The 115,343-nt window shown below is 71.6% G+C and carries 98 protein-coding genes and 1 pseudogene (1 of these 99 only partly in view); 46 read left to right on the top strand and 53 right to left on the bottom strand.

Annotated features, from left to right (window positions below):
• From BMX74_RS15135 to BMX74_RS15125, 3 genes are all read right to left on the bottom strand, one after another.
• Positions 1-678: the 5' portion of a carboxylate-amine ligase gene (locus tag BMX74_RS15135; RefSeq protein ID WP_055504102.1), read on the bottom strand. 408 nt of this gene lie to the left of the window's left edge; the window shows 678 of its 1,086 coding nt (coding positions 1-678); it begins with the start codon at positions 676-678; its stop codon lies off the left edge, out of view.
• Between the two features lie 91 nt (positions 679-769).
• Positions 770-1,426: a M15 family metallopeptidase gene (locus BMX74_RS15130; RefSeq protein WP_055503558.1), complete on the bottom strand. Its 657-nt coding sequence runs from the start codon at positions 1,424-1,426 to the stop codon at positions 770-772.
• Between the two features lie 12 nt (positions 1,427-1,438).
• Complete coding sequence (locus BMX74_RS15125) at positions 1,439-2,578, bottom strand: ROK family transcriptional regulator (RefSeq protein WP_091100918.1); 1,140 nt, start codon at positions 2,576-2,578, stop codon at positions 1,439-1,441.
• Between the two features lie 151 nt (positions 2,579-2,729).
• Between BMX74_RS15125 and BMX74_RS15120 the strand changes: the two genes are divergently transcribed.
• The 4 genes from BMX74_RS15120 to BMX74_RS15105 all read left to right on the top strand — a co-directional run bounded on the left by BMX74_RS15120 (position 2,730) and on the right by BMX74_RS15105 (position 7,473).
• Positions 2,730-4,058: an extracellular solute-binding protein gene (locus tag BMX74_RS15120; protein ID WP_055503560.1), complete on the top strand. Its 1,329-nt coding sequence runs from the start codon at positions 2,730-2,732 to the stop codon at positions 4,056-4,058.
• A gap of 6 nt (positions 4,059-4,064) precedes the next feature.
• Positions 4,065-5,075 (top strand): carbohydrate ABC transporter permease, encoded by a 1,011-nt coding sequence (locus BMX74_RS15115; RefSeq protein WP_055503561.1) that lies wholly within the window; start codon positions 4,065-4,067, stop codon positions 5,073-5,075.
• Positions 5,075-5,926, top strand: coding sequence for a carbohydrate ABC transporter permease (locus tag BMX74_RS15110; RefSeq protein ID WP_055503562.1), 852 nt, complete (start codon positions 5,075-5,077; stop codon positions 5,924-5,926). The genes BMX74_RS15115 and BMX74_RS15110 overlap by 1 nt, the downstream gene beginning before the upstream one ends.
• Positions 5,927-6,015: 89 nt before the next feature.
• The gene (locus BMX74_RS15105) at positions 6,016-7,473 is read left to right on the top strand and encodes a glycoside hydrolase family 3 protein (protein ID WP_091100915.1); all 1,458 of its coding nucleotides are present in this window, start codon (positions 6,016-6,018) and stop codon (positions 7,471-7,473) included.
• A gap of 34 nt (positions 7,474-7,507) precedes the next feature.
• Here BMX74_RS15105 and BMX74_RS15100 read toward each other — a convergent pair whose 3' ends face one another.
• Complete coding sequence (locus tag BMX74_RS15100) at positions 7,508-8,689, bottom strand: ROK family transcriptional regulator (protein WP_091101209.1); 1,182 nt, start codon at positions 8,687-8,689, stop codon at positions 7,508-7,510.
• 88 nt (positions 8,690-8,777) lie between these two features.
• On the opposite strand from BMX74_RS15100, the gene BMX74_RS15095 reads away from it, so the two are divergent.
• Both BMX74_RS15095 and BMX74_RS15090 read left to right on the top strand, forming a co-directional pair.
• A complete protein-coding gene (locus BMX74_RS15095; RefSeq protein ID WP_091100913.1) occupies positions 8,778-10,667 on the top strand; it encodes an endonuclease/exonuclease/phosphatase family protein in 1,890 nt (629 codons plus the stop codon).
• An 8-nt stretch (positions 10,668-10,675) separates the two neighbouring features.
• Entirely contained in the window at positions 10,676-11,125 is a 450-nt protein-coding gene (locus BMX74_RS15090; protein WP_055503565.1) for an RrF2 family transcriptional regulator, read from the top strand.
• A 7-nt stretch (positions 11,126-11,132) separates the two neighbouring features.
• Here BMX74_RS15090 and BMX74_RS15085 read toward each other — a convergent pair whose 3' ends face one another.
• Positions 11,133-12,335, bottom strand: coding sequence for an MFS transporter (locus tag BMX74_RS15085; protein ID WP_218153960.1), 1,203 nt, complete (start codon positions 12,333-12,335; stop codon positions 11,133-11,135).
• Between the two features lie 87 nt (positions 12,336-12,422).
• Between BMX74_RS15085 and BMX74_RS15080 the strand changes: the two genes are divergently transcribed.
• Together BMX74_RS15080 and BMX74_RS15075 are read left to right on the top strand one after the other, a co-directional pair.
• Complete coding sequence (locus BMX74_RS15080) at positions 12,423-13,055, top strand: TetR/AcrR family transcriptional regulator (RefSeq protein ID WP_091100911.1); 633 nt, start codon at positions 12,423-12,425, stop codon at positions 13,053-13,055.
• A gap of 9 nt (positions 13,056-13,064) precedes the next feature.
• On the top strand, positions 13,065-13,844 hold the full coding sequence (locus BMX74_RS15075) for a DNA-formamidopyrimidine glycosylase family protein (protein WP_091100909.1): 780 nt from the start codon (positions 13,065-13,067) through the stop codon (positions 13,842-13,844).
• On the opposite strand, the gene BMX74_RS15070 is transcribed toward BMX74_RS15075, so the two are convergent.
• The 9 genes from BMX74_RS15070 to BMX74_RS15030 form a co-directional block, all read right to left on the bottom strand.
• Positions 13,841-14,197, bottom strand: a complete 357-nt coding sequence (locus BMX74_RS15070; RefSeq protein WP_055503568.1) for a helix-turn-helix domain-containing protein — start codon at positions 14,195-14,197, stop codon at positions 13,841-13,843. The genes BMX74_RS15075 and BMX74_RS15070 overlap by 4 nt on opposite strands.
• A gap of 283 nt (positions 14,198-14,480) precedes the next feature.
• Positions 14,481-14,972, bottom strand: coding sequence for a CinA family protein (locus tag BMX74_RS15065; RefSeq protein ID WP_055503569.1), 492 nt, complete (start codon positions 14,970-14,972; stop codon positions 14,481-14,483).
• A gap of 2 nt (positions 14,973-14,974) precedes the next feature.
• The gene (pgsA, locus tag BMX74_RS15060; protein WP_055503570.1) at positions 14,975-15,547 is read right to left on the bottom strand and encodes a CDP-diacylglycerol--glycerol-3-phosphate 3-phosphatidyltransferase; all 573 of its coding nucleotides are present in this window, start codon (positions 15,545-15,547) and stop codon (positions 14,975-14,977) included.
• Positions 15,544-16,953 (bottom strand): 30S ribosomal protein S12 methylthiotransferase RimO, encoded by a 1,410-nt coding sequence (gene rimO, locus BMX74_RS15055; protein WP_055504105.1) that lies wholly within the window; start codon positions 16,951-16,953, stop codon positions 15,544-15,546. Before rimO ends, pgsA begins: the two co-directional genes overlap by 4 nt.
• 55 nt (positions 16,954-17,008) lie before the next feature.
• Positions 17,009-17,764, bottom strand: a complete 756-nt coding sequence (locus BMX74_RS15050; RefSeq protein WP_055503571.1) for a helix-turn-helix domain-containing protein — start codon at positions 17,762-17,764, stop codon at positions 17,009-17,011.
• A gap of 77 nt (positions 17,765-17,841) precedes the next feature.
• Entirely contained in the window at positions 17,842-20,352 is a 2,511-nt protein-coding gene (locus tag BMX74_RS15045; RefSeq protein ID WP_091100907.1) for a DNA translocase FtsK, read from the bottom strand.
• A 105-nt stretch (positions 20,353-20,457) separates the two neighbouring features.
• Positions 20,458-21,411 carry an aldose epimerase family protein gene (locus BMX74_RS15040; RefSeq protein WP_055503573.1) on the bottom strand — a complete coding sequence of 318 codons (954 nt, stop codon included), beginning with the start codon at positions 21,409-21,411 and terminating at the stop codon, positions 20,458-20,460.
• Complete coding sequence (locus tag BMX74_RS15035; RefSeq protein ID WP_055503574.1) at positions 21,408-22,370, bottom strand: LacI family DNA-binding transcriptional regulator; 963 nt, start codon at positions 22,368-22,370, stop codon at positions 21,408-21,410. Before BMX74_RS15035 ends, BMX74_RS15040 begins: the two co-directional genes overlap by 4 nt.
• Positions 22,371-22,462: 92 nt before the next feature.
• Positions 22,463-23,257, bottom strand: coding sequence for an NAD-dependent epimerase/dehydratase family protein (locus BMX74_RS15030; RefSeq protein WP_055503575.1), 795 nt, complete (start codon positions 23,255-23,257; stop codon positions 22,463-22,465).
• Positions 23,258-23,392: 135 nt separating this feature from the next.
• Between BMX74_RS15030 and BMX74_RS15025 the strand changes: the two genes are divergently transcribed.
• The 5 genes from BMX74_RS15025 to BMX74_RS15005 all read left to right on the top strand — a co-directional run bounded on the left by BMX74_RS15025 (position 23,393) and on the right by BMX74_RS15005 (position 28,243).
• Positions 23,393-24,709, top strand: a complete 1,317-nt coding sequence (locus BMX74_RS15025) for a sugar ABC transporter substrate-binding protein (RefSeq protein ID WP_063792022.1) — start codon at positions 23,393-23,395, stop codon at positions 24,707-24,709.
• Entirely contained in the window at positions 24,706-25,635 is a 930-nt protein-coding gene (locus tag BMX74_RS15020) for a carbohydrate ABC transporter permease (RefSeq protein WP_055503576.1), read from the top strand. Before BMX74_RS15025 ends, BMX74_RS15020 begins: the two co-directional genes overlap by 4 nt.
• The gene (locus BMX74_RS15015) at positions 25,632-26,492 is read left to right on the top strand and encodes a carbohydrate ABC transporter permease (protein WP_055503577.1); all 861 of its coding nucleotides are present in this window, start codon (positions 25,632-25,634) and stop codon (positions 26,490-26,492) included. Before BMX74_RS15020 ends, BMX74_RS15015 begins: the two co-directional genes overlap by 4 nt.
• A 67-nt stretch (positions 26,493-26,559) precedes the next feature.
• Positions 26,560-27,321, top strand: a complete 762-nt coding sequence (locus tag BMX74_RS15010; RefSeq protein WP_055503578.1) for an IclR family transcriptional regulator — start codon at positions 26,560-26,562, stop codon at positions 27,319-27,321.
• 13 nt (positions 27,322-27,334) lie between these two features.
• Positions 27,335-28,243, top strand: a complete 909-nt coding sequence (locus BMX74_RS15005) for a 5-dehydro-4-deoxyglucarate dehydratase (RefSeq protein WP_055503579.1) — start codon at positions 27,335-27,337, stop codon at positions 28,241-28,243.
• A 76-nt stretch (positions 28,244-28,319) separates the two neighbouring features.
• Here the strand turns inward: BMX74_RS15005 and BMX74_RS15000 are convergent, their stop codons facing one another.
• On the bottom strand, positions 28,320-29,789 hold the full coding sequence (locus BMX74_RS15000; RefSeq protein WP_055503580.1) for an aldehyde dehydrogenase (NADP(+)): 1,470 nt from the start codon (positions 29,787-29,789) through the stop codon (positions 28,320-28,322).
• Positions 29,790-29,894: 105 nt separating this feature from the next.
• Between BMX74_RS15000 and BMX74_RS14995 the strand changes: the two genes are divergently transcribed.
• Both BMX74_RS14995 and BMX74_RS44080 read left to right on the top strand, forming a co-directional pair.
• A complete protein-coding gene (locus BMX74_RS14995; RefSeq protein ID WP_091100905.1) occupies positions 29,895-31,151 on the top strand; it encodes a glucarate dehydratase family protein in 1,257 nt (418 codons plus the stop codon).
• The gene (locus BMX74_RS44080; RefSeq protein WP_177227352.1) at positions 31,148-32,524 is read left to right on the top strand and encodes a dihydrolipoyllysine-residue succinyltransferase component of 2-oxoglutarate dehydrogenase complex; all 1,377 of its coding nucleotides are present in this window, start codon (positions 31,148-31,150) and stop codon (positions 32,522-32,524) included. Before BMX74_RS14995 ends, BMX74_RS44080 begins: the two co-directional genes overlap by 4 nt.
• Before the next feature lie 1,705 nt (positions 32,525-34,229).
• On the opposite strand, the gene BMX74_RS14980 is transcribed toward BMX74_RS44080, so the two are convergent.
• The 3 genes from BMX74_RS14980 to BMX74_RS14965 all read right to left on the bottom strand — a co-directional run bounded on the left by BMX74_RS14980 (position 34,230) and on the right by BMX74_RS14965 (position 38,967).
• Positions 34,230-34,727 (bottom strand): DUF402 domain-containing protein, encoded by a 498-nt coding sequence (locus BMX74_RS14980; protein WP_055503583.1) that lies wholly within the window; start codon positions 34,725-34,727, stop codon positions 34,230-34,232.
• Positions 34,728-36,516: 1,789 nt separating this feature from the next.
• Positions 36,517-37,158 (bottom strand): response regulator, encoded by a 642-nt coding sequence (locus BMX74_RS14970; protein WP_091101203.1) that lies wholly within the window; start codon positions 37,156-37,158, stop codon positions 36,517-36,519.
• Positions 37,159-37,728: 570 nt separating this feature from the next.
• Entirely contained in the window at positions 37,729-38,967 is a 1,239-nt protein-coding gene (locus tag BMX74_RS14965) for a sensor histidine kinase (protein ID WP_218153959.1), read from the bottom strand.
• 113 nt (positions 38,968-39,080) lie between these two features.
• Between BMX74_RS14965 and BMX74_RS14960 the strand changes: the two are divergent.
• The 3 genes and pseudogenes from BMX74_RS14960 to BMX74_RS14950 all read left to right on the top strand — a co-directional run.
• Positions 39,081-39,734: pseudogene (locus BMX74_RS14960) on the top strand (ABC transporter ATP-binding protein); the annotation flags it as partial.
• A 62-nt stretch (positions 39,735-39,796) separates the two neighbouring features.
• Complete coding sequence (locus tag BMX74_RS14955) at positions 39,797-40,561, top strand: ABC transporter permease (protein ID WP_091100901.1); 765 nt, start codon at positions 39,797-39,799, stop codon at positions 40,559-40,561.
• A complete protein-coding gene (locus BMX74_RS14950; RefSeq protein ID WP_143078666.1) occupies positions 40,558-41,334 on the top strand; it encodes an ABC transporter permease subunit in 777 nt (258 codons plus the stop codon). The genes BMX74_RS14955 and BMX74_RS14950 overlap by 4 nt, the downstream gene beginning before the upstream one ends.
• A gap of 652 nt (positions 41,335-41,986) precedes the next feature.
• Here the strand turns inward: BMX74_RS14950 and BMX74_RS14945 are convergent.
• From BMX74_RS14945 to BMX74_RS14935, 3 genes are all read right to left on the bottom strand, one after another.
• Complete coding sequence (locus tag BMX74_RS14945; protein ID WP_055503589.1) at positions 41,987-43,672, bottom strand: ribonuclease J; 1,686 nt, start codon at positions 43,670-43,672, stop codon at positions 41,987-41,989.
• 54 nt (positions 43,673-43,726) lie between these two features.
• Positions 43,727-44,644: a 4-hydroxy-tetrahydrodipicolinate synthase gene (gene dapA, locus BMX74_RS14940; protein ID WP_091100897.1), complete on the bottom strand. Its 918-nt coding sequence runs from the start codon at positions 44,642-44,644 to the stop codon at positions 43,727-43,729.
• Positions 44,645-44,824: 180 nt separating this feature from the next.
• Positions 44,825-45,268 (bottom strand): GNAT family N-acetyltransferase, encoded by a 444-nt coding sequence (locus BMX74_RS14935; RefSeq protein WP_055503591.1) that lies wholly within the window; start codon positions 45,266-45,268, stop codon positions 44,825-44,827.
• A gap of 436 nt (positions 45,269-45,704) precedes the next feature.
• Here BMX74_RS14935 and BMX74_RS14930 point away from each other — a divergent pair, with 436 nt between their 5' ends.
• On the top strand, positions 45,705-46,424 hold the full coding sequence (locus BMX74_RS14930; protein ID WP_055503592.1) for a GntR family transcriptional regulator: 720 nt from the start codon (positions 45,705-45,707) through the stop codon (positions 46,422-46,424).
• Positions 46,425-47,143: 719 nt separating this feature from the next.
• Positions 47,144-47,842 carry a JAB domain-containing protein gene (locus BMX74_RS14925; RefSeq protein ID WP_091100895.1) on the top strand — a complete coding sequence of 233 codons (699 nt, stop codon included), beginning with the start codon at positions 47,144-47,146 and terminating at the stop codon, positions 47,840-47,842.
• Positions 47,843-49,761: 1,919 nt separating this feature from the next.
• Here BMX74_RS14925 and BMX74_RS43020 read toward each other — a convergent pair.
• Positions 49,762-50,199: a hypothetical protein gene (locus tag BMX74_RS43020; protein ID WP_143078665.1), complete on the bottom strand. Its 438-nt coding sequence runs from the start codon at positions 50,197-50,199 to the stop codon at positions 49,762-49,764.
• Positions 50,200-50,309: 110 nt separating this feature from the next.
• Here BMX74_RS43020 and BMX74_RS14915 point away from each other — a divergent pair, with 110 nt between their 5' ends.
• Positions 50,310-50,798 carry a GntR family transcriptional regulator gene (locus BMX74_RS14915; RefSeq protein WP_236714721.1) on the top strand — a complete coding sequence of 163 codons (489 nt, stop codon included), beginning with the start codon at positions 50,310-50,312 and terminating at the stop codon, positions 50,796-50,798.
• 387 nt (positions 50,799-51,185) lie between these two features.
• Positions 51,186-51,794, top strand: coding sequence for a winged helix-turn-helix domain-containing protein (locus tag BMX74_RS14910; protein ID WP_063792024.1), 609 nt, complete (start codon positions 51,186-51,188; stop codon positions 51,792-51,794).
• Between the two features lie 850 nt (positions 51,795-52,644).
• Here BMX74_RS14910 and BMX74_RS14905 read toward each other — a convergent pair.
• A complete protein-coding gene (locus BMX74_RS14905; RefSeq protein WP_055503596.1) occupies positions 52,645-53,667 on the bottom strand; it encodes a hypothetical protein in 1,023 nt (340 codons plus the stop codon).
• 59 nt (positions 53,668-53,726) lie between these two features.
• Complete coding sequence (locus tag BMX74_RS14900) at positions 53,727-54,701, bottom strand: DMT family transporter (protein ID WP_091100893.1); 975 nt, start codon at positions 54,699-54,701, stop codon at positions 53,727-53,729.
• On the opposite strand from BMX74_RS14900, the gene BMX74_RS14895 reads away from it, so the two are divergent.
• From BMX74_RS14895 to BMX74_RS14870, 6 genes are all read left to right on the top strand, one after another.
• Positions 54,700-56,097, top strand: coding sequence for an aminotransferase-like domain-containing protein (locus BMX74_RS14895; protein ID WP_091100891.1), 1,398 nt, complete (start codon positions 54,700-54,702; stop codon positions 56,095-56,097). The genes BMX74_RS14900 and BMX74_RS14895 overlap by 2 nt on opposite strands.
• A 75-nt stretch (positions 56,098-56,172) precedes the next feature.
• Positions 56,173-56,691: a CGNR zinc finger domain-containing protein gene (locus tag BMX74_RS14890; RefSeq protein WP_091100889.1), complete on the top strand. Its 519-nt coding sequence runs from the start codon at positions 56,173-56,175 to the stop codon at positions 56,689-56,691.
• Positions 56,692-56,735: 44 nt separating this feature from the next.
• Positions 56,736-57,344 (top strand): GNAT family N-acetyltransferase, encoded by a 609-nt coding sequence (locus BMX74_RS14885; RefSeq protein WP_055503599.1) that lies wholly within the window; start codon positions 56,736-56,738, stop codon positions 57,342-57,344.
• 14 nt (positions 57,345-57,358) lie between these two features.
• Positions 57,359-58,234 (top strand): 1,4-dihydroxy-2-naphthoate polyprenyltransferase, encoded by an 876-nt coding sequence (locus BMX74_RS14880; RefSeq protein ID WP_091100888.1) that lies wholly within the window; start codon positions 57,359-57,361, stop codon positions 58,232-58,234.
• A gap of 122 nt (positions 58,235-58,356) precedes the next feature.
• A complete protein-coding gene (locus BMX74_RS14875; RefSeq protein WP_055503601.1) occupies positions 58,357-59,070 on the top strand; it encodes a GAF and ANTAR domain-containing protein in 714 nt (237 codons plus the stop codon).
• A gap of 48 nt (positions 59,071-59,118) precedes the next feature.
• A complete protein-coding gene (locus tag BMX74_RS14870; RefSeq protein WP_055503602.1) occupies positions 59,119-59,712 on the top strand; it encodes a helix-turn-helix domain-containing protein in 594 nt (197 codons plus the stop codon).
• Between the two features lie 10 nt (positions 59,713-59,722).
• Here BMX74_RS14870 and BMX74_RS14865 read toward each other — a convergent pair whose 3' ends face one another.
• Genes BMX74_RS14865 through BMX74_RS14845 form a run of 5 tightly spaced genes read right to left on the bottom strand, consistent with a single transcriptional unit; the run spans position 59,723 to position 66,707 of the window.
• Positions 59,723-61,468, bottom strand: coding sequence for an ABC transporter ATP-binding protein (locus tag BMX74_RS14865; protein ID WP_055503603.1), 1,746 nt, complete (start codon positions 61,466-61,468; stop codon positions 59,723-59,725).
• Between the two features lies 1 nt (position 61,469).
• Positions 61,470-62,282: an ABC transporter permease gene (locus BMX74_RS14860; protein WP_055503604.1), complete on the bottom strand. Its 813-nt coding sequence runs from the start codon at positions 62,280-62,282 to the stop codon at positions 61,470-61,472.
• Positions 62,279-63,232 carry an ABC transporter permease gene (locus BMX74_RS14855; RefSeq protein WP_091100885.1) on the bottom strand — a complete coding sequence of 318 codons (954 nt, stop codon included), beginning with the start codon at positions 63,230-63,232 and terminating at the stop codon, positions 62,279-62,281. The genes BMX74_RS14860 and BMX74_RS14855 overlap by 4 nt, the downstream gene beginning before the upstream one ends.
• Positions 63,229-65,079 carry an alpha/beta hydrolase family protein gene (locus BMX74_RS14850; RefSeq protein WP_091100884.1) on the bottom strand — a complete coding sequence of 617 codons (1,851 nt, stop codon included), beginning with the start codon at positions 65,077-65,079 and terminating at the stop codon, positions 63,229-63,231. The genes BMX74_RS14855 and BMX74_RS14850 overlap by 4 nt, the downstream gene beginning before the upstream one ends.
• Positions 65,079-66,707 carry an ABC transporter substrate-binding protein gene (locus tag BMX74_RS14845; RefSeq protein WP_091100881.1) on the bottom strand — a complete coding sequence of 543 codons (1,629 nt, stop codon included), beginning with the start codon at positions 66,705-66,707 and terminating at the stop codon, positions 65,079-65,081. Before BMX74_RS14845 ends, BMX74_RS14850 begins: the two co-directional genes overlap by 1 nt.
• A 129-nt stretch (positions 66,708-66,836) precedes the next feature.
• Here BMX74_RS14845 and BMX74_RS14840 point away from each other — a divergent pair, with 129 nt between their 5' ends.
• The 5 genes from BMX74_RS14840 (at position 66,837) to BMX74_RS14820 (ending at position 73,455) form a co-directional block, all read left to right on the top strand.
• Complete coding sequence (locus BMX74_RS14840) at positions 66,837-67,064, top strand: glutaredoxin domain-containing protein (protein WP_091100880.1); 228 nt, start codon at positions 66,837-66,839, stop codon at positions 67,062-67,064.
• Positions 67,065-67,140: 76 nt separating this feature from the next.
• Positions 67,141-68,397, top strand: a complete 1,257-nt coding sequence (locus BMX74_RS14835) for a KAP family P-loop NTPase fold protein (RefSeq protein WP_082534919.1) — start codon at positions 67,141-67,143, stop codon at positions 68,395-68,397.
• A 3-nt stretch (positions 68,398-68,400) separates the two neighbouring features.
• Complete coding sequence (locus tag BMX74_RS14830; protein ID WP_055503610.1) at positions 68,401-69,393, top strand: hypothetical protein; 993 nt, start codon at positions 68,401-68,403, stop codon at positions 69,391-69,393.
• Complete coding sequence (locus BMX74_RS14825; RefSeq protein WP_091100878.1) at positions 69,386-72,142, top strand: AAA family ATPase; 2,757 nt, start codon at positions 69,386-69,388, stop codon at positions 72,140-72,142. The genes BMX74_RS14830 and BMX74_RS14825 overlap by 8 nt, the downstream gene beginning before the upstream one ends.
• A 152-nt stretch (positions 72,143-72,294) precedes the next feature.
• Positions 72,295-73,455 carry an FxsB family cyclophane-forming radical SAM/SPASM peptide maturase gene (locus BMX74_RS14820; protein ID WP_091100876.1) on the top strand — a complete coding sequence of 387 codons (1,161 nt, stop codon included), beginning with the start codon at positions 72,295-72,297 and terminating at the stop codon, positions 73,453-73,455.
• Between the two features lie 9 nt (positions 73,456-73,464).
• On the opposite strand, the gene fxsT is transcribed toward BMX74_RS14820, so the two are convergent.
• Entirely contained in the window at positions 73,465-75,987 is a 2,523-nt protein-coding gene (gene fxsT, locus BMX74_RS14815) for an FxSxx-COOH system tetratricopeptide repeat protein (RefSeq protein ID WP_176573348.1), read from the bottom strand.
• A 197-nt stretch (positions 75,988-76,184) separates the two neighbouring features.
• Here fxsT and BMX74_RS44075 point away from each other — a divergent pair, with 197 nt between their 5' ends.
• Positions 76,185-76,343, top strand: coding sequence for a hypothetical protein (locus tag BMX74_RS44075; RefSeq protein WP_176573349.1), 159 nt, complete (start codon positions 76,185-76,187; stop codon positions 76,341-76,343).
• Between the two features lie 161 nt (positions 76,344-76,504).
• The gene (locus BMX74_RS14810) at positions 76,505-78,523 is read left to right on the top strand and encodes an nSTAND1 domain-containing NTPase (protein ID WP_091100873.1); all 2,019 of its coding nucleotides are present in this window, start codon (positions 76,505-76,507) and stop codon (positions 78,521-78,523) included.
• 8 nt (positions 78,524-78,531) lie between these two features.
• Here the strand turns inward: BMX74_RS14810 and BMX74_RS14805 are convergent, their stop codons facing one another.
• Positions 78,532-79,824 (bottom strand): MFS transporter, encoded by a 1,293-nt coding sequence (locus BMX74_RS14805; protein ID WP_256256957.1) that lies wholly within the window; start codon positions 79,822-79,824, stop codon positions 78,532-78,534.
• 370 nt (positions 79,825-80,194) lie between these two features.
• On the opposite strand from BMX74_RS14805, the gene BMX74_RS14800 reads away from it, so the two are divergent.
• Complete coding sequence (locus tag BMX74_RS14800; RefSeq protein WP_091100870.1) at positions 80,195-80,944, top strand: AAC(3) family N-acetyltransferase; 750 nt, start codon at positions 80,195-80,197, stop codon at positions 80,942-80,944.
• On the opposite strand, the gene BMX74_RS14795 is transcribed toward BMX74_RS14800, so the two are convergent.
• From BMX74_RS14795 to BMX74_RS14765, 7 genes are all read right to left on the bottom strand, one after another.
• A complete protein-coding gene (locus BMX74_RS14795) occupies positions 80,941-81,441 on the bottom strand; it encodes a GNAT family N-acetyltransferase (protein WP_055503618.1) in 501 nt (166 codons plus the stop codon). The two genes, BMX74_RS14800 and BMX74_RS14795, sit on opposite strands and share 4 nt — an antisense overlap.
• 196 nt (positions 81,442-81,637) lie before the next feature.
• On the bottom strand, positions 81,638-82,375 hold the full coding sequence (dapB, locus tag BMX74_RS14790) for a 4-hydroxy-tetrahydrodipicolinate reductase (RefSeq protein ID WP_091100867.1): 738 nt from the start codon (positions 82,373-82,375) through the stop codon (positions 81,638-81,640).
• 20 nt (positions 82,376-82,395) lie between these two features.
• A complete protein-coding gene (locus BMX74_RS14785; RefSeq protein WP_055503620.1) occupies positions 82,396-83,706 on the bottom strand; it encodes a M16 family metallopeptidase in 1,311 nt (436 codons plus the stop codon).
• Positions 83,703-86,030 (bottom strand): polyribonucleotide nucleotidyltransferase, encoded by a 2,328-nt coding sequence (locus tag BMX74_RS14780; RefSeq protein WP_091100865.1) that lies wholly within the window; start codon positions 86,028-86,030, stop codon positions 83,703-83,705. Before BMX74_RS14780 ends, BMX74_RS14785 begins: the two co-directional genes overlap by 4 nt.
• A 291-nt stretch (positions 86,031-86,321) precedes the next feature.
• Positions 86,322-86,591: a 30S ribosomal protein S15 gene (rpsO, locus tag BMX74_RS14775; RefSeq protein ID WP_055503622.1), complete on the bottom strand. Its 270-nt coding sequence runs from the start codon at positions 86,589-86,591 to the stop codon at positions 86,322-86,324.
• 157 nt (positions 86,592-86,748) lie between these two features.
• Complete coding sequence (locus BMX74_RS14770; RefSeq protein ID WP_055504109.1) at positions 86,749-87,150, bottom strand: VOC family protein; 402 nt, start codon at positions 87,148-87,150, stop codon at positions 86,749-86,751.
• Positions 87,151-87,290: 140 nt separating this feature from the next.
• Positions 87,291-88,217, bottom strand: coding sequence for a bifunctional riboflavin kinase/FAD synthetase (locus BMX74_RS14765; RefSeq protein ID WP_055503623.1), 927 nt, complete (start codon positions 88,215-88,217; stop codon positions 87,291-87,293).
• Between the two features lie 82 nt (positions 88,218-88,299).
• Here BMX74_RS14765 and BMX74_RS14760 point away from each other — a divergent pair, with 82 nt between their 5' ends.
• The gene (locus tag BMX74_RS14760; RefSeq protein WP_055503624.1) at positions 88,300-89,331 is read left to right on the top strand and encodes a TRM11 family SAM-dependent methyltransferase; all 1,032 of its coding nucleotides are present in this window, start codon (positions 88,300-88,302) and stop codon (positions 89,329-89,331) included.
• 34 nt (positions 89,332-89,365) lie between these two features.
• On the opposite strand, the gene truB is transcribed toward BMX74_RS14760, so the two are convergent.
• From truB to rimP, 8 genes are all read right to left on the bottom strand, one after another.
• Complete coding sequence (gene truB / locus BMX74_RS14755) at positions 89,366-90,238, bottom strand: tRNA pseudouridine(55) synthase TruB (protein ID WP_055503625.1); 873 nt, start codon at positions 90,236-90,238, stop codon at positions 89,366-89,368.
• Positions 90,239-91,270 (bottom strand): DHH family phosphoesterase, encoded by a 1,032-nt coding sequence (locus tag BMX74_RS14750; RefSeq protein WP_055503626.1) that lies wholly within the window; start codon positions 91,268-91,270, stop codon positions 90,239-90,241.
• Complete coding sequence (rbfA, locus tag BMX74_RS14745; RefSeq protein ID WP_091100863.1) at positions 91,267-91,707, bottom strand: 30S ribosome-binding factor RbfA; 441 nt, start codon at positions 91,705-91,707, stop codon at positions 91,267-91,269. The genes BMX74_RS14750 and rbfA overlap by 4 nt, the downstream gene beginning before the upstream one ends.
• A 39-nt stretch (positions 91,708-91,746) precedes the next feature.
• The gene (locus BMX74_RS14740; RefSeq protein ID WP_055503628.1) at positions 91,747-92,043 is read right to left on the bottom strand and encodes a DUF503 domain-containing protein; all 297 of its coding nucleotides are present in this window, start codon (positions 92,041-92,043) and stop codon (positions 91,747-91,749) included.
• A 120-nt stretch (positions 92,044-92,163) separates the two neighbouring features.
• Positions 92,164-95,280: a translation initiation factor IF-2 gene (infB, locus tag BMX74_RS14735; RefSeq protein ID WP_091100860.1), complete on the bottom strand. Its 3,117-nt coding sequence runs from the start codon at positions 95,278-95,280 to the stop codon at positions 92,164-92,166.
• Between the two features lie 112 nt (positions 95,281-95,392).
• Positions 95,393-95,704 carry a YlxR family protein gene (locus tag BMX74_RS14730; protein ID WP_082534922.1) on the bottom strand — a complete coding sequence of 104 codons (312 nt, stop codon included), beginning with the start codon at positions 95,702-95,704 and terminating at the stop codon, positions 95,393-95,395.
• Entirely contained in the window at positions 95,688-96,692 is a 1,005-nt protein-coding gene (nusA, locus tag BMX74_RS14725) for a transcription termination factor NusA (RefSeq protein WP_055503630.1), read from the bottom strand. Before nusA ends, BMX74_RS14730 begins: the two co-directional genes overlap by 17 nt.
• An 11-nt stretch (positions 96,693-96,703) precedes the next feature.
• Positions 96,704-97,216: a ribosome maturation factor RimP gene (gene rimP, locus BMX74_RS14720; protein WP_055503631.1), complete on the bottom strand. Its 513-nt coding sequence runs from the start codon at positions 97,214-97,216 to the stop codon at positions 96,704-96,706.
• Between the two features lie 221 nt (positions 97,217-97,437).
• Between rimP and BMX74_RS14715 the strand changes: the two genes are divergently transcribed.
• Both BMX74_RS14715 and BMX74_RS14710 read left to right on the top strand, forming a co-directional pair.
• Positions 97,438-97,968 (top strand): hypothetical protein, encoded by a 531-nt coding sequence (locus BMX74_RS14715; RefSeq protein ID WP_055503632.1) that lies wholly within the window; start codon positions 97,438-97,440, stop codon positions 97,966-97,968.
• Positions 97,965-98,567 carry a ferritin-like domain-containing protein gene (locus BMX74_RS14710; RefSeq protein WP_256256956.1) on the top strand — a complete coding sequence of 201 codons (603 nt, stop codon included), beginning with the start codon at positions 97,965-97,967 and terminating at the stop codon, positions 98,565-98,567. The genes BMX74_RS14715 and BMX74_RS14710 overlap by 4 nt, the downstream gene beginning before the upstream one ends.
• Positions 98,568-98,822: 255 nt before the next feature.
• On the opposite strand, the gene BMX74_RS14705 is transcribed toward BMX74_RS14710, so the two are convergent.
• The 3 genes from BMX74_RS14705 to BMX74_RS14695 all read right to left on the bottom strand — a co-directional run bounded on the left by BMX74_RS14705 (position 98,823) and on the right by BMX74_RS14695 (position 101,929).
• Complete coding sequence (locus BMX74_RS14705) at positions 98,823-100,565, bottom strand: proline--tRNA ligase (RefSeq protein ID WP_082534923.1); 1,743 nt, start codon at positions 100,563-100,565, stop codon at positions 98,823-98,825.
• An 89-nt stretch (positions 100,566-100,654) separates the two neighbouring features.
• Complete coding sequence (locus tag BMX74_RS14700; protein ID WP_055503633.1) at positions 100,655-101,326, bottom strand: hypothetical protein; 672 nt, start codon at positions 101,324-101,326, stop codon at positions 100,655-100,657.
• 126 nt (positions 101,327-101,452) lie between these two features.
• Positions 101,453-101,929 carry a hypothetical protein gene (locus BMX74_RS14695; RefSeq protein ID WP_256256954.1) on the bottom strand — a complete coding sequence of 159 codons (477 nt, stop codon included), beginning with the start codon at positions 101,927-101,929 and terminating at the stop codon, positions 101,453-101,455.
• Between the two features lie 212 nt (positions 101,930-102,141).
• On the opposite strand from BMX74_RS14695, the gene BMX74_RS14690 reads away from it, so the two are divergent.
• From BMX74_RS14690 to BMX74_RS14675, 4 genes are all read left to right on the top strand, one after another.
• Positions 102,142-103,491 (top strand): PAS domain-containing protein, encoded by a 1,350-nt coding sequence (locus BMX74_RS14690; protein WP_055503635.1) that lies wholly within the window; start codon positions 102,142-102,144, stop codon positions 103,489-103,491.
• 99 nt (positions 103,492-103,590) lie between these two features.
• Positions 103,591-104,790, top strand: a complete 1,200-nt coding sequence (locus tag BMX74_RS14685) for a class I adenylate-forming enzyme family protein (RefSeq protein WP_091100857.1) — start codon at positions 103,591-103,593, stop codon at positions 104,788-104,790.
• Between the two features lie 9 nt (positions 104,791-104,799).
• A complete protein-coding gene (locus BMX74_RS14680; protein ID WP_082534924.1) occupies positions 104,800-106,104 on the top strand; it encodes an FAD-dependent oxidoreductase in 1,305 nt (434 codons plus the stop codon).
• A gap of 9 nt (positions 106,105-106,113) precedes the next feature.
• Complete coding sequence (locus tag BMX74_RS14675) at positions 106,114-107,310, top strand: DUF6986 family protein (RefSeq protein ID WP_091100855.1); 1,197 nt, start codon at positions 106,114-106,116, stop codon at positions 107,308-107,310.
• A gap of 79 nt (positions 107,311-107,389) precedes the next feature.
• On the opposite strand, the gene BMX74_RS14670 is transcribed toward BMX74_RS14675, so the two are convergent.
• The 3 genes from BMX74_RS14670 to BMX74_RS14660 form a co-directional block, all read right to left on the bottom strand.
• Complete coding sequence (locus tag BMX74_RS14670; protein ID WP_055503639.1) at positions 107,390-108,070, bottom strand: copper homeostasis protein CutC; 681 nt, start codon at positions 108,068-108,070, stop codon at positions 107,390-107,392.
• Positions 108,071-108,303: 233 nt separating this feature from the next.
• Complete coding sequence (locus BMX74_RS14665) at positions 108,304-108,906, bottom strand: GNAT family N-acetyltransferase (RefSeq protein ID WP_055503640.1); 603 nt, start codon at positions 108,904-108,906, stop codon at positions 108,304-108,306.
• 203 nt (positions 108,907-109,109) lie between these two features.
• A complete protein-coding gene (locus tag BMX74_RS14660; protein ID WP_256256976.1) occupies positions 109,110-109,832 on the bottom strand; it encodes a GntR family transcriptional regulator in 723 nt (240 codons plus the stop codon).
• 1,857 nt (positions 109,833-111,689) lie between these two features.
• Between BMX74_RS14660 and BMX74_RS14650 the strand changes: the two genes are divergently transcribed.
• The 3 genes from BMX74_RS14650 to BMX74_RS14640 all read left to right on the top strand — a co-directional run bounded on the left by BMX74_RS14650 (position 111,690) and on the right by BMX74_RS14640 (position 114,461).
• A complete protein-coding gene (locus tag BMX74_RS14650) occupies positions 111,690-112,193 on the top strand; it encodes a flavin reductase family protein (RefSeq protein ID WP_218153969.1) in 504 nt (167 codons plus the stop codon).
• A 176-nt stretch (positions 112,194-112,369) separates the two neighbouring features.
• The gene (locus BMX74_RS14645) at positions 112,370-113,662 is read left to right on the top strand and encodes a DUF2252 domain-containing protein (protein WP_055503643.1); all 1,293 of its coding nucleotides are present in this window, start codon (positions 112,370-112,372) and stop codon (positions 113,660-113,662) included.
• A 52-nt stretch (positions 113,663-113,714) separates the two neighbouring features.
• On the top strand, positions 113,715-114,461 hold the full coding sequence (locus tag BMX74_RS14640) for an SDR family oxidoreductase (RefSeq protein WP_091100853.1): 747 nt from the start codon (positions 113,715-113,717) through the stop codon (positions 114,459-114,461).
• Positions 114,462-114,515: 54 nt separating this feature from the next.
• Here BMX74_RS14640 and BMX74_RS14635 read toward each other — a convergent pair whose 3' ends face one another.
• Positions 114,516-115,331, bottom strand: coding sequence for an ATP-grasp domain-containing protein (locus tag BMX74_RS14635; protein ID WP_091100852.1), 816 nt, complete (start codon positions 115,329-115,331; stop codon positions 114,516-114,518).
• Positions 115,332-115,343 lie beyond the last annotated feature (12 nt).

Genomic DNA, 115,343 nt, shown 5'->3' with positions numbered 1-115,343 from the left:
GATCTCGACGGTCGGCAGCGTGGGCGACGGCCTGGTGTCCCAGAAGACCGTCTTGGGGTCCATGAGCGCGCCCGACTCGGCGAGCGCGCGCAGCGCCAGCTCGTACTCGGCGAACGTCGGGAAGTACGGCGGCGCGCCGGACACCGGCCACCGCCCCCAGCTGATCACCCGCCAGGACGCGTAGCCGGTGTCGCGGCCCACGAAGAACGGCGAGTTGGCGGCCAGGGCGATGAGTGTGGGCAACCACGGCCGCAGGTGGTTGCCGACGTAGACGGCGTGCTCCTCGTCCGGCACGTCCACGTGGACGTGCAGGGCGCAGATGCTGATCTCGTCCTGGAGGGCGCGGTACAGGACGCGGCCCTGCTCGTAGCGGGCGTGATCGGTGAGCGGCGGCGGCATGGCGCTCCCCAGGACGGGGATGCCGCTCGCGACGACGGCGAGCCCGCAGGAACGCGCCGCGACGGCGACGTCCTTGCGGGTCGCGCGCAGCCGCGACCCCAGTTCGGTCAGGTCGGCGGAGGGCGGGGTGCGCGCCTCCACCTGGAAACGGGTGATCTCGTGTGCCACGTCGAGCATGTCCGTCGCGGCGGCCAGGACTTCGGCCGCGCGCGGAGTCACGTGGCGGGTGCGGGGATCGACGACGAGGTACTCCTCTTCGATCCCGATCAGGGGAATCATGCCCACACACACCTCGCAGGGCGTTAAGAGAGCCTCCGTACGGTTTGTGCCCGCCGCTTGACCCTCGGAAAACCCTTCCAGGCAGGGGGGTTCAGAACTCCACGGGCCCGTAGTGCGCGTGCTCCGCCGACACCGTGAACGCCCAGTACCGGTCGCCGTACGACCAGTGCCACCACTCGGTGGGGTAGTTGACCAGGCCGGCCGGTTCCAGCGCGGCGGCCAGGATCTTGCGGTGGCCGCGGGCCTCGGCCGAGATGCCGGGCGCGGCCGTGTAGCAGGCCCCGCCGCTCTCCTCGGGGTTGTCGTTGACCTGCGTGCCCATGTCGTACTCGACGCCGTCGGGGTCGCACAGGGTGAGGTCGATCGCCGCGCCCGCCGTGTGCGGGGCGACCTCGACGGGCGAGACGTACCGGCTGGCGGCGACGTGCGCCTCCTCCGGCGAGATGCCGGGGTAGGCCTCGTGGAGCTCGGCCACGTACGCGTCGAAGATGCCGCGCTGCGTCGGGATCGGCCGGTAGCCCTCGACGAGCAGCAGGTGGTAGCCCGCGGGCAGGAGGCGCTCGGCCTGCTCCAGCCGGGTGGCGAGCCCCTCGCGCAGGTGCGCGTACGCGCCGGCGGGGTCGGCCATGCGGGTGTCGACCCGCAGCCGGCCACGCATGTCGGCCAGGGGTTCGCCGCACTCGCGCACCGGGACGGCGGCGACCCGCGGGTCGGAGATGAGCACGATGTCACTCGGAGCCTGCCACATGTGCAGTCATTCTCACACAGTGTCGGAGAAGACCTGCTCCCGGGCCTGTTCGAGGGCGGCGACGAGGGCTCCGCGCAGCACGGGGTTCCCGGCGACGCGGGTGGGGACGACGCGGGGCTGGCTGGGGCAGATCCTAGCCACCGCCTCCTCCACCTTGGCCGCCAGCCGCTCGCCTCCGGCGCGCCCGACGTCGCCGCTGAGCACGATGAGCCCGGGGTCGAGCACGACCGCGACGGCGGCCGCGCCGACGGCCAGCCGCCCGGCGACCGCGTCGAGGTACGCCGCGTCGCCGTCCCGCACCAGGTCGGCCACGGTGGCGCCGGAGGGCGCGCCGGCCAGGCCGCGCAGCGCTTCGTGGCCGACGAGGCGCTGGAAGGAGCCCGACTGCGGCTCGGAGACGTCCGACGGCAGCGGCTCGCCGGGAACCGGCAGCCAGCCGATCTCGCCCGCTCCTCCGGTGATGCCGCGGTGCAGCCGGCCGCCGAGCATGACGCCGAGGCCCTGGCCGACGCCGGCCCACATGACGACGAAGTCCTGGTGCCCGGCGGCGGCGCCGTAGCTGTGCTCGGCCAGGGCGACGAGGTTGACGTCGTTCTCGATGGTGACGGAGGGGCCGAGGGTCTGGCGCAGGCTGGCCAGCACGCCGACGTGCCAGGCGGGCAGGTCGTACGACCAGCGCACGTCGCCGCTGCCGGGATCGACGACGCCCCTGGTGCCGATGACGAAGGCCCGCAGCTGCGACAGGCCGACGTCGGCGGTCTCACAGGCGCGGGCGACGGCCGAGTGGACGGCCTTGACCGGGTCGCCGTCGTCGGGGTCGACGGTGACCTCGACGACGATGCGGCCGGTGATGTCGGCGACGGCGACGGTCAGGCCGTGGGGCAGCACCTCCAGCCCGGCGACGTACGCGCTGGAGGGCGCGACGGCGTACAGGGCGGCGTGGGGCCCCCTGCCGCCGGCCCGCTCGCCCGCCACCTCGACCAGGCCGCGCTCCTCCAGCCTGGCGAGCAGCTGCCCGGCGGTCACCTTGGACAGGCCGGTGCGTTCGCCCAGCTCGGCCCGCGTGAGCGGGCCGTCGGCGAGGAGGAGTTCGAGTGCCGCACGGTCGTTCAACCGGCGCAGCAGCCTGGGGGTTCCCGGGCTCCGGCTCATCGTCGCGCCCCCTCTGGTCCGGATCGCTCGTCACGATCGGCTAACGAGCGTTTCTTTTAAGAAAGTTTCTTGTTAGTTTAGCACCAGCCGTTCGGCATTGACGATCAGCCTGGTGCGGACCGTAGGCCAGCACCCGGGAAGGGAGAATCCTGTGAGGATCGCGAAGATCACAGCCACTACGGTCACCACGGCCGCACTGGCCCTGGGCGTGGCCGCCTGTGGCTCCGGCGAGACCCCCAAGGAGACGCCGAGCGCGGCCGCGTCCGCCTCCGCGACCGGCCCCAAGTACGCGGGCAAGGAGCTGACCTTCTGGCGGCTCGGTGACAGCAACCCCGCCGCGCAGAAGTACACCGACGAGCTGGTCGCCGCCTTCGAGCAGCAGACCGGCGCCAAGGTGAAGGTCGAGTGGATCCCCTGGCCGCAGGTCAACGACAAGTTCACCGCCGCCGCGGCCGGCGGCACCGGCCCCGACGCCACCGAGATCGGCAACGACCAGGTGCCGCTGTGGCAGAGTCAGGAGGCGCTGGAGCCGATCAGCGACATCGTCTCCTCCGGCGACCAGGCCCAGATCCCCAAGAACCTCCTGGGGCTGGAGACCATCGACGGCGAGACCTACGCCGTGCCGTGGGGCGGCGGCACCCGCGCCGTCCTCTACCGGGCCGACTGGTTCAAGGAGCTGAAGATCGACGTCCCCAAGAGCTGGGACGAGCTCGTGGCCGCGGCCAAGAAGATCCAGGAGAAGAAGGGCAAGGACGTCGACGGCTTCGCCTTCAACGGCGGCTCCGACGCCAACCACCTGCTCGGCTCGCTCATCTGGACCGCCGGCGGCGACTACGCCGTCAAGGAGGGCGACAAGTGGGTCGGCAAGCTGACCGACCCCGCCTTCAAGGAGGGCTTCGCGCAGTACACCTCCCTGGTGACCGACGGCCTGTCCAGCAAGTCGCGGCTCAACCAGAACAGCACCGACATCCGCACCCGCTTCTCCAACAACAAGGTCGGCATGTACCTCACCGCCTCGTGGGACCTCGCGGCCATCGAGGAGGAGAGCAAGGGCAAGCTCAAGGGTGACAAGCTCGCCTTCTTCCCGCTCCCCGCCAAGAGCGGCGGCGAGGCGCAGGCCTTCCTCGGCGGCAACGACATCGCCGTCTGGGGCAGCGCCAAGGAGAAGGAGCTGGCCAAGGAGTTCGTGAAGCTGGCCTCCGGCAAGGAGTGGGGCGTCAAGTACGCCACCGACGGCGGTCTGCTCCCCGTCTACCCCGACGCGCTCGCCAAGCTGGCCGAGGACCCGGCCCAGGCGCCGTTCGCCGCCGCCTTCGCCAAGGCCAAGGCGTTCCCCGCCGACCCCCAGTGGACCGAGGCCAACGAGACCAAGGCCGTGCTGCAGAACGCCGCCCGCAAGGTCATCGAGGGCAAGGCGTCGGCCGACGAGGCGCTGGGCGCGGCCAACAAGGAACTCGAAGACATCCTCAACGCCTCCTGAGCCCTGATGACGAACACGTCAACGCTCGCCCGGGACGGAGGCCGCCGCGCCTCCGCCCCGGGCCGTCGCCGCGCCGACCGCCCGGTCAGGCGCACCCGCCTGCCGGTCTGGTCCATCCCGTACATCCTGCTCATCCCGGGCCTGGTCGTGATCGGGGCCCTGCTGCTCTACCCGATGGTCCAGGTGGGGATCATGGCCTTCCAGAAGGTCGGCCTCGTCCAGATCAGCGGGAAGAAGCCGGCCACCTGGGTCGGCACGGAGAACTTCGAGAAGATCTTCGACAACGAGATCTTCTGGTCCGCGCTGCGCAACACCGTCGTCTTCGCCGTCATCGCCGTGTCGCTCACGCTGATCGTCGGCACCGCCGTCGGCGTCCTGCTCAACAAGCTGGGCAGGAAGATGTCCACGTTCGTCGTCGTCGGCATCATGTTCGCCTGGGCGGTGCCGCCGGTGGCGCAGGGCATCATCTGGCGCTGGCTGTTCGACGCCGAGGCAGGCGTCATCAACTGGGCGCTGAACCTGCTCCCCGACTGGCTGTCGTCCGCGCTCTTCGGCCGCGCGACCTGGACCGACGAGCCGTGGCTCAACGACGCCTGGTCCATCTACATGGTGCTGATCATCACGGTGGTGTGGGCGAGCTTCCCGTTCATCGCCGTGTCGGTGCTGGCCGGACTCCGCGGCATCCCCGCCGAGCTGTACGAGGCGGCCAAGGTGGACGGCTCCTCGGCCTGGCGGACCTTCTGGAAGATCACCTTCCCGCTGCTCAAGCCGGTGTTCGCCGTGCTGACCGTCCTGTCGATCATCTGGGACTTCAAGGTCTTCAGCCAGCTGTACGTCCTCATGGGCGGCCCCGCCAACCGCGAGGCGTTCAACCTGTCGATCTTCTCCTACGCCGAGGCGTTCCGCTCGCCGCCCAAGATGGGCTCGGGCGCGGCCATCGCCGTGGTGCTGACGGTCATCCTGCTCGTCGTCACCGCCGTGTACGTCAGGCAGCTCGTCAAGCAGGAGGAGATGTGATGAGCCCGCTGGCCCGCAGGCGGCTCGGCAAGGTCCTGCTCAACGCCGCCGGCGTCGCCGTGTTCCTCTTCGCGATCTTCCCGGTGTACTGGATGGTCGCGACCGCGTTCAAGGCGAACGACCAGATCTTCACCACCAGCTTCATCCCGTTCCCCACGCACTTCACCTTCGAGCACGTCGACCGCGTGCTCAGCGAGGGCGTGGCCGGGCACTCGATCTGGCTCTACCTGCGCAACAGCGCGGTCGTCGCGCTCGGCACGGTGCTCGTGGGCGCGGTCTTCTCGCTGCTCGCGGCCACCGCCGTCGCCCGCTTCCGGTTCAAGGGACGCACCGGGTTCCTGATCGTGCTGCTGATCGCGCAGATGATCCCGTCCGAGGCGCTGCTGATCCCGCTGTTCCTCAGCGTCAAGCGGCTCGGCCTGTACGACCAGCTCCTCGGGCTGATCGTGGTGAACGTGGGGCTCACGCTGCCGTTCGGCATCTGGATGCTGCGCACGTTCGTCGCCGCCGTGCCGAGGTCGCTGGAGGAGGCGGCCTGGATCGACGGCGCCGGACGGTTCACCACGTTCTGGCGGGTGCTGTTCCCGCTCGTCGCCCCCGGCCTGGTGGCGACCAGCATCTTCTCGTTCATCACCGCGTGGAACGAGCTGATCTTCGCGCTGGTCCTCATGAACGACTCCGGCGGCTACACCATGCCCGTCGCCCTGCAGTACTTCTTCGGGCAGCGCGGCACCGACTGGGGCGCCATCATGGCCAGCTCGACGATGATGACGATCCCGGTCGTCGTCTTCTTCCTCCTCGTGCAGCGCCGCATGGTGTCCGGCCTCGTGGCCGGCGCCGTGAAGGGCTGACCTCCACGGCTTCGCGGGCACGGCGCGCCACCGGGCACGCCGTCGCCCCGCCGTGCCCATCTTCGACAGATTTCATCAAATGAGGAGCCATGAGTCAGAGTGATCGGGGGCTGCGCCGTCTCGCGGCCGGCACACTGCTCGTCGCCTTCCAGGGCACCACGGCGCCCGACTGGGTGTCGCGCGAGCTGGAACAGGGCCTGGGCGGCGTCACGCTCTTCGGCTTCAACGTCCACGGGCCGGACCAGATGCGGGCGCTCACCACGGCGCTGCGCGCCGCCGGCGAGCCCGTCATCTCGCTGGACGAGGAGGGCGGCGACGTCACCCGCCTGGCCTACCACGTCGGCAGCCCGTACCCGGGCAACGCCGCGCTGGGGACCGTGGACGACGTCGAGCTGACCCGCCGCGTCTACCGGGCGATCGGCTCCGACCTCGCCGCCTGCGGCGTCAACCTCGACATGGCGCCGAGCGCCGACGTCAACACCGAGGCCGACAACCCGGTGATCGGCACGAGGTCGTTCGGCGCCGACGCGGAGCTGGTCTCCCGGCACACGGTGGCCGCCGTGGAGGGGCTGCAGTCGGTGCGGGTGGCCGCCTGCGTCAAGCACTTCCCGGGGCACGGCGCCACCCGCGTCGACTCCCACCTGGCCGTCCCGGTGGTGGACGTGAGCGTGGAGGTGCTGCGCGAGCGCGAGCTCGCGCCGTTCCGCGCCGCGATCGGCGCGGGCGCGCGCTCGGTGATGACGGCGCACGTCGCCGTGCCGGCGGTGACGGGCGACACGCCGGCGACCCTGTCGCCCGCCGCGCTGACCGGGCTCCTCAGGGGCGAGCTCGGTTACGACGGCGTCGTCATCACCGACGCGCTCGACATGCACGCCATCACCAAGAGCGTGGGCCTGGCGGGGGGCGCCGTGCTCTCGCTCGCCGCCGGGTCGGACCTGCTCTGCCTGGGCCCGCTGCCGTCGTACGACGACGTCACGCACCTCGTCGCGGAGATCGTCGCGGCGGTGCGCGACGGCCGCCTGCCGCTGTCGCGGCTGGAGGAGGCCGCGGCCCGGGTGGAGGCGCTGCGGGCCTGGTTCGGCGCGCCCGCCGACGCCGCCGACGACCTGGCCACGATCGGTCTGGACGCCGCCCGCCGCGCCGTGCGGCTGACCGGCGAGCCCCGGCCGCTCGTCGAGCCGCTGGTGATCGAGGTGGACACCCCGCCGACGCTCGCCGTGGGCGACGTGCCGTGGGGCGTCGGGCCGTGGCTGCCCGACGCCGAGATCGTGCGCGTCGGGCCCGCCGCCGCCGACGCCGCGGCACTGCTGGCCAGGGCCGAGAACCGGTCCCTGGTGGTGGTGGTCAAGGACGCGCACCGGCACGAGGCCAGCCAGAAGCTGGTCTCGTCGCTGGTGGCGGCGCGGCCCGACACGACGGTGATCGAGATGGGGCTGCCGGTGTGGCAGCCGGGCAGCGCCGCCTACATCGCCACGTACGGCGCCGCGAGGGCCAACGCGCAGGCGGCCGTGGAGCTGCTCACGCCGCTCACCCCGCTCGCCGGGTGAACGACGGGGCCCGCCCCGCTCGCCGGGTGAGCGCTCACGCGCTGAGCAGTTCCTCCCGGGCCTGGTCGAGCGCGGCCAGCACGGCGCCGCGCAGCACCGGGTTGCGGTCGGTCACCGTCGTGGTGACCACCTGGGGACGCACGGGGCAGATGCACGCGACGGCTTCCTCCACGCGGGAGGTCAGCGCACTGCCCCCGGCGTGACCGACCTCCCCGGCCAGCACCACCAGGCCGGGGTCGAGGATCACGCACACCGCGGCCACGCCGAGGGCCAGCCGCTGCGCGATCTCGTCGAGCAGCGGCTCGCCCCGCGCCCCCGCGGCGACGGCCACCTCGACGCCCTCGCCCGCGCCGCCCACCGCGAAGCCGTGGCTGCGCGCCAGCTCGGCCACCGCCTCGGCGCTCACCAGCGACTGCAGACCCCCGGCCAGCGACGGCAGCCGTCCGGGCGGGGTGCGGATGTCCTCGGGCAGCGGCACGCCGGGCACCGGCAGGTAGCCGATCTCGCCGGCGCTGCCCGAACGGCCCCTGTGCAGTCTGCCGCCCAGCATGACCGCCAGGCCGAGGCCGCGGCTGGCCCACAGCAGCACGAAGTCGTCGACGCCGTGGGCGGCGCCGTCGGCCCGCTCGGCGATGGCGGCGAGGTTCACGTCGTTCTCGATCGTGACCTCGCGCCTGAGGTCGGCGGCGAGCGCCTCGTGGATGCCCTCGTGCCAGCCCGGCAGGTCGAAGGAGAAGCGCACGTCGCCGCTGCGCGGATCGACCACGCCGGGGGTGCCGATGACGATGCCGCGCAGCCTGGCCAGACCGACCTTGGCGCTGCGGCACGCCTTGGCGATCGCGTCGTGCACGGCGGAGACGGGGTCGGGGTGGGCCTGCGGGTCGACGGTGACCTCGGAGATGGTGCGGCCGTGGATGTCGGCCACCGCCGTGGAGATCAGCTCGGGGCCCACCTCCAGCCCGGCCACGTACGCGCTGGAGGGGATCACGGAGTAGAGCGCCGCGTTGGGGCCGCGCCCTCCGGCCTGGGCGCCGACCACCTCGACGAGGCCGCGCTCCTCCAGCCTGGCCAGCGTCTGCGACGCCGTGACCTTGGACAGCCCGGTCAGGTCGCCGATCTGGCCGCGCGTCATGGGCCCGGTGGCGAGCAGCAGCTCCAGTGCGGCCCGGTCGTTGATCTCCCTGAGCAGTCTGGGCACACCAGGGCGTCGCTCCACGCTGAATCCCACCGTCTATTCGAAAAGGTTGTTAGAAGTTTAGCGCTCCAGGCTTGCGGATCACCGCCGGTGAACACGAGGATGGCTCATGACCATCCCCCGAGGTCACGCCGTCATGCTCGCGATCGGCGTCATGCTGCTCCTCGACGTCCTGCGCGTCTTCCTGCCGTCGCTCATCACCCTGTTCGGCCGCGCGGGCGAGACCCCTCCCGAGCTGATGGGCCTCTACGCCGCCGCCTGGTTCGTCCTGCCGTTCCTCGCCCTGCTCGTGAAGCCGGGGCGGGCGCTCGCGGCCGGGGCGGCGGGGCTGGTGCTCGCGCGGCTGCTGCTGCAGGCGGGCGTCGCCCAGCTCCACGTCGCCGCCGCCGGGGTGAGCGCCGGCCTGGTCCTCCTGTACGGGTGCGCCCGCACGCTGCCGCGCGCCGCCGTGCTCCCCGGGCTCATGGGCGGCCTCGCCGCCTCGTCGGCCGTGCACTTCCTGCTCGACGGGGTGGACCTGGTGTGGCGGGACGGCCCCCTGCCGTGGCTGGGCGCCCTGGCGCTGTGCGGCGCGTTCCTCCTGCAGGTGCGCCCGGGCGACGCGCGGGACCTCGCACCCTCGTCGGCGTGGTTCCTGGCCGGTCCTGTGACGATGCTCGTCTGCATGGCCTCCACGGGGTGGACCAAGCCCGCCGAGGGACCGGCCGGCGCGTGGGAGGGCGTGCTGGGCGTGGGCCTCGTGCTGCTGGCGCTGACGGCGGCGACGGCGCTGTCGGCCGGACCCGGCCAGCCGCGGGTCCTGCACACCGCGTGGTCGGTCCTGACGGTCGTCTTCGCGGTGCTGTTCACGCTGCCGTCCTGGTCGGGGAACGGCTCCGTCGCGGCCATGCTGATCCTGGGCACCGGCTCGGTCCTGCCCGCCGCCGCCCGTCCCGCCGCCCGCCCCGGCAGTGCCCGGCGCCCCGGCCTGGCCGTGCTCTGCGGCATGCTCGTCTTCCTCGTCGCGGTCTTCCTGTACTACGCCGCGTACGACACGGATCTCGGCTTCCCCAACGGCCTCGTCGTGATCGGCGTGGCCGTGCTGGTCACAGGGACGTCGCTCGCGGCGGCCCTGCGGCGCGGCGTCCCGCCCGCCGCGCCGCCCGGCAGGAGGCCGTGGCGCCTGCCCGCCGCCGCCCTCGCCGTGTCCGCGCTGGCGGCAGGGCTCGCGTACCGGCCCGCTCCCCCGGTCCGCGCCGCCTCCGGCGACACGATCAGGCTGATCACGTACAACATCCGGATGGGCTTCGGCCTGGACGGGCGGCTCTCGCTCGACGCGATCGCCTCCTGGGCCGCCGCGCAGCGGCCGGACGTGGTGCTGCTCAGCGAGGTGGACCGCGGCTGGCTGCTGAACGGCGGGCACGACGACCTGGCCAGGATCGCCCGCGGCCTCGGCATGCGCTACCACTTCGCCCCGGCGGCCGACAGCCTCTGGGGCGACGCGCTGCTCACCGACCTGCCCGTGAAGAGCGTCCACTCGCACGAGCTGGGCCGGCACGGCTACCCGACGGGCGCCCAGGCCCAGGCGATCGTCCTCGACGTGGGCGGCAGGGAGCTCGGCATCGTCAACACCCACCTGCAGTCGCCGCCCGGCCAGGCCGCCGAGGCGGCGGCCATCGCGCGCGGCCTGGCCGCCGGGCTCCCCGCCGAGCAGGCGGACCGGCCGGACGAGGCCGCACCGGGGGCCCGGCGCCGCCCGGTGCTCCTCGCGGGCGACCTCAACACCCGGCCTGGCGACCCGGAGATGGCCGTGCTGGAGTCGGCGGGCCTGCGCGACCCGCTGGTCGCGCTCGGCGATCCCCCGACCTCCCCCGCCGACGCGCCGTCGGAGCGGATCGACCACGTACTGATCGGCGAGGGGCTGACCGCGGTTTCCGCGCAGGCGCCACGCCTGCCGTATTCGGATCACCTGCCCGTTCTGACGACCTTGCGCCTAACCAGTCTTGACCAGGAGGGATAATCGAGAACATGCGCCTTTCCGCTCGTGTCGACTACGCCCTCCGTGCCGCCGCCGAACTCGCAGCCGCCGGTGCCGGCCCGACCACCGTGGGCGAGCTCGCCAAAGAGCAGGACATGCCGCCCAAGTACCTCGAGAACATCCTGCTGCAGATGCGCCGCGCCGGCCTCGTCCGCGGGCAGCGCGGCCCCGAGGGCGGCTACGTGCTGGCCAGGCCGGCGTCGAACATCTCACTCGCCGACGTGATCAGGGCCGTCGACGGCCCGCTGGCGAACGTGCGGGGCGAGCGCCCCGAGCACGTCGGCTACCGCGGCCCCGCCGAGTCGCTGCAGCAGGTCTGGATCGCCCTGCGCGCCACCGAGCGCGCCATCCTGGAGGAGGTCACGCTGGAGCACGTCGCGTCCGGGGAACTGCCCGAGCGCGTCCGCGAGCTCGCCTCCGACCCCGCCGCCTGGGACTGACCCCCGGTCACCGCCCCTCCGCCGGGGTGGCGGAGGCCCGCGCCGCCTCCCCGGCGGCGCACCTGCGGGCCAGCCAGAACAGCGCGAGCGCCACCAGCTCGCACACCGCCGCCGCGGGCGCCAGCAGCCCGCTGCCGTACGCCTCCAGGACGATCCCGCCGAGCGCGCCGCCTCCGGACACCCCGACGTAGACGGCGCTGCTGTTCAGCGCGAGCGCCTGCGGCCCGGCCTGGCCCGCCAGGGCGAGCAGTCGCGTCTGGGCGGGAGGCGGGATCCACCACGACAGCGCCGCCCAGGCCAGGAGCAGCGGCATCAGGGCGGCCAGCGCGACGGGCCGCAGCGCCCAGCAGGCCGTGAACGCCGCCATCGAGGCGGCGAACCCGCACACGCCGGCGATGAGCGCCCGGTCGGCGCCCCACCGGTCGGCGGCGCGTCCGCCGAGCTGCCCGCCCGCGAGCCCGGCCAGGCCCGCCATCGCGAACACCCAGCCCAGCTCCGCCGGCCCCGCCCCGGCCAGATCGCGCAGGAACGGCGCGAGGTAGGTCAGCACCGTCATGCTCCCGAGCACGATCGCGGTGATCCCGAGCAGGCCCAGCAGCACCTGGGCGCGGGCCAGCGGCGCCAGCCTCTCGCGCAGCGGCAGGGCGGGGACGGGCGGCGGCTCGGGCAGCGTGGCGCGTACCCAGACGAGCGCGACCAGCCCCAGCGCCGCGCCCAGGCCGAACGTGGCCCGCCAGCCGAAGGCGCCGCCCACCCAGGTGCCGACGGGCACGCCCAGCGTCAGCGACGCGGTCAGCCCGCCCATGACCAGCGCCAGGTAGCGTCCCCGCCGCCCTTCCGGGGCCAGGGCGGTCGTCACGGCGTACGCCGCGGGCACGGCGGCCGCGGCGGCGAGGGCCGCCAGCACGCGCAGCCCCATGAGCACCGCGTACGACCCGGCGAACGCGGCGCAGAGGTTGGCGGCGGTGAACGCCACGAGCGCCCAGGTGAACAGCCGCCGGCGCGGCCAGTGGGCGGCCACCACGGACGCCACCGGCGCGGCCAGCGCGAACACCAGGGAGAAGACGGTCACGAGCTGCCCGCCTGCCGCCTCGCCGACCCTCAGCCCGGCGGAGACGGCGGGCAGCACGCCCGCGATCATGTAGTCGTCGGTGGCGAACGCGAACGCGGTGAACACCAGCGCCGCCAGCCAGGCCGGCCGTCGTCTCACGGGCACAGCGATCCCCTCATATAAAGGTAACAGTCGTTTCCCATATAAGGTAACAGTCGTCACCCGAATGACGTCAAAGGGATTTCGATGGCCAGGACCGCCGACCCGCAGCGCCGCACCGAACTCCTCGACCAGATCGTCGACTACCTCGCCCACCACGGCCTGTCGGCGCTGTCGATGCGGCCCCTGGCCGAGCATCTCGGCAAGTCCACGCGGGTGCTGACGCACCACTTCGCCGACAAGGAGGAACTCCTCTCGGCCGCGATGGAGCGCCTCGACGAGCGCCACCGCGCCTGGCTGCGCTCCCTGCCCGGCTGGACCGGCTCCGACAGCGTCGGCACGATCGTCCGCCGCACCTGGGACTGGCAGCTCCAGGAGGAGAACCTGCCGATCGCGCGGCTCATCCACGAGATCGAGGGGCTGGCCGCCGGGGGCCGGCTCGCCGGGCACGTCCCGCGGCTGCTGGCCCACCGCTCGGCGTTCGTCTCCGAACTGCTGCGCGAACGCGGCGTCCCGGAGGCCGAGGCGCTGACGATCTCCACGCTGACCAACTCGGCGTACACCGGGCTGCAGATCGACTACCTGACCACCGGCGACCGCGACCGCGCCGAGGCCGCGCTGGACCGCCTGTGCGCGCTCGTCGACGCCTGGGTCGACGCCTGGGTCGACGCCCGGGTCGACGCCCGCGCCGCCGCCGGGAGCACGCGGGAGGATTCCTAGACTGGGATCATGCCCGAAGGCGACGCCGTCCACCGCACCGCCGCGCGCCTGCGCCGGGCGCTCGACGGCCGCGTGCTCACCCGGTCCGACTTCCGCGTGCCCCGCCACGCCACCGCCGACCTGACCGGCCGCACGGTGCTCACCACCGTGTCACGCGGCAAGCACCTGCTCACGCGCGTCGAGGGCGGGCTGACCGTGCACACGCACCTGCGGATGGACGGCAGCTGGCAGATCGCGCCCGCGGGACGCCGCCTGCCTCCCGGGGACCAGGTCAGGCTGGTCCTCGCCAACGAGCAGTGGCAGGCCGTCGGAGTACGGCTCGGCGTGGTCGATCTCGTCGGGACCGGTGAGGAGGAGCGCCTGGTCGGCCACCTGGGGCCCGACCTGCTGGGCGAGGACTGGGACGCGGACGAGGCCGTGCGGCGGCTGCGCGAGGCCCCCGGACGGACCATCGGGGAGGCGCTGCTCGACCAGCGCAACCTTGCGGGGATCGGCACGATCTACCGCGCGGAGACGCTGTTCCTGCGCGGGGTCTGGCCGTGGAGGAGAGTCGGGGAGATCGAGGATCTGCACGCGCTGGTGTCGCTGGCCCACCGGCTGCTCGACGCCAACAAGGAGCATGCGGGCACGGTGACCACAGGTGATCGCCGCCCGGCGCACCAGACCTGGGTCTACGGCAGGGTGGGAAGACCCTGTCGCCGTTGCGGCACCCGCATCAGCCGCGGTGAGATGGGGGCACGCCCACAGGAGCGGCTGATCCTGTGGTGTGGTGGCTGCCAGCCGCGCTAGGCGGCCACCATGTCCTTGACTTCGGGGAAGACGGACTCGGAGATCGGCCCTGGCACCGACTCGGCAAGGGGGAGACGCTCACGCTCGGGCACGTCGGCGAGAACCGGCGCGGCCTGGAGCTCGGCCAGCGCGAACTGGTCGGACACCTCACGCAGCACCTGGGACAGCGGCACGCCGAGGGCACCGCAGATGGACGCCAGCAGCTCGGACGAGGCCTCCTTCTGGCCGCGTTCGACCTCCGACAGGTAGCCCAGCGAGACACGCGCCAGCGTGGACACCTCTCGCAGTGTGCGCCCCTGCCGCACCCGCAGCCGCCTCAGCACGTCGCCGAGCAGCTGACGCAGCAGAATCATCTGTCGCTCCCTCCCCGGCGTGGATGGCTTCACCACGCCCCGCGCGATCGGATCGTGCCGCACCTTGGTCTTCTTTGCTTCGTACATACTCCTCGCCGTCATCGCCGGGCGTCGCAGCCCCTGGTCCGCCGCGCGTGGATCGTCGCGTGACTCATGCGGCCCGCCGGCCGGGCGCTCGCTGCTTCTTGGCTCACGGACCTCACTCACAGCTCCACCGTACCCGCATCCACCGACACCGCGTCAGACCGTGCTTCGCATGTTCGCTGGGGACGTAACACAGTAATCATCCGAAATGTTCCCCTATGTTCTCCTTGAGCACACCTGCAAGGAGATCGATAGCCTCGTCCACCGTCTCTACCCGGATCCGCTCACGCGACCCCTGCAATCTCACATGCCGGGACCAGATCCGCTCCCCCGGCCCTGAGACGGCGATGTAGACGGTTCCGACCGGTTTGCCGTCCTGCGGGTCGGGGCCCGCCACGCCCGTCACGGCCACCGCGTAGTCGGCCCCGCACACCCGCGCCGCACCGGCGGCCATCGCCGCCGCCACGTCAGGGTGAACCGCGCCCTCCCGCTCCAGCAGGTCGCCCGGCACCCCGAGCAGGTCGCGCTTGAGATCGGTCGCGTACGAGACCACGCCGCCCCTGAACGCCTTGGACGAACCGGGCACAGAGGTGAAGGCGGCCCCCAGGAGCCCGCCCGTCAGCGACTCGGCGACCGCCAGCGTGGCGCCCCGCCGCACCAGCGACCCGACGACCTCCGCCACGTTCACCATGATCACTCCCCGCGCGCCTGCCTGGCCACACCACGCAGCTTGACTCCCCGGACCACGTAGTCGACGCCCGTGCCCACGGTGACGACCACGGCCGCGCCCATCACCACCCACCGCACGGGAGGCGGCACCCCCGGCAGGATGTACAGCACGATCGCGGCGATCTGCAGGACCGTCTTCACCTTGCCGCCGTAGCTGGCCGGGATGACCGCGTGCCGCAGCAGCACCAGACGCAGCACCGTGATGCCCAGCTCGCGCCCGAGGATCACCGCCGTGACCCACCACGGCAGCTCGTCCAGGACGGACAGGCAGACCAGGGCCGCCCCCGTGAGCGCCTTGTCGGCGATCGGGTCGGCGATCTTGCCGAAGTCGGTGATGAGTCCGTACCGCCTGGCCAGCTCGCCGTCGAGGTGGTCGGTGAGCGACGCCACCGCGAACACCGCCAGGGCGGCCAGCCGCCAGCCCGTGCCCGGCAGGAGCAGGCACACGACGAAGAAGGGGACGAGCGCCAACCGGAGGACCGTGAGGACGTTGGCGATGTTCCACGGGCTTACCACGCGGCGCTCGTCCCTCGTCATGGGCCGGCCTTGATGCGCGCGATCAGATCGACCCCCTCGGCGTCGACGACCACCGCGCGCACGATCTGCCCTCTGACCAGGCCGATGCCCTGGACCGTGACCGAACCGTCGACCTCGGGCCCCTGGTGCGCGGCCCGGCCCTCGTAGCCGCCGTCGCCCAGGTCGTCGTCGATCAGCACGTCGACCTCGGTGCCGATGCGCTCCTCCGCGCGCTGCGCGGTCAGCTCCTCGGCCAGCTCCGTGAGCACGCGCACGCGCTCGTCGACGACGTCCTGGCCGAGCTTGCCAGGCAGGCCCGCGGCCTCGGTGCCGTCCTCGTCGGAGTAGCCGAACACGCCGATGACGTCGAGCCTGGCCTGCTCCAGGAAGCCGACCAGCTCCGCGAACTCCTCCTCGGTCTCGCCGGGGAAGCCCACGATGAAGTTGGAGCGCACGCCCGCCTCCGGGGCGCGCTCGCGGATGGTCTCCAGCAGCCCGAGGAAGCGCTCGGGGTCGCCGAAGCGGCGCATCCTGCGCAGCACGCCGTTGCTGGCGTGCTGGAACGACAGGTCGAAGTAGGGCGCCACGCCCTCGGTGCCGGTGATCACGTCGATCAGGCCGGGGCGCAGCTCGGCCGGCTGCAGGTAGCTGACCCGCACCCGCTCGACGCCCTCGACGGCGGCGAGCTGCGGCAGCAGCTTCTCCAGCGCCCTGAGGTCGCCGAGGTCCTTGCCGTAGGAGGTGGAGTTCTCGCTCACGAGGACCAGCTCGCGCACCCCGCGGTGGGCGAGCCAGTCGGCCTCGGCCAGCAGCTCGGCCGGGTCGCGCGAGACGTACGCGCCGCGGAAGGCCGGGATGGCGCAGAACGTGCAGCGCCGATCGCAGCCGGAGGCCAGCTTCAGCGACGCGACCGGGCTCTCGTCGAGCCGCTTGCGCAGCACGCGCGGCCCGCTGGCGGGCGCGAGCCCGTCGGGCAGGTCGCCGTGGCCGGGGATGGCCCCGCGCGGCGCGGCGGCGCGCTCCACGGGCGAGATGGGCAGCAGGGTGCGGCGGTCGCGCGGCGTGTGCGGCGTCAGCCTGCGGCCGGCCAGCACGTCGTCGAGCCGGCCGCCGATGTCGGCGTAGTCGTCGAACGACAGGACGGCGCTGGCCTCGGGCAGCGCGTCGGCCAGCTCGTTGCCGTAGCGCTCGGCCATGCAGCCCGCGGCCACCACCTTCGCGCCCGAGTCGGAGGCGGCCAGCAGCGTGTCGATGGAATCTTTCTTGGCCGAGTCGATGAAGCCACACGTGTTGACGACGACGACCTCGGGGTCGTCGTCGTCGAGCTGCCAGCCGGCAGCCTCAAGTCGCGCGGCCAGCTCCTCGGAGTCGACCTCGTTGCGCGCGCAGCCCAGGGTGATCAGCGATGCGGTTCGGCGGGATGACATGGTGAACACTACGGTATCGGGAGTTGGCCACCACCCGATGCACCGCCCACCACACTTAGGGCGCCGAGACCCCGTACGTGCGCCTGATGATCTCGCCCCGGTCGCCCGGCTTGCCCATGTCCTTGCCGTTGACCTGCACCGACACCGCCCCGGCGTCACCGAAGAGCAGGGCGACCTCTCTTTGCGCCCGCCACGTCGAGACCGTGCCCGCCTTCAGGTCGCCGGCGAACAGCGGGCGCCCGTCGGCGTCGCGCACGTGGACGTACGAGGTGCGCTTGGCCTTGACCCGCACCACCACCTGGCGGGGCCCGGCCTGACCGGCCGCCGCCGGACGGCGCTTGGTCTCCTTCGCCGGGTGCTTCCGCGGCACCTCGGGCACCGCCGGCACCGGCTCGACGTCGGCCGTGCGCACCTGGTCGCTGGCGCCGCCGAACACCCGCACCAGGCCGATCACGACCACGACGGCCAGCGCCGCGACGAGCGCCATCGACCAGTTCGGGCCGCGCCGCTCGCGCATGGTGACCCTGCGGTCGGCCTGGAACACCGACGCCGCCCGCACCGGCTGCGGCGCGCCGCCGTGCTGCTGGTCGTACAGATGCACGAGGGCGTCGGGATCGAGCCCGACGGCCTTGGCGACGGCCTTGACGTGCCCCCGCGCGTAGAAGTCGCCTCCGCACTCCTCGTAGTCGTCCTGCTCCAGCCGATGGATGATCGGCTCACGGATCCGGGTGGCCGCGCTGACCTGCGCGACCGACAGCCCCGCCGCCTCTCTGGCGGACCGCAGCATGCCCCCGATGCTCTGCTCCTGCACAGCGAACGCCTCCCCACCACGACGTTGCGTAGTGGTTCATATTCAACCAGTTAATGCATCGGAGGCGTGCATTGGGGTCATTCGCCACGCAGGTCGGCCAGCAACCCCGGCAGGTCGTCGGGTTTCACGAGCACCTCGCGCGCCTTCGAACCCTCGCTCGGGCCGACCACGTTGCGGCTCTCCAGGAGGTCCATGAGGCGGCCCGCCTTGGCGAAGCCGACGCGCAGCTTGCGCTGGAGCATCGACGTCGAGCCGAACTGGGTGGTCACGATCAGCTCGGCGGCCTGGACGAGCAGGTCGAGGTCGTCGCCGATGTCGTCGTCGATCTCCCGCTTGACCGGCGCGGCGGCGACGTCCTCGCGGTACTCGACCGCCATCTGGGCCTTGCAGTGCGCGACGATCTCGGCGATCTCCTTCTCCGAGACGAACGCGTTCTGGATGCGCATGGGCTTGCTCGCGCCCATGGGCAGGAACAGCGCGTCGCCCTGGCCGACGAGCTTGTCGGCGCCCGGCTGGTCGAGGATGACCCGCGAGTCGGTGAGGCTGGAGACGGCGAACGCGAGCCTGGAGGGCACGTTCGCCTTGATCAGGCCGGTGACGACGTCCACGGACGGCCGCTGGGTGGCGATCACCAGGTGGATGCCGGCGGCGCGGGCGAGCTGGGTGATGCGGACGATGGAGTCCTCGACGTCGCGCGGGGCGACCATCATGAGGTCGGCCAGCTCGTCCACGATCACCAGCAGGTACGGGTAGGGCTGGTAGACGCGCTCGCTGCCGGGCGGCGGCTGCAGCTTGCCCGCCCGCACGGCCTTGTTGAACTCGTCGACGTGGCGGAAGCCGGAGGCGGCCAGGTCGTCGTAGCGGCGGTCCATCTCGCCCACGACCCACTCCAGGGCCTCGGCGGCCTTCTTCGGGTTCGTGATGATCGGCGTGATGAGGTGCGGGATGCCCTCGTAGACCGACAGCTCAACGCGCTTGGGGTCGACCAGCACCATGCGCACCTCGTCGGGCGTGGCGCGCATGAGGATCGAGGTGATCAGGCCGTTGACGCAGACGGACTTGCCCGCGCCGGTGGCGCCCGCGATGAGCAGGTGGGGCATCTTGGCGAGGTTGGCCACGATGGTGCGGCCCTCGACGTCCTTGCCCAGGCCGACGATCATCGGGTGGTGGTCGGCCTGCGCCACCTGGGCGCGCAGGACGTCGCCCAGTGCCACGAGGTCCTTGTCGGCGTTGGGGATCTCCACCCCGATGGCCGACTTACCCGGAATGGGCGACAGGATCCGGACATCTGCCGACTTGACGGCGTACGCGATGTTCTTCGTGAGCGCCGTGACCTTCTCGACCTTGACCGCCGGGCCCAGCTCGATCTCGTACCTGGTGACCGTCGGCCCGCGGGTGAACCCGATCACCTGGGCGTCGATGGAGAACTGCTCCAGCACGCTGGTGAGGGCGTTGACCACGGTGGCGTTCGCCTTGGTCTGCGGCTTGGGCGGCGTGCCCTGCTTGAGCAGCTGCAGGTCGGGCACGCTGTACGGCCCCGCCTGCGGCGACAGCACGAGCTGCTCCACCTTGCGGGGCGCGGGCGTCGGCAGCGGCGGCTCAGGACGCCGCTCGGCCACGGCGGGCGGCTCCTCCTCGACCAGCCCCGGCACGATCTCCGGCGAGTGGTCGGCCTGCTTCTCCTGCTCCGACAGCACCGGCGTGTCGTACGGCTTGACCGTCTCGCCCGGCTCGCCGTTCTCGGGCTTCTTCTGCCTGGGCCGCTTCCTGGCAGGGGGGCGCGGCGAGGGGTCGGCGTGCCGCTCGAACAGCATGTGCCGCAGCTCGGCCAGCCGCTCGGGGATGCGGTGCACCGGCGTGGCCGTGATCACCAGGATGCCGAAGCCCGACAGGAGCAGCAGCAGCGGGATGGTGATCCAGGGCGGCAGGATGCTCATGGGCGGCGCCGACACGACGAACCCGACCATGCCGCCCGCCTGCGACACGCGCTCCATGCCGTCGTTGGGCCCGCCCGCCGGGTACGGCGTGCCGTTGGCGACGTGGATGACGCCGAGCACGCCGACCACCAGCGCGCTCCAGCCGATGACCATGCGGCCGGTGTCGGCGTTCTGGTCGGGGTGGCGCAGGTAGCGCCAGGCGAGCAGGCCGAGCAGCAGCGGCAGCGCCCACGCGAGCGACCCGAGCACCCCGCGCACCGCCGTGTTGACGACGCTGGAGACGGCGCCGTCGGGCGAGGTGCGCCAGGTCATCGCGGCGACGACGATCGCCGCCGCGAGGATCGTCAGGCCCACGCCGTCGCGCCGGTGCGCCGGGTCGAGCTCGCGCGCGTTCTTGCCCAGCGCGCGGGCCGTGCTGCCGATGCCGTTGGCGAGCAGCATCCACAGCCCGACGATCAGCTTGCCGATCATCGTGAGGACCCAGCTGATCGGGTCCTGGTGGGTCGCCGAGGACCTGCGGCCGGAGGAGGCGGCCTGCCTGGCCCTCGGGCGCCCCGCCGGCGCGGCTGCCCGCTTCTGGGGTGTCGAGCGGGACGAGGGCGACCGCTTCGCCGGCCCCTTCGATGCGCTTTTCGGCGTACGGGTGGCCATGATGCCAAAGGTACGACGGAGACACGGTGGAACGCGCGCAGGCACGCCGCGAACGCCCGTATCGAGCGATCTGTCGCTTTCGGTGCGGGCCCGTCGGCCGCCCGGTCAGGTCCGGAACGCGTACGTCGTGGTGGACGTGCGGCGCTCGCCCGGCCTCAGCACGGTCGAGGGGAACTGCGGCTGGTTGGGCGAGTCGGGGAAGTGCTGGGTCTCCAGGCACAGCCCCGCGAACGGCCCGTACGGCGTCGCCTCCCCGTCGAGCATGCCGCCCGCGTAGAACTGCACGCCGGGCTCGGTGGTGGTGACGTCCATCGTCAGGCCGCCGCCGGGCTCGACCACCCGCATGCCGCCGTCGAGCACGAAGCAGTGGTCGTAGGCGCCCTCGAAGCGCTCGCCCACCGCGTGCGGCTCGGTGAAGTCGAACACCGTGCCCTTCACCGGCGCCACCTCGCCCGTCGGGATCTTGTCGGCGTCGACGGGCAGGTAGTGCCCGGCGTCGATGCTCACGACGTGCCCGAGCACGTCACCGCCGCCCGCCAGGTTGAAGTACGAGTGGTTGGTGAGGTTGACCACGGTGGGCGCGTCGGTCTCCATCGCGTAGTCGATGCGCAGCGCCCCGCCGTCCGCGGCGCCCTCCAGCGTGTACGTGACGCTCGCCGTGAGCGTGCCCGGGTAGCCCTGGTCGCCGTCGGGGCTGACGAGCTCCAGCGTGACCGACGCCGCGTCGCGATCGGTGATCGTCCAGACCTTCCTGTCGAAGCCCTCGACGCCGCCGTGCAGGCTGTTGGGCCCGTTGTTCACGGGCAGGCGGTGCTCCACGCCGTCCAGCGTGAAGCGGCCCCCGGCGATGCGGTTGCCGTACCGGCCGACGACGGCGCCGAAGTAGCGGCTGCGCGTGCGGTAGTCCTCCAGGGTGTCGAGGCCCAGCACCACGTCACGGCCGCCGACCTCCAGCGACTGGATGATCGCGCCGTACGTCAGCACCGCCGCGCGCAGCGCGCCCGACGACAGCTCGACGCGCTCGACGTCCTGCCCCGACGGCAGCGTTCCGAAGATCATGTATGTGCCCTTCCCGTGGACTCGCGGACTATCAGGGCGGTGTCCAGGGTCACCAGCGCGCCCTCGCCCCCCGACTGCAGCAGCAGATCGACGGCCATCCTCCCCGCCGCCTCGGCGGGCATGGCCACCGTGGTCAGCTTCGGACGGTTGAGCCGTCCCGGCAGGATGTCGTCGAAACCGATCACACTCACCTGGCCGGGCACGTCGACGCCCCTCTCGGACAGCCCCTCGATGAGGCCGAGCGCCACCAGGTCGTTGTAGGCCAGCACGGCGGTCACGCCCGACGCCGCGACGTCCTCGGCCACCGCCAGCCCGCCCTCCTCCGTCGGCTGGTTCGGGCCGAGGAGGACGAGGTCGAGGCCGGGAACCTCGGCGGCTGCCGCGCGCATCTCGGTGCTCGTCCACGAACCGCTCGGACCCGAGACCAGGGCCACCCTGCGGTGGCCGAGGGCCGCGAGATGGTCGAGGGCGAGCCTGGCGCCGTGGCCGACGTCCATCAGCACGGCCGGCATGCCCTTGATCCGCCGGTTGACCACGACGAAGGGGACGTCCTCAGCCAGCCGCTCGATGGCCCTGTTGGACAGGCGGGGGCTGCACAGCAGCACGCCGTCCACCTGCTTGGCGAGGGTCCTGATCAGCTCCTCCTCGACGCGCGGGTCCTCGTCGGTGTCGGCGACGAACACGTGGTAGTCGCGCCCCCTGGCGTGGGCCTGCGCGGCCTTGATGAGCGGCGGGAAGAACGGGTTGGCGATGTCGGCCACGATCAGGCCGATGTTGAAGGTCCGCCCGGTCGTGAGCGCCCTGGCGGCCCGGTTGGGGCGGTAGCCGAGGTCGTCGGCCGCCGCGAGCACCCGGCTCCTGGTGGCAGGATTGACCAGGTGCGGCGCCGAGAACGTCCGGGAGACTGTGGAGACGTGCACGCCCGACGCGCGTGCCACGTCCCTGATCGTCGCCGTCATCGCCGCCCTTTCGTGCAAACGGTTGCCAGTCCTAAGCCTTGACCTTCGGGGCTGCAGCCGTCAAGCTTCCTGCAAACGGTTGCCGCCTTCGATCACCATTTTCCACCGAGTTCCCCCAGCGTGAAGACCCCGCCGACCCGGTGGTGCACCGGGTCCGACAGGTCCGGCTCGCCCTGCTCGGCGATGAGCCCGGCCGCCTGCGGCTCCGAGTCGTCGCGTGAGACGTACCCGATCGACTCGGCCTCCCGCAGCGACCACCAGCGGCGGGCGTTGTCCGACACGCCCCACACGACGTGGTAGCCCTGCGCGGTCATCGCGCACTCCAGCAGGCGCGCCAGGTCGTCCGGGGAGATCCAGGTGGCCAGGCCGCGCGTGTCGGCCGAGCCCTCGTTGCAGGTGCCCAGCCTGACGACCGTGACGTTCATGCCGAACCTGTCGTGGTAGAGGCTGCCCAGCGCCTCCATGACGACCTTGCTCACGCCGTAGAAGGTGTCCGGGCGGGGGAAGGCGTAGTCCGGCAGGTCCTCGCCGGAGGGCGGCCTGGTGTGGAAGCCGGCCGCGTGATGGCTGCCCATCAGCACGACCTGCCGCACGCCCTCGCGGCGCGCCGCCTCCATCAGCGCGTACGTCCCGTTGACGTTGGCCTCGACGATGTCCGGCCACGGGTGCTCGCGGCTCTGGCCCCCGAGGTGGATCACCGCGTCCACGCCCTTCATGGCGGCGGCCATGGCCTGCTCGTCGTTCAGGTCGGCGGGCGTGACCTCCTCGCCCGGCCCGGCGGTCAGCGGCAGGACGTCGGACAGGCGCAGCGTGCGGCCTTCGCGGGCGAGCCGGGGGCGCATGAGCGTGCCCACCTTGCCCGCGGCGCCGGTCATGAGAATTCGCATGAGTTCTGTGTACACAAGTCTGATCCAAATTCACATTCTTGAATATTGACCGTGATGCGGGTCGCTGGTTACGTTCAGCCAAACGAATTCCATGTGTGCGACATTCGTCCACGTATGTGAACGGGAGGCGATCGGATGTATCGTCTGCTCGGGGTCGCGCTGGCCGCGACCCTGTCCGCGACCCTGGCCGTGACGCTGACGGGCTGCGGCTCCGGCGGGCCGGCCTCCGACGACACGCTGGAGATCTGGATCAGGCAGCTCCCCGATTCCGACTCCGCCAAGACGGCGAAGCGACTCGCCGACGCGTTCACCAAGGCCAGCGGGGTGCCGACGAAGGTGGTCGCCATCTTCGACGACTTCGAGACCAAGCTGAACCAGCAGGCGTCGCAGAGACACCTGCCCGACATCGTCATCAACGACACCGCGCAGCTCGGCGCCATGCACACGCAGGGCTGGCTGCGCGAGGTGGACAGGAACGCGCTCGCCGGCGGCGACAAGCTGTCGGACCTCGCGTGGAAGGCCGCCATGGCCGGAGACGGCAAGTACTACGGGGCGCCGTTCTCCGCCCAGGCGTTCGCGCTCATCATCCGCAAGGACTGGCGCGAGAAGGTCGGCATGGAGCAGCCGAGAACCTGGCAGGACCTCGCCGCGCTCGCCGCCGCCTTCACCCGGAAGGACCCCGACGGCGACGGCAAGGCCGACACCTCCGGCTTCGTCATCCCCGCCGGCACCAAGCGCGGCTACGCCTCCTGGTACGCCTCGTCCCTCGTCTACGCCAACGGCGGCGACTTCGTCAGGCCCACCGGCGGCGGCAGGTTCGCCGCGAGCGCCGGCGACCCCAGGACTGTCGAGGCCGTCCGGTTCCTCCAGGACCAGTTCTGCAAGGCCAGGACCGTCAACCCCGGCGCCGTCAGCAACGACACCACCGTCACCCACGAGGTGTTCGAGAAGGGGCAGGGCGGCATCTACCTGGTCGGACCGTACGTGCTGGCCCGGTTCGTCAAGAGCATCGGCACCGACAGGATCGAGGTCGTGCCCGTGCCCAAGGGCCCGTCAGGCGGCCCCGGCACGCTCGGCGAGGGCGAGAACGTCTACCTCATGGCCGGCTCCGGCATGCAGGACGCGCAGAAGAAGTTCGCCGAGTTCGCCGTCTCCCCCGAAGGCCAGCGCATCGGCATGAACAAGGACGCGGGCGGCGCCATCGTCCGCCTGCCCGTCAACACCACCGTGGACCTGGCCGGCGAGCGCCAGGACCCGCGCTGGAAGGTCTTCCAGGAGGCGTACGCGAACGCCGTCTACGCGCCGCCGGTGCCGAACTGGGCGCCCATCAGGCAGGACTCCGCCGACACCATCAACGCCGTCTGGGCCGACTGCTCCTCCGACGTCAAGGCGGCCATGGACGCGCTCGACACCAAGCTCACCCAGGAACTCCAGAGCCAGAAAGCGTCATGACCTCCACCCTCAGCCCGGCCCGCAGCCGGACGGCGCCGCCCCGCCGCCCCGCCGTCCCGGCGCGGCGGCGGGGGACGCTGACCGCCTGGCTGTTCCTGGCCCCCGCGCTGCTGCTGTTCCTGTACTTCAAGTTCATCCCCATGGCGCTCGGCCTGTGGAAGAGCCTGTTCAAGGTGCAGACGTTCCTGGGCGACGAGTGGGTCGGCCTGGACAACTACCGGACCATCATCACCGACGACGAGTTCGCCGCGGCCATCTGGCACAGCGTCGTGCTGGCGCTGGGCACCACGGCCGGCTCGCTCGTGCTCGGCCTGGTGCTCGCGCTGCTCATCGAGGGCCCCGCCAAGTACCTCTGGTTCGTGCGGACCGCCGCGTTCCTCCCGGTCGTCACGACGATGGCGGCGGTGTCCGAGGTGTGGCGGATCATGTTCCACCCGGGCGACACCGGCATGCTGAACGTCGTCATCGGCTGGTTCGGCCTCGACCCGCAGCCGTGGCTGGCCAGCGAGCACTCCTCCCTGTGGTCGATCATGCTGATGAGCGTCTGGCGCGGCACCCCGTACGACATGATGATCTTCCTGGCGGGGCTGGTGGGCGTGGACCGCTCGCTGTACGAGGCGGCCGCCGTCGACGGCGCCTCCACCTGGCGCCGGCTGCGCCACATCACGCTCCCCGCCCTGCGGCCCGTCTTCTGGATCCTCGCCACGCTCGCGGCCATCCGCGGCCTGCGCGTGTTCGTCGAGGTCTACGTGCTCACCAACGGCGGGCCCAACGGCTCGTCCGAGGTGCTCATGACGCTCATCTACAAGCTCGGCTTCCAGAAGAACGAGCTGGGCGTGGCCTCGGCCGGCGGAATCGTGCTGTTCCTCGCCACGCTCGCGCTCACGGTGGTCGTCCAGACGCTGCGCAGGAGGCAGGCGACATGAGGTTCGACAGCGCGCTGGGGCTGGAGTCGCGGCGCGGCCCCGCCGCCACCGCCGCCAAGGTCGTCCTGTACGCCGCGATGGTGCTGGTGTTCACCGGGCCGCTGCTCGGCCTGCTCGTCAGCGCCTTCGGCAGGACGCTCGACCCCACGGCGTTCTCGCTGTGGCCCGACGACTTCACGCTGGACAACTTCGTCCTGGCCAAGGACCAGAACGTCTACCTCTACCTGCTCAACTCGTTCGTCGTGGTGGGCTTCGGCCTGCTGCTGCAGATGCTGGTGAGCGTGTTCGCGGCGTACGCGCTGGCCCGCAAGAGGTTCAGGGGCATGACGTTCGTGATGCTGCTCATGCTGGCCACCATGATGCTGCCCGAGGAGATCATCGCCATCCCGCTGTCGCTGGTGCTGGCGGACCTGCCCGTCCTCCACCTCGACCTCATCGGCACGTACGCGGGCATGATCCTGCCGGTCGGCGCCTGGGGCTTCTCCATCCTCGTCATGACCGAGTTCATGAAGGAGGTGCCGGTCGAGCTGGAGGAGGCCGCGCGCATCGACGGCGCCGGCGAGTTCCGGATCTTCGCGACGATCATCGTGCCGCTGTGCCGGCCCGCGCTCGGCGTGATCGGCGTCTTCGGCTTCACCATGATCTGGGACCAGTACCTGCTCCCGCTGATCGTCTCCACCGACTCCACCACCTGGACCCTCCCCGTGGCGCTGCGCAGCCTCCGCTCCAACGAGGAGGTGGGCATCGGCGTGCTGCTCGCGGCCTCGCTGCTGGCGCTGCTGCCGTCGATCATCGCCTTCCTCGCCTTCCAGCGGCAGTTCATGCGCGGTCTCACCAGCGGTGCGGTCAAGGGTTAGATGTCCATGTATCTGAACGCTATCCCATATCCTGACAGTGCACAGAAACCGTCGAGATGGGATGAGCATGGAGCCCCAGCTGGTCAAGTCCGCCGAGCGCACGATCCGCATCCTGGAGACGCTCGCCGCCTCCCACCGGAACCTGTCGCTGTCCGAGCTCCAGCAGCGCACCGGGTTCCCCCGCAGCAGCCTGCACGCGCTGATGCGCACCCTCGTGGAGCTCAAATGGGTCGAGACCGACGGCGCGCGCTCCGCCTTCGGCATCGGGCCGCACGCCCTGCTCACCGGCACCGCCTACCTCGACAAGGACCCCGCGCTGCCGTTCGCCCAGGAGACGCTGGAGGACCTGCGTGCCGAGACCGGCCGCACCGTGCACTTCGCCCGCAGGGACGAGGCGCACGTCCTCTACCTGGCCACCAGGGAGGCCCGCGACGCCCACCACGTCATCCCGCGCGTCGGCCGGCGGCTGCCCGCCCACGTCACCGCGCTCGGCCAGGCGCTGCTCGCCCAGCTCACCGACGACGAGGTCGAAGCCCTGCTGCCCGACCCGCTCACAGGCCCGACCGAGCACAGCATCACCGACCTCGCCAAGCTCACCGGCGAACTCGACCAGGTCCGCACCAGAGGCTGGGCGTACGAGCGCGAGCAGGGCACGCCCGGCGTCGCCTGCGTCGCCGTCGCGGTCGACTACCGCATCCCGGCCACCGACGCGATCAGCTGCTCCATGCCGGCCGGCCTGCCGCCCGCCGAGGTCGAACGCGTCACCCAGGCGGTGATCGGCCACACCCACAAGCTCGCTGCGACTCTGCGCAGGGAGGGCATCCGCTGAGAAAGGACTGTTGATGCGGCTGGAAGGTGTTCTCTTCTTCCCCGTGACCCCGTTCGGGCCCGACGGCGACATCGCCGAACCCGTGCTGGCCCGGCACGTCGCCGAAGGCGTCGAGGCCGGGGCGGGAGGGGTGTTCCCCGCGTGCGGCACCGGCGAGTTCAACGCCCTCGACCTCGACGACCACGCCAGGGTCGTGGCCACGGCCGTCGAGGCCGCGGCGGGGCGCGTCCCCGTCTTCGCGGGCGCCGGAGGCCCGCTGCCCGCCGCCAGGGCACTGGCCCGCGCCGCCGCGGCACGCGGCGCCGACGGGCTGCTGCTCATGCCGCCCTACCTGGTCTCCGGGCCGCCGGACGGGCTCGTCAGATACGTACGCGAGGTCGCCGACGCCGCCGAGCTACCCGTGATCATCTACCAGCGGGCCACGGCCAGGTTCACCCCGGCCGCCGTGGCCGAACTGGCGCGCACGCCCCACGTCATCGGCTTCAAGGACGGTCTTGGCGACTTCGACCTGCTCCAGCGCATCGTCCTGACCGTCAGGGCGTCCGGTGCGCAGGGGTTCACCTTCTTCAACGGCCTCCCCACGGCCGAGCTGACCGTGCCCGCGTACCGGGGCATCGGGGTGGACCTGTACTCCAGCGCGGCGTTCGCCTTCGCGCCCGAGGTCGCGCTCGCCTTCCACCGGGCCGTCACCGGGGGCGACGAGGAGCTGGCCCGGCGGCTGCTCACCGCCTTCTACCTGCCGCTCGTCGAGCTGCGCGACCTCGTGCCCGGCTACGCCGTCTCCCTCGTCAAGGCCGGAGTGCGGCTGCGCGGGCTGGACGTCGGCGGGGTCCGGGCGCCGCTGACCGACCCTGCCCCCGAGCACATCGCCGAACTGAAGGAGATCATCGCCACCGGCCTGGAGATCGCCGGAGCGGCCTGAGGCCGCGGCCTCCGAGGGCGGTGATGGCGCCGCCCTCGGAGGCAGGCCGGCAGGCCGGCCGGCCGCCGTCAGATGGTCAGACGGTGAGGCGTCCGTCCACGCGCTGCGGGACGCCGAGCGGGTTGGCGTCCTTGAGCTCGTCGGGCAGCAGCGCCTGCGGCCAGTCCTGGTACGCGGTCGGCGCGAGCCACCGCTCGATCGCCGTGGCGCCCACCGACGTGGACGCCGAGGTGGACGACGGCCACGGACCCCCGTGGTGCATCGCCCAGCACACCGCCACCCCGGTCGGCCAGCCGTTCCAGATGAGCCGGCCCGCCTTCCTGCCCAGCACCTCGGCGACCTCGCCCGCCTCGCCGGGGTCGGCCGAGTGGATCGTCGCCGTGAGCGACCCCTCCAGCCGCTCCAGCACCGCCGGCAGCTCGGACGCGTCGCGGTAGGTCACCACGACCGACGCCGGCCCGAAGCACTCCTCGGCGACCTGCGGCAGCTTCTCGGCGAACGACGCGAGATCCGTGGTGAACACCTTCGGCGTGACCGCGAGGGCGCCCTCACCCGGCCTGCCCTCGGCCAGCAGCCGCAGCTCGCCCAGCCGGTCGAGACCGCCCAGGTAGCCGTCCCTGATGCGCTCGCCCAGCATCGGGCCGCCCGACGTGCCCTCCACGGCCTCCACGAGGGCCTTGCGCAGCTCGTCGCCCTCGGGCACGAACATCAGGCCCGGGTTCGTGCAGAACTGGCCCACGCCCAGCGTGAGCGATCCCGCGAAACCGGCCGCCACCTCCCGGGCCGGCGCCGACGGCAGCACCACGACCGGGTTGACGCTGCCCAGCTCGCCGTAGAACGGGATCGGCGTCTCCCGCTCGTCGATGAGCCGCTGGATCGCCTTGCCGCCCGCGACCGAGCCGGTGAACCCCGCCGCCACCACCAGCGGGTGCTTCACCAGGTCCGCGCCCGCCTGCATGCCCTGCACCAGGCCCAGCAGGTCGGGGTACGGCAGCGCGTCACGCACGATCCTCGCCACCCGCTCGGAGGTGTTCGGGTGGCCCGGGTGCGCCTTGACGACGACCGGGCAGCCCGCCGCCAGCGCCGACGCGGTGTCGCCGCCCGCCACCGAGAACGCGAACGGGAAGTTGCTCGCCGCGAACACGGCGACCACGCCGGGCAGCGGGCGCCGCATGCGCCGGACGTCCGGCCTCGGCGGCACGGCGGACGGGTCGGCGTGGTCGATGATCGCCTCGACGTACCCGCCGTCCCTGATGACCTGGGCGAAGAGCCGGAACTGCCCGGCCGCGCGCGCCACCTCGCCCCGCAGCCGCCCCTCGCCGAGCGCGGTCTCCTGGTCGGCGAGCCGCCACAGCTCGTCCACGCGCTCGGTCAGCGCGTCGGCCACGGCCTCCAGGGCGGCCGCCCGCTCGTCCGCGGAGGTGGCCCGCCAGGCCGCTCCGGCGGCCGCGGCGGCGGAGACGATCAAGTCGACCCCGTCGCCGTCCGTCTCGCTCAGACCGGCGCCGACGTTCTCACCGGTCCTGGGGTCGTATCCGTGGATCATCAGATGGCCCTTCGCAGTCTTGACACTTTCTACCCCCGATTCTTACAGTTGCCAGCACTGTCCACAATTATGACTGGTGTTCACATACATGGACGGCGGACACTTATGATCATCACGCAGATCCACGTCACCCCCGTCGCCTTCCGTGACCCGCCCCTCCTCAACGCCGCCGGCGTCCACGAACCGTGGGCCCTGCGCACCGTCGTGGAAGTCGTCACCGACGAGGGACTGACCGGGCTCGGCGAGACCTACGGCGACCACGACCACCTGGCCAAAGTCCGCGAATGTGCGCAACGTCTCATCGGGCTCGACGTCCACGCCACGAACGAGATGTACCGCAGGATCCACGCGGCCGTCGGCGACGTCGTCACCGACCTGCACGGCCTGACCGGCGCCGCCACCAAGGAGAAGAGCGTCGACCGCGTCCACTCCCCGTTCGAGGTGGCCTGCCTCGACATCCGGGGCAAAGCCGCCGGAGTGCCCGTCTCCGACCTGCTCGGCGGGCGCGTCCGCGACGCCGTCCCCTACAGCGCGTACCTCTTCTACAAATGGGCCGGCCACCCCGGCGAGCCCGACGACCGCTACGGCCCCGCGCTCGACGAGGCCGGCCTCGTCGCCCAGGCCGCCCTCCTCATCAAGGAGCACGGCTTCCGCTCCATCAAACTCAAAGGCGGCGTCTTCCCGCCCGACCAGGAGATCGCCGCCATCCGCGCGCTGCACGAGGCCTTCCCCGGCGTGCCGCTCCGGCTCGACCCCAACGCCGCCTGGAGCGTCGAGACCTCCATCCGCGTCGGCCGCGAACTCGACGGCGTCCTCCAGTACCTGGAGGACCCCACCTCCGGCATCCCCGGCATGGCCGAGGTCTCCGCCGCCGTCCCGATGCCGCTCGCCACCAACATGTGCGTCGTCACCCCCCAGCACCTGCCCCCCGCCATCGCCTCCCGCGCCATCGGCGTCCTGCTGCTCGACCACCACTACTGGGGCGGGCTCGTCCGCTCCTCCCAGATCGCCGCCCTCTGCGGGACGTTCGGGCTGCAACTGTCCATGCACTCCAACTCCCACCTCGGCATCAGCCTCGCCGCCATGACCCACCTGGCCGCCGCCACCCCCAACCTGACCTTCGCCTGCGACACCCACACCCCCTGGCAGGACGGCCAGGACGTCGTCCGCCCCGGCGCGCTGCGCTTCACCGACGGCGCCGTCACCGTGCCGACCGGGCCCGGCCTCGGCGTCGACCTCGACCGCGACGCCCTCGCCGCCATGCACGAGCAGTACCTGACCTGCGGCATCCGCTCGCGCGACGACACCACCTACATGCGGCGCGTCGAACCCGGCTTCAGCGCGAGGAGACCCCGCTGGTGAAGGTCGCCTACGTCTACCCCTGGGACGTCGCCGGCGACCCCGCCGCGCCCGAACGGATCGCCGCGCTCGGCGTCGACGCCGCCGCGCTCGCCGTCTCCTACCACTCCACCAGGGCCGCCACCCCGTACCACCCCCGCCACCGCGTCCTGGACGTCCCCCACCCGGCCCTGTACCTCCCCGTACGCCCCTCCGCGTGGGGCCGTCTCGTCCCCGCCGCCCCCACGTGGACGCCCGCCGACGCCTACCTCACCGCCCGCGACGCGCTCAAGGCCGCCGGACTCCAGGTGCACGCCTGGACCGTCCTCACCCACAACTCCCACCTCGGCCGGCTCCACCCCGACCTCGTCACCCGCAACGCCTTCGGCGACCCCTACCCGTACGCGCTCTGCCCCGCCCACGACGACGTGCTCGACTACTGCGACAGGCTCGTCCGCGAGATCCTCGCCGTCGCCGAACCCGACGGCCTCATCCTGGAGGCCTGCGGACCGATGGGGTTCGGGCACCAGAGCGTCCACGAGAAGACGGCGGGCGCCGACTGGACGGCCGCCCACGCCGACCTCCTCAGCCTGTGCTTCTGCGCCGCCTGCGCCCCCCGCCACCCCTCGTCCCTGCGCCCCCTCATCCGCCGCCACCTGACGCCCCGCCCCCCTCTCCCGAACCCGCCCACCTCCATCACCCACGAGAACCCCACCCCGGGAACGCCGGAACACACCGCCAGAGGCGGCCCGCCGCCGACCCGGCCCTCCGACATGCCGGCCGAGGAACCCCCCAGCCCACTCACGAATGAGGCACGAGCCGCCCGCACACCGCCACCACCGGGCCCCAACACCTCGACCAACGAACCACCCACCCCGCCGAGGACCCAGGTACAAGCCACCCCCGTACCCGCACCACAACCCGGCACCCCCTACGCATCGATCGAGGAGGCACTCGGCCCGCTGGCCGACGAGGTTCGGGCCGTCCGCGTGTCCCTCTCGGCGGGACTGCGCCGCCGCCTGATCACCACCATCCGCGAGATCGCCCCGAACATCCCCATCACACTGCACGTCACCCCAGACCCCTGGGCGACAGGCGCCTTCGCGGCCCTCCCTGAGGGCGAACCGGGAGCGGACGTCCTGGTGGGCAACTGCTGGGGCGACCCGGAGACCGACGCCGCCCGCCTCAGCCGCCTCGCCGACCTGTGCCACCCGGGGCAGCGCGTGGGCGCCTACGTCCTGGCCCTCCCGCCCCGCCCCGCCGACGCCACCGTCCTGGCACACCACCTCAGCACGTACGCGAAGGCCGGAGCCACGGACTTCCACCTCTACCACGCCGGCCTAGCCGGCCCCACCCACCTGACAGCCCTGGCCAAAGCCCTGAACACCCTCCACTAACGGACGTCCAAAGCCATAGGGCGCGCCATCGACCGAACGCCCAAGGCACCCAGACAGCACCCCCGACCGATCACAAGCCCTGAACCCCAACCTCCGGCCCTGCCGCCCTCCGGCACCTGCCGCCCACCAGTCCTCCGCCCTCCGATCCTGCAGCCCTGCGGGACCGGGAGCGTGCGGGCGGTCACTGTGAACCAAGCACCAGGGGCGGCCAGGTGGAGACCGGGCAGGCAGGCGCGGCCAACGGGGGGAGCACAGAGCACAGGCGCGACAAAGGTGAAGTCGCGGGTACGGGCGGCCAGCTCAGCGGACGTGCCGGCGGTCACTGACGGCGGACGGCAGCCGACGGAGGGCGACTGCCGGGCACGAGCGGCAAGCCCAGACCAGGGCAGGAACGGCCACCTCAGCCGACATACCAGCAGCCACTGACAGCGGACAGCAGCCGACGGGAAGCGACCACCAGGCACGAGCGGCAAGCCCAGACCAGGGCAGGAACGGCCACCTCAGCCGACATACCAGCAGCCACAGGCAGCGGACAGCAGCCGACGGGAAGCGACCACCAGGCACGAGCGGCAAGCCCAGACCAGGGCAGGAACGGCCACCTCAGCCGACATACCAGCAGCCACAGGCAGCGGACAACAGCCGACGGGAAGCGACCACCAGGCACGAGCGGCAAGCCCAGACTGCGGCAGGGACGGCCAGTGGCGGAGCGGCGGCGGGCACGGCGGCACGGCAGCGCGGGGGCGTGCCGGGCGGACAGCGGCGGGTGCGCGGGGCAGCCTGCCTGGTGGTCTGTCGATGGCGCCCTCGACGCGGGAGGCGGGGCCAGGCGATGGTGCCGCCATCCACGCCGCCCGCGACGGCGAGGGGCGGGCAGCGCCACCCCCATGGTTGCGCTCGGCACGGCGCCGGCCCCTGGGACGCCTGCCGTTTGCGCTCCACCACTTGGACCGGGCTAGATCGGCTCCCGCCTGCCCGAGCCGATCTGGCCCGCTCCACCACTTGGACCTGGCCCTGGTCACCCCGGAGGTCACCCGCCACCGCGTGCTGGAAACCAGAGTGCGGCTCGATCGCCTCGCGGCCCGCCTCGTTGCGGGCGGGGCCGCTGGGGCGGCGGCCGAGGGTGGACCTGCTCTGGGGATCGCGAGGACGCTGGATACGGTTGTGGGAGGTGCAGCGCCTCGGGTTCTCGCTGCTGTGGATCTCGCGGCCGTCCGGCTAGGGCCGCGGCGCGTGCCGGGCTCGTCCGCCGGGCCCGCCACTTGTCCCCGCCGCTCGTCGTTGTGCTCACCGCCCGTGAGGCTAGGCTCGCCACTCGCGCCCACACCCGCCGCCGCGCCCGCCCAAGTTAGCTGCCCGTACCCACCGCTCCGCTTGCCGCGCCTGCGCTGTGGTCTCCCATTGACCGCACCTGCCTATCGGTCCGCACGTACGAGCGTGCCGGCTGCTCCGCACTGACGGCCCCTGCCCGTACCTCCCCGCTGGCCGTTCGCCGCCCGCCGCCCGCCGCCCGCCGCTCGCCGCTCGCCGCCCGCCGCTCGCTGCCCGCCGTTCGCTGCCCGCCGCCCGCCGCCCGCCGCTCGCCGCTCGCCGCTCGCCGCCCGCCGTTCGCTGCCCGCCGTTCGCTGCCCGCCGTTCGCTGCCCGCCGCCCGCCGCCCGCCGCTCGCCGCTCGCCGCTCGCCGCTCGCCGCTCGCCGCGAAGCGTCGTCACCCCACCATCGCGAGCCAGGCCGCGTGGGCACCGTCGAAGGGCCCCTGACGTTCCCCGACCGCATCGAGCAGCCATCGCGCCGTCTCCTCCGCACCCGTGACCAACTCGGGCGGGTATCCCAGCTTCACCTGGTGCTCGGCGAACTCGTCCTCGTCGTCCAGGATCAGCCGCCCGTCGCGCATTCTCAGCACATCCAGATCCAGGTCGAGCATGGTCACCTCATCGCCCCTCCATTCCGGGACGGTGGTGACGTCGACATACACCTCACACCGATGCGGCACCGCGTTGAAGGACGCCGTCCACCAGGCATCCCTCGGGAACAGCATCACAGCGGCCAGATCCCACGCCACAACCGGGCCTTCGCCCTTGCGCGCCACGGTCCCCGCAGGCAGCCCGACCCAGACCCCGTACTGGTCTTCGCCGAGCAACCGCCCTCTGTGGTTCCAGTGCAACGCCCCGCCGTACTTCCGAAACACCACCCGGACATCACTCATGCATGGAACCTATCCCCCACCCTCCCCCAAGAGAAGGCCACCCCACACGTACCGGCACAACCCGGCGGGCCATCTCAAACAAAAAACAGAATCTCGGACCTTAACGGCAAAAACCGCAAAGAAGAAAAGTCATCACTGTCTCATATTTCTCTTATTTCCACTATTTACCGGAACGCCTCCACGCGACACCTCAGGGCCCCCATTCGAAATACCCCACCCAAACACCATCCATCCGACGAAAGGCGACACCGCACTGTCGAAAAGCCGCCTCCCGAGGGGGAATATTGTGCTTCGATCTCCTCAGCAGCAGGAGCGAGAGAGGTGACAATGGCACGACTCAAGCGGCGGGCAAGCAGCGACGGGCCATGGGCGGCCGGCAAGCCGCTCTCGCGCAGGCTTCACTGGCGTCGCCACTGCCCCGCCAAGATGCGCCTGAACGTCCGTATGGCATCGCGTTGCGTTCTGGTGCTCCTGGAAACGGGAATCTCCCACGAGAACCTCCGGCAGGCAATGGGCTGCACGTCCGGAATGAAATGCAGACGCCGAACGGCCAGCCGCACCAAACTGACCGGCCGACGTCCCGACAAGCCGGTCATCATCCCCCTCTCCCCCGACGACAAGGACTTCCCCACACTCAGAGACTCCTCCCCCATCAAAGCCTTGCGAGGCGGCCGCAGGCTCCCGTATCCCCGAACGACACCCCCGAACCCGACGCCATAACCGAAAGCCCCGGCACCCCTCCGACCGGCGACTTCGTCAAGCGGCAGAGACAACCACACGAACCCCCAGGACAACCTGCGCGGCTTCCACTGATTTCCAAGTGAGCCTGAGGGGAACCCCTCCGTGTCTCACCTCTGCCTGAAGTGCCTCCTCCAACCGCCGGCCTGCAAGTGGCCCCTCCAACCACCACTCAAAGGACGACCTGTGAGAACAACCCTCCGTCACGACGCAGGGACGACCTTCGAAGACGACCTCCGTCGGCCCCGCCCCAGATCCCTCCCGTCACCCCCGACCAAACCCAGAATCAGGCAAGCACCGCCGACCAAGCCAAGAAGCGCTCCGGCACCCCGCAGCAGACCGACCACCCGCCGAACGCCTCCACGGCCATGAGACCAACCACCGTTCTCCCTGCGGGGAGAACATCGGTGTCCGGGTGCCAGAAACCGGCACCTCGCCTGGCGAACAGCAGAAACCTACACACCCCGGCCCTACGGCAAGCCGAGTAACCGCAGTGCGAGCACCTCGGCTCACCGCCGAACGAGCACTTCGACTGACCACAGAACGAACACCTCGATTAGCCGCAGAACGGCCACCTAGGTTCCTGCATCGGACACCTCAGTTCCCAGGAAGGCGAATGCCTCGGTTCACCTCAGCCCGAGGTTGACCACCCCCTCCGACCGCACCTCCAAGAAGTCCCGTGCCAGCCCCTCCACCAGTAGAAGAAGCACCCCTCCAGCGGCATCTCCGGGCCTGAGATCGCACCAACTCCCCAGACCGGAAGCCGCCTCGGCGAAAGCCACCCCGAACGGCCCCGAACCGCTGTCACACCGTTGACGCGGTTTGGGGGCCTCCCGGGGCTCGGGAGCAACGTCCCCCTCTACCCGAGCCCCGGGCTTCGCCTTATCCGATCCGCCACCTCCTGCGCTCGGCCACCCCCTCGTTGGGGCCCACCGCGTACACGGCCGGGCGGCAGGCCATCGTCCGGACTGAGGCCCTCACGATGACGGATAGCGCATCAGCAGGGCCCAAGAGGTCGGAGCAAGGCCAACAAACACCTCTCGTCAGTCGACTACGGAGCCGCCGACACCAGGCCGCTCTCGTACGCCGTGATGACCAGTTGAGCGCGATCCCGCGCCTCCAGCTTGGTGAGCAGGCGGCCGATGTGCGTTTTCACCGTGGCCACACTCACCTGTAAGTACCCGGCTATCTCATGGTTCGACAGCCCGCGCGCGATCAGGACCAGCACCTCCCGCTCTCGATCCGTCACCCCGCCGATCCCCTTGACCCGGGGGAAGGCAGGCGTACGGGCGAACTCCTCGATCAACCTCCGGGTCACCGTAGGCGCCAGCAGCGCTTCGCCGCTCGCCACCACGCGAATCGCCGCAAGCAAGTCGGCGGGCGGCGTGTCCTTGAAGAGGAAACCGCTGGCCCCTGCCCTGAGGGCGTCGTACACGTACGCGTCCAGGTCGAACATCGTCACGATGAGCACACGAGCCGCGTCCCCGATGCGACGAGTGGCCTCGATGCCGTCCATGTCGGGCATACGCACGTCCATGAGCACGACGTCGGGTTGCTGCTCCAGGGTGATGGACACCGCCTCCACGCCGGTCGCGGCCTCGCCCACCACGGTCAGGTCAGGTTCGGAGCCGACCAACATGGTGAAGCTCCCCCGCAACAGCGCCTGGTCGTCGGCCACCACCACCCGAATCACGAAGACCCCCCGCACCAAACTCTCGCCACCATCGGCATCAGTCGAACCCTCGCAGAGGCGTTGCCCACGATCGGCATCAGGGGAACCGCCACAGAAGCGTTGCCGACTCTCAGCGTCAGAAGGACCGCCTGCAAAACCCTCTCACCCCCGGCTTCGTCAGAGCCGCCGACCGCACCATGGCCACTGCTGCCATAGTGAGAGCCGCCCATGCGACATCATCGCCGCTGCCGGCATCACGAAGCTGCCCCATGAACCCTCACCGCCGTCGGCATCCCAAGAACCGCCCCACCGCCGCCACCGGTATCACGCGAGCTCCCCCCAAAACCGTCGCGGCCGCCGGCGTGCCCAAACCGCCCCAGACTCTCACCGCCACCGGCGTCCCGTAGAAACACCCCGAATCCATAGCCGCCGACATTCCAGAGCCGCTCTCGAATCCATTGCCACCGACATCCCAGAGCCGCCCCCGAAACCCGCGCCACCGGCATCCCAAGCCGCGCTCGAACAGCTCGCGCTCCTCGGCCGTCGCCTTGGCCACGAGAGCCGCCCCGAAACCATCGTCGCACCACGGGTTCATGGGACCCCTCCGTACGAGAACCTCGCCACCACCCGGAACCCCCGTCCGGGAAGAGGCCCCGCATCGAAGGTTCCGCCGTACATCATGACCCGTTCCCGCATCCCGATCAGTCCGTGTCCGGTGCTTTCGCCTGGCAGGGCGCGCCTGCCCGGCCCGTCGTCGGCCACCTCGATCCGCACGTCCCTCCCGTCGGCCGTCACGGAGACCCGGCAGCGAGCAGGTGCGGCATGTTTCACGACGTTGGTTAGCGCCTCCTGCACGATGCGATAGACGGTCAGCTCGACGCCTTCCGGAAGCCGCCGCTCACCCGACATCGTCGCCGGATCTCGATTCTCACCGAGGTCCGTCGGCCGTCCGTCGGCGACGTCGTCCTTCGGCCCGCCTATCCACACGTCGAGATCCACCTCCACACCCGCGAGCCTCGCCTGTTCGGCCAACCTCTCCAGGCCTCGTAGCCCCGGAGCCGGGACGAGATCGGGCCCGTCGGTCGAACGGAGGACACCGAGCAGGTGCCGCATCTCGACCAGCGCGCCACGACTGGCCGCCTCGATCACGCGCAGCGCCTCGTGCGCCTCCTCGGGCCTGCTGGCCATGACATGGTTCGCCACCCCCGCCTTCACCGCGATCAGCCCGACGCTGTGCGTGACGATGTCGTGCAACTCCCTGGCGATGCGTAACCGCTCCTCGGCCACCGCCTGACTGGCCAGCCTCTCCGCGTCGCGCGCCGCGTACAGCCTGCGCTCCCGCACCGCCCGGCCGACCGTCCACGTTCCTCCGATCGCCGCGATCCCGAGCAGCGGCTGATCGATGTGCAGCATCCAGGCGGGAAGGCCCGGCGCAGGCGCTCCACCTGCCACGACGAGCCCGAACACCGTGACGACGCTCACCGTGCCGATCGCCGAGGTCGGCACCAGGGCTCCGACGCGATCGGACATCGCGACGAGGTAGACGGCGTACGCGGGAGACGCGTACGCGAAGCTCACCGCCCCCGCCAGCGCGGCGACGACGGCCACCGCCAGAGTGAGGCAGAAGACCGGGAGCGGCCAGATCCTGCGCACCGCCAGCGGCAGCCCCAGCCCCAGCGGGACGGCCACCTTCACCCAGGGCGACAGGCCGGTGGCACCGGCCGTCGCCGTGAAGAACACGAAGGCGAAACCGAGCGCAGCCGCCAGGTCGAGCGCTATCAGCTGGCGGCGGCTCATCGGCCGGACGAAGAACGGGTGGGTCTCGTGCACGCGGAGAACGGTAGCCGGTGCGAGGCCGCGAGCACGTCAGACCACGGTCTGACCTTGAGGTTCGGACCGTGGTCCGATGTGCCGGGCGCGGGCCACGCCGCATCCTTGACGCCGTGATCGAACTGCGACGACTGACGAAACGCTACGGCGGCGCCCTCGCCGTCGACGACCTGTCCTTCACGGTCGAGCCCGGCCACGTGACGGGCTTCCTCGGCCCCAACGGAGCCGGCAAGTCCACCAGCATGCGCCTGGTCCTGGGCCTCGACGCACCCACATCGGGCGTGGCGCTGGTCAACGGCCGTCGCTACGCCTCGCTGCGCAGGCCCATGCGCGAGGTGGGCGCGCTGCTCGACGCCGGCGCCGTCCACGGGGGCCGCAGCGCCTACAACCACCTCCTGTGTCTGGCCCGCACGAACGGCATCGGCCCCTTACGTGTGGCCGAGGTGCTCGAGCAGGTGGGGCTGTCCGGCGTGGCACGCAAACGTGTCGGCACGTTCTCCCTGGGAATGAAGCAGCGGCTGGGCATCGCCGCCGCGCTGCTCGGCGATCCTGGCGTGCTCATGTTCGACGAGCCGGTCAACGGCCTCGATCCAGATGGCGTCCGCTGGATCCGCGACCTGATGCGCACGCTGGCGCACGAGGGCCGCACGGTCCTGCTCTCGAGCCACCTGATGAGCGAGATGGCGCTCACCGCCGACCGGATCGTCGTCATCGGAAGGGGCAGGCTGATCGCCGAGGCGACCGTGCAGGAACTGACGGCGCGCTATCCGTCGCTGGAGGACGCCTACATGGCGCTGACCGCGGGCAGCGTCCAGTACGGAGCCTCGCGATGAGGGCGGCCCTCTCGTCCGAATGGCTGAAGCTGCGCTCGCTGAGGTCCACCTACCAGGCTCTCGGCACAGCCGGCCTGACCATGGTGCTGGGCGCGGCCTGGACCCTCTATGTGAGCAGCCTGGCCGACGAGCGCGGATCCGTGCGTGCGGCCCCTCCCGAGGTGGGCTTCCTGCCGCTCCTCCAGATCAGCCTGGCGGTGCTCGGCGTGCTCGCCATCACCTCCGAGTACGCCACCGGGATGATCCGCACGAGCGTGACGGTGGTGCCCGACCGAGCCCGCCTGCTTCTCGCCAAGGCCGTGATCGTCGGTCTCACGACGCTGGCGGCCGCCGAGACGATCCAGCTGGTGACGTACGCTACGAGCCGGCTGATCGCTGGTGGTCACCCGCTGGGGTTCAACGACACCTCCTTGGGCGACGACCTGCCCATGCTGCTGGCCTCGGGCCTGTCGGTGGCTGCGCTTGCGCTGGTCGGTCTCGGCCTGGGCACGGTGGCGCGGTCGACGGCGGGGGCGACCGGGGCCGTCGTGGCGTTGCTGTTCGTCCTGCCCGGGCTCGTCACCTATCTGCCTGCCCCTTGGAACACCCGGGTGGCGAGCCTGCTGCTGCCCAGCCTGGTCCCGCAGATCGCAGGCGACCGTCTGTCCACACGTCTGGGCGACGGTGTCCTGCCGCCGTGGGCGGCACTGGCGGTGCTGCTCGCCTATCCCGTCGCCGCCCTCGTGGCCGGATTCCTGTTCCTTCGACGGAGAGACGTATGAGTGTTCTGGCATCGGAATGGTTGAAGGTCCGTTCCGTCCGATCGAGCTATCTGACGCTGGGCCTCAGCCTGGCCGCGATCCTGCTGGGCTACGGGCTCGCCGTCATGGCGAAAGGGATGTTCGACAGCGCACCACCCGCGCAGCAGGCGAAAGCCCGCATCGCGGAGCTCGAGGAGGTGGTGGTGATGGTCCCGCAGCTCTGCCTGGGCGTCCTGGGCGTGCTGGCCATCACCTCCGAGCACGCCACCGGCCTGATCAGGACGAGCCTGACCGTCGTCCCGCGCCGCTGGCCGCTGCTGGCCGCGAAGACCGCCGTGGTGGGCGGTCTGGGGCTCGTGGTGGGGCCGGCCACGGTGTTCGGCACGTACGCTGTCGCACGATGGGTTCTGGGCGACAGGTTCTCAGGGGCCTACAGCGTCCCGTTCGGAGCGCGGTGGCCGCTCCTGGCGGCCCTGAGCCTCACGGTGGTGGTGTTCGCACTGCTCGGATTGGGGCTCGGCGCGATCCTCCGCTCGACGGCGGCCTCGATCGCGATCCTGGTCGGGCTCGTCTACGTGATCCCCATCGTCATCGGCAACCTCCCCGAGCCTTGGAGCGAGCGTTTCGGCTCGGTGATGATCGGAGCACTGCCGCGCGAGATCGCCGGTGACTTCCCGACGGATTCGGTGTACGGCTCTCTCCTGCCGCCGGTCCCTGCAATGGTCGTGCTGGCCGCGTACGCCGTGGTGCCCGTCGTGACCGCCCTCTGGCTGATCCGCCGGAGGGACGCATGAAAGCGCGCGGAGCGAGGCACGCCCCGCGGCTGTCCACCCACCTTCAGGGGTGCCCAACCACCGGCACCCGGCACGCCGGGCAACGCTAGTGACGGCACCTGGGCACCACCAGCACCTGGTCCAATGGGCAAGGCACGGATGCGAGCACCTAGGCCGGTTGATGAGAACCGGGTACGAGCACCTCGGCTGCTTGGTGAGGCTCGCGTACAAGCACCTGGGCCGGGTTGCGAGGCTCCGGTACGAGCGCCTGGGCCGCTTGGCACGGCTGGAGGGAGCGCATGTCCTAAGAACCGTGACGACCGTGCTTACGGCGCCTTCCGCCCTCCTGCCGGCCGGGTCGGCCGGCAGGAGGCAGGAGCGGCGCACCGGCGCAGCCCCTGAAGCTGAAGCAGTGCCTGGAGTTGACCGGGTGCCTCCGGCTGACGGAGCGCCTGGGGTTGACCGGGTGCCTTCGGCTTACGCAGTGCCTGGAGTTGACGCAGTGCCTCGAACTGGCGCAGCCCCTGGAGCTGGGGCAGTCCGTGAAAGCCGGCCCTTCAGCGGGCATCCGCTGCGCAGGCTGTCGGCCGCGTGGCGCCGACCACTGCCGCTGTGTTCCCGGCGGCTCGGCTCTGGTACGGCAGGCGGCTCCGCCTGCCGTACCGTCGGAAGGTCAGACCTCGACCACCACGGGGATGATCATCGGTCGGCGGCGGTAGGTGTCGCTCACCCAACGCCCCACGGTGCGGCGCACCACACGGCGGATCTCCTGCATGTCCACCACGCCGTCGGCGGCCTTCTCCGCGAGGGCCCGCTCGATCTGCGGGATGAACTCGTCGAACTGCGCCGGGTCGATGCCGGAGCCCCGTGCGTGGATCTCGGGGCCGGCGGTGAGCTTGCCGGTGTTCGAGTCCACCACCACGACCACGGAGATGAAGCCCTCGTCGCCGAGGATCCTGCGGTCCTTGAGCGACGTGTCGGTGATCTCACCCACCGACGAGCCGTCCACGTAGACGTAGCCGGCATGGACAGCCCCGACGATCTTCGCCCTGCCGTCCACCAGGTCCACCACGACGCCGTCCTCGGCGATCACGATGTGGTCCTCGGGCACGCCGGTCAGTGCGGCCAGCTTGGCGTGCGCCCGCAGGTGCCGCCATTCGCCGTGCACCGGCATGAAGTTCGACGGCCTGGTCAGGTTCAGCACGTACAGGAGCTCGCCCGCGGCGGCGTGTCCCGAGACGTGCACCTTGGCGTTGCCCTTGTGCACGACGCGGGCGCCCCACCTGGTCAGTCCGTTGATCACCTTGTTGACGGCGGTCTCGTTGCCGGGCACCAGCGACGAGGCCAGCAGCACCGTGTCGCCTTCGGCGATGCGGATCGGGTGGTCGCGGTTGGCCATCCTCGACAGCGCGGCCATGGGCTCACCCTGGGAGCCGGTGCAGATGAGCACGACGTCCTCCGGCGGCCACTCCTCGATGTCGCGCGAGTCGACGATCAGCTGCGGCGGCACCTTCAGGTAGCCGAGGTCGCGGGCGACGCCCATGTTGCGCACCATCGACCGTCCGACCAGGGCGACCTTTCGGCCGTGCCTGGCGGCGGCGTCCATGACCTGCTGGATGCGGTGCACGTGCGAGGCGAAGCTCGCCACGATGACCCGCTGCTCCGAGGTGCGGATCACCTCGTCGATGACCGGCCCGATCTCACGCTCGCTGGTGACGAAGCCCGGCACCTCGGCGTTGGTCGAGTCGGACATCAGCAGGTCGACGCCCTCGCTGCCGAGCCTGGCGAAGCCGCCGAGGTCGGTCAGCCGTCCGTCGCTCGGCAACTGGTCCATGCGGAAGTCGCCGGTGTGCAGGACGATGCCGGCCGGCGTCCGGATCGCCACCGCCAGGGCGTCCGGGATCGAATGGTTGACCGCGAAGAACTCGCAGTCGAAGGGCCCGAAGACGTGCCGCTCGCCCTCGACCACCTCGACCTTGGTCGGCTGGATGCGGTGCTCGCCCAGCTTTGCCTCGATCAGGGCGAGTGTGAGCTTCGACCCGATGAGCGGGATGTTGCGCCGCTCACGCAGCAGGTACGGCACCGCGCCGATGTGGTCCTCGTGCGCGTGTGTGAGCACCAGCGCCTCGACGTCGTCGAGCCGGTCCCTGATGTACTCGAAGTCGGGCAGGATCAGGTCGACGCCCGGCTGGTCGGGTTCGGGGAACAGCACCCCGCAGTCGACGATCAGCAGCCGGCCGTCGAATTCGAAGACGGCCATGTTCCTGCCGATCTCCCCCAACCCGCCGAGCGGGACGATCCGCAGGCCCCCTTCGGGCAGTGGTGGAGGGGGGCCGAGCTCAGGATGCGGATGGCTCATGCCTGGCCCCCACGTTCATATCGTGTTCTCAAAACGGCTGTTTCCTCCCCGTTCCTATGCGTCTGTCAACTTCACCCCGCCGGCCACCAGGCAAGCGCGCAGCTCGGCGATCTGCTTCTCCGTCGCGTCCACGAGCGGCAGCCGTACCGGCCCCACCGGCAGGCCGACCATGCTCAGGGCGGCCTTGGCCATGATCGCGCCGCCGGCGCGCAGCATGATCCCGTCGACCACCGGCGCGAGCTGGCTGTGCACGGCGCGGGCCTCCTCGACCTCGCCGCCCCTGTACAGCTCGATCATGCGCGCCAACTGCGCGCCCACGACATGTCCGACGACGCTCACGAACCCGGCCGCCCCCACCGAGAGCCAGGCCAGATTGAGCAGGTCGTCGCCGGAGTAGAAAACGAGATCGGTGGCGGACATCACCTGGCCGGCGGCGAACAGGTCGCCCTTGGCGTCCTTCACCGCGATGATGCGCTCGTGCTGCGCCAGCCGGATCAGCGTCTCGGTGTTGATCGGGACACCACTGCGTCCCGGAATGTCATAGAGCATCACTGGAAGGTCGGTCGCGTCGGCCACAGCGGTGAAATGCCGGTACAACCCCTCCTGTGGAGGCTTGTTGTAGTACGGCGTCACGACGAGCAGACCATGCGCACCCGCCCGCGCCGCCCGCTTGGCAAGCTCGACGCTGTGGCGGGTGTCGTTCGTCCCCGCGCCCGCCACCACGGTCGCCCGGTCGCCAACGGTCTCGAGGACGGCGCTGACGATGCGCTCCTTCTCCTCGTCCGACGTGGTGGGCGACTCGCCGGTCGTCCCGTTGACGATCAGACCGTCATTGCGCTGCTCGTCCACCAGGTAGGTGGCCAGGCGCCGCACAGCCCCGTAATCGACCTCGCCGGCCGCAGTGAACGGCGTGACCATCGCGGTCAGCATGCGGCCGAAGGGCGCGTCTGTGGTTCCAGTTGGCGATGCCATAGTGCGAACGCTACCTGGATTCGGAAATCCGTTGGACGCCGCCACCCCGCTTCGCCTGCTTGGAGCCGGTTTTTACACCCTCCGCCGCCCGGTCTGGAGGGCCGTGCGGGAGGCCGAAGCCCGTTCGCCGGCGTCGGCAGCTTCCGTCGTTCCCCTTCGGATGCGGGGGGAGGGCAGCGGTCAGGACAGTTCGATCTGGTACCTGATGAAGCCCCGGTTCTCCGCGACCTGGTCGTACAGGCGGCGGGCGGTGCTGTTGGACTCGTGGGTGTTCCAGTAGACGCGGGAGCAGCCGCGCGTTCGGGCCCAGTCCGTGACGGCTTCGATGAGCGCCCGGCCCACGCCCCTGCCTCGCGCCTCAGGGGCGGTGAAAAGGTCCTGGAGATAGCAGACGTCCGCGTCGGGAGCCGACGTGCTGGCGTGTACGAGGAAGTGTGTGATGCCGACCAGTTCGCCGTCCACGCGGGCGCCGAGGGCGTGCAGCCGCGTGTCCGCCTGGAACTCTCCCCAGGCCCTCTCGTACATCTCGCGCGGCTCCTCGCGCTCGTAGAAGTCGATGTAGCCGCGGAACAGCGCCTCCCAGACAGGCCGATCGGACGGACGAAGCCTGCCGACAGTGATCATGCGCCTCTCCTACGAGCTGAGTGGTGTACGAGATACCGGTCGGTCGGTGACGCCCGTCGCGGCCGATCACACCCTAGGAAGGAGGTGGCGTCCCACGGCACGGCCACTCAGCGGGAAGAGCCGGAGACCACTTGAGACGGACGGCGAGGCCGGATCCGCGATCGCCGGCCGGCGCAGGAGGTGCGCGCCCGAGGGCTGTTCGGCGCCTTGAGCAGGCGAACCGCGATGGAAGAGGTCGCCGATATGTGCTCGGGGGTACACACATCGACGACCTCTACCGGAGAATCGGCCGTCCTTACACCGGCGTTACAGGGTTTCTCCGATGATTTCCCGCCCTCGCAAAGTTGGGGCTCCAGCGGTCGACGATGACGGTCGGTTACCTGTCGAATACGGCAACATGGGGCAACGCCTCACACGAACCCCCAGGGATGGACTAGTGGCCACCTCAGATCCGGTCTACCTGCGTGTCGTCGAAGACATCCGGCGGCAGATCATCGACGGCGCTCTTCCCCCCGGCGCGCCCATTCCCTCACGGGCGCAGCTGACCCGTAAATACCAGGTCGGCGAGACCGCCGCCCGGCACGCGCTACGCGTCCTCGCGAGCGAGGGCCTCATCATCGGCCGCGTGGGCTCGGGACATTACGTCAGGGAGCGCCCCGATCTCACTTCTCTGCACCGTTGGCGCTTCCTCGACCACCCCACCCCGCTCGTCGCCGACCTGCAGGCTCAGGGCAGCCGCGTGACATGGGACTGGCACAGCGAGCCGGTCGAAGCCGGCCCCGAGATCGCCAAGCGCCTGCGGCTGAACGAGTCGGCTCCGCTGACCAGGACGCGCTACCTCTATCGGACGGACGGCAAGCCGTTACAGCTCGCCACCTCGTACGAACTGCGGGAGTTCGCACCGCTGCACACCGACGAGGACCGGCGGAGCCTGATCAGCCGGATGTTCGCGTACGGGATAAAGATCACGGAAGTGGTCGAGAGCGTGCACACGCGAGTGCCGCGGCCGGTCGAGAGTGACGCGCTCGCCCTGGCAGCGGGAGTCCACGTGCTGCACGTCGAGCGTACGCACTGGGCCGGCGACCGTCCGGTGGAGACGAGCGACATCGTCATCCCGGGCGACCGCTTCCGGGTCACGTACAGCATGCCGGTCTGACCCTCCGCACCAGAACGGCGACTGACGGCTCCGGGCGCCCGCGCCCGTCCGGAGCCCTTCGCCATGCCCCCTTCTCCCCCGCCGGGCACCCACCTCGAACCCATCGGCGTCCTCGTTCAACGCTCGCGACCTGGGCCCGGCAGCCATCAGGGTCTCCACAACGCCCCATGCCCCCTGCCGCCGGCACCTTCGGCTGCGGCGTCCTGCTCGCCGCGCCTCGGTCCGACGCCGAGCGCCGCGTCCGCGCGTAAACCTCCTTATGGACTCTCCAGCATTCCGGGCGATTTCCGACACGCGGGTAATCTACGTCGACTGTCGACGCCGTCTTGAAATTCCACCGCCTTGAGGAGTAAATCGGTTCGCGTTTCTGGCAGCCATTCCGTCCAGAGGACAGTCTGAGCCGTTCTGGAGGCTCTGGCGCGCACACCTCCCAGAAATACCCCACCGGCCGTGGCCCGGTTCGGACGGTCCCACTGAGGCGGGCCTGGCGCTCTGCAGCCCTCCAGAGGTCGACTTCTGGCCCCGGCGACCAGCCCCTTCCCGCGCCCCTACGCCTGCGTGACTCAGCTCGCCAAGCCAGTCCCCGCGGCAGTCATGCCTGATATTTCCTGATACTCGCATTGCGCATATTTATAGCTATTGGGCATTTCGACTCGGCACTGATCTGGTGGCCGGGAAATGTCGGCGGCCGCTGATAGAACCGGGCGTGGAGGTTGCGGATGCGAGTCAAAGATCTGCCCAAGGGTGACCGCCCGCGCGAGCGGCTCATGTCCAGCGGTGCGGCAGCGCTGGCCGACCGGGAGCTGCTCGCCGTGCTACTCGGTTCGGGGTTCCGCGGGTCGAGCGCGGTCGATCTGGCCGCCGAGGTGATCGCGCACTGCGGCGATCTCGATGGGCTCGGGCGTTCCGAACCCCATCGGTTACTCGCCGTACGCGGAGTCGGCCCGGCGAAGGCGGCGCGGGTGGCCGCGGCGTTCCATCTCGTACGCCGGGCGGAGGCCGGCCCGGAGCGGGAACGGATCACCAGCACGGCCGATCTGGCCCACCTCGCGGCTCCGCTACTGAGGGGGTATGTCCATGAACGACTGGTTGTGGTGGTGTGCGATCCGCGAGGTGGGGTGTTGCGGCGTTCCGTACTGACCGAGGGCGGCGCCGATCACACGATGGTGCCGATCCGAGAAGTGATCACCACGGTCCTCGCATGCGGTGGTGCGGCTTTCGGGGTGGCACACAACCACCCCAGCGGGTCACTGGAGCCGAGTGCGGCCGACGTGGCGGCGACGTCCCGCCTCATCGAGGCGGCGGAGACGGTAGGGCTGCGCTTCCTCGATCATCTGATCATCACCAGCACGGCGTGGCGACGGATTCCGAGAGCCATCGTTGAGGACGTTGGCCGCAACAGAGGCGAAACGTCATGATCCTGGATATTGCCCTGAAGGGCCGTTCTCCAAGGTCAAGCCATGAGAACCTAATGCCGCGGACAGGCCGTTCCCGGACGTCAGCCGGCCTGTACTCGTCGTGGTGTGGTCCCGTGCCTCTTGAAGGGCGCGGGACCACACCTACGTACTCTCGATGCGCCGGCGAGTCGTCTTCTGTATTCCTCACCTTTGAGATCAGGGCGGTGCAGGTGCAGTCCGTGCGCTTGCCAATGACGGGTGTACGGGGTGCGCCTGTGGTCGTCATGATGACGCCGTCCGCGGCTCAGGAGCATGCCCTTGGGGTCACGACCAGATCGCCCGAGGATTTCTACTGTCTCTCTGATTCATGCCCGACTCACCGCCGGACGCGTTCCTTCCACTCCAGGACGATGCGATGTCCCAGGTCAGAACCCACAGACGCAGGAAAGCAGGCCGACACTCGGCAGGCCGGAAGCTGGGGCTTACGTAGGCGCGGAGCGAGCCGTGGCGATTCCCATGCATTTTCCGGTGTTGAAGGGGAAGCCAACCATCATGGCTCTGCGCCTGCTCGGGTGAAAGGGGCCGCGGCGCGTGGCACCGCGCCGCGGCCCGGAGAGCATGGCTCCGGCGCACCCAGAGTCCCCTGATGCCAGAGCCATGGACTCAGCCCCCGGTCCCCTGGCGACGAGGGCTGAGAGTCGGGTCAAGACTTGGAGGAGATCCGAGGGCCACATGAGGGAGGGGTAGCCCCCGGATCGCTTGTGGAGGGACGCGCCTCGCCCGCTTGGGAAGGACGCTCCTCACTCGCTTGGGAGAGACGCCCCTCGCGCCGGTCCCGCATTGCTGCTGAGCAGCCTCCATGGCGGACCGGCGAGGGATGGTTCGAGGTGTGCGGCCAGGAAGTCGAACGGGCATGGAAATCACGCGGACCTGCACGTACACACTTCGAAAGCTCCCAACGCGCGACCTGGCTCTTTCGCCGTCGTCCATCTTCGCGGTCGCCCATCCGCGGTACGCGGGGCACTCTCTCGGCCCCCTTACCTGCGCCGTTCAGACGTCCTCGGCGCCTTTCCGTGCCCGGGAAGACGGACAAGGCACCACGGGCCTGCGAGCGGATGTTCTCGGAAGGCATCCGGCTCACGACCTCGGCCCTTTCCCTCCTTATCCGGTCCGCAGATCTCTCACAAGGCCTCCCATGGCGAACTCACCGCACCCCTCCCGCATCACCGGCCCCTCCCCGGCCCCTTACCTGCGCCGTTCAGACGTCCTCGGCGCCTTTCCGTGCCCGGGAAGACGGACAAGGCACCACGGGCCTGCGAGCGGATGTCCCCGGAAGGCATCCGGCTCACGGCCTCGGCCCTTTCCCCCGTTACCCGGTCCGCAGATCTCTCACAAGGCCTCCCATGGCGAACTCACCGCACCCCTCCCGCATCACCGGCCCCTCCCCGGCCCCTTACCTGCGCCGTTCAGACGTCCTCGGCGCCTTTCCGTGTCCCCGAAGACGGACAAGGCACTACAGGCCTGCGAGCGAATGTCCCCGGAAGGCATCCGGCTCACGGCCTCCGCTCTTTCCCTCGTTATCTGGTCCGCAGGTCTCCCACAAGGCCTCCCATGGCGAACTCACCGCTCCCCTCCCGCATCGCCGGCCCCTTGCTTACGCCCTTCAGACGTCCTCGGCGCCTTTCCGTGTCCCAGAAGACGGACAAGGCACCACGGGCCTGCGAGCGGATGTCTCCCGAAGGCATCCGGCTCACGGCCTCGGCTCTTTCCCTCGTTACCCCCGTGGCGGTTCTCTCGTGGCATCCCTCTCATGGCGTACTGGCGGCGTCCCGACAGCCTCCCGGCGTCCTCAGCGCGCCCTCCCCATCGGAGAGGGCGGGGCGGCTCGGTTCTTCAGCCCTGGTCCTTTACGTTGTAGATTCGGATCTTGCCTGGCCTGACTAGTAGGCGGTGCCTTTGAGGAGGCGGGACCACAGGGCCTTGGCGAGCTTGCGCCTGACGCGAGGGGTTTCCTCGATGAGGACGTTTCCGTCGGACGGCTTGGTCCTGCGAATGAAGAAGAGACCGCCCGATTGGCAGAACTCGTAGAAGATCGGCTGGCAGGCGCAGGTGAACTCCTGGACTCGGATGCGGTCACTGCGGGGGTGTTCCGCTTCCCAATCCAGGGCCATGGCGACGGGGCACGCAGGGGGCACGTGAATCCCGACGCAGTCGCCTTGCGCGAGCCGAAGGCCTGAATCGAGCTCTGCACACTGATCGTCCTCCTCTTCTGCCGCGGGATCCTCCGGGCGTCGGTGCGGGGTTTCGTCTTGGGGCTGACTTGTGGGGAGAGGTTTGGCGTCTGGGGGTTGAGCTGGGGGGTCGAGGGGCTCGGCCATGAACAGAGAGTACGTCTAGTTGTTCTCTCCCGTCTATCGAGTAAGAGAGATCTGTCTAGGGAGACAGAAGGATATGGGAGGGCTTGTACCGCTTGGCCTATCTTGCGGCTGTGCTTGATTACGATGGCGACACCCATATCTACCTGCAGATCGCTGAGATCCTCCGGGAGCGTGTCTCGGGGCTGTCGTCCGGGCACCCCGTGCCGAGCGAGGCCGACATCCAGCACGAGTTCGGCGTCGCCCGGACGACCGCGCGGCGGGCGATCCATGTGCTGCGCGAGGAAGGGCTCATCTACACGGTCCAGGGCGAGGGGACGTTCGTAGGGACACCGGGTGAGGCGCCGCGCAAGCAGCGGAAGATGCCGTTCTACCAGCAGATCGCCTCAGAGCTCGCCGAGCAGATCAAAGCGGGGCAGTACCAGCAGCGGCGTCCTATACCGGGCGAGGCGGCGTTGGTGAAGCAGTACGACGTGGCGCGGGAGACGGTCCGGCGGGCCATGGCGCTGCTCCGGGAGCAGGGGTGGATCTACACGGTTCCGCAGCGTGGGAGCTACGTGTCGCCGGAGGAGTCGTGGCCGAAGGGGTCCACAGAGGGGTAGGCCACCCGGCACTGATGATGGTGACGGGCTCGCCGCTCGCTCCTGTCGCTCGTTCCCAGTTCCGCTCGTTCTGATGTCCTGTTCGTTGTCGGCCGGCCTGCGCGGCTGCAGGTGCCCGACGTTCCTGTTCTCGTCTCCGGTGGCGTTGACGGCCGTGTCCGCGCACGGTTGCGCGGGCTCTGGGTGCTCCCGTCCCTTCGCTCTCCCCAGGCGGCCTGTGTGCCGCCTGCCCCTCTGCAACCGCTCCAGGTGCCCAGCGTGCTGCTCTTCAGCCGACCCCGGCTTCTCCCCCTGGGTGGCTGGTAGGGGTGAAGGACCCATGCGCAGTGGCGGCTCCAGTTCTGCGTTCCGCTCATCTGCTCGTATGCAGACGTCTATGGTGTGGTCATGCTCGACCGAGACGGGCCCGTACCCATCTACGTGCAGATCGCTGAGCTGATCGAGCAGCGTATCTCCGATGGCGAGCTGCGGCCCGGCGAACGGGTGGAGAGCGAGTCGGCGCTGGAGGCGGAGTTCGACATCGCGCGGACGACGGCGCGCAGCGTGGTGCGGGAGTTGCGACGGCGGCGGCTCGTCCACACGATTCCGGGAGAGGGGACGTATGTCGGCCCGCCGGGTGTTCCACGGATCCGGCAGGTGCGGGCTCTGTATCTCGATGTGGCGCACGACATCGTCTCGCGGATCAGGCGGGGCGAATTGCGCCCGAACCGTCCGATACCGAACGAGCAGGCGCTCATGATGCGGCACGGCGCGGCGAAGGTGACCGTGCGCAAAGCGGTGGCGTACCTGCGGGAGCAGGGCTGGGTGTTCGCGGTGCCGCGCGGGGGCGTGTTCGTCTGTCCGCCGCACCGCTGGCCGGCCGAAGGTCCGTACGGGGGCTGGGCGGAGAACGGCCAAGGGGGTGAGCCGTTCCGCCGCCGCCCGGGTGGCAACGGCGGCTCGGAGGCGGCCTGTCCCTCTGGAGATCGGGAGCGGTCGGGCGGCGTGGCACCGTAAGGCCGGCGAGCGGAGGTACGGGCGGGGGCCGTGCGGCGCGAAGCCCCTCGGGATGCCGGTTTCCCCACAGAGCTTGGACGCCCTCCGCGCCTACCGCCGTGCCGAGGGCGGCAGTGGGGATGGCGGTGGTCCACGGTCAGCAGGGATTGCGGATGGTGGCGGGGCCGGTCTGGGACCAGGTGGCCTGGGGGCTGCTGGACGGAGATGCATGCGGACCTGAAAGCCATGGATGAGATCGCGGTGGTTGGGATGGCGATTAGGGCGGATAGGGGTAGAGGCACGCAGCGATAGAGGCAGGGCGGTGATGCCTGGTGGCACAGGTCCCATTGCGCAGGCGCCCATTGCGCACGTGCCCGTGGCGTAGGGCGGGTGCAGGGCGCACCCTGCCGTGAGGCATGCAGGGCGGGCTCCCGCACGTTGGGCCACTGGATGGTTGGGCCTCAGGCAGGGTGAGTCCGGGCACGGTCAGCGCGGTGCAGGGTGCGCTGGCGGGCGCAGTGCATGTTGGGGCTTGTACCCGTTGCAGGTGGGCCCAGTGCAGGGTCCGCCGGGTTGCGCGCTGGGCGGGGCGGACGCTGGGGCTCGTGCCCATGGCCCTATGCAGAGTGGATCCGCCCATGGTGGGCCCGGTGCACGGCGTTGCAGGTGGGCCCGGGAGGTGGGCAGGGTGCAGGGTCCGGTGGAGGGTGCCCCGGGCGCGGCGCCCCTTGGGGCTCATGTTGCGTTGGTGCACGGTGGACCAGCCCACGGTGGACCCGGGGCACGGTGGGCGGGGTGCGGCCCCTGGTGAGTGGTTGTTCGGCGGGGCGGTGGTGCCGGTTTGCCTTGGCTGTGATGTTCTGGTTGGCGGTTAAAAGACGGGGATGATGTCTTCTGGGTCTATGGTGTCGATGTTCACGCCTTCCAGGTCGAGTTCCGGGATGGCGGGGAACGGGATGCCCCAGCGTTCGACGATGGCGCGGACCCTTGCCATGGCGACGCGCCAGTTCTCCGCCTGCTCCTCGTACGTCAGGAGGCCGAGGCCGGCGTCCCTGGCGTGGTCCATGAGGACGCGGTGGTTGGGCAGGAAGTAGGGCGGCAGTTCCCAGAATCCTTCCGGGGGCTCCCAGAGGATCATGCTGAGGAACACGAATCCGGCTCTGAGCTGGCGGGTGATGAGGCTCTTGGTGTCGTCGGTGAGTCCGGGCCATTCCTTTTCCAGAATGGTCATGCAGATTTGCAGGTGGCGGGACTCGTCGCGGCCGATGCGGTGGAACATGTCGTTGAAGACGGGGTGCCGCGTGCCGGACGCCATGCCGCGGAAAAGCGTGGAGGCGGCCATTTCCCCCATCATGAAGCTGGTGAAGAGCACGGGCAGGGTGTACTTGCCGACGGCGGTGTTGTAGCCGTTCCAGTACCGGCCGCCGTTGTGGTAGAGCCAGCCGATGTTGTTGTGGGCGGCGGCTTCGAGGTCGTCGGAGGGCGTCCAGTTCAGGGGGCCTCCGGGCCAGAGTCTGGCGATGGTGCGCTGGCAGCACTCCTCATGGTTCATCTCGTCGCGGGTGATGGAGAAGAAGCACTTCCTGACGGGGTCCTCCTCGTGTTTCTCGAACGCCTGGATGGTGGCCCGAGCGAACACGGCCGGGCCGGAGGCGTCGAAATTGGCGAGCACGGAGAACCAGTACATGACGCCGAGGCGCTGTTCGCGGGTGAAATCGGCCGGGTCGAGGTCGTCCCAGGGGAGGTCGGCGGGGTTCCACACGACGCGCTTGGACTTCTCGTAGATGGCCGCGAGTTTCTCGGTCTCGACGTGCCATTCCATCGGGTAGATGTTGGGCTGCGGGATTTCCGGCGCGGGCCAGAAGCCGCCGTCCGGGATCGTGAGGTCAGCCATCTGTGACACCTCCTCTTCTCATCGTGCGAGCCGACGTCACAGGATTCAAGTCGGGGCCTTCAGGCACGGGTCCGCTGGGTGACGGCGACGCAGACGAGGACGGCGACGGCGGTGACGACGGTCGCGGCGCCGTAGCGCTCCCCCAGGAGGGTCCACGCCCAGAGCAGGGTGAGCAGCGGCTGGGTGAGCTGGGTCTGCCCGGCCCTGGCGATGCCGCCCCTGGCCAACCCGGCGTACCAGGGGATGAAGCCGAGGAACATCGAGATCAGCGAGACGTACGCGAGCCCGGCGAGGGCGTCGGGTGCCGGGTCGATCGGCGTGGTGGCGGCGAGGACGGCGGTGATGGGGACGGTCAGGGGCAGGGAGAGCACGAGCGCGTACGAGATGACCTGCCAGCCGGGGGTGCCGCGGGAGAGCCGTCCGCCTTCGGTGTATCCGGCGGCGGCCGAGACGAGGGCGCCGACGAGCAGGACGTCCGCCCAGGCCGCCCAGGCCGCCGAGGCGGCCGAGGCGGCCGAGGCGGCCGAGGCGGCCCCGGCGGCGCCCCGGGTGAGGGTGAACGCGGTCACGGCGGCGGCGCCGGCCGCGCAGGCGGCCCAGAACAGCGGTTTCGGGCGTTCCCCCGCGCGCAGCACGGCTCCGATCGCGGTGGCGGCGGGCAGCAGGGCGATGACGACGGCGGCGTGCGAGGTGCTCGCGCCGAGGTGCAGGGCGAGGCCGCTGAAGACGGGGAAGCCGAACACGACGCCGGCGCTGATGACGGCGTACGCGGGCCAGTGGCTCCTGGGCGGGACGAGGGGCAGCCGGGCGGCTTTGAGGCAGGCCAGCGCGATGACGCCGGCGACGGCGGCGCGGCCGACGCCGACGAGCCACGGGTCGAAGCCCCTCATGGCGAACGCGGTGGCGGGGAACGAGCCGCTGAAGGCCAGGACGCCGAGGAAGGCCAGGGCGGTGCCGCGCGCGGCGTCGTGTCCGGCGGGTCCGGCGGTGGGCGCTACTGCAACGGCGACGATAGCGCTATCCTTGCTGTTCATGAATAACGATAGCAGTATCGCCCAGATCGCCGCGATACTGCGGGAGGAGGCCGCGCGGCTGGGGCCGGGCGCGCGGCTGCCGTCCAGCCGGGAGATCATGCGGCGGCACAACGTGAGCCCCGTGACCGTCTCGCGCGCGATCGGGCTGCTGGCGGCCGAGGGGCGGGTGGTGTCGAGGCCGGGCACGGGCACGTTCGTGGCGCGGCCGGCGGCGGGCGCGGGCGAGGCGGCCGACCTGTCCTGGCAGACGGTCGCGCTGGGCGACCGCGTGGTCGACGACCGTCCGGTGAGCGCGCTGCTGACCGCCCCGCCCGACGGCGTGGTGCCGCTGACGGGCGGCTACCTGCCGCCGTCGCTGCGGCCCGACAAGCAGCTCGCCGCGGCGGCGGTGCGGGCGGTGCGCGGGGCCGACGCGTGGGCGATGCCGCCGCTGAACGGCGTGGCGGGCCTGCGCCGGTGGTTCGCGGCGCAGGCGGGCGGGGACGTCACGGCGGCCGACGCGCTCATCGTGAGCGGCGGGCAGGCGGGCCTGACCCACACGTTCAGGACGCTGGCGGCGCCGGGCACGCCGGTGCTGGTCGAGACGCCGACGTACCCGGGGGCGCTGGCGGCGGTCAAGGCGGCCGGGCTGCGGGCGGTGGCCGTCCCCATGGACCGCGACGGGGTGCGGCCCGACCTGCTGGCCGAGGCGTTCGCCGTCACCGGGGCGCGCGTGTTCTTCTGCCAGCCCACCTGCCAGAACCCGACCGGCGCGACCCTCACGCCCGACCGCAGGCGGCAGGTGCTGGAGGTGGCCAGGGCGGCGGGGGCGTTCGTGGTCGAGGACGACTTCGCGAGGTTCCTGACCGAGCACCCGCCGCCGACCATGGTGTCGATGGACGCGCACGGCACCGTCGTGTACGTCGGCTCGCTGACCAAGATCCTGGCGCCGAGCATGCGGGTGGGAGCGGTGATCGCCCGTGGACCGGCGGCGCGGCGGCTGCGGGCGTCACAGCTCGTGGAGTCGTTCTTCGTGGCCAGGCCGCTGCAGGAGACGGCGCTGGAGTTCGTGGGGTCGCCGGCGTGGCGGCGGCACCTGGCGGCCGTGCACGCCGAGCTCGACGTGCGCAGGCAGGCGCTGGTGACGGCCCTCGCGGCGCGGCTGCCGGAGGCGACGCCGCACCTGGTGCCCGCGGGCGGGATGCACCTGTGGCTGCGGCTGCCGGCGGAGACCGACGAGGACGCGCTGGTGGAGGCGGCCAAGCGCAACGGGGTCCTGGTCAGTCCGGGGCGGATCTACTACCCGTCGGAGCCGCCGGGGCCGCGGATCAGGGTCACCCACGTCGCCGCGACCCACCTGGGGGAGCTGGCGGAGGGGGTGCGGCGGCTCGCCCAGGCCCTCGCCGACGTCACCTGACGCCGCGTGCGGGGCGGGCGGCCGTCGAATCGGGCGGGGCGATCAGTGGGGTGATCTCGGAAGTAGAGTGGGGGCATGCCGTCATTCGCGGAGCTCGTCCGCGATTTCGTGAACACGTACGACATCGAGGCCGACGCGGACGAGCTGTCCTCCCCCGCCGAGCTGGCGCTGTGGCTGCGCGAGCGCGGCCTGGCGGCCCCGGGCGACCGGGCCACGGACGACGACCTGAACACCGCTCTGCTGCTGCGTGAGGGCCTGCGGGCGGCACTGCGGCGCGAGCCGGCCGAGCTGCCGGAGCTGCCGGAGCTGCCCCTCACCGTACGGGTCGGGGAGCGCCCCGAGCTGGTGCCGGCGGGCGCGGGAGTGCGGGCCGGGCTGGCGCGGATCGCGGCCGCGACGCTCGACCCGTCGTGGGAGCGGTTGAAGGTGTGCGCGGAGGACGGATGTCAGTGGGCGTTCATCGACGCGTCCAGAAACCGTTCCCGCTCGTGGTGCTCTATGCGGATATGCGGCAATCGCACAAAGACACGCGCGTACCGGGCGCGGAAGCGTGGTTCGCGTCATCTCCAAGGGTCAAACACCGATACGGTGTAACTCGTGCCTTGTGGCATGGACGGCAGGCGAAGGAGCGGGCCGAGATGGCAGACGTAGGCGTCCGGGCGGCCCGGCGCGAGGATGTTCTCCAGGTTGCGAATTGTCAGATCCGCGCCTGGCGCTACGGCTATCGGGACTTCCTCCCCGAAGGGCCGCTCGAACAAATGACCGGGCCCGCGGCCGAGAAGATGTGGCTGCGCCAGTGGGACGAGGCGATCGTCGCCCCGCCCACCCCCAGGCACCGGGTGCTGGTCGCGGTGGAGACCATCCTCGACACCGAGGGCTTTCCCGCCCTCGGAGCGGGCGGCAGCGCCGCCCTGACGACTCCCCGTGGCGGCGAGCGCGTGGTCGGCCTGGCCTCGCACTCCCCGGCGGAGGACCCCGACCTCGACCCGAGCGTGGTCGCCGAGATGCTGACGCTGCTGGTGGACCCGGACTTCGTCCGGCGCGGCCACGGCAGCCGCCTGCTCAACGCCACGGTCGACTATCTGCGCGAGGACGGCTTCCGGCAGATCGTGACGTGGGTGTTCGCGGAGAACTACGCGGTGCTCGGCTTCCTGGAGTCGGCCGGCTGGGGCGAGGACATGGCCGAACGCGTCCTCGACATGGGCCGTCCGGTCCGCATGGTCAGGCTCACCACCGACATCAGCTAGAGGTTTCATCGACAATGGCAACCCCCGGCCAGTGGATCGCCGGCGCACGCCCGCGGACGCTGCCCAATGCGATCGTGCCCGTCATGGTGGGCACCGGCGTGGCCGTCGGCGAGGGCGCGCCCGTGTGGTGGCGGGCGGTGCTCGCCCTGCTCGTGGCCCTGTCGCTGCAGATCGGCGTCAACTACTCCAACGACTACAGCGACGGCGTCCGCGGCACCGACGACGAGCGTGTCGGCCCGATGCGCCTGGTCGGCTCCCGCGCGGCGCCGCCCCGCCAGGTGCTGGCGGCGGCGCTCGGCTGCTTCGCGGTCGCGGCGGTGCTGGGCCTGGTCCTGGTGGTCGCCACGCGGGCGTGGTGGGTGCTGCTGGTGGGGGCCGCGGCGATCGCCGCCGCCTGGTTCTACACCGGCGGCAAGCGGCCGTACGGCTACCGGGGGCTGGGCGAGCTGGCGGTGTTCGTGTTCTTCGGCGTGGTGCCCGTGGTGGGCACGGCGTACGTGCAGACCGAGCACCTGACCTGGCCGGCGCTGTTCGCGTCGATCCCGGTGGGGTTGCTGTCGTGCTCGATGCTGGTGGTGAACAACCTGCGCGACGTCGGCACGGACGAGCTGGCGGGCAAGCGCACGCTGGCGGTGGCGCTGGGCGCGCGGCGCACGCGGCTGCTGTACGCGGCGTGCCTGCTCGTGCCGCTGGCGGCGGCCCTGGCGATGATCCCGCTGGCGCCGCTGGCGGGCGTCGCGGTGCTGGCGGCGCCGCTGGCCGTGGGGCCGGTCAGGTCGGTGCTGGGCGGCGCCGTGGGTCCGGCGCTGATCGCGGCGCTGCAGCAGACGGGCAAGCTGCAGATGGCGTACGGGGTGCTGCTGGCGGCGGGTTTGGCCCTCAGCCTCTGACCGTCCGCCCCCACGTCAGCCCCTCAGCCTCTCAACGTCTCAACCGCGCCCTGGCGGGCAGGGGTCTCTGACCGGGGAAGTCGGAGAACGTGGCCAGCCGCTGCAAGAGGCAAGGGGAGCCGTTGAACCCGCCGGACGCGCTGACGGACGTCGTGGAGTTCGAGCGCGCGCTCGCCGAGAGCGTCGAGATCACGTCGAGCGCCATGCCGGACTCCCCCATGGTCAGCGTCGCCCTCCGGGCGGAGCGCGGGCTGCGTACGGTCGCCTGCACGCACGAGCGGGCGGGCCGGCTGGACGCGCTGCAGTGGGCGGCCGGGCAGGGCCCGGCCCTGGAGGCGGTCGCCACGGGCGAGCCGGTGGCGGCGGAGGACCTCCCCGCGGAGCCGCGCTGGGCGGGTTTCGCCCGCCGCTCCCCCGGCATCCGCAGCCTGCACGCCGAGCCGCTGCGGTCGGGGGGCGAGGTGCTGGGCGTGCTGACGGTGTACTCCAGCAAGGAGGGCGGGCTCCCCGAGCAGAGCCGGGTGGCGGCCAGGGTGGCGGCCGCGCACATCGGCGTGCTGCTGCGGACGTCGCTGCAGGCGGCGCGGACGCGGGAGGTGGCCGACCAGCTCAGGGAGGCGCTGGCCACGCGGGCGAGCATCGACCAGGCGCTGGGCATCGTCATGGCGCAGCACCGCTGCACGGCCGGCAGGGCGTTCGAGATCCTGCGCAGGGTGTCGCAGGAGCGGAACGTGAAGCTGCACCACGTCGCCGCGATGGTGGTGGAGAAGGTCAGCGGGGAGCCGCCGAGCGAGACGCACTTCGAGGACCCTCCGCACCGCGCGGACCGGGCATGATGGGGTGTCGGCTTCGAGCAGGACGTTCCAGCGGGAGAAGGGACCCACGTGCGGCACGAGAAGACCCCTGTCGTGGCGGTGACGCCTGAGCCGGCCTCGGGGCTGCGCGGGGCGATCGCCGGCAACCTGCGGCGCAGGCGGCTCGCGCGCGGGTTCAGCGTGCGGGAGCTGGCCGAGCTGACCGGGGTCAGCAAGGCGCTGATCTCGCAGATCGAGCGGGGCGTGGCCAACCCGACGATCGAGGTGCTGACCCGGCTGGCCGCCGCGCTGGGGCTGACGTTCGCCGAGCTGACGCGGGCGGCGCCGGAGGGCCCCGAGGTGGTCAGGCGCGGCGAGGGCATGCCGGTGCTGGTCGGCGACACGACGGTGCGCAGCCTGTTCGCCGCGCCCGACAGGCGCAGGTTCGAGCTGGCCGAGGGCGACCTGCCGCCGGGCACGCGCAGCGCGAAGACGGCGCACGGCGCGGGCTCGGTGGAGCACGCGTACGTGGTGGCGGGCGAGGTGACGGTGGAGACCGAGGCCTGGTCGGTGACGCTGGGCGAGGGCGACGCGCTGCGGTTCGCGGCGGAGTCCGACCACGTGTACGTCACGGGCGAGAAGGGCTGCCGGGTCCTCACGCTGATCTCGTTCTCGGAGGACTGAGCCCGCGCGCTCAGTGCGGCCAGCCGCCCGTTCCATCGGGCACGCTGGCCAGCAGTTCCCTGGTGTAGGGGTGGGCGGGCGCGTCGAGCACGGCGTCCACGGCGCCGCTCTCGACGCACTCGCCTGCGCGCAGCACGTACAGGCGGTCGGCGAGCTGGCGGACGACGGCCAGGTCGTGGGTGATGAACAGCATGCCCATCGACAGCCGTTCCCGCAGCCCGGCGAGCAGGGTGAGGATCTGCGCCTGCACCGACACGTCGAGGGCGGAGACGGGTTCGTCGCAGACGAGCAGCGCGGGCTCGCCTGCGACGGCGCGGGCGATGGCGACGCGCTGGCGCTGGCCGCCCGACAGGTTGGCGGGCCGCAGCCGGGCCAGTGCGGGGTCGAGGCCGACCAGTTCGAGCAGCGCGCCGACGTCCTGGGGGCGGCCGTCGGCGGCCAGGGCCTCCTTGAGCGTCGCGCCGACGGTTCTCGCGGGGTTCAGCGTCGAGTACGGGTCCTGGAAGATCATCTGCGCGGTGCGGCGGGCCAGGCGGACGGCCCGGCGGTCCATCGCGGCGTAGTCGGAGCAGTCGAGCCCGCCGAGGGTGATGGAGCCGGAGTCGGGCCGTTCGAGGCCGGTGACGCAGCGCGCCAGCGTGGTCTTGCCGGAGCCGGACTCGCCGACGACGGCGACGATCTCGCCGGGGGCGACGGTCAGCCCGACGCCGCCGAGCGCGGGCCTGGCGCCGCCGGGGTAGGTCTTGCGCAGGTCGCGGACGGTGAGCACGGGCTCGGCGGCGGGACGGGCCGGGGCGGTGACGCCCGGCGGGGGCGGCGGCGCGGCGGGCAGGCCGGCGGCGCGCACGCAGGCCGACAGCCGTCCTGAGCCGGGCTCGGCGCGGAGTTCGGGCACGCCGGCCCGGCACTCGGGCGTGGCGTACGCGCACCGGTCGGCGAACCCGCAGCCGCCGGCCACCGCGTCGTGCGCGGGGACGGAGCCCGGCACGGAGGGGATGACGGCCAGGCGCCGGTCGGCGGGCGGCTCGGCGGCGAGCAGCGCTCGCGTGTACGGGTGGCGCTGCTCGCGGCGCAGCTCGGCGGCCCCGGCCATCTCCATCACGCGGCCCGCGTACATGACGATCACCCGCTCGCACATGGAGAACGCCAGCCGCAGGTCGTGGGTGATGAGCAGGAACGTCATGTCGCGTTCGCGCTGGACGCGGCGGATGAGCGCGAGGACCTCCCGCTGGGTGGTGGCGTCGAGCGCGGTGGTGGGCTCGTCGGCCACGAGGACGCGCGGCGCGGCGGCGAGCGCGGCGGCCAGGCCGACGCGCTGGCGCATGCCGCCGGAGAGCTGGAACGGGTACCTGCCGGCGACGTCGGCGGGCAGGCCCACCTCGGCGAGGAGCCTCGGCACCTCGGCGGCGGCGTCGGCTCCCCGGGGCAGGCCGTCGGCGATCTGCCTGCCTGCCCTGCGCAGCGGGTTGAGCAGGGTGAACGGGTCCTGCATGAGGAGGGAGACGGTGCCGCCGCGCATGCGGCGCAGGGCGCGCGGGTCGTCGTCGACGCGCCGTCCCGCGACGTGGACCTCGCCGCCGGCCTCCAGCCCCGAGGGCAGCAGGCCGAGGAGGGCGCGCACGGTCAGCGACTTGCCGGAGCCGGACTCTCCGACGATGGCCACCGACTCCCCCGGGCCGGCCTCGAACGACACGCCCGACAGCAGGGTGCGGCCGGTGGCGGGTTGCCTGACGGTCAGGCCGTCGACACGGATCATGTCAGTGTGCCCTTCCGCGCCGTTCGACGCGCTCGTGCAGCCAGTCGCCGACGACGTTGAGCGCGGCGGCGGTGGCGATGACGGCGAGGCCGGGGGCGATCACGGCCCAGGGGTTGGCGAGGAGCTGGGTGCGGTTGTCGGCCAGGGTGCGTCCCCAGTCGGGCGACCCGGCGGGCACGCCCAGCCCGAGGAACGACAGCGACGACAGCGAGACCAGCGCGTACGCGAAGTTGAGGAAGGCGGAGGCCAGGCTGACCGGGGCGATGTTCGGCCAGATGTGCCTGGTCATGATCCGCCAGGAGGAGAGGTTCTTGAGCAGGGCGGCCTCGACGTACGGGCGGTGGCGCTGTTCAAGGACGGCGCCGCGGACGACCCGGGTGTCGCCGGGGGCGAACAGCACGACGAGCACCGCGATGGCGAGCCCGTAGCCGCCGCCGAGCACGCCGGCGACGACGATGGCGACGAGCAGCGCGGGCAGCGAGAACATGAGGTCGGCCCAGCGCATGGCCAGCGCGTCCACCCAGCCGCCGTGGTAGCCGGCGGCCAGCCCGGCGAGGTTGCCGATCAGCATGGACCCCGCGGCCACGGCGAGCGCGCCGGGGACGGCGGTGCGGGCTCCCGCGACGAGGAGCTGCAGGACGTCGCGGCCCAGGTCGTCGGTGCCGAGGGGGTGGCCGGGGCCGGGGCCGGTGATGCCGGTCATGAGGTCCTGGGCGGTGGCGTCGGGCACCAGCCAGGGGGCGAACGCGGCCGCCACGCCCACGGCGACGAGCACGGCCAGCGCCAGGGCCACGCCGAACGAGATCCGCCTCATGCGGCGCCCCCGAGCCGTACGCGGGGGTCGACGAGGGAGTAGCCGACGTCCACGAGCAGGTTGACGGCGGCGACGAGCAGGGTGAGCAGCAGCGCGAGCGCCTGCACGACGGGCACGTCCTTGAACGTCACCGAGTCGACCAGCAGCGAGCCGAGGCCGGGCAGCGCGAAGGTGACCTCCACCAGCACGGTGCCCGCCAGCGTGCCGGTCACGATGAGCCCGGCGGCGGTGAGCACGGGCACGAGCGAGTTGCGCAGGGCGTAGCGGAGCACGAGGGGCGCGCGCAGGCCGCGGGCCCGCGCGAACACGACGTAGTCCTGCTCCAGCTCCCGGACGAGGGCCGCCCTGGTGAACCGGACGAGCAGGCCGACGGCGCCCACGGCGAGGGCGGCGGCGGGCAGGGTGAGGTGCCACACCTGGTCGGCCAGGCCCTCGCCGGTGCCGTACACGGGGAACCAGCCGAGGCCGAGGGCGAACACGACGAGCAGCAGCAGCCCGACGGCGAACGGCGGCGCGGACAGCCCGACGACGCCCGCGGTGACGACCAGCCGGTCGGTGGCGCGTCCGCGGCGCAGCGCGCCGAGCACGCCGAGCGGGATCCCGGCGAGCGCGGCGAGCAGGGTGCCGTAGCCGGTGAGCGCGAGGGTGAGCGGCAGCCGCTCCCCCAGCATGCCGGAGACGGCGGCGCCGGTCCTGATCGAGGTGCCGAGGTCGCCGCGCAGCACGCCGCCGAGCCAGCGCAGGTACTGGACGGCGACGGGGTCGTTCAGGTGGTAGCGGGCCTGGATGGCGGCGATCGTGGCGGGGGTGGCCGGGCGGGTGCCGAGCAGGGTCTGCTGGACGGAGCCGGGGGCGAGGTAGAGCAGGCCGAACACGCCGATCGACAGCAGCAGCACGACGGCGGCGGTGCCGGCCAGGCGGCGCAGGGCGAACCGGGCCCACCCGTTCACAGCACCCCGCCCTCCGTCAGCCAGCCGACCACGCGTTCGGCCGCGTCCCTGCGGTGGGCGGGTTCGACCAGTTCGTGGCCCTCCCGAGGGTAGACGACGAGTTCGGTGCTCATTCCCGCCGCCGTCCAGGCCCGGTAGAGCTGCTCGGCCTGGCCGAGCGGGGTGGTCCTGTCCTGGTCGCCGTGCAGGATCAGGGTGGGTGTGCCGCCGCGGGCGGCGTCGGCGGCGTGGTAGACGGGCGAGCGGGCGGCCAGCCGCTCGCGGCCCTCGGGCGTGGCCGGGTCGGCGCCCGCGTGGTAGAGCGGGTCGAAGCCGCCGGCGAGGTTGCTGGCGGTGGAGAAGCTCAGCCAGTCGGTGACGCCCGACATGACGACGGCGGCGCGGAAGCGGCCGGTGCGGGTGACGGCCCAGGCGGTCAGGTAGCCGCCGTAGCTGAGCCCCATGACGGCCAGGCGGCCGGGGTCGGCGACGCCGGCGGCCACGAGGTGGTCCACTCCTGCGAGCAGGTCGGCGAGGTCGGCCTCGCCGACGCGGCCGATGACGGCGCGGGCGTAGTCCTGGCCGCGTCCGCTGCTGCCGCGCGGGTTGGGCAGCAGCACGGCGGCCCCGGCGTGCGCGAGCGGCAGGGCGAGCTGCCCGGACTCGGCCGGGGCGAACGCGCTGGACCACAGCCAGGTGGGCCCGCCGTGCGCGATCACGACGAGCGGCTTCGGGCCGCCGGACGGTCGCCCGCCGAGGAGGAGGCCGGAGACCGGCAGGCCCTCGTGCCCCGTCCAGGTGATCTCCTCCTGGGGGACGGCGAGCCGCGCCAGCCCGGCGTTGAACGAGGTGACGGCCCGCCAGTCGCCCTCGGTCAGGGCGGCGACGGCGATCTCCGGGGGCTGCCCTGCCGTCTCCCAGCAGGCGGCGGCCAGCGTGCCTGACCGGTCCACCGACAGCGACGGCTGGCCGTCGCGGCCGCCCAGCGTGCCCCAGGCGGTCCAGCGGCGCAGCACGCGGCCGTCGGCGGCGCTCAGCAGGCCGCCGTGCACCCCGGTGCCGGACCAGCCGGTGAACCAGAGCGTGTCGTCGTCGAGCCAGCCGAGGTCGGTGACGTCGTCCACGTCGCCGAGCGGAGCGACCTCGCCGGTGACGAGGTCGGCGCGCAGGACGCGGCCCGAGACGATCGACAGGCCCTCGACGACGACCGCGGCACGGCCGCCGGGGGCCAGCCTGGGCCGGGCGAGCTGCCAGGACGTGCGGTGCAGCGTCCGCACGGCGCCGTCCTCGACCAGGTCGAGCCGGGGGTGGTAGTAGCCGCCCGGCGTCTCGTCGGCCGAGGTCACGGCCAGGGCGCGGCCGCCGCGCCAGTCGGCGTCCCAGACGGTCAGGCCGGGCAGCGCGACGGGGCGGGGCAGGGCGTCGCCGATCGTGAACCGGACGAGCCTGCGCAGCCGCCCTCCGGGCGTCCTGACGAACGGGTCGCCCGGGTCGGCCACGCGCAGGCCGAGGTGGCTGCCGTCGCGTTCGCTGCCCGGGTCGGCCACGCGCACCAGGACGGTGCCGTCGTCGCCGGGGATCGCGTCCTCGATCTCGCCCTCGACGGTCGCCCTCCAGCCGGGCTCCAGGCCGGGGCCCCTGACCTCGACGCGGTCGCCCCCGGCCAGGAGCAGCCGCCCGTCGGGCAGCCAGCGGACGAGCGCGCACGGCGCCGCGCCGGGGACGGCCATCCGCTCCCCGCCGAACCCGGCGACGTATGCGGCGCCGTCGAGCACGCAGGCGACCCGGTCGCCGTCGGGGTGCAGCGCCACGGACTCGGGCAGGACCAGGCCCGCGAGCTCCTCGTGGACCTTCAGCGGACCGGTCATCAGTGGGCCGCCAGCTTCGCCGCCCACGGGCCGACGAAGAAGTACGGGCCGAAGCCCTCGACCGCGACGGAGCGTCCGAACGCGGTGGCCGCCTCGCCCCACCACAGCGGCTGGTACGGCACGTCGGCGGCGGCCTTCACCAGGGCCTCGCCGATGAGCTTGCCCCGGGCCGCGTCGTCGGTGCTCTTCCTGGCGTCGTCGAGGAGCCGGGTGACGTCGGCGTTGTCGTACTCGGCGATGTTGGTGCCGTTCTCGCCGGTGGCGCCGCCGTGCAGGAGCTGGTTGACGTACTCGGCGGGGTCGCCGGTCGTGGCGAAGTACCAGCCGAGGTAGACGCCGGAGGCGTGCTTGCCGAGGTCGGCGATCCACTGCTCCAGCGGCACCTCCTTGACGTCCAGGGTGATGCCGATGGTCTTGAGGTTCTGGGCGAGGGTGAGGGCGGCGCGGCCGAGCTGCGGGCCGCTGGCGGGGTAGGTGAGCGTGTCGCTGAACCCCTGCGGCGTGGCCGACTGCGCCAGCTCGGCCTTGGCCTTGGCCAGGTCGAAGTCGTACTGGGGGATGCTCTGGTAGAGGGCGGTGACGGCGGCGGCGTCGAGGACGCCGCCCCACTGGGCGGGGTCGGGGATGGTCCTCGCGACGGTGCCGTGGCCGCGCAGGACGCTCCTGACGATGCCCTCCCTGTCCACGGCGTGGGCGACGGCCCTGCGGACGTGGACGTCGTCCCAGGGCTTCCTGGAGGTGTTGAACGCGAGGGTGACGAGGGAGCGGTCGCCCGCGGTCTCCAGGCGCACCCCGGAGATGGCCTTCCACTGGTCGAACTGCTCGGCGGGGACGTTCAGGGCGACGTCCACGGAGTCACCGCGCATGGCGAGCAGCCGGGTCGACTCCTCGGGGATGAAGTCGATCTTGATCTGCCGGTACGGCGCCTTGCCGCGCCACCAGGCGTCGTTGCGCTCCAGCGTGACGTGCGAGTCGGGGGCGAACTCCGCCACCTTGTACGGCCCGGTGCCGAGCAGCTTGCCCTCGGGCGTGCCGACGCGGTCGCCGGTGGCCTTGAGGAAGGCGGCGCTGCTGACGAGGAGCGTGCCGGGCGACGGGGTCCAGGCGAAGGAGGCGTCGGGCTTGCTGAGGGTGATGGTCACCTCGGCGGGGCCGGTGGCCTTGACCGAGTCGACGCCGGCGTACGCGTAGGCGAAGGCCGTGGTCGAGCCCTTCCTCGCGTGCAGCTCCAGGCTGGCGACGACGTCGGCGGCGGTCAGCGGGCTGCCGTCGGAGAACGTCACGCCGTCGCGCAGGGTGTAGACGTAGGTGGTGGCGTCCTTCCTGGTCCAGGACTTCGCGAGCGCGGGCTGGAGGCTGCCGTCGGCGCCGACCCCGACCAGGGCCTCCTGCACGAGCAGGGCGACGACGTAGTTCATGATGCCCGCCTCCTTGCCCGGGTCGAGCGAGCCGATGGAGGACGGCAGGGCGACGCGCAGCACGTCGGACGCGGCCTTGGCGCCGGAGCCCCCGGCGGGGGTCTGGCCGGTGGAGCCGCAGGCGGCGAGCAGCGCGGGCAGCGCGGCCAGGCCGCCGGCGAGCGCGGTGGAGCGCAGGAGAGAGCGCCGGGAGAGGGGTAGTTCGGCCACCGGGGACCCTACTTTCACACGACCGGCCAACCCGCCTAGCTGCAGTGTCTACCGGTAGACTCCAATTGGCTCACGAGAGTATTCGGTGGGTCGCCCACGGGTCAAACCCTCTTTTCGGATGGGAAATAGATGATCACCATCTACAGCGCACCCTGGTGCGGCCACTGCCAGCGGCTCAAAGGACAGCTCACCCGCGAGGGCATCGCGTACGACGAGATCGACGTGGACCAGACGCCCGGCGCGACCGAGCTCATCGCCGAACTGAACGGCGGCTCCTGGCTGATCCCCACCGTCGTCCTCCCCGACGGCTCCGCCCTCGTCAACCCGTCCGTGGACGAGATACGCGCCCGCCTCTGACCGGCGACAGGATCACAGTTCGATAACCGCCGCCGCTCGGCCATCGCCACGGTGCATCCTCTTCCAAGGAGGAACGATGGCCGATATCGCAATGCTCTCGGATGCTCCAGTCAATTGGCGCGGAGACCTTCTCCAATTTCGCCGTTACGTCGATCCGCTTGTTTCGGTCATCACAAATCCCCATACCGAGACGCCCTTCACCATCGGGATTTACGGCGCATGGGGCAGCGGGAAATCCACCCTGCTCCAGATGATCGACGAGCGCCTCCTCGACCGGCACGGCGACCGGTTCGTCCGGGTGCACTTCAACCCCTGGGTTCACCGGCGCGAAGCCGAAATGCTGCTTCCCCTGCTGAACGCCCTCCACGACGAACTGGCGAAGGATCCCAGACAGCGGTTCACCGACACCGTCAAGCGCCTGGGCGCCATCATGCTCAACCTGGCCGCCGACGAACTGCTGAAGAAGCTCAAGCTCGAATCCATGAGCGTGGAGCGCATCGGCAGGCTCGCCCAGCAGTACGCCGAGCTGCGCGGCCAGGTCGACAGCCAGGCCGGGCGCCTCCGCGGCCTGCTGCAGGAGGAGGCCGACCGGCTCGCGGGCCAGGGCCGCACGATCGTCTTCTTCATCGACGACCTCGACCGGTGCGAGCCCGACCAGATCATCGACCTGCTCGAGTCGATCAAGCTCTTCCTCGACCTGCGGAACGTGTTCGTCGTCATGGCGCTCGCCAAGGAGGTCGTCGACCGCGGGGTGTCCGTGAAGTACCAGTCGTTCGGTTTCCCGCCCGGCCAGCACGCGGCCATCGGCGACGAGTACCTCGACAAGATGATCCAGCTCCCGCTGCACCTCTATCCGCTCGGTCCGGCCGAGGTGAGGCGCTTCATCGCGGAGTCGAGGCCCGGCGAGCTGGCCAAGGCGCACGTGGCGACGCTCGAGCGGATCGTCGTGCCGAACCCGCGCAAGATCAAGCGCGTGCTCAACCTGCTGCAGGTGACGGAGGCGATCATCGAGGCGAGTCCCGCCCTGGCCGCTCTCCACACCGACCTGGTCGTCCGCCTGGTGGTACTCCGGGTGCAGAGCCCCGAGCTCTTCGCGGAGGCGGCGCGACGGCCGGACCTGCTCGTCGCGCTCGAACTCGTCCATCAGGGCAAGCTCGTGCCCGGCTCACCCCAGGGCTTCCAGGCGCGCTTCAAGTCGCAGGCCGAGCAGCTCCAGGAACTGGTGCAGACCTCCAGGGACAGGCACCGCTTCCTGGCCGACCTGTTCGCCGGCTCGGCCTTCGAGGCGTCCGCCGACGACCTCCCCCTCTACCTCACCATGATCGGCGGGTGATGCATGGGCTTCACCGACATCCGCTACGACCTGTACGGCCTGCCCTCGGGCAACCCCTACTCCGGCCGGCCGCTCGATCCCCTGGCGTCGGAGGCCGACCGCGCGCTGCTGCTCGAACTGGAGGGCTTCATCAGGCTCGCCGCGATCGAGAGAGCCGTCGAGAGGGCGGTGAGCGAGCAGCGGCCGGCCTTCTTCCTCATCACCGGAGTGGGCAACAGCGGCCGCACCTCGCTGGCCAACCACATCATGTACCTCTACCGGCGAGCCGCCGCCGCCCGTCTCCCCGGATACGCCTTCGTCACCCACTGCGCCGACCGCAGGGACATGACTCACGACGCCTACGGTGTATTGCGCTCCACCCTGCTCTGGCTGCGCAACCGGATGGTGTCCCACAACGTCGACATCCCGGCCAACCTCCATGCCCTGTTCATCGAGCTGAGCAGACGGGCGCGCGGGGAGCCGATGAACGAGTACGACCTCCAGCAGATCGCCGAGTACGCGGCCGTGGCGATGAAGGCGCACGACACCGGCTTCGGCATCCGCTACGAGGGCGTCTCCACCAAGGACCTGCTCACCCTGGGCACCATGGTGTTCGAGAACATCGCCACCGTGGTGGTCTTCACCGTCGACGCGTACGCGCACGCCGGCACCGTGCAGCTCACCGAGGCCGACCGGCAGGAGTTCGCCAGGCGCGGGCAGGTCTTCGACCTGAACACGCTCACTCCCAGGCAGATCGCGGCGCTGGCCCACGGCCGCTGGAACGGCAGCCCGCCCGCCCCCTTCGAGCCGCAGGGCGTGCAGAGGGCCTTCGAGGGCGAGACGTACACCGTCGGAGAGGCTCTGCGCCACCTCTCGACGCTGCTCGACATCCGGCTGAGCGAGTACGACGAGGACGCGCCGTGGCCGAACGACGATCTACGCATCCACGAGGAATGGCTGCGGCTCAAGATCTGGCAGGCCAGGAAATGGAACGGGCTCGGAGGCTTCCGTGGCTGACCACGCCGACCACCCCAGGCGCAACCCCTTCCCGGCCAGGGGCACGAGCAGCGCCGAGGAGACCTCGTTCCCCGACTACCTGCGGGACTGGGCGCTGCGCACCCCCACTGCTCCCCTGCCCGGCGTGCGCGGCGCCGTACGCCTGGCGGAGGACTACGTGCGGGAGTTCACCGACGAGGCCAGCCGCGACGGCGGGCTCGGCTGCCTCCACGGGCACCACGGTGTGGGCAAGACGCACGCGGCGCGCCACATGATGGCGAGCGTGGACCAGGAGAACCCTCAGGCCGTCCAGGTCTACCTGAAGTTCCAGGAGAACGACTTCGTCGCCGCCTACCGCCGCCTGGTGTCCCAGCTGCCGCAGAGCCTGCTCACCGACCTGAGTCTGCGCCACCTCGGCACGCTGGCGGGCGACAGAGCCGGGGACGAGCGGGGCGTCGTCCTGTCCGAACTCGACGACGACCCGGCCCGGCTGTACGACCTGTTCGCCAGACACCGGGTGGAGGCCGGGAAAGTGCTGGAGGACCAGGCCCTGGAGATCGCGGCCGTGACGGGCGACGGCCCCCGCTTCCAGCGGGCGCTGGCGTTCCTCCTGCGCCCGGAGTACTCGGACGCCGCCTACGACTGGCTGTGCGGGAGGCCCATCAGTGCCGACGCCGCGTACGCCATCGGCGTGGGAGGCCCGATCGACGACCCGCTCACGTGCAGGTACGGCCTGCAACTCCTCGCCAAGCTGGTGACGCGCGCCGGACGGCCCTTCGTCCTGGTGCTCGACCAGTGCGAGAAGTTCCTGCTCGACGACGAGACACCGGTAGCGGCGAACGTCTCGTTGCTCCAGAGCCTGGTCGAGATGGTTCCGCGGGCCGCCGGACTGCTGCTCCTGGTCACCAGCGCGGCCGGCTGGGACTGCATGCCTCCGGACCTGCGGCAGCGTGTCGGCTCCGGGGCGTTCCTGTTGCAGCCGCTCACTCCGGACGAGGCGCGGCTGGTGGTCGGCGCATACATCGCCGCTGCCGGTTCTCCCGGCGCCGGCATCCGCCCCTTCACGGAGGACGGGCTGCTGGAGCTGCTGCGCCACAGCGGCGGGAACACGCGGCTGCTGCTCCAGCTCGCCTGGGCCGCTTTCGCGGCGTCCACGCCAGGCACGGCCATCGACGCCGCCGCCGTGGCCGGGGCGGCGGCGGGGCGCGCCGACGCCCCTGGGCCGGCCGACCTCGCGATGCTCGTCGAACGCGCCCTGTTGTCGGCCGGGATCAGTGCCGAACGCGTCGAGACGCCGGGAACGGGCACGTCGTTCGCGCTGCCCGACCGCCACCGCCCGCGCGCCGTCGTCAGGATCAGCGAGGCGGTCTTCATGGACGACGAGGTGGACAACGTCGTCGAGGCGTTCGCCCAGGTCGGTCAGGCCCTGTCGGAGGGGAAGGCGGTCTTCACCGCGCTGCTCGTCACCGGATACGTCAGCCCGACGGTGCTGGCCGTCCTGCAGGGCCTGATGCATCGCGTCCTGGTGGCCGACGGATCCCCGGCGTTCGCCCGCCGCATGGACGAGCTCACCGAGCAGCTCGCCGCCGTGGTCCGCGGCGGCGAGGACGGGCGGGATCCGCTGACGCTGCTGGAGACGATGCGCGAGCTGCGCGTGTATCTCGAGGAGCTGAGCTCGGAGCGACGGCTGGAGGGACTGGCGCTCAGCCGCGGGCTCACCCACGCGATCGATCCTTCCTCGCTCCGGGAGCCGAGGGCGGCGACCGGCTGGCAAGGCAGACGCGCGGAGCTGGTGGCGCTCATCACCGCCGCCCGGCGCGAACGTGCGACCGCGGACTGGGAGGAGTTCAGAAAGGCCCGGGCGGCCACCGTGAAGTCGCGCCGGATGTGGCTGCAGGTGGCGGGAGCCGGCGCGCTCGCAGCACTGGCCCAGTCGGCCATCGGCGCGGGCATCGGTCTGTTCGCCCAGGTCTCCGCGCCTTCGGTGCTCGTCGCGGCCGGCGTCCTGGTCGGCGCGGCGCTGGCGGCCCTGGCCGTGCGGCAGGCGGTGCGCCTGGGCGTCAGCAGGGCTGCCGCCCGCCTGGAGTCCCCGCGCGACCTCGACCTGCTCGCCCGGGAGCTACGCGCGCGGCCCGTCGCCTCGGACGCCGCGGATCCGGCCGCCCGCTACGCGTACGCGCTGAAGGAGGACCCGGACGAGGGGTACGACAGGCTTGCGGACGCGCTGCAGGCCGAGCCGCTGTCGCTGGTGCGGCAGGCCATCGCCCGCCGGATGTCCGTCTCGTCCAGATCGCCCGCCGAGTGCGTGGACGAGGTGTCTCGTGCCCGGCGTGGCCACGCGCCCGAGGCGCTGCTGCTCCTGGCGCGCAGGCAGCGGCACACGGAGCTGGACCGGCCACCGCGGCAGCTCCGCGAGCTGCCGCCCGAGCTGCGGATCCTCGTGGCGATCGCCAACCCCGGCGTCCCGGAGCTGGCGGACGGAGCCGCCACGCACCATCCGGCGGAGGCGGTGCTGGCCGCGCTGGGAGTGCGCGGCGCGGCGCATCCGCTCGCGCGTGCCTACCGCTACGGGGTGGGTGACCTGGCGCTGGTGGAGCTGCCGCCGAACGAGCTGCGTGCCGCCGCCCGCCTGCTGTCACCCCTGGACCACGAAGGTCTGGGCACCCACGACTGGCTACCGGTCATCGGCGAAATAGACGAGTTGTTCCTATTCTTCGAGGAATTACTGTATTACCAGGAGGAAATTCGCTCACATCGCAATAAATCTTGACTCTTCGTGCAAAACATGAGAGATAGGGACAGGGGGTATTTCATACGGATTTGAGGTGCGCGACACCTATGAGGTGGCCGTCATCAGGGAGCTCAGATGCTGAGCCCCTGCTCACGCAGGGATTCCCGGAATCCCTCGATGTCGACGCGCTGATGGCGGCCGGGTGGAAGCCGCTCCCGTTCCAGCAGTTCATCCTCAAGATCCACAGCCGCTGCGACCTCGCCTGCCGTCACTGCTACGTCTACGAGATGGCGGACCAGAGCTGGCGGGATCAGCCGCGCCGCATGTCCGACGCCATCGCCGACCGGGCGATCCAGCGCATCGCCGAGCACGCCGCAGGCCATGACCTGCCGGAGATCGAGGTCGTCCTGCACGGCGGCGAGCCCCTGCTGGCCGGGCCCGAGCTGATCTCCCGCCTCGTGCGCGGCGTGCGCGGCGCGGTCGAGACCGGCACCAGAGTCAACGTCGCCGTCCAGACCAACGGCGTGCGGCTCGGCCCGGCGTTCCTCGACCTGTTCGCCGAGTTGGACGTCCGCGTCGGCGTCAGTCTGGACGGCGACGCCGAAGGGCAGGACCGCCACCGCCGCTTCGCGAACGGGCGCGGCAGCCACGCTCTGGTCAGCGAGTCGCTGCGCAGGCTCACCTCCGGCCCCTACCACCATCTGTTCAGCGGCATCCTCTGCACCGTGGACGTGCGCAACGACCCGCTGCGCACCTACGAGGCACTCCTCGAGTACGACCCGCCCGCGATCGACTTCCTGCTGCCGCACGGCAACTGGGCCACCCCTCCGCCCTTCCGCGACCCCGGCTCACCCGCCACCCCGTACGCGGACTGGCTGATCCCGATCTTCGACCGCTGGTACGACAGCCCGGTGCTGCACAGCGAGATCCGCATGTTCCAGGAGATCATGCGGCTTCTCATGGGGAGCCCGTCCAGGGCGGAGACGGTGGGACTCTCACCGGTGCGCATGGTGGTGATCGAGACCGACGGCGCCGTCGAACAGTCGGACATCCTCAAGAGCGCCTACCACCGCGCCCCGTCGACGAACCTGCACGTGCTCACCGACCCGCTCGACCGGGCGCTGCGGCTGCCGTCGATCGCGGCGAGGCAGATCGGCGAGCTGGCGCTGTCGCCTCAGTGCCGGGCCTGCGATCTCGTCTCCACCTGCGGCGGCGGCCTCTACGCCCACCGCTACAGTCCCACCGCCGGATTCGCGCAGCCCTCGGTCTACTGCCGTGACCTGTACCGGCTCATCCACCACATCCGGGCCAGATGCGCGCACGATCTGGCCCGGGCCCGCGGAGCGCCCTGACCGCCGGGGTCAGATGGGTGACGGGTCGAAGTCGCAGTTGAGCCGCTCACCCGCGAGCGCCGCCAGGGTCTCGGGGTGCTCAGGCCCCAGCTCGAACTCGAGCCGCCGGACCGTCTCCGCGTGCAGACGCTTGCCCTCCTCCTCGGCACCGGTGGCCTGGAGGTCCTGGCTGAGGTTGGCCGCGCAGACGAGGCTGAGGTAGTGGTGGGGTGAGAAGGCCTGCCGGGCGTGCGCATGCGTCTCCTCGCCCAACCGCCTGGCCGCCTCGTGGTCGCCCAGGGCCGCCAGGTCGTTCTGCAGGTTGATCGCGCAGGTGATCGCGTAGTCGTGCAGCGGGCCGAACTGCTCCACCAACCTGGCATGCACGGTCTCGTCGATCTGGCGGGCCCTCGCCGGGTCGCCGCTCAGACGCGTGAGCAGCGCCAGGTTGATCTGGCACGCGTGGGTGAACGGGTGGTCGTCGCCGAAGACGTCCGGGTAGTGGTGCAGCGCCCGCTCGGCCACGCGCATCGCCTCCTCGACCTCACCGGCGGCACGCAGCGCGTTGGACAGCCCGATGGCCGCCGCCATCGTGTCGGCGTGCGCGTCTCCGTACAGGCGCTCGAGCCGGGCGTGGGTGTCCCTCATGAGTTCGAGCGCCTCGGCCACTTCGCCGCTCCTGCGCAGGGAGATCGCGTAGTCCTTGGCGGCCAGGAGAGTGGCGCGGTGGTCGGGCCCCAGTTCCTTGACCCCGTACGAGAACGCCTCCTTGCTGACGTCCGCGGCCTCCTCGACCTGTCCGCCCAGCCGGGCGACCTGGCTGAGGTTGATCCAGGATGTGAGCAGGAAGTTCTTGGCGATGCCCGACCTCGCCTGGCTCATGACGCTGAAGGCGGCCTGGTGCATCTTCCGGGCGTTCACGTAGTCGCTGTTGAGCGCGTAGTCGAGGGCCAGGACGTTGCGTACGCGCAGGGTGCGGACGTCGTTCTCCCCGTAGACGCGCAGGTTGGCCTCCCGGGAGACCTCGTCCACCTCCCGCGCCTCGGCGAACAGCCCTCGCGCCCGCAGCGCGGTCGAGTAGCTGTTGGCCGCCCACAGCGTCTCCGAGTGCTCGGGGCCGAGCGACTCGCGGGTCTTCCTCAGGGCTTCCGCCATGACCTCGTGGGCTTTGTCGTACTGGCTCAGCGCCAGGTAGATGTTGCCCAGGTGGACGTGGGCCACCAGGACGTCAGGGTGCCGTTCCCCACTAGCCCTGGTCCAGGTCTCGATGTACTTGCCGAGCAGCACCTGCGCCGGCTGGAAGTTGCCTCTCACGTACAGGTAGCGCACGAGGTTGAGCGCGAACTCGCGCACCTTCGGCTGAGTGCACTCGATCAGGCCGGACGGCTCGAGATGGGGGGCGAGTTCCTCGAACGCGGCCCAGCTCGCCGTGTCGTCGGGGTTGCTCGGCCCGCCGTCGGCCAGCAGGACGTGGACATCGTGGCTCAGTTCGAGCCGCTCCTCCTCCGACAGCTCGCTTCTCAGCAGGGCCTGGTTGAGCCTGTGGACCTGGAGGGTTCGGGTGGACGGCTCGACCTTGATCAGAGCGAAGCGCTCCAGCGTGCTCAGGATCTTGGTCAACAGGATCGAGTCGGACAGAATGGGTGCGAGCCGCTGGCTGACCGACTTGTTGCCCCGGCGGAAGACGTCCCTGGGGATGGGCTCGGGGCCGAAGAAGGCGCAGCACCGCAGCACTTCGATGGCCTCGGGAATGCGGTCCTCGAGCTGAGTGACCGACAGCCGCCAGGCCGCGGTCATGGACTGCGGGTACATCGGCGCCTTCTCCAGCGCGAGCAGTTCGCTGGTCTGCTCGCCGAGCAGCCTGATGTACTCCTCCACGGACATGAGGGTGCGGCGTTGCAGCGCGGCCGCCTGCTCCAGCGCGATCGGCAGGTCTCCGAGGCTCTCCGCCAGCAGATCGGCCTCGGCGTCGCTGATCTCCCTGCCCAGGCGCTTGCGCAGGAACACCACGCTCTCCTCACGGCGGAAGACGTCCACCTCGATGGTGGACTCGTAGTCTCCCCATCGGGAGTTGCGCGAGGTGATCAGGACATGTCCTGGCCCGCGGGGGATGAAGTCCTTGATGTACTCGGGCTCCTCGGCGTTGTCGAAGATGATGAGCCACTTCCGGTACGGCACCCCGCTCTGCAGCGCCCGCAGCACCGCCTGGGTCGCCTGGCCCACGCCGGTCGTGGCGGCGGGCGGCAGGTTGAGCGCGGGCGCCATGGCGGCCAGCGTCTCGGGCACGAGCAGCGGCTGGTCGGCGGGGATCCACCAGACCAGGTCGTAGTGGGAGCGATACTGCCAGGCGTACTCGATGGCGAGCTGCGTCTTGCCGACGCCCCCGAGCCCCTGCAGGGCCTGGGGCTGGGCGACCACGGCCGTGACGGTGTTCACGCTCTTCCTCAGGGCGTCCAGCAGGTCGCGCCTGCCGGTGAAGTTCGGGTTGCGCGACGGAACCCTTTCCCAGACCTTCGGTTCCCGCGCCGCCATGGAGTGTGAATTCTCCGACACATGATCCTCCACTTCGCGCCCGAAGGGACCTGAGAATGGTATGAACCATCCTAGAGCTTGCCTAGCAGGCCCGTTCATTACAGAATCATCATAATAAGAGTATCGAGATCCTGTGATCCCGATACAGGCAATGGCGCCCGCTCATTATCGCTGGTATGTCCTGCGATATTCGGACGACCGAAACAGAGGGAGTGCACATGCGCGACGAGCAGTACGGATCACGACAGCTGAGCGACACCTCCACCCTGTCCATGCACGACGGACTGAAGACGGAGAGCGCGGCGCTTCGAGCGGCGGCCATGTCGTGCCTGGCCGAAAACAGCGAGCGCATGGCAGGCTTCTCAAACACCATATAGGACAAAATCCGCACCATCTGTCATATCGGCAGAAAACGCCCTCAGACGTTTCTCTCCGCCATGAATGCGATGTGCGACCCGCGCCGCGCATACAAGGATATCGGGCGTCTTGATCGCCGGGGAGAAATGTGCGGTGAAACGCGGCTGCGGATGGGATCAGCATGGCGACTTCCGGCACGAACAGACGGCAGGGAGGACCGGAGCCGTACGCGGGCCTGCGAGCCCTTCATCCGGGAGACCGCCATGCGTTCTCCGGGCGGCTGGAGGAGTCCAGGGAGGTCCACGACCTGTGGCAGGGCCGGCGGGTCACCATCCTGCACGGCGCCTCGGGCATCGGGAAGACGTCCCTGATCGGTGCGGGAGTCGTGCCGCTGCTCGACCGCAACGCGATCGACCTGCTCCCCTTCGGCCGGGTGTCCTATGGGTCGGTCTTCCCGCGCGCCGCGCTCCCGGCGCACAACCCGTACGTCCTCGCGCTGCTGATGTCCTGGTCGCCCATGGGGACTCCGACCCGGCTCGCGGGGATGACGCTTGCTCGGTTCCTGCGTTCCCGGCCGGCCATGCGCGACGCCTTCGGTGACCGAAAATCCACCATGGTCGTGATCGACCAGCTCGAGGAGCTGTTCTCCGGGCCCCGGCGGCACCAGCCGTACCGCGAGTGGTTCTTCGCCCAGCTCGCCGACGCACTCGACGCCGACCCCCGTCTGCACCTGCTGCTGTCGATCCGCAACGACCGGCTGGACGAGTTACTCCCGTTCGCACGGAAGCTGGCAGGCGGGGACAGGGCGTGCGTCCCCCTTGAGGCGCTGCGGCCCGAAGGGGCGCTGGAGGCGGTGCGGCGGCCGCTGGAGGGCACCGGGCGGGCGTTCGCACCGGGCACCGCCGAGCAGCTCGTGCAGGATCTCCTCAAGATCAACGCGCGCTCCTCGGCGCACCCGGACGAGAGCTGCGACGGCACCGGCCGAGTCGACCCCACTCAGCTCCAGGTGGCGTGCAGTGCGCTGTGGGCCGCGCTGCCCGACGAGCTGTCGCTCATCAGGCCCGCCGACGTCAGCCGGCACGCCGGCACCGAGGAGTCCTTGACCGCCTACTACGACACGACGGTCACGGCGGTCAGCGCCGAGCGCTTCGACGGCGACGACGACGTCCTGCGGTCCTGGCTGCTACGTACGTTCGCCGACGAGGCGAGCCGGCCCCGCCCGGTGCGCCGGCGCGCGCTCGCCCACCAAGCGGTGGGCAGGGCGACGGTCGCGCTGCTCGTCAGGCGACGCGTCCTGCGCACCGACCGCCGCCAGGGAGACTCCTGGTACGAGCCGGCCTACGACAGGCTCCCCCTGCGCCCAGCGCGCGCCCGGCCCCGCCCGTCCGTCCAGCGGGCGGCGCTCCACCCTGGAACGTGCCTGGAGGCGGCCGTCGGCGCCCTGGGTGAAGGCGACCTCGCGCTCGCGGCCAAGCGCTGCGACGAAGCCCTCGCGCACTCCGCCGAGGACGATCATCATCTGCGCGCGGAGGCCGAGTCGCTGCTCGGCAACATCGCGCACGAGCGCGGCGACGTGGAAGAGGCGGTCGCGCGCTATCGCGCCGCCGCCCAGAGCTTCGAGCGCGCCGGCGCGACCGGCGCCGTCGGACCGCTGCTCGCCGCCGTCGGACGGCTGCGGCTGGCTCAGGGCTTCCCCGAGATGGCGGTGCGGGAGCTGTACGCCGCCATGGCGCGTGTGCCTGCGGACCTGGCCATCCAGACCGAACTGGCCTGGGCGCTGTGGCACGACGGTCACCCGGAGGCCGCCGTGGACGTGCTGAACGACGTGCTCGACCGGGAGGGCAACAACGCTGACGCGCTGCTCACCCGCGGTCAGATCCTGGCCGGCATGGGACGCGCCAGGGCCGCGCTGCGCGACCTCGACCGGGCGGGCCCGCTGCAGTGGCCGTTCGCCAAAGTCGCGCACGCGCTCGCGCTCGCCCTGCTCGACTGCCTGGAGGAGGCACAGCAGGAGATGGTGGAGGCGCTCACCCACACCATGGACCACGGACCGCTGCTCCTGTACGCCGCCCGGGTGGAGGAGCTGGCCGGCAAGACCTCCTCGGCGATGGACCTGGCGAGGCGAGCCATGTCGGCGTCGGCTCCGGCGTTGCCCGAGCACATGGCGAGGGATGCCAGGAGGCTCATCGGCGCGGCGTGACCCGCGGCTCAGGCGTGGTGCTCGACGGCGGGAGGGACGACGTCGACCGACGTGCCGACGTCCGCCGCGGCCGGAAGGGCCGGGGTCAGATTCTCACGCAGAGAGGGGACGGAGGAGACCAGCACGGCGAGGACCGCCATGACAGCGAACAGGAGAACGGACCCTCCGGTGACGCCGAGCCCGCTCACGAGCAGGCCGCCGAGAGGGGCGGCCAGGGAGAGCGCACCGTGTGCGGACAGCCGGGAGACCCCAACCACGCGAGCCAGGGCGCGCGGGTCGACGGCGTCCACCTCCACCGTCCTGATCGACACATTGCTCAGTGCCCCGCCGAGGCCCGTGACGAACAGCGCCAGCGCGAACAGCGGCGCCCTCTGGTCGAGGGCTGCCCCTGCCGCGGCGCAGCCGAGGGCGACGACCCAGATCCACAGGTGGATCATCAGCATGCGTCTGAACGGCCTGCAGGAGAAGGCCACGATCGACCCCACCACTCCTCCCACTCCCCCGGCCGCGAGCACCAGGCCGACCGTCAGTGACGGCAGCCCCGACGACCCGGCCAAGAAGATCATGATGAGCGCGTTGACCATGAGGTTGGTGATGGTGACCAAGAGGATGGAGGCACGCAGGAAGGGCTGTCCCTTGAGCAGCCGGAAGCCCTGCAGGAGGTCGCGCAGCAGCGACGGGCCCGAGGGAGGCCGGGCAGGCGCCCGGCGGACGTGGAAGAACAGCCCGGACGACACGAGGAACAGGACCGCGTTGGCAAAGAAGGGCACGATATGCCCGACTCCGAACAAGTACCCCCCGAGCGGGCGTCCGGCGAGCGAGGCGGCGTGCGCGGCGGCCTCGCTCTTGGCCAGCGCCCGCCGCATCGTGGCCGGTTGCACCAGCGAGGGCAGCAGCGACGTCTCCGCCAGCGTGTACAGCACCCACAGCGTGCCCTCCAGCAGAGCCGCGACGATGAGGTGCGCGAGCGAAGGGCCGCCGAACGGCAGCGCGACCAGCACGCTGGCGACCGTCAGCCCGCGCATGAACTCGGCGAACAGCATGCTGGAACGTGCCGGTACCCGGTCGACGAGGACCCCGGCAGGAACGTAGAAAACGAGAATGGGAATGGTGAGGGCGAAACCCGTCCAGCCGGCCACGGACGGGGAGTCGGTGAGCGCCAGGGCGAGAAGCGGATATGCGACGCCGAGCGTGCGTGTGCCTATCGTTGAGATGGCCGAGCCCGCCCAGAGCAAGGCGAAATCCGTCGTCTTCCAGGAATGCCGGAGGTTTTGCCAGCGGCCGTCTGCCTTCTTCTTCACATCCCCCGCTCCAGGCGCGTGCTGCGGGGGCGTGACCTTGAGGTTGTCATCGGCGATGGGGAAGGCCACAGCGACAGCCCGCTTCTGACGGAACGGATGGGGTGGTTTTGCCAAGACCGTTGGCTGGCCGAAGTATAGCGACGAAAGCTATGGCCACACGCGACAATCACGTTTTCGGCCCGCCCAAACATCGACGTTTGGGGTATAAGCGCCATCTCCCTGATCATCTACGCCATAATCATAAAACTGCGCACAAAAGACATGGGACGTGCCCCCTGCCCCTCCCTGTGATCATTAAGTGGGCTCAAGCACCGATCGGCACCATATGTTGAGCTCTGACCGTTTGTGTGGGGACTTCTCAGCGCTGGGCGTGGCGGCCGGGCAGGTGGTGCTGCTGCGGTCCTCGCTCAGCAGCCTGGGACACGTCGACGGCGGCGCCGACACCGTCGTGGCCGCCCTGCGTGCCGTCCTCGGCCCCGGCGGCACGCTGGCCGTCCCCGCCTACAGCCCGCAGAACTCCGACACGTCTCCGCAGTACCGCGCCGCCGTCGCCGGCATGACCGCAGAGGAGGTGGCCCGCCACCGCGCCGCCATGACGCCCTACGACCCCGCCACCACGCCCTCCAGCGGCATCGGGCGCATCGCCGAGCGGGTCCGCACCCTGCCCGGCGCACGCAGGAGCGCGCACCCGCACACGTCGTTCGCCGCCGTGGGCCCGCTCGCGGCGGCCGTCACCGACGGCCACGCCCTCGACTGCCTGCTGGGCGAGCGCTCACCGCTGGCCAGGCTCTACGACCTGGGGGCGTTCGTCCTGCTGCTGGGGGTCGGCTACGCCAAGTGCACCGCGTTCCACCTGGCGGAGTACCGGCGCACCGGCACCCCGCCCCGCCGGAGCTACCGGGCCGTCGTCGCCGACGCGCGGGGGCGGAGATGGACGGAGTTCGTGGACGTCGACGTGGACGACGGCGACTTCGCGCGGATCGGCGCGGACTTCGAGCGGGCCTGCGAGACCCGCCGCGGCCGGGTCGGCCACGCCGACTCCAGGCTCTTCCCGATCAGGAGCGCCGTGGACCACGCCGCCACCTGGCTCGCCGCCCACCGCCCCGCCACGCCCTCCTAGGGACGTGCCCGCGTGAGGGCGGCGCGCATCGCCACGCGGGGGGCCAGCTCGATGCCGAGCTCGCGCTCGTGCTCCACCAGGGCGCGCAGCTCCGGGCCCCACTCCGGCTCGGGCAGCACGTCGAAGCCGTGCCTGGCGTACCAGGGGGCGTTCCACGGGACGTCGCGGAAGGTGGTCAGGGTGACCGACGGCGCGCCGCACGCTCGCGCGTGGTCGAGCACGGCCGCCACCAGCCGCCCGCCGATGCCCTGCCGCATGGACGCGGGACGCACCGCGAGCTGGTCGAGGTGGACGTTGCCGTCGACCCACCCGAGCAGCGCGAACCCCGCCGGAGGCGTGCCCTCGACCAGGACGCGGCCCGGGTCGCCGACCTCCTCGATCATGGTCGTGCCGGGCGGGAAGACGATGCCCGCCTGCTCGAACAGCCCGTCGGCGGCACGCTCGACGTCCGCCAGCCCGCGCAGTTCGCCCGCCTCGGCCCACCGCACCGTACTCACAGCCCTGCCCTTGCTCCCAACCGTGCCGACACCGTACCGACACCATGCCGACGCCATGCCGACACGGTCTCATGTTCGGGGTGGATCTCACCTCTGGCATTAGGGTTGACGCTCGTAGGCTCGGCTGTGCGGAGCCGAGCCCCCTCTCCTCACGACGTGCCCACGACTCGCACCGGGTGGTGGGCACGACGTGTGGTCACAGGTCGAGCAGCGGCTCCAGGCCCACGGTGAGGCCCGGCAGCTCCCGCACCCTGCGCACCGCCAGCAGCACGCCGGGCGCGAACGCCGACCTGCTCATCGTGTCGTGCCTGATCGTGAGCGTCTCCCCGGCGCCGCCCAGCAGCACCTCCTGGTGGGCGATGAGGCCCGCCAGCCGCACCGCGTGCACGCGCACGCCCTCGACGTCGGCGCCGCGGGCGCCGTCGAGCGAGGTGCTCGTCGCGTCGGGCATCGGCCCCACGCCCGCCTTGGCCCGCGCCTCGGCCACCAGCTCCGCCGTACGGCGTGCGGTGCCCGACGGGGCGTCGGCCTTGTTCGGGTGGTGCAGCTCGACGATCTCGACGGAGTCGAAGTAGCGGGCCGCCTGCTGGGCGAAACGCATCATCAGCACGGCCGCGATGCCGAAGTTCGGGGCGATCAGGCAGTGGGTGCCCGGCGACTGGGCCAGCCACCCCCGCACGGTCTCCAGCCGGCCCGCGTCGAACCCCGTGGTGCCGACCACCGGGTGCACGCCGTGGGCGATGGCCCATTCGAGGTTGCCCATGACGACGTCGGGATGGGTGAAGTCGACGACCACCTCGGCCCCTTCGAGGCCCTCGATCGGATCGTCCTTGTCGAGCGCGGCCACCAGCTCCATGTCGGTGGCCGCCTCGACCGCCTTGCACACCTCGACGCCCACGCGACCGCGGGCGCCGAGCACACCTACCTTGATCACACGCCAACCCTATACCGAGGTCAGACGATGGCGTCCGAGAAGTCCTTGTCGGCGTACGGGCCGATCACGGCCAGCGTGAGGGGCCGGTTCAGCACGTCGGCGGCCACCGCGGAGATCTCGTCCGGGGTCACCGCCTCGATGCGGGCCAGCACCTCGTCGACCGACATGAGCTCCTCGTAGACCAGCTCGCTCTTGCCGATGCGCGACATGCGCGAGCCGGTGTCCTCCAGCCCGAGCACCAGCCCGCCGCGCATCTGGCCCTTGCCACGCCCGATCTCGTCGTCGGACAGGCCCTCGGCCACGACTCGCGCCACCTCGTCCCGGCAGATCTTCAGCACGTCGTCGATCTTCGTCGGCAGGCAGCCGACGTAGATGCCGAACTGCCCGGTGTCGGCGTAGGCCGAGGTGTAGCTGTAGGCGGAGTACGCCAGGCCGCGCTTCTCCCTGATCTCCTGGAACAGCCGCGACGACATGCCGCCGCCGAGCGCGGCGTTGAGCACGCCGAGCGCGAACCTGCGGTCGTCGGTACGGGACATGCCGGTGGTGCCGAGCACGAGGTTGGCCTGCTCGGTGGGCCGGTCGAGCACCACCACGCCGGAACGCGTCTCGGCGCCGGGGCCGCTGGTGCGCGGCGCGGCGAACTCCAGCGGGCCTTCGAGCGCGCCCGCCCGCTCGTACGCGCGGGCGACCAGTTCGACGACCTCCTCGTGCCGGACGTTGCCCGCCACGGACACGACCGTGCGGCGCGGCCGGTAGTACTGGTGGTAGTACTCGGCGATGCGCTCGCGGCCCAGCGCGTTGATCGAGTCGACCGTGCCCAGGATGGGCCGGCCGATCGGCGAGTCGCCGTACAGGGCGGCGGCGAACTGCTCGTGCACGACGTCCGACGGGTCGTCGTCGTGCATGGCGATCTCCTCGAGGATCACGCCCCGCTCGGACTCGACGTCCTCGTCGGTGATCAGCGAGCTGGTCACGACGTCGGCGAGGACGTCCACCGCGACGGGGAGGTCCTCGTCGAGCACCCGCGCGTAGTAGCAGGTGTACTCCTTGGCGGTGAAGGCGTTGATCTCGCCGCCGATGCCCTCGATGGACGCGGAGATCTCCATCGCGTCGCGCGTGGGCGTGCCCTTGAACAGCAGGTGCTCGAGGAAGTGGGTGGCGCCCATGTGCTCGGGGGCCTCGTCACGCGAGCCGATGCCGACCCACATGCCGACCGCGACGCTCCGCACGGTCGGCATGGTCTCGGTCACCACGCGTAGCCCACCCGGGAGGACGGTGCGCCTTACCACCCCGGCTCCGTCCTTGCCGGGGTGCAGCGTGGTCGTTTTCACGAGTTCCTGTCGTCCCCCTCGCTCCGGGTGGTGCGCACGCGGGTGCGGGTGCGGCGGGGCCGCTCGGACTTCTCCTCGGCCGCCGGGGCGGACCCCTCCGGCTGCTCGGGGGCCTCGCCGCCCTCGGACGCCCTGGCCTCCTTCTCCGCGGCCTCCTTCTCGATGACCTCGACGGGCACCAGGGAGAGCTTGCCGCGGCTGTCGATCTCGGCGATCTCCACCTGGATCTTCTCGCCGACGTTCATGACGTCTTCCACGTTCTCGATGCGCTTGCCGCCGTGCAGCTTGCGGATCTGGGAGACGTGGAGCAGGCCGTCCTTGCCCGGCATGAGCGAGATGAACGCGCCGAAGGCCGCGATCTTGACGACCGTGCCCAGGTAGCGCTCGCCGACCTCGGGCATGTGCGGGTTGGCGATCGCGTTGATCGCCGACCGGGCGGCCTCGGCGGCCGGGCCGTCGGTGGCGCCGATGTAGATCGTGCCGTCGTCCTCGATGGTGATCTCGGCGCCGGTGTCGTCCTGGATCTGGTTGATCATCTTGCCCTTCGGGCCGATGACCTCGCCGATCTTGTCGACCGGGACCTTGATCGTGATGATCCGCGGCGCGGTCGGGTTCATCTCCGCCGGGGAGTTGATGGCCTCCTGCATCACGTCCAGGATCGCCAGGCGGGCGCCCTTGGCCTGCTTCAGCGCGGCCGCGAGCACCGAGGCGGGGATGCCGTCGAGCTTGGTGTCGAGCTGGAGCGCGGTGATGAGCTCCTTGGTGCCGGCGACCTTGAAGTCCATGTCGCCCATGGCGTCCTCGGCACCGAGGATGTCGGTGAGCGTCACGTACGTGTCGCCCTCGCCGATCAGGCCCATCGCGATGCCCGCGACCATCTCCTTGAGCGGCACGCCCGCGTCGAGCAGCGACATCGTGGACGCGCAGACCGAGCCCATCGAGGTCGAGCCGTTGGAGCTGAGCGCCTCGGAGACCTGCCTGATGGCGTACGGGAACTCCTCGCGCGACGGCAGCACCGGGATCAGCGCGCGCTCGGCGAGCGCGCCGTGGCCGATCTCGCGGCGCTTCGGCGAGCCGACGCGGCCGGTCTCACCGGTGGAGTACGGCGGGAAGTTGTAGTTGTGCATGTAGCGCTTGGTCCGCTCGGGGTTGAGCGTGTCGATGACCTGCTCCATGCGCAGCATGTTCAGCGTGGTGATGCCCAGGATCTGGGTCTCGCCGCGCTCGAACAGGGCCGAGCCGTGCACCCGCGGCACCACGTGCACCTCCGCGGACAGCGCGCGGATGTCCTTGGTGCCACGGCCGTCGATGCGGATGCCCTCCTTGATGACCCGCTCGCGCATGAGCTTCTTCATCACGGAGCGGAACGCCGCGCCGATCTCCTTCTCGCGCCCCTCGAACTCGGGCAGGAGCTTCTCGGCGGCCAGCGCCTTGACCTTCTCCAGCTCGCTCTCGCGCTCCTGCTTGCCGCCGATGGTCAGAGCGGCGGCGAGCTCCGTCTTCACCGCGGCCTCGACCGCGTTGTAGACGTCCTCCTGGTAGTCGAGGAAGACCGGGTACTCGGCGGTCTCCTTGCCGGCGACCTGCGCCACGCGCGACTGCGCCTCGCAGAGGACCTTGATGAACGGCTTGGCGGCCTCCAGGCCCTGCGCCACGGTCTCCTCGGTGGGCGCCACGGCGCCCTCGGCGACCAGCTTCAGGGTGTCCCTGGTGGACTCTGCCTCGACCATCATGATGGCCACGTCGCCGTCGGCGAGCACGCGGCCCGCCACGACCATGTCGAACGTGGCGCGCTCCAGCTCGTGGTGGGTGGGGAAGGCCACCCACTGGCCGTCGATCAGGGCGACGCGCACGCCGCCGATCGGGCCGGAGAACGGCAGGCCGGCGAGCTGAGTGGACAGCGACGCGGCGTTGATCGCCACGACGTCGTAGAGGTGGTCGGGGTGGAGCGCCATGACGGTGGCGACCACCTGCACCTCGTTGCGCAGCCCCTTGACGAACGACGGGCGCAGCGGCCGGTCGATCAGGCGGCAGGTGAGGATGGCGTCCTCGGAGGGACGGCCCTCACGGCGGAAGAACGAGCCGGGGATGCGGCCCGCGGCGTACATGCGCTCCTCGACGTCGACCGTGAGCGGGAAGAAGTCGAAGCTCTCCTTGGGCGTCTTCGACGCGGTGGTCGCCGACAGCACCATGGTCTCGTTGTCGAGGTACGCGACGGCCGAGCCGGCCGCCTGGCGGGCCAGCCTGCCGGTCTCGAACCGGATCGTGCGCGTGCCGAAGGAGCCGTTGTCTATGACGGCTTCGGCGGTGTGGACACCCTCCACGGGGGACCTCCTTGTGGTCGGTCTCCCGCGCCCTTTTCTCACCGGCACCCTCGTTAGGTGCAGCGCCGGTCTTCGATCGAAGCGCCCGGTCGTTCGTACCGGAAGCCACTACCGAGGACCGGCCCGCAGGCGTCGCGGGTCGCATGGTGCTGAGCGGACGCGGGGGCTGTGTGTCTCGGATCTTCAGTTGTACGTCAGGCGCGGTGCGGTTTTCACGTCGCCACGCTAGGACGATATTCGCGATATGTGCGATATGAGAAGGGAGCGGCGCGGACGCCGCTCCCTTTCATGCTATCGGCGCAGGCCGAGCCGCTCGATGAGCGAACGGTAACGCTCGATGTCGACCTTCTGCAGGTACTTCAGCAGGCGACGCCGGCGACCGACGAGCAGAAGCAGGCCACGACGGCTGTGGTGGTCGTGCTTGTGCGTCTTCAGGTGCTCGGTGAGCTCGCTGATGCGCTTGCTGAGCAGCGCGATCTGCACCTCGGGCGACCCGGTGTCGCCCTCGACGGTCGCGTACTCGGCGATGATGGACTTCTTGGCAGCGGTGTCGAGGGACACGGCTCTCCTTCGATCTACGGGCACGCACGAACGGAACACGAGCGAACGACCGTGCGTGCCTACAGTCGCCGCGATGAAGGCCCTCATGGGCAGGCGCACAGCACCGCCATTACATAGCCGACATGCAAGGTTACCATCAAGAGCCGGATGCGTGCCCTCACACGTACTGAGCGGCGTACTCCGAGGTCGGCGCGATGGGCGTGATGACGTCGATGAGCACGCCGTTGGGATCGGCCACGATGAAGTGGCGCTGGCCGAAGTCCTCGTCGCGCAGCGCCAGCTCGGGGGTCAGCCCCTCGGCGCCGACCAGCCGCTCCCACTCGGCGTCGACGTCGGCCACCTCCAGGTTGAGCAGCAGCCCCGCGACCGGCCTGCGGTACGCCTCGGGCAGCGTCGGATGGGCGTGGTCGAGCAGGGCGAGCTCGTGCGGCCCGCGGCGCAGGCTCACGTACCAGTCCGCCTCGAACGTCACCTCGAACCCCAGCAGGCCCACGTAGAAGTCACGCGATTCCCGCACCTTCTCGGTGCAGACGACCGGATAGAAGCCGTCGAGCCTCATGACCACTCCCCCTCCACATACCATCGGTATGCGAAGTCACGCTATTCGGCGTACCGCCGGTATGTCAAAGCGACGCGACGACATCGAGGGCCGAGCGGCGGCCAGGGCCGGCGGGCGCGGTCGCCCGAGAGCAGCCGGTGTCAGGAGGTGAGGCGGCGCACCGCCTCGACGTCGGCGTGGATCTGCTCGATCAGCGCCTCCACCGAGTCGAAACGGGTGTTGCCGCGCAGCCGCGCGGCGAAGTCCACGGCGACGTGCGCGCCGTACAGCTCCAGGTCGTCGCGGTCCAGCGCGTACGCCTCCACCGTGCGCGGAACGCCCTCGAACGTCGGGTTCGTGCCCACCGAGATGGCCGCGGGCCAGCGCTCCCCCTCGTACAGGGCGGGCATGTTGGCCTGCGGCACGCACTCCAGCCACCCGGCGTAGACGCCGTCGGCCGGGATCGCCGTGTGCTGCGGCGTCTCGACGTTGGCCGTCGGGAAGCCGAGCTGACGGCCCCGCTGGTAGCCGCGCACGACCACGCCCTCCACCCGGTGCGGACGGCCCAGCTCGGCGGCGGCGCCCTCCACGTCGCCCTCCGCGACGCGCCGCCTGATCGACGTCGAGGAGACACCGCCGAGCGTCGGCACGGCCTCCACCGTGAAGTCGTACTTGTCGCCCAGCGTGCGCAACGTCTCGACGTCGCCCGACGCGCCGTGGCCGAAGGTGAACCCCTCGCCGACCACCACCGCGGCGGCCCGCAGCCGCTCGGCCAGCAGGCGCTGCGTGAAGTCGTCGGCGCTCGTCCTCGACAGGTCGAGGGTGAACTCGACCAGCTCCACCGCGTCGACGCCGAGGCCGGTCAGGAGCTGGGCGCGGCGCCGCAGGCCGGTCAGCCGGGGCGGGTGGGAGCCCGGGTGGAGCAGCTCGTCGGGGTGCGGCTCGAACGTGACGGCCACGCAGCGCAGCCCCCGCTCACGCGCGATGGCGACGGCGCGCTCGACCACCCGCTGGTGACCCCGGTGGACCCCGTCGTACACGCCGAGGGTGACGACAGACCTTCCCGAACCCTGCACGCTAGGCCCCATTCGCTCGACGCGGACCGATCGCACACAAGCCTGCCATGCGGGCCGGGGTGCACTCCAACCGAGGGGGATAGGATCGGGCATCATGCCTCGATACGCGCTTCTGATCCTGCCTGCGTCCAACCGGGTGTACGCCGAGAGCTCGGTCCGGCTGACCCGCGCCGAGCTGGCCGTCTTCAGCGCCCGGGGCCTCGACGCCGACGTGGTCGACAGCGACGAGACGACGATCGGCGGGGTGCCGTACGTCACGTTCGAGACGGCGGCGCCGCTCGGCGAGGCCGACGTCGCGCTGCTGTCGAACCTGTCGTCCGCGTACGCGCTGTTCGGCCTGGAGGGCGACCTGCTCAGGCCGCTGACGATGCGCCCGCGCGACCGGCTCAGCAGCGACCTCATCACGATCCAGAAGTACGCCGGCAAGACGAACGAGAACTTCACCAAGCTCCTGCTCAACGTCACCCTGCTCGCGGGCGACCGGGGGCTGGGCGAGCGGCTGTCGGTGCTCGACCCGCTGTGCGGGCGCGGCACCACGCTCAACCAGGCCCTCATGTACGGCTACGACGCCTACGGCATCGACGTCGACGTCAAGGACTTCGAGGCGTACACCGGCTTCATCAAGACCTGGCTGCGCAACAAGCGGCTCAAGCACACCGCCGAGACCGTGCCGGTGCGCCGCGAGCGGGCGCTCGTCGGGCGGCGGCTGAACGTCACGTTCGGGCTGTCGAAGGACGCCGTCAAGGCGGGCGACGTGCAGCGCCTGTCCGTCGTGAACGCCGACACGCTGCGCGGCCGCGACTTCTTCAAGCCGCGCTCGTTCGACGCGGTCGTCACCGACACGCCGTACGGCGTGCAGCACGGCAGCAAGGGCGGCGGCGGGCTGTCGCGCAGCCCGCTGGAGCTGCTCAGGCAGGCCGTGCCGGTGTGGGCCGAGCTGCTGCGGCCCGGCGGCGCCATCGGCGTCTCCTGGAACACCTACGGCGGCAAGCGCGAGGACCTCGCCGCGATCCTCGCCGCAGCCGGCCTGGAGGTCATGGACTACCCCGACTTCGAGCACTGGGTCGACCAGGCGATCACCCGCGACATCCTGGTGGCCCGCAAGCCCGCCACGACGCACGGCTAGCCCAGGAAGCCGCCCGCACGGCCGGTTCCTGTGGCTAGTTCGCGAACACGGCCAGGGGCCTCGCGGTCCTGCCGCTCTCCTCCACCAGCGCCAGCAGCTCGCCGCCGGGCCCGAACACGCCGATCGGCCCGGGGCCGAGCCCGAGCGCGGGCAGCCGGCCGCCGTGCGCGACGACCCTGGCCTCCTCGGCCGTGACGTCCCTGCGCGGGAACGCCGCCGCCACCGCCTCGCCGATGGGCAGCACGACGCACTCCTCGGCGAGCTGGTCGAGGGTCCGCGCCATGCTCACGTCGTACGGTCCGACCCGGGTGCGGCGCAGCCGGGTCAGGTGGCCGCCCACGCCCAGCGCCGCGCCCAGGTCGCGGGCGAGCGCCCTGATATAGGTGCCGCTGGAGCAGGTGATGACCGCGTCGACGTCCACGGTGGCGCCCTCGTGCCGGATCGCGCGCACCTCGAAGGCGTGGACGGTGACCGGCCTCGCGGCCAGCTCGACCTCCTCGCCGGCCCTGGCCATCTTGTAGGCCCGCTGCCCGTTCACCTTGATGGCGCTGACCTGCGGAGGGATCTGCAGGATCTCCCCCGTGAGCGCCTCGACGCCCTTGCGGACCTCGGCCTCGGTGACGCCCTCCGCGGACGCGGTGGCGGTGACCTCGCCCTCGGCGTCGTCGGTGTTGGTGGACACGCCCAGCCTGATGCCGGCCTCGTACACCTTCTCCGTGAGCGCCAGGTGGCCGAGCAGCCTGGTCGCCTTCTCCACGCCGACCACCAGCACGCCCGTGGCCATCGGGTCGAGCGTGCCGGCGTGCCCCACGCGGCGGGTGCCGGCGAGGCGGCGCATCCGGGCCACGACGTCGTGCGACGTCCACTCGCCCGGCTTGTCCACGATGATCAAGCCGCTCTCGGCCATCTACGCCTTCCCCAGCTCTTCCCTGAACCTGGCCATGATCTCGTCCACGGTGCCGTACGCGGTGAAGCCCGCCGCCTTGCGGTGGCCCCCGCCGCCCAGCGCGGCGCACACGGCCGCGACGTCCACGGCACCCTTCGACCGGGTGGACACCTGCCAGGCGCCCTGGTCGTCCTCCTTCAGCACCACCGCCACCTCGGCCTCGCCGGCGCGGCGCACGACGTCGATGACGCCTTCCAGCTCGCTGTAGGCCAGCCCGTACGCCGCCCGGTCCACCCGGGTCACGTACGTCCAGACCAGGCCCTCCTCCAGGACGGCCCGGTCGAGCGCGACCGACAGCACCTTCAGGTAGCCGAAGGGCGACTTGTCCCACAGCTCTCTGGCGATCTCCTCGGTGTGCAGGCCGGTGGCGACCAGCCGGGCCGCCATCTGGTGCACCGACGGCGTGGTCGAGGAGTACTTGAACGACCCGGTGTCGGTGACCAGGCCCGCGTACAGGCAGGTGGCGATGTCGCGGTCGAGGCTGCCGCCGAGCCGGTAGACGAGCTGCTCGGCCAGCACCGCCGTGGCGGCCGCGGCCGGATCGATGAGGTCGAGGGTGCCGAACCCCTCGTTCGACGGGTGGTGGTCGACCACGATCACCTCGCGCGCCCGCTCGATGTTCTCCCTGAGCAGGCCGAGCCGCTCGAACGTCGACGTGTCGAACGTGATCATCAGCTCGGGCGCCGCGGGGAACTCCGACGGCGGCACCAGGAGGTCCTGGCCGGGCAGGAAGCGCAGCAGCCGCGGCACGACGAAGTGGCGGTCGCCGAACGACGCCGCCACCCGCTTGCCCATCGACCGCAGCACGAACCCGACCGCCAGCATCGAGCCGAGCGCGTCGGCGTCGGGCGTGACGTGGCAGGCGAGGGCCACCTCGTCGGCCCGCCCGATCAGCCGCAGCGCCCGGTCCCACACCGGCTCGGGGACGGCGCAACCTCCCAGGCCGTCCACCTGGGACGGACCGCCGGTCCTGTCGCGCACGTCGGGTGTCACGCCTCGTCGTCCTCGCCCTCGTCCGGCTTCCTGTACGGGTCGGCGTCGCCGGCGTACGAGGCGTCGGCCGCCCGGCGCGCCACCTCGGCGTCACGCGCCCGCGCGGCCACGATCAGGTCGTCGAGCTGGCGCGCGGTGTCGGGCAGCGGGTCGTGCTTGAACGTCAGGGTCGGCGTGAAACGGACACCGGTCTGGCGGCCCACCTCGGAGCGGATGATGCCCTTGGCGCTCTCCAGCGCGGCCGCGCTGTCGGCGCGCTCGGCCTCGGAACCGAACACCGTGTAGAACACCGTCGCCTCGCGCAGGTCGGGCGTGATGCGCGTGTCGGTCACGGTGACGAAGCCCAGACGCGGGTCCTTGATCCGGCGCTCCAGCATCTCGGCGACGATCTGCTGGATGCGGTCGGCGAGCTTGCGCGCTCGTGCTGCGTCCACCATGTTCGCTCCCCCTCACGCACGACCCGGTCGTGCAGTCGTTCAATCTTCGTCTGTGTAGAGCCGCTGCCTGGCCGACAGCAGCTCGATCTCGGGGCGGAAGGCCACCAGGCGCTCGCAGGCGTCGAGCACCTCCTTGCAGTTGCCCGCGGAGGCGGAGACGACCGCGACGCCGACCTCCGCCCTGCGGTGCAGGTCGAGATGGCCGGTCTCAGCGACGGCGATGCCGGGGTAACGCCGCAGCAGCTCGGCGACCAGGGGCCGCACGACGGAGCGCTTCTGCTTGAGCGACCGCACGTCGCCGAGCAGGATGTCCAGGGTCAGAGCACCCACATACATCGTTGGCAACCACCGCTTGCACTGGTGTGTCAGACGCACGGCCGGCCTGCTGCGGTGGGGACCAGGCCAGGGCGTGCGAGAGGCGCCCGGCGGATGTCCCGCCGGGCGCCCGGCCGCACGTCACGCGCGCGGCTTCTCCCGCATCTCGAACGTCTCGATCACGTCGTCGATCCGGATGTCGTTGTAACCGACACCGATACCGCACTCGAAGCCCTCGCGGACCTCGGTCGCGTCATCCTTGAAACGACGCAGCGACGAGACGGTCAGGTTGTCGGCGACGACGACGCCGTCGCGGATCACCCTGGCCTTGCTGTTGCGGACGATCACGCCGGAGCGGACCAGAGAACCGGCGATGTTGCCGATCTTCGGCACCTTGAAGACCTCGCGGACCTCCGCCGTGCCGAGCTGGACCTCTTCGAACTCGGGCTTGAGCATGCCCTTGAGGGCCGCCTCGATCTCCTCGATCGCCTGGTAGATGACCGAGTAGTAGCGGATGTCGACGCCCTCGCGCTCGGCCAGGTCGCGCGCCCGAGGCTCGGGGCGGACGTTGAAGCCGATGATGACGGCGTTGTCGTCGCCCATCGCCAGGTTGACGTCGTGCTCGGTGATCGCACCGACGGCGCGGTGCAGGACGCGGAGCCTGACCTCGTCGCCGACGTCGATCTTGAGCAGCGCGTCTTCCAGCGCCTCGACCGAACCGGACACGTCACCCTTGATGATGAGCTTGAGCTCGTCGACACGGCCCTTCTCGAGGTCGCTGAACAGCTCCTCGAGGGTGCGGCGACGGCTCGACTTCGCCATGTCGGCGCTGCGCTTGCGCGCGGCGCGCTGCTGGGCGATCTGCCTGGCCATGCGGTCGTCGGTGACGACGATGAAGTTGTCACCGGCGCTCGGCACGGCCGTGAGGCCCATCACCAGGACCGGACGCGACGGGGTCGCCTCCTCGACCGGCTCGCCGTTGTCGTCGAGCAGCGCGCGGACACGTCCGAACGCCTCGCCACAGACGATCGAGTCGCCGACGCGCAGCGTGCCGCGCTGGACGAGGACGGTCGCGACGGGGCCGCGGCCCTTGTCGAGGTGCGCCTCGATCGCGATGCCCTGGGCGTCCATGGTCGGGTTGGCCCGCAGGTCGAGCTCGGCGTCCGCGGTCAGCAGGATCGCTTCCAGCAGGTCGTCGATGCCCGTGCCGTTCTTCGCCGAGATGTCGACGAAGAGGGTCGAGCCGCCGTACTCCTCGGCCACCAGACCGTACTCGGTGAGCTGGGCACGGACCTTGTTCGGGTCGGCGCCCTCCTTGTCGATCTTGTTGACCGCGACCACGACGGGGACGTCCGCCGCCTGGGCGTGGTTCAGAGCCTCGACCGTCTGCGGCTTGACGCCGTCGTCGGCCGCGACCACCAGCACCGCGATGTCCGTGGACTTCGCGCCTCGGGCACGCATGGCGGTGAACGCCTCGTGACCCGGGGTGTCGATGAAGGTGATCTTCCGCTCTTCGCCCTCGTGCTCGGCGGAGACCTGGTAAGCGCCGATGTGCTGCGTGATGCCGCCTGCCTCGCGCGCGACGATGTTCGTCTTGCGGATGGCGTCGAGCAGCTTGGTCTTACCGTGGTCGACGTGACCCATGACGGTCACGACCGGCGGACGCGCGGCGAGGTCGTCCTCGTCGCCCTCGTCCTCGCCGAACTCGATGTCGAAGGCCTCGAGAAGCTCGCGGTCCTCCTCCTCCGGGCTGACGACCTGGATGTTGTAGTCGAGCTCGGCGCCGAGCAGCTGCAGCGTCTCCTCGTTCACCGACTGGGTCGCGGTGACCATCTCGCCCAGGTGCAGCATGATCTGCACGAGCGAGGCGGGGTTCGCGCCGATGCGGTCGGCGAAGTCGGACAGCGACGCGCCGCGCGGCAGCCGGATCGTCGCGCCGTTGCCGCGGGCGACCTGCACACCGCCGATCGCCGGCGCCGACATGTTGTCGAACTCCTGGCGCCTCTGACGCTTGGACTTGCGCCCGCGGGCAGGACGGCCGCCGGGACGCCCGAAGGCACCCGCCGTGCCGCCGCCACGACCACGGCCACCCGGACCGGGACGGCCGCCGAAGCCGCCGCCGCCACCGGGACCACCGGTGCCCGTACGCGGACCGGCGCCACCGCCACCGGGACGGCCGGCGAAGCCGCCGCCACCGGGACGACCGCCACCGCCGCCGGGACGGCCACCGCCGCCACCGCCACCGGGACGACCGCCGCCGCCACCAGGACGACCGGCGCCGCCGGGAGCGGCGGGACGGCCCTGCGGCATCATCATCGGGTTCGGACGCGGACCGCCAGGACGCGGGCCGGCGGAACCGGGACCCGGACGCGGACCCGCGGCGCCGGGCGGACCGGGACGCGGGCCGGGAGTCGGCCTGGCGTCGCCGCCGGGACGGCCCTGCGGCGGACGCGGCATCGCGCCGTCGCGGGAACCGCCGTCACGCCGATCGCGCTGGCCGGGGCCGCCGTCGGGACGGGGACCGCCCGGCCGCGGCGGGCGCGCCTGCCCCATGCCGCTGGCGTTGGACGAGAACGGGTTGTTGCCGGGACGCGGGCCGCGCGGACCGGGCTTGGGCCCGGGGCCGGGACGCGGACCGCCACCGGACGGAGCACCAGGACGCGGAGCCTGGCCGCCACCGGACGGAGCGCCGGGACGCGGACCGGGACGCGGACCGCCACCGGACTGGCCGCCGGGACGCGGAGCCTGCGTGCCGCCACCGGAGGGGGCGCCAGGACGCGGGCCCGGGCCCGGGCGCGGGCCCGGAGTCGGACGGGTGCCGCTGTCGAAGCGCGCCTGCGGCGCGCCGGACGTGCTCTCGCCACGCGCGGCCTCAGGCTGCGGCTGCTGCTGCTGCGGAGGCATCGGCACCGGCGGGCGCGGCTGGCCGCCGCCCACCGGGCCGGGACGCGGACCGGGCCTCGGGCCCGGACGCGGAGCGGACTGGACAGGCGCCTCGGCGGCGCCGTTGCCGGCCTGGCTGTCGCCCGGCCGGGGAGCAGCCCTCGGCGGCTGCGGCTTGTTGGACGGCGAACCGCCGCCCCTGGAGGGCCCACCCTTCGATGCGCCCAGAGCTTCGGTGAGCCTGCGGACCACCGGCGCCTCGATGGTCGAGGACGCCGAACGGACGAACTCCCCCATCTCCTGGAGCTTGGCCATGACGACCTTGCTCTCGACGCCGAACTCCTTAGCGAGCTCGTATACCCGGACCTTCGCCACTGCACTCCCTTACTCGGCCCGGGAGGCTGGCTGTGCCGTCCGGACCGTCGTTACCTTGACGTCTTCATCGCCGCGTGCTCATCAGGCGCTCATAGCAATCTGACTCCGCCCATCAACTCGGCGTCCTACATGACATTGGTGGTTCTCCCTCCAGGTGCGCCCGCACGCGCGAGACGTCGAGCGGCCCCGGCACGCGGAACGCGCGCGGGAACGCTCGGCGGCGCTCGGCGAGCTCCAGACAGCTCAAGGACGGATGCAGCGATGCACCGCGCCCCGCGAGCCGTCCTCGCAGGTCGGGGACGACATCGTTCCCTACCCGCACCAGACGGAGCAGCTCGGACTTGGCCGTGCGAACCCTGCAGCCCACACAGGTGCGCTGTGGAGCCGCGTGGTCACCATATTCCAGCTTACCGTGTTGACGCATCTACGGAACCGGCGGCGTCCTCTGCTTGGGTGTCGGGCCGGATGTCGATCCGCCACCCGGTCAGCCTCGCGGCCAGCCGGGCGTTCTGCCCTTCCTTGCCGATCGCCAGAGAGAGCTGGTAGTCGGGCACGGTCACCCGTGCGACACGCCCCTCGAGATCGAGAACCTCGACGTGGGAAACACGCGCGGGAGACAGCGCATTCCCGACGAAGTCCGCGGGATCCTCGGACCAGTCGATGATGTCGATCTTCTCGCCGTGCAGCTCCGTCATCACGTTGCGCACACGCGAGCCCATCGGGCCGATGCAGGCGCCCTTGGCGTTCACGCCCGGCTTGCGCGAGCGCACCGCGATCTTGGTGCGGTGGCCGGCCTCGCGCGCCACGGCCGCGATCTCCACGGTGCCGTCGGCGATCTCCGGCACCTCCAGCGCGAACAGCTTCTTCACCAGGCCGGGGTGCGTGCGCGACAGCGTGACCGAGGGGCCCTTGTGCCCCTTCTTCACCTGCACCACGTACGCGCGGATGCGCTCGCCGTGCACGTACTCCTCGCCCGGCACCTGCTCCGCGTGGGGCAGCACGGCCTCGATCCTGCCGAGGTCGACCAGCACCACCCGGGGGTCCTTGCCCTGCTGGATCACACCCGAGACCAGCTCGCCCTCGCGGCTCGCGAACTCACCGAAGTTGATCTCGTCCTCGGCGTCGCGCAGCTGCTGCAGGATGACCTGCTTGGCGGTGGTCGCGGCGATCCTGCTGAAGTTGCTCGGCGTGTCGTCGAACTCCCTGACGACGTCGCCGTCGTCGTCGAGCTCGGCCGCCCAGATCGTGACGTGGCCGGTGGTGCGGTCGAGCTCCGCCCTGGCCTTGGGCGCGGCGCCCTCCGTGCGGAAGTAGGCGATCAGCAGCGCGTCCTCGATCGCCTTCACGACCAGGTCGAAGGAGATGTCCTTCTCCCGCTCCAGGCTGCGCAGGACGCTCATGTCGATGTCCACGAGGCTCCCCCTTAGCCCTCGTCGCCGTCGGCGTCGTCGACGTCCTCAACGTCGTCGATCTCGTCGATCCGGCGGAACTCCACCTGCACCCTGCCTCGGGTCAGGTCCTTGTAGTCGAGCCTGCGCGCCTGTCCGGCGACGTCCAGCTCGACGCCCGTCTCGTCGGCCGAGAGCACGCGGCCCTCGACCGCGCCGCCCTCGCGCAGCTCGGCCTTCACCAGGCGCTTGGCGGCCCGCCTCCAGTGGCGCGGCTCCGTGAGCGGGCGGTCGACGCCAGGGGAGGAGACCTCCAGCGTGTACGCCGCCTGGCCCATCGAGTCGTCCTGGTCGAGCGCCGCGGACACGGCCTGGCTCACCTCGGCCACGTCGTCGAGGCTCACCCCTCCGTCGCGGTCGACGATCACCCGCAGCAGTCGTCGCCTGCCCGCCTGGGTGACCGTGACGTCCTCCAGGTCGAGGCCCTCCGCGCCGACCACGGGCTCAAGGAGCTTCATCAGGTGGTCGCGGGGTGATGCGCTGCCCATATCGACCTCCCCTATTGTCAAGTCTCAGCCGGGCGGACCTCGCCTCTGGCTCTGCGCCGCCCGGCCGCTCAGCCAGCGACGACAGTTGACACCCTATCTGTACGGGGCGCTCGAAAGAGCGCCACTCGTCGTGCTCGGCCCCGGGCGTCGCCTGACGGCGTGGCGGGGCCCGAGACCGTACGATGCTATCTGCGTTCCGTCGTCACTGGAGGTCCCAGCCCGTGCGCCCGCGTCACCTCTCCCGGCGAGCCGTGCTGGCGGGCGGAGCGGTCGCCCTCACCGCCTGCAGCGGCCGGTCTCCCGCGCCCGAGGCCCCGCCTCCCGACTCGCCCGAGACCGTGCTGCTGAAGTCCCTCGTCGCCGAGAAGGAACGCACGGTGGCGCTCTACGCCGCGCTCATCGGCGAGCTGGGCGGCAAGGGGGCCGAGAGGCTGGCCCCGTTCATGGACCGGCACCGGGCGCACCTGGACGAGCTGCGCAGGCACCTGCCCGCCGCCGCCCTGGCCTCCTCCTCCGCGTCGCCGCCCCCCTCCGGGTCGCCGTCGCAGGGGCCGTCCGGCGCGCCCTCCACGTCGCCTTCCCCTGGGGCGGAGCGCGGGCCGTCGCTGTCGCGGCTGCGCGAGCTGGAGCGCAGGGCGGCGGCGCAGCGCCCGCGCCAGCTCGCCACCGCCTCACCCGGCCTGGCGCAGCTCATCGCCAGCATCGGCGCCTGCGAGGCGGTCCACGCCGCGGCCCTGCCGAGGTCGCTGTGACCGGCGGCGGCGCCTGGGCTTCCAGGAGCGGCGGCGTCAGGGCCACCGCGAACGGCGGCAGCGACCAGGCCGGCGCGGACGGCGGAGACGTCGAGAAGCTGCGCAAGGCGCTGGCGGCCGAGCACGCCGCCGTGTTCGCGTACGGGCTGCTGGGCGCGCGCACGTCGGGCGCGCTCAGGTCGAGGATCTCGGCCGCCTTCGAGGCGCACCGGGCCAGGCGCGACAGGCTGCGCGCCATGATCACGACCAGGGGCGGCAGGCCGGCGGAGGCCGAGGCGTCGTACGCCCTGCCGTTCGTGCCCACGGGGCCGGGCCAGGCGGCGCGGCTGGCGGCGCAGGTGGAGGCAGGGGTCGCGGCGGCGTACCTGGAGCTCGCGGCCGCCTCCGACGCGGCGCTGCGCGAGCACGCGGCGCTGGCCGTGCAGGAGGCGGCGACGCGCTCCTACAGCCTGCGCCCCGCGCCGCCCGCCGCCTTCCCCGGCCTGCCGCCCGCCGCGTCGCCCACCGGCTCTCCCCCGGCCTCCACCGGGCTCCCCACGGGGCCCTCCCCGGGGCCTCAGGACGGCACCCAGAGCACGGCGACCACCCCGGCGGGCTGAGACCGCCTGCCGGGCGCTGCGCACCGCCACGACGCCCACAGGGCCTTCGCCCGGTCGGCCAGGACAGCCGCGCCGAGCGGGATGAGCGGCAGCGCCCGAGCGACGGCCGCGTCGTGGGCCCGATCGCGGGGCCCGCGGGTGGCCGGGCCCGATGGACGGCCGCCGCACGGGCCCGATCACGTTCCCCACAGACGGCCGGGCCAGGTGGACAGGCGCCGCGTGGGCCCGATCGCAGGGCCCGATCGCGGGGACTGCTCAGCGGGTGGCGGCGGCGATGCGGTCGGCGGCCTCGGCGAGCGGGATCTCCGACTTCTCGCCGGTCACCCGGTCGCGCAGTTCCAGGACGCCCTGCGACAGCCCGCGGCCGACGACGACGATGGTCGGTATGCCGAGCAGCTCGGCGTCCTTGAACTTGACGCCGGGCGAGACCTGCGGCCGGTCGTCGACGAGGACCCGCAGGCCGCGCCGCTCCAGGTCGGCGGCCAGCTCCAGGGCGACCTCGACCTGGTTCTCCTTGCCGGTGCCGACGATGTGGACGTCGGCGGGCGCCACCTCGCGCGGCCAGACCAGGCCCAGCTCGTCGTGCGCCTGCTCGGCGATGACCGCCACCGCGCGGGAGACGCCGACGCCGTACGAGCCCATGGTGATGCGGATGGGCTTGCCGTCGGGGCCGAGCGCGTCGAGCCCGGCGGCGTCGGCGTACTTGCGGCCGAGCTGGAAGATGTGGCCGATCTCGATGCCGCGGTCGATGGACAGCTCGGAGCCGCAGCGCGGGCAGGCGTCGCCGGCGCGCACCTCGGCGGCCTCGATCGTGCCGTCGGGGACGAAGTCGCGCCCGGCGACGACGTTGACGGCGTGCTTGCCGGGCTCGTTGGCGCCGGTGACCCAGGACGTGCCGGTGACGACGCGGGGGTCGACGAGGTAGCGGATGCCGAGCTCGCGCAGGACCTGCGGGCCGATGTAGCCGCGGACGAGCCCGGGGTGGGCGGCGAAGTCGTCGGCCTCGAAGATGGCGGGCTCGCCGGGCGCGAGCGACGCCTCCAGGCGCTTGAAGTCGACCTCGCGGTCGCCGGGCACGCCGACGATGAGGGTCTCGACCTTGTCGGAACCGGGCGTGGTGATCTTGACGACGACGTTCTTGAGCGTGTCGGCGGCCGTGATCGACAGGCCGTGGTGCTCGTTCATGTACGACACGAGCGACTCGATGGTCGGGGTGCCGGGGGTGTCGAGGACGCGCAGCGGCTCCTGGCCCTCGATGTCGCGCGCGGCGGGCGCGGGGGTGGTGACGGCCTCGGCGTTGGCGGCGTAGCCGCAGGAGTGGCAGGACACGAAGGTGTCCTCGCCGGTGGGCGTGGGCGCGAGGAACTCCTCGGACGCGGACCCGCCCATCGCGCCCGACGTGGCGAACACGATCTTGTAGGTGATGCCGAGCCGGTCGAAGATCTTGATGTAGGCCTCGCGGTGCTGCTCGTAGGAGCGCTTGAGGCCGTCGTCGTCGAGGTCGAACGAGTAGGAGTCCTTCATGAGGAACTCGCGGCCGCGCAGGATGCCGGCCCTGGGCCTGGCCTCGTCGCGGTACTTCGTCTGGATCTGGTAGAGCGTGACCGGGTAGTCCTTGTACGAGGAGTACTCGCCCTTCACCATGTCGGTGAACAGCTCCTCGTGGGTGGGGCCGAGGAGGTAGTCGACGCCCTTGCGGTCCTGCAGCCTGAACAGCAGGTCGCCGTACTCGGTCCAGCGGCCGGTGGCCTCGTAGTACTCGCGGGGCAGCAGGGCGGGGAAGAGCACCTCCTGGCCGCCCATCCGGTTCATCTCCTCGCGGACGATCCGCGTCACGTTCTCCAGGACCATCTTGCCGAGGGGCAGCCAGGAGTAGATGCCGGGCGCGACGCGGCGGACGTAGCCGGCGCGGACCAGGAGCTTGTGGCTCGGCACTTCCGCGTCTGCCGGGTCGTCCCGCAGGGTGCGAAGAAACAACGACGACATGCGCAGCAACACGGCCACTCCTTGCTCGAACCGATGTGGAGGACTACAGGCTATCGAGTCGCGGGGGCGGTGCGCTCGGGCTTAAAAGGGCGCGGCGCCGGTCACAGGGCGAGCGGGATCCATCCGGTGACGAACGAGGCGAAGGCGAGCGTGAACAGGCCGCCCAGCACGGTGGAGAAGGCGAGCGCCCGCACCCGTCCCCACAGGCTGCGGCGCAGCCACAGCACCAGGGCGACGGTGAGCACGCCGACCGCCAGCGCGGGCCAGGGCCAGAACGCCTGCTCGCTGTCGATGAAGCCGGGCGTGGCCCGGTCGAACGCGTCGGCGACCAGGATCGCCCCGATCGCCCCGGCGGCGGCGTCGCCCCAGCCGTCCTGCCTACGGGTGACGTGGGCGAGCAGGCCGAGCGCGACGAGCAGGGCGAGGGTCCAGTTCAGCCCGGCGGCGCTGCCGCCGATGGTCTCGAAGCCGGTGCCGCCGCGCAGGGCGCCCGCGCCCATGCCCGCGACCAGCGTGGCGACGATCGCGAGGAAGGTGGTCAGCAGCGCCCAGCCGAACCCGGACGCGGTGGCCCCGACGGCGAGGATGAGCGCGAGGTAGACGTAGGGGTCGTAGACGAGGCCGAGCCAGCCGGGCCCGCGGCCGACGGCGAGCATGCCGACGAGGCCGACGGCCAGTCCCCCGAGGAAGGACGTCAGCAGATGGCGTTCGATGCCGCGTTGGCGCCGGTCGTACTCGGCGAAGTCGGCGTAGTCGATGGAAGGTTCGTTCATCGTCAGTCTCCGGTCGATCCCCTCCCCCGAATTGCTTTGGGGACGACCTCCACCAGGGTATGAAACCGTACAAAAAAGGCAAATTTCCTTTAACAGGCCACAAACCCCGGTCTCCTCCGGCCCTGCTCAGCCGCCGAGCAGCTCCTCCCACGGCTGCCTGGTGTTCGTACGGCGGGTGGTGTCGAGGGCCTCCGCCAGACGCCAGAAGCCGGGACGCGAGCGCACCCTGGCCCGGCCCATGGGGTCGATGGCGCGCAGCTCGAAGCGCACGCCCATGACGTCGAGCACGGCGGAGCCGCCCGTGGCGGGGCCCGCCTCGGCCGCCGCGCCGCCGCCGAGCTCGGGGTCGCGCAGGTGCCCGGCCAGCAGGGACGCCACCTCGGAGGCGAAGGGCCCGTCGCGCCACTCGATGTGCCAGCTGTGGTCGGCGCCGCGCCACCAGGTCAGGTCGCGGCACGACTCGATGAACTCCGCCTCGGTCGCGAGCGCCGCCATGACCCGCCCGAAGGCCTCGTACCTGCGCGCGCCGGTCAGCGGGACGCCGTCACCGGACGGGCCCGGGTGGGGGCCGTCCGTCCGCTGTCGCGCGTGCTTTCGCCTCACGAGCAACCACTCTGATCGCGTACGTGCCCTTCCCGCAAGTCTTCCCCCCACCCTGGCCCGCCTCCGCTTCCGGCCGGGCGGCCGTCACGGAACGTGCACGAGTCGCTCGCGGCGCGGCGAGAGTTTGTCGTAGATCACAGCTAGTTGGGATCTTTCGCCTACCGAAGTGATCTAGGCTGTGACTACGTTCCGTCACAAAAGGAGAAGTTCGGGTGAGTTTTAGTGGGATCGAGCGGTTCATCAGCCCGGACGAGCTCTTCTTCTCCACCACCGACCGGCGCGGGCTCATCCGCAGCGGCAACTCCGTGTTCGTCCGCGTCTCCGGGTTCTCGCTCGACGAGCTCACCGGGGCCCCGCACAGCATCGTGCGCCACCCCGGCATGCCGGCCGGCGCGTTCCGGCTGATCTGGGAGCGCCTGCTCGACGGCCGTGCCGCCGGCGCGTACGTGCGCAACCTGGCCAAGGACGGCAGCCACTACTGGGTCTTCGCCACCATGACGCCGTCGCCCGACGGCTTCCTGTCGGTGCGGGTGGCGCCGCGGACGCCGCTGGCCGAGGAGGTCAAGCGGCTGTACAAGGACGTCGCGGACGTCGAGCTGGAGGCGGCGGCCCGCGAAGGCGCGACCAGGCGCGACGTCGCGCGCGCCGGCCAGGAACGCCTGGAGGAGCTCCTCGGCGAGCTGGGCTTCGGCTCGCACGACGCGTTCCTGACCGAGGCGCTGACGGGCGAGGTCGCGACGCGCGGCAGGCTCGCCTCCGCCGTCTACGCCCGATCCCGGGGGCGCGGGCCGATCGCCGAGGTGCTCGCGGGGGCGGGCGCGCTCGCTTCGACCCTGGCCGACCTCGTCCTGCGGCTGGAGGGCTACCGGCAGCTCAGCGAGCGGCTGCTGCGCTCGTTCGCCGAGGTGCTCGCGGTCGCCCGCCGGCTGGACCGCGCGATCGAGGCGGCCCAGACCGCCTCGGCGGCCGTCGCCGCCACCGCGCCCGTCCTGCACAACACCGCCCGCGTCATGGCCGTGCCCGCGGGCAAGGCCGTCGCCGCGCTGGAACGCCTGGCGCCTCGGCTCGCGTCGCTGCGTTCGGACGTCGCCGACCTGCGGCTCGGCATCGCGCTCGCCAGCCTGCACACCGACATGATCGCCGCGTTCGCCGCCGAGGTGCTGGACGGCGTCGCGCCGCCGACCTCGCTGGGCGAGGTGCCGCTGCTGTGCGACGCGGTGCACGGCAGCGTCCTGGAACTGTCGGCCAGGGCGGGACGGGTGAACCAGGCGCTGCGGGAGGTCGTCGCCGAGGTCGCGGAGGCGGGCGAGCGGCTGGCGGAGTTCCACCGCTTCCTCGGGCAGTGGCGGCTGCTGGTGCTGCGCCGCCGCGCCGGGGCCGCCCTCGGCGACCTGGTGAGCCCCATCGACGACGAGTTCGCCGCGAGCTGGGACGGCATGGACATGCTGCGGTCGCTGAGCGCCGAGTTCGAGGCGTCGGCCGTGCCGTTCGACGTGGCGGAGCTGGAGGAGCGGGTCATGCGCATCCGCGCCGACGCGCTCGCCTACCGCGACGCGAGCTGACCCCCGTATCCGGAGGGGCGAATTCCTCGGGGTTCTCGGCAGCAATATGGCGAAATATGGGCATAGTTGGGATGAGCGCCCTCGTGCCCAGGAGCCGCCATGTTGCGCCTGTTGGCCGGAGAGGCCGCGCGCAGGTTCGGGGAGCACGCGGCGGTCGTCACCGGATCGTCCGTCCTGTCCTTCGCCGCGCTCGACCGGCTGTCCGACCAGGTGGCCGCCGGGCTGGCCCACCGCGGCACGCGCGTGGGCGACGTCGTGGCGCTCGCGCTGCCCGACGGCCCCGAGTTCGTGATCTGTCACGTCGCCGCGGCCAAGATCGGCGCGGTGGCGGCCGGGGTCGGCGCGCGCAGGACCGGCCTGCTCGCCGCGCTCGACCCCGCTCTCGTCGTGACCGCCCCCGGCGTGCTGCCGCCGATGCCCGCCGTGGACGTGGTCACCCTCCCCCTCGGCGCCGGCCGGGACACCGGTGAGGGGACGCGCCCGTACGACCCCGCGCGGCTGGGCGGGCTCCGGCGGGCCGAGCCGCCGCCCCCGCCGCTCCCGCCCGACCCGGGACGGCCCGTCGTCATCGCCTTCACCAGCGGGCGCACCGGGCCGCCCAAGGGCGTGGTGTTCGGCGCCCGGCAGCTCGACGCGATCCGCGCCAGGGGCGCCGGCCACCGCTGGGGCGGGGGCGACCCGCGGCTGGTGCCCCACCCGCTGGGGCGGCTCGGGTTCGCCACCCGGCTGCCCGTGTTCCTCCAGACCGGGCGTACCTGCCACGTCCTGCCCGCGTGGAGCGCGGAAGGAGCCGTACGGGTGCTGCGCGACCACCGGCTCGGCGTGCTGCAGGGCAGCCCGGAGCAGCTCGCGGAGATCCTGGACGGCGGCGAGGACCTGCCCCGACTGTCGCTGGTGCTGTGCGGCGGCGGCCCGGCGCCGCCCGAACTGTTCCAGGCGCTGCGCGACAGGTACGGCGTGCCCGTCTGCAACCGGTACTCCTGCACCGAGGCCGGGCTCGGGCTCGGCACCCGCCCCGACGACCCTCCCGAGGACGCCGAGGTCGGCGTGGGCCGCCCGTCCGGCGGGGTGGACGTGTCGGTGCGCGACGCGGCGGGCCGCGTCCTGCCGGAGGGCGAGGAGGGCGAGGTGCTGCTGCGGTCGCGGGCCGTGATGAGCGGCTACGCGGGCGGGCGCGGCGACCGCGCGGCCTTCGCCAGGGACGGGTTCGTCCGGACCGGCGACCGGGGATACATCGATCATCGTGGCCGGTTGCGTCTGGTGGGACGCGTCGCCCGTGGGCCACGATCATCGGCATAGGGAGGCAGCGTGGCGTTGCACGTGGCGGTCATCGGGTCGGGCCCGGCCGGCATCTACACGGCCGAGGCGCTGGTCAAGCAGTCCGCGGAGCCCGTCGAGGTGGACGTGCTCGAACGGCTGCCCACCCCGTACGGGCTCGTGCGCTACGGCGTCGCCCCCGACCACACGTCGATCAAGTCGATCGCCAACTACCTGCGCAGGGTCCTGGAGCTGCCGCAGGTGCGCTTCCTCGGCGGGGTCGAGCTGGGCGTCCACCTGTCCGTGGCCGACCTGCTCGCGGCTTACGACGCGGTGATCTACTGCACGGGCGCGATGGTGGACAGGAGGCTAGGCATCCCCGGCGAGGACCTGCCGGGGAGCGTCGCCGCCACCGACTTCGTCAACTGGTACTGCGGGCATCCCGACGTCGACCCGGGCCGGTTCACGCTCGACAGCACCGAGGTGGCCGTCATCGGCGTGGGCAACGTCGCCGTGGACGTCGTCCGCGTGCTGGCCAAGACCGCCGAGGAGCTGCGCGCCACCGACGTGCCGCACGACGTGCTCGAACGCCTCGCGGGCAGCCAGGTGAAGGTCATCCACATGATCGGCAGGCGCGGCCCCGAGCACGCCAAGTTCACGCTGAAGGAGCTGCGCGAGCTGGGCGAGCTGGCCAACGCCGACGTCTGCGTGCGGCCCGACGAGGCCGTGGCGCTGGGTGGCGGGTTCCCCCGTCAGGTGCAGGGCAACGTCGACGTGCTGCGCTCGTGGGCGGCGCGCGAGCCCGAGGGCCGGCCGCGCCGCCTCGACGTGCGGTTCTGGCTGCGTCCCGTGGAGATCCTGGGCGACGAGCGGGTGGAGGGGCTCAGGCTGGAGCGCACCCGCCTGTCCGACGACGGCCGGGTGACCGGCACCGGCGAGTACGAGACGCTGCCCGTCGGCATGGTGCTGCGCTCGGTGGGCTACCAGAGCGTGCCGCTGCCCGGCGTGCCGTTCTCCGAGGAGAGCATGACGGTGCCCAACGAGGCGGGCCGGGTGCGCGACCGCGAGTACGTCGCGGGCTGGCTCAAGCGCGGGCCGACCGGCGTGATCGGCACCAACAAGTCCGACGCGGCAGAGACCGTTCGCACCCTGCTCTCCGACCTGGCGGGCAGGGAGCGGGTCGCCCACGTGCCGGTCGAGGAGCTGCTGGCGGCGCGCGGGGTGCGGCCGGTGACCTACGAGGAGTGGCTCGGGATCGAGGCGGCCGAGGAGGAGCTGGCGAGGACGCTGGGCCGGGGCGAGCGGGTCAAGCTGGTCGGCCTCGAGGCGATGCTGCGCGCCTGCGGCCGGGCCTGAGGGGCGGCCGTGCGCGTCAGCCTGGGGGAGCCGGGGGACGTCCCCGGGTTCGGGGAGGCGTACCGGCGCCAGCTCGCCCTCTTCCCCGGGGAGGGGCCCTCCGACGGGCCCGCCCGGCAGCCCGTGCACACGGTCTACGTCCCCGCCGACCGGTTCTCGGCGGCCACCCTCGGGGCCTGGCGGGACGAGGCGCTCGCGCTGGCGCGCGCGCACCTGCCGGGGCCGGGCGAGCTGGCGGAGGTGTTCGGCGTCGGCGAGGGCCCGGCCGCGACCGTGCACGGGCTGCTGCTGCGCAAGCTGGCGGCCGAGCCGGTGGAGGACGTGCGGGTGGACTTCGAGGACGGGTACGGCGTCCGCCCCGGCGACGAGGAGGACGCCGACGCCTGGCGGGCCGCGGCGTCCGTGGCGGAGCTGCACCGGGCGGGCGCGCTGCCCCGGCGCTGGGGGCTGCGGGTGAAGTCGTTCGCCGACGGCGACCCGGCCAGGTCGGTACGCACCCTGGACGCGTTCGTCACCGGCGTGTGCGACCTGGCGGGCGGGCTGCCGCCCGGTTTCACGGTGACGTTCCCGAAGGTGCTGATGGAGGAGTACCTCGGGCAGTTCGCGGGTGTCCTGGAGCGCCTTGAACGGGCGCTCGGCGCGGCCTCACCGGGGCGGCTGCGGTTCGAGATGCAGGTGGAGGCGCCGCAGACGCTGGCGTTCCTGCGCGCCGGCCTGCCCCTGACCCTGGACGGGCGGCTCGCGGCGGCGCACTTCGGCGTGTTCGACTACACCGCGGCGATCGGGCTGCCGCCGCACGAGCAGCGGCTCGACCACCCGGCCTGCGACCACGCCAGGCACGTCATGCGGACGGCCTTCGCGGGCACGGGCGTCGAGCTCTCCGACGGCTCGCTGGCGGCCTTCCCCGCCTCGGACGCGACCGCGGACGTGCACGCCCTGTGGCGGCGGCACGCCGGGCTGGTCGGGCACTCGCTGGCGCACGGGTTCGGCCAGGGCTGGGACATGCACCCGTCGCACCTGGTCAGCCGGTTCGCCGCGGTCTACGCGTTCCATCTGGAGCGTTACGCGACGTACAGGGAGCGGGTGGACGCCTGGCGGGAGCGGCGGGCGGGCGGGGGCGGCGTCATGGACGAGCCCGCCACGGTCAGGACGCTCGCCGCCGCCCTGCGCCGGGCGGACGCCGTCCTGCCGGAGGCTCAGCAGTAGCGCCTGCACCGCGGGGACGCCGTCCTGCCGGAGGCTCAGCCGTAGCGCCCGCGCCGCCCCGGGCCGGTGGCGGCGGTCCTCAGTGGCGGTCGACCAGCTCGCGCCACTGGCGGACGAGCCGCCACTCCACCGGCTCCGACCAGCCGGTCCGCACCGGCGAGCCGACGTGGAAGGCGCGGATGCCGTAGTCCAGCAGCACGGGGACGTGCGAGGGCCGCAGGCCGCCGCCCGCGAGGACGATGGAGGCGTCTCCCGCCTCGGCCCGCGCCTTCAGCACGTGCAGCCCCTCCCCCACGCCCTCGGGCGAGCCGGAGGTGAGCACGGTGGCGAGGTTCGGCAGCAGCCGCACCGCCCGCCAGGACGCCTGCACGTCGGCGGCGTGGTCCACCGCGCGGTGGAACGTCCATGGCAGGGGGGAGACGGCGTGGATGAGCGCCTCCGTGGCCGCGAGGTCCACCACGCCGGCCCCGTCGAGGAACCCGAAGACGAACCCGGCCGCCCCTGCCTGGGCCAGCGCCTTGGCGTCGCGCGTGAGCCGGGCGAGGACGTCCGGGTCGGCGGTGAAACCGGCGTCGCAGCGCAGCATCACCATCTGGGGAAGGGGGCACTCGGCGGCGATCGCGGCGACCGTCTCCGGCGCGGGGGTCAGCCCGCCGACCGACATGTCGGCGACGACCTCCAGCCGGTCGGCACCGCCCTGTTCGGCGGCGAGGGCGTCGCGCACGTTCAGCGCGATCACCTCGAGGAGGGATCCGGTCATGGAGGAGAGGCTATATGGTGCTCTGCACCATTTCGGCAGGGAAAACGGGAAAAGATCCGCAGCCCCGCCGCCCGGGACCGGGGACACCCTGAGCACCGATCGGCACAGCGCCGACCCGCACGGCGCTGACCCACCCTCACTGATCCGCACGCCGCCGATCTGTACGGCGCCGATCCGCCTCGGGGTGATCGGCGCCGCGATGATCCGTGCTGTGCCGATCGGTTCGGTGCCCCCTACGCGCTGATGAGTTCCGCGACGGTGAGGTCGCGGAACGCCATCACCGGCAGATCATCCGCGTGACGCTCGAAGAGCGCCCCCGACGCCCGGTGCGGCAGGTCCACGGTGCGGACGTGGCGGAAGCCGCGCGAGCGGTAGTACTCCTGCAGCCGCGGGTTGTCCTTCGAGCAGTCGAGCCGCAGCCACGGCAGGCCCGCGGCGTGGGCGGTCCCCCCGGCCCAGTCGAGCAGCGCGTCGCCGAGCCCGCTGCCCGACCAGGGGCGCGCCACGGCGAGCTTGTGCACGTAGAGCGCGGACTCCGGCCGGTCGGCTCTGGTCCAGAACTCCGGGTCGGCGTTCCTGTCGAGCGCGATCGTGGCCACCGGCGGCGCCTGGTCGCCGAGGTCGAGGTAGCGCAGTTCGTCCTCCAGGAGGAACAGGACGCGCTCCTCGATGAGCGGCTCGATGCGCTCCGGGCCGAACCCGCCGCGCGGCCACTGCCGGACACCTCGCGAGTACAGCCACTCGGCCGTGTCGGCGAGGAGCGAAAGGACGCCGGGCAGGTCCGCCGGCTCGGCGGGGCGGAGGGCGAGCGGGTGAAGGAGTGTGGTGGTGTGCATAGGAGTGCCCTTCGTTGCGATGAGTGTGCGCGTGAACACAGAGCGTGATGACGCAATGTCGCGCAGGGCCGAAATCGGTCCTCAACCCGATATATATGGATAAATGGCGATTTAGGGGAGTATGCACGACTCCCCCAGGCCAGCGAGGCGGCTTATTTCTCGCTGCGCCCGGCCGGCGGGATCACCCCTTCAACCGAGCCCGTCTAGCGGCGGTCGAGCTCGTATCTGATCAGATGTTTGTCTGCGGGCAGAACGGACACCGCGACACGAACCGGCGTATCGAACCGGTCATAACCGACGCGGACGTACACCATGACGGGCGTGCCGAGCTCCAACTGGAGCCGCTCCGCCTCCTCCTGGTTGGGCATGCGCGCCCAGATGTCGTCCACGACGCGGACCTGCGCGTGGCCGAGTTCTTCGAGCACCCGGTTCGCTCCTCGCGCGATGTCGCCGGGCCGTGCGATCTCGGAGTCCGCGACCAGGTCGCGGGGGAAGTAGGAATCGTTGGTGTTGTACGGCTGGCCGTCCACGAACCGCAGACGGCGTCTCACCACCGCCAGTTCCCCTTCCGCCAGCTCCAGCCTGCTGGCGATCTCCTCGACGGGCGAGACCGTGAGCACCTCGATGTACTGGCTGGGCTCGCGGCCCTCCTGCGCCACGGCGTACGCGAACGCCTCACGCAGCTCCCCCTTGGGCTGCGGCTCCAGCTCGCGCTGCGGGTAGATGAGCAGCGGCCGCCGGTCCCTGACCACGGTTCCGCGCCGCGGCGTGCGCGAGACGAGCCCCTCGTTGACGAGCTCCCCCAAGGCCAGGCGTACGGTGTTCCTGCTCACCCCATGGTCTTCCATGAGCTGCGCCTCGGTCGGCAGCTGTGCCCCGGGGCCGAGGACACCCGAGTAGATGGCGCGTCGCAATTCCGCAGCCACCTGCTGATACAGCACCGACCTTGCCACTTTCACCCCTTTTGTTCCAACAATTTAGACGATCTGGTTCTAGCAGGCCACAACCCCTTGACCGCACCCCCTTGGCAGCCGCATCATCCATTCGTTGGTACAAATCCATCTAAAGGCCGGTGAGGGGGTGAAGGCCAGTGCCGCCGGGCCGCGCGAGTACAGCATTCCTGCCCTGGCATGACCCTCGTGATGCAATGCGTTCACTGCGTTACGCATTGAGTCAGGGGGGATTAACCCACACCTGCCAGGGGAAGAGCGCGTTCGCGCAGGTGATGCCCGGAGAGCTCACCATGAGGTGCGACGACGGATCCTTAGTCTGGAACGAGGAGGGTGGCGCCCCCGTCCCGCACCCATCGATGACCCCTTTGGTGCAGCTCACCGCATCGCCGAAGGCCACGCGCGTCGCGAGCCTGCACGCTCCCCCATCGACTCCGTGGGCGGACTGACGGTCCAGGACTCCATCCCTCGCCGGAGTCCTGACGCCGCCGCACACGGCAGGAAGCGCGTCCTGGCGGGTCCCCCACGCCCGCCAGGGCGCGTTTTCCATTTCCATCCCGCGGGGGACGCACTCGGCCCCTCCGGGCGGGCTCCTCTCGTCCCATCGGACGAACCAGGTCGAGCACCCGCGAACCGCTCTCGCGTGAGCCACGCGAGCCGCGCCGGCCGCGTCGACTGCCGCCGTTCCCGCTGCGACACCTGTCGCCGTGCCCGCCGTCGAGCCGGAACCGCTCACGTCCGCCGCCCCCAAGTCAGAGCCGCCGTGAGGACGTCGCCGTCGACGCCCCGCCCACATCATCGGCCCTCCCGCCGTGGCGGAGAGGGGCCGTTCGCGATGCCGGGACGGAATCTGCCTGCCGCGACGGATGGTTTCATCCGCCCCTGGGCGCGCTTGACAGGGTATCGGGGATCGGCCTAGCGTCCAAGCAAGCGCTTGGTTGTTTCCCTGGCGCGTCGCGGACGAGGAGGCGACACATGGGCGGGCACCCCCAGCTCACCGCACCGAACGACTGCCGCCCCCGAACGGCCGCACCCCAGCCCACCACCCCATCCAGCCGTCACACGGACGCCGACGACCAGGGCCACCCCCTGCCCCTGACCGGCGGCAACCCACCGAACCTGCCCACGACGTCGAACGGCGCCGTCCCGCCGGGACGGCTCGGACCACCGGACGGCGGCAGCCAGGCAGGCCAGGCCAGGAGCCTGAACGGCGCCGGCCCCCGAGGCCAGGCGCACAAGACCGCCGGCTACAAGCCAGGCGGCCACAGACGGAAGACCGGTGGCACCACACGCAGAACCGGAGGCGCCCCAGAGAAAACAGCCGGCGCGGCATGGAAAGCCGGAGTCCACCCACCTGACATCACCCGCGCGCCGGACGCCCTTCCCACGGAAAGCCACCGCGACCCCGACGCGCCTACCAGCACCGATCCACCGACCGCACCCGTCGCCCTTCCCACGCCTCAGGCGGGGGGCGTGGCCGGCCTCCTTCCTCCCGCCGATCCAAGCCGCGCCGCGCACGCCGTCCCCACAGCCGGCCCGCGGCGCATAGTCGACGTCCCTCCCGTGCCTGGCGTCCTCCCCACGCGCAACGTCCTGCACGCGCCGGACGTTCTCCCCACACGCGACGTCCCGGGCGCGCCAGACGTCCTGGGTTCGCCCAACGTCCTGGGCGCGACGGACATCCTCCGTTCGCCCGACGTCCTGGGCGCGCCGAACGTCCTCCGTTCGCCCGACGTCCTCCCCAAACCCAGCGGCATCGCCGCCTCCCGGTCCGTCGCCCCCGCCGTCGTCGGTGCCGCCTGTGTCGGCGCCTCACGGCCTGGTGGACGGGGTGTGCGGGGCGGGGTTGACGGTGGAAGGTTCCGTGAGGTGCTGGGCCGGTTCGCCACCGGCGTTGTGGCGATCACCGCGCTCGATCCGGGCGACGGCCGTCCCTGTGGTCTGGCGGCCAACTCCTTCACCTCGGTCTCGCTCGACCCGCCGCTCGTCGCGTTCTGCGTCGCGCACACCAGCACGAGCTGGCCCAGGGTGCGCGGCGCCGGGACGGTCACGGTGAACGTCCTGGGCGAGCACCAGCGGGCCGTCTGCCTGCGGATGGCGTCCAGGGGCGGCGACAAGTTCGCCGGGCTGGGGTGGACCGCCTCCCCCGGCGGCGGGCCCGTGCTCGACGGGGCGCTGGCGTGGATGGACTGCGCGGTGGAGGCCGAGCACCCGGCGGGCGACCACGTGATCGTCGTGGCCCGCGTGCTGCGGCTCGACACGTACGCCGAGGGCGGCCCGCTGCTGTTCTTCCGCGGCGGCTACGGCCGCTTCGCCGAGCCCACCGGCCCCACCTGACCCCGCCTCGCCCTCGACGACGGGCCCGCCGCAGGCCCCGGCCCCTCCCTGAACAACGGGCCTGCCCCAACCCCCCGACCCGTTCCTCGACGGGCCCGGGTCCCGTACCTGACCGGGCCCCGTCAGGGAAAGACCGGGGTAGGCGGAAAACCCGTCGTGGCCCTACTGTCCGACGCATGGACCGCTCCACCTTCCTCCTCGACGTCCTGATGACGGAGTTCGGCGAATCGATCAAGCGGGACCCGGCCGCCTTCCGGCGGAAGTTCCGCAAGATGGCGGCTTCGCCGTTCGCGTTCTACCGGGGCAGCGCCTGCCTGTTCTACGCGGACATGACGGGCGCGTACGCCGACCCCTCCTACCTGGACGGGCCGACGAGCCGCGTGTGGATCCACGGCGACCTGCACGCGGAGAACTTCGGCACCTACATGAACGCCTCCGGCGTGCTGGTCTTCAACGTCAACGACTTCGACGAGGCCTACGTGGGGCCGTACGTCTGGGACCTCAGGCGGTTCGCGGCCAGCGTGGCGCTGATCGGCTACGCGAAGGCCCTGTCGGACGAGGCGATCGGCGTGCTGGTGCGCGATTTCGCCGGGGCGTACCTGGGCGAGCTGTCGGCCATCGCGCGCGGCGGCGACGAGACGATCGGCTCGCTCACGCTGGGCACGACGAGCGGGGTGCTGCACCGGGTGCTGCAGACGGCCCGGCTGAGCACCCGGGTGGCGATGCTGGACGTCGAGACCGTGATCGACGACTACGACCGGCGCTTCGCCGTCATGGACGGCCGGGAGCCCGTGGACGACGCCACCAGGGAGGCGGTGCTCGCGGCGTTCGCCGAGTACCTCACGACCCTGCCGGGCGAGGCGAGCCCGGTGGAGCACGTGATCAAGGATGTGGCGCTGCGCAAGGGCGTCGGCATCGGGTCGGCGGGGCTGCCGTCGTACAACCTGCTGCTGGAGGGCCGTTCGCAGGCACTGGAGAACGACGTCATCCTCTACATGAAGCAGGCGCAGGTGCCGGCGGTGGCGCGGCACGTCGGCGACGCGCGGGTGGCGTCGTACTTCCTGCACCAGGGGCACAGGACGGCCGAGTCGCAGCGGGCGCTGCAGGCGTACGCCGACCCGTGGCTGGGGTACACGACGCTGGACGGGGTGGGCCAGTTCGTGGCGGAGGTGTCGCCGTACTCGGCGGACCTGGACTGGGACGACGTCAACGAGCCGGACGAGCTGCGTTCGATCATGCTGGACCTGGGCCGGGCGGTGGCGCGCATGCATGCGGTCGCCGACGACGAGTCGAGCCACGACCTCGTGGACTTCTCCACGGAGGAGGCGATCACGGCGGTGATCGACGGCGACGGGCCGGGTTTCACGGCGATGCTGGTGGACTTCGCCCACCGGTACGGGGCGCAGGCCAGGGCGGACCACCAGAGGTTCGTGGACCTGTTCCGCAACGGGAGGCTGCCGGGCGTCTGACGGGGCGTCCCAACCTGGCTACCGACCAGTCGGTATGGCATGCTTCCGGAACATGACTCTGTTCTCGGTGGAAGGCAAGACGGTCGTCGTCACCGGCGGCTCGCGCGGCATCGGACGCATGATCGCGGCCGGCTTCGCGGCGGCCGGCGCGACCGTGTACATCTCCGCGCGCAGGGCGGCCGAGCTCGGCAAGACCGCCGCCGAGCTGGGCTGCCGGGCCGTGCCCGCCGACCTGTCGACCCCGGAGGGCGTGTCGGCGCTGGTCGAGGCGGTGGACGGGCCGGTGCACGTGCTCGTCAACAACGCGGGCGCCACCTGGGGCGCGCCACTGGAGGAGTTCCCCGAGCACGCCTTCGACAAGCTCTGGGACATCAACGTCAAGGGCGTGTTCTTCCTGACGCAGAAGTTCCTGCCGCGGCTCAGGGAGGCGGCCACCCCCGACGACCCGGCACGCGTCATCACCATCGGCTCCGTGGACGGCATCAGGGTGCCCGACCTGCCGACGTACGCCTACTCCTCGACGAAGGCCGCCGTGCACATCCTGACCCGCCACCTGGCCAGGCACCTGGCCGAGGAGAACATCACGGTCAACGCCATCGCGCCCGGCCCGTTCGAGTCGAAGATGATGGCCTTCGCCCTGGACGACCCCGAGACGCGGCGGGCCGTCGCCTCGCACGTGCCGCTGGGCCGGATCGGCCGCCCCGACGACATGGCCGGGACGGCGATCTACCTGTCGTCGCGGGCGGGGGCGTACCTGACGGGCGCGGTGATCCCGGTGGACGGCGGCATCACCGCCTGACGGCGCCTTCGGCGGTCACAGCAGCCGGTCACAGCAGGCGGTCACAGCAGGCGGTCACAGCAGCTCGCGCAGCGCCCCGGCCAGGCTCGCCGGGGCGCCCGGCTCGTAGGAGAGGAAGAGGTACGGCTCGGTGAGCTCCAGCTCGATGACGACGGGCGAGCCGTCGGCGAGCCGCACGAGGTCGACGCGGGCGTACAGGAGGGGGCCCGTGATGCCGGCCAGCACCTTCTCGGCCAGCTCCACCTGGTCGGGGGCGGGGGTGCGCAGCGAGGCGCGCGGGAGGTCGGCCGCGGACATGCCGGGCGCGAGCATGGGGTTGCGCCGGACGGCGTGGCTGAAGCGGCGGTTGAAGTACAGGAGGGACGTCTCGCCCTCCGACTCGACCATGTCGAGGTAGGGCTGCACCATCGGCGTGCGTCCGGCCGCCTCCAGCGCCTCGGCCAGCTCCCGCGCCCGCTGCCTGTCGGAGGTCCTGACCGTGTCGCGGGCGCCCGCGGAGACGGCGGGCTTGACGACGTACTCGGACCAGTGGGGCAGGTCGCGCGACGACCAGTGGGTGGGCACGGTGGGCACGCCGAGGTCGCGCAGGTACGTCTTGTCGGTGTTGGCCTCCAGGATCGAGGCGGGGTTCAGCAGCCGGGTGACGGACTCGACCCCGCGCGCCCAGGCGAGGAACTCCTCGCGCCGGTCGATGTAGTCCCATACCGAGCGGACCACCACCGCGTCGTAGCCGCTCCAGTCGACGCCGGGGTCCTCCCAGCGTTCGGCGCGCCCCTCGATCCCCGCCTCGCGCCAGGCCGCGAGCGCGAGGTCCCGCTCGTTGTCGTTGTTGTCAGGGTCGGCAAAAGTGGCATACGCGCAGATTGTCACCCAGAGATGCTA

The organism is Nonomuraea pusilla (assembly GCF_900109355.1).
Classification (GTDB): Bacteria; Actinomycetota; Actinomycetes; order Streptosporangiales; family Streptosporangiaceae; genus Nonomuraea; species Nonomuraea pusilla.
The sequence above is the reverse complement of the archived record's forward strand: the minus strand, read 5'-3'. Positions and strand labels throughout refer to the sequence as shown.

What these genes read in the sequence shown, in the direction of transcription:
- BMX74_RS14910 (WP_063792024.1), top strand. Translation starts at nt 51,186, where the DNA reads ATGCTCGACCGAGACGGGCCCGTACCCATCTACGTGCAGATCGCTGAG.
- BMX74_RS15105 (WP_091100915.1), top strand. Translation starts at nt 6,016, where the DNA reads ATGAGTCAGAGTGATCGGGGGCTGCGCCGTCTCGCGGCCGGCACACTG.
- BMX74_RS15130 (WP_055503558.1), bottom strand. Translation starts at nt 1,426, where the DNA reads ATGTGGCAGGCTCCGAGTGACATCGTGCTCATCTCCGACCCGCGGGTC.
- BMX74_RS15045 (WP_091100907.1), bottom strand. Translation starts at nt 20,352, where the DNA reads ATGGCCACCCGTACGCCGAAAAGCGCATCGAAGGGGCCGGCGAAGCGG.
- BMX74_RS14685 (WP_091100857.1), top strand. Translation starts at nt 103,591, where the DNA reads ATGTTGCGCCTGTTGGCCGGAGAGGCCGCGCGCAGGTTCGGGGAGCAC.
- BMX74_RS14670 (WP_055503639.1), bottom strand. Translation starts at nt 108,070, where the DNA reads ATGACCGGATCCCTCCTCGAGGTGATCGCGCTGAACGTGCGCGACGCC.
- BMX74_RS14860 (WP_055503604.1), bottom strand. Translation starts at nt 62,282, where the DNA reads ATGAGGCGGATCTCGTTCGGCGTGGCCCTGGCGCTGGCCGTGCTCGTC.
- BMX74_RS14840 (WP_091100880.1), top strand. Translation starts at nt 66,837, where the DNA reads ATGATCACCATCTACAGCGCACCCTGGTGCGGCCACTGCCAGCGGCTC.
- BMX74_RS14820 (WP_091100876.1), top strand. Translation starts at nt 72,295, where the DNA reads ATGGCGGCCGGGTGGAAGCCGCTCCCGTTCCAGCAGTTCATCCTCAAG.
- BMX74_RS14730 (WP_082534922.1), bottom strand. Translation starts at nt 95,704, where the DNA reads ATGCGTCAACACGGTAAGCTGGAATATGGTGACCACGCGGCTCCACAG.
- BMX74_RS15025 (WP_063792022.1), top strand. Translation starts at nt 23,393, where the DNA reads ATGTATCGTCTGCTCGGGGTCGCGCTGGCCGCGACCCTGTCCGCGACC.
- BMX74_RS14810 (WP_091100873.1), top strand. Translation starts at nt 76,505, where the DNA reads ATGGCGACTTCCGGCACGAACAGACGGCAGGGAGGACCGGAGCCGTAC.
- pgsA (WP_055503570.1), bottom strand. Translation starts at nt 15,547, where the DNA reads ATGACGAGGGACGAGCGCCGCGTGGTAAGCCCGTGGAACATCGCCAAC.
- BMX74_RS14885 (WP_055503599.1), top strand. Translation starts at nt 56,736, where the DNA reads ATGGCAGACGTAGGCGTCCGGGCGGCCCGGCGCGAGGATGTTCTCCAG.
- BMX74_RS14835 (WP_082534919.1), top strand. Translation starts at nt 67,141, where the DNA reads ATGGCCGATATCGCAATGCTCTCGGATGCTCCAGTCAATTGGCGCGGA.
- BMX74_RS15075 (WP_091100909.1), top strand. Translation starts at nt 13,065, where the DNA reads ATGCCCGAAGGCGACGCCGTCCACCGCACCGCCGCGCGCCTGCGCCGG.
- BMX74_RS14700 (WP_055503633.1), bottom strand. Translation starts at nt 101,326, where the DNA reads ATGAACGAACCTTCCATCGACTACGCCGACTTCGCCGAGTACGACCGG.
- BMX74_RS14955 (WP_091100901.1), top strand. Translation starts at nt 39,797, where the DNA reads ATGAGGGCGGCCCTCTCGTCCGAATGGCTGAAGCTGCGCTCGCTGAGG.
- BMX74_RS14865 (WP_055503603.1), bottom strand. Translation starts at nt 61,468, where the DNA reads ATGATCCGTGTCGACGGCCTGACCGTCAGGCAACCCGCCACCGGCCGC.
- BMX74_RS15035 (WP_055503574.1), bottom strand. Translation starts at nt 22,370, where the DNA reads ATGACGGCGACGATCAGGGACGTGGCACGCGCGTCGGGCGTGCACGTC.
- BMX74_RS15030 (WP_055503575.1), bottom strand. Translation starts at nt 23,257, where the DNA reads ATGCGAATTCTCATGACCGGCGCCGCGGGCAAGGTGGGCACGCTCATG.
- BMX74_RS14830 (WP_055503610.1), top strand. Translation starts at nt 68,401, where the DNA reads ATGGGCTTCACCGACATCCGCTACGACCTGTACGGCCTGCCCTCGGGC.
- BMX74_RS14880 (WP_091100888.1), top strand. Translation starts at nt 57,359, where the DNA reads ATGGCAACCCCCGGCCAGTGGATCGCCGGCGCACGCCCGCGGACGCTG.
- BMX74_RS14925 (WP_091100895.1), top strand. Translation starts at nt 47,144, where the DNA reads ATGCGAGTCAAAGATCTGCCCAAGGGTGACCGCCCGCGCGAGCGGCTC.
- BMX74_RS14935 (WP_055503591.1), bottom strand. Translation starts at nt 45,268, where the DNA reads ATGATCACTGTCGGCAGGCTTCGTCCGTCCGATCGGCCTGTCTGGGAG.
- BMX74_RS15080 (WP_091100911.1), top strand. Translation starts at nt 12,423, where the DNA reads ATGGCCAGGACCGCCGACCCGCAGCGCCGCACCGAACTCCTCGACCAG.
- BMX74_RS15095 (WP_091100913.1), top strand. Translation starts at nt 8,778, where the DNA reads ATGACCATCCCCCGAGGTCACGCCGTCATGCTCGCGATCGGCGTCATG.
- rbfA (WP_091100863.1), bottom strand. Translation starts at nt 91,707, where the DNA reads ATGGTGGACGCAGCACGAGCGCGCAAGCTCGCCGACCGCATCCAGCAG.
- BMX74_RS15110 (WP_055503562.1), top strand. Translation starts at nt 5,075, where the DNA reads ATGAGCCCGCTGGCCCGCAGGCGGCTCGGCAAGGTCCTGCTCAACGCC.
- BMX74_RS15070 (WP_055503568.1), bottom strand. Translation starts at nt 14,197, where the DNA reads ATGATTCTGCTGCGTCAGCTGCTCGGCGACGTGCTGAGGCGGCTGCGG.
- BMX74_RS14980 (WP_055503583.1), bottom strand. Translation starts at nt 34,727, where the DNA reads ATGAGTGATGTCCGGGTGGTGTTTCGGAAGTACGGCGGGGCGTTGCAC.
- BMX74_RS15090 (WP_055503565.1), top strand. Translation starts at nt 10,676, where the DNA reads ATGCGCCTTTCCGCTCGTGTCGACTACGCCCTCCGTGCCGCCGCCGAA.
- BMX74_RS14895 (WP_091100891.1), top strand. Translation starts at nt 54,700, where the DNA reads ATGAATAACGATAGCAGTATCGCCCAGATCGCCGCGATACTGCGGGAG.
- BMX74_RS14740 (WP_055503628.1), bottom strand. Translation starts at nt 92,043, where the DNA reads ATGTATGTGGGTGCTCTGACCCTGGACATCCTGCTCGGCGACGTGCGG.
- BMX74_RS14665 (WP_055503640.1), bottom strand. Translation starts at nt 108,906, where the DNA reads ATGCACACCACCACACTCCTTCACCCGCTCGCCCTCCGCCCCGCCGAG.
- BMX74_RS43020 (WP_143078665.1), bottom strand. Translation starts at nt 50,199, where the DNA reads ATGGCCGAGCCCCTCGACCCCCCAGCTCAACCCCCAGACGCCAAACCT.
- BMX74_RS14765 (WP_055503623.1), bottom strand. Translation starts at nt 88,217, where the DNA reads ATGGGGCCTAGCGTGCAGGGTTCGGGAAGGTCTGTCGTCACCCTCGGC.
- BMX74_RS14900 (WP_091100893.1), bottom strand. Translation starts at nt 54,701, where the DNA reads ATGAACAGCAAGGATAGCGCTATCGTCGCCGTTGCAGTAGCGCCCACC.
- BMX74_RS15125 (WP_091100918.1), bottom strand. Translation starts at nt 2,578, where the DNA reads ATGAGCCGGAGCCCGGGAACCCCCAGGCTGCTGCGCCGGTTGAACGAC.
- BMX74_RS14995 (WP_091100905.1), top strand. Translation starts at nt 29,895, where the DNA reads ATGATCATCACGCAGATCCACGTCACCCCCGTCGCCTTCCGTGACCCG.
- rimP (WP_055503631.1), bottom strand. Translation starts at nt 97,216, where the DNA reads ATGGGCAGCGCATCACCCCGCGACCACCTGATGAAGCTCCTTGAGCCC.
- BMX74_RS15015 (WP_055503577.1), top strand. Translation starts at nt 25,632, where the DNA reads ATGAGGTTCGACAGCGCGCTGGGGCTGGAGTCGCGGCGCGGCCCCGCC.
- BMX74_RS14640 (WP_091100853.1), top strand. Translation starts at nt 113,715, where the DNA reads ATGACTCTGTTCTCGGTGGAAGGCAAGACGGTCGTCGTCACCGGCGGC.
- BMX74_RS14950 (WP_143078666.1), top strand. Translation starts at nt 40,558, where the DNA reads ATGAGTGTTCTGGCATCGGAATGGTTGAAGGTCCGTTCCGTCCGATCG.
- rimO (WP_055504105.1), bottom strand. Translation starts at nt 16,953, where the DNA reads ATGTCATCCCGCCGAACCGCATCGCTGATCACCCTGGGCTGCGCGCGC.
- dapA (WP_091100897.1), bottom strand. Translation starts at nt 44,644, where the DNA reads ATGGCATCGCCAACTGGAACCACAGACGCGCCCTTCGGCCGCATGCTG.
- BMX74_RS15040 (WP_055503573.1), bottom strand. Translation starts at nt 21,411, where the DNA reads ATGATCTTCGGAACGCTGCCGTCGGGGCAGGACGTCGAGCGCGTCGAG.
- BMX74_RS14945 (WP_055503589.1), bottom strand. Translation starts at nt 43,672, where the DNA reads ATGAGCCATCCGCATCCTGAGCTCGGCCCCCCTCCACCACTGCCCGAA.
- BMX74_RS14760 (WP_055503624.1), top strand. Translation starts at nt 88,300, where the DNA reads ATGCCTCGATACGCGCTTCTGATCCTGCCTGCGTCCAACCGGGTGTAC.
- BMX74_RS44075 (WP_176573349.1), top strand. Translation starts at nt 76,185, where the DNA reads ATGCGCGACGAGCAGTACGGATCACGACAGCTGAGCGACACCTCCACC.
- truB (WP_055503625.1), bottom strand. Translation starts at nt 90,238, where the DNA reads ATGGCCGAGAGCGGCTTGATCATCGTGGACAAGCCGGGCGAGTGGACG.
- BMX74_RS14890 (WP_091100889.1), top strand. Translation starts at nt 56,173, where the DNA reads ATGCCGTCATTCGCGGAGCTCGTCCGCGATTTCGTGAACACGTACGAC.
- BMX74_RS15000 (WP_055503580.1), bottom strand. Translation starts at nt 29,789, where the DNA reads ATGATCCACGGATACGACCCCAGGACCGGTGAGAACGTCGGCGCCGGT.
- BMX74_RS14850 (WP_091100884.1), bottom strand. Translation starts at nt 65,079, where the DNA reads ATGACCGGTCCGCTGAAGGTCCACGAGGAGCTCGCGGGCCTGGTCCTG.
- BMX74_RS15005 (WP_055503579.1), top strand. Translation starts at nt 27,335, where the DNA reads ATGCGGCTGGAAGGTGTTCTCTTCTTCCCCGTGACCCCGTTCGGGCCC.
- BMX74_RS14645 (WP_055503643.1), top strand. Translation starts at nt 112,370, where the DNA reads ATGGACCGCTCCACCTTCCTCCTCGACGTCCTGATGACGGAGTTCGGC.
- BMX74_RS15115 (WP_055503561.1), top strand. Translation starts at nt 4,065, where the DNA reads ATGACGAACACGTCAACGCTCGCCCGGGACGGAGGCCGCCGCGCCTCC.
- BMX74_RS14770 (WP_055504109.1), bottom strand. Translation starts at nt 87,150, where the DNA reads ATGAGGCTCGACGGCTTCTATCCGGTCGTCTGCACCGAGAAGGTGCGG.
- BMX74_RS15020 (WP_055503576.1), top strand. Translation starts at nt 24,706, where the DNA reads ATGACCTCCACCCTCAGCCCGGCCCGCAGCCGGACGGCGCCGCCCCGC.
- BMX74_RS15065 (WP_055503569.1), bottom strand. Translation starts at nt 14,972, where the DNA reads ATGGTGAACGTGGCGGAGGTCGTCGGGTCGCTGGTGCGGCGGGGCGCC.
- BMX74_RS14905 (WP_055503596.1), bottom strand. Translation starts at nt 53,667, where the DNA reads ATGGCTGACCTCACGATCCCGGACGGCGGCTTCTGGCCCGCGCCGGAA.
- BMX74_RS15010 (WP_055503578.1), top strand. Translation starts at nt 26,560, where the DNA reads ATGGAGCCCCAGCTGGTCAAGTCCGCCGAGCGCACGATCCGCATCCTG.